The sequence below is a fragment of the Rufibacter ruber genome, from assembly GCF_001647275.1.
Lineage (GTDB): Bacteria > Bacteroidota > Bacteroidia > Cytophagales > Hymenobacteraceae > Nibribacter > Nibribacter ruber_C.
This window is the reverse complement of the sequence record NZ_LRMM01000002.1, coordinates 1-115,343: the sequence shown is the minus strand read 5'-3', so window position 1 is coordinate 115,343 and position 115,343 is coordinate 1. Positions and strand designations below refer to the sequence as shown.

Below are 115,343 nucleotides of genomic sequence, written 5' to 3'. Positions count from 1 at the left end.
ACGCCTATAAAAGCGAAAGCCCGCCTTCTTGGCAGAAGGGCGGGCTTTCAAAGATGAAAACAGGAAAGACTTAGGCAGTGACAGCTTCGGCCAGTACAATGATTTTGTTGTCCAGCACTTCTACCACCCCACCGTCAATCTGGAACTCAACGGGAGCACCAGAGGCAGGGGTAATGCGCACCGGTCCGTTGGCCAGGGCACTGATGAGGGCGGCGTGATTGTTCAACACTTCAAACCCACCATTGATGCCCGGAAACTTCACTGAAGTCACGTCGCCTTCAAATACTCTCTTATCTGGGGTGATGATCTCTAAATACATTGCTATGAGTTCTGAGTTCTGAGTCTTGAGTCTTGAGTCTATCTTTTGATAAACTCAGAATTCGGACTTAGAAGGAATAAAACTAATTATATTCTGAGTCTTAAACTCTGAACTAGAATCTTTAGAAGACTCAAGACTCAGAACTCAAGACTCAGAACTCAAAGTTTACTTTGCTTCGGCCAGCATTTTCTGTCCTTTGGCAACGGCGTCTTCAATGGTACCTACCAGGTTGAAGGCGGCCTCTGGCAGGTTGTCATGCTTACCGTCCATGATCTCGTTGAAGCCTCTGATGGTGTCTTTGATGTCAACCAATACCCCTTTCAAGCCAGTGAACTGCTCGGCCACGTGGAACGGCTGCGACAAGAAACGCTGTACACGGCGTGCTCTGTGAACCACCAGTTTATCTTCTTCAGACAATTCGTCCATACCCAAGATGGCGATGATGTCTTGCAGTTCTTTGTAACGCTGCAGGATCTCTTTCACGCGCTGGGCAGTGTTATAGTGCTCTTCGCCTACAATGTCAGCGGTCAAGATACGGGACGTAGAATCCAGAGGGTCTACCGCAGGGTAGATACCAAGCTCAGAGATTTTACGGGAAAGTACGGTGGTGGCATCCAAGTGAGCGAAAGTCGTAGCTGGAGCCGGATCCGTCAAGTCATCTGCAGGTACGTAAACGGCCTGTACAGACGTGATAGAGCCACGCTTGGTAGACGTGATACGCTCTTGCATGGCACCCATCTCAGTCGCCAATGTTGGCTGGTAACCCACCGCAGAAGGCATACGACCTAAAAGGGCCGATACCTCAGAACCTGCCTGCGTGAAACGGAAGATGTTGTCAATGAAGAAAAGGATATCACGGCCGGCACCGGTACCGTCACCGTCCCGGAAAGACTCGGCAATGGTCAAACCAGACAAGGCCACACGGGCACGGGCCCCAGGAGGCTCGTTCATCTGCCCGAACACGAAGGTAGCTTTAGACTCTTTCAACGCGTTAGCGTCTACTTTAGACAAGTCCCAGCCGCCGTGCTCCATAGATTCCATGAACTCGTCACCGTATTTCACGATGCCAGACTCAATCATCTCACGCAGCAAGTCGTTCCCTTCACGGGTACGCTCACCCACACCGGCAAACACAGAAAGACCACCGTGGCCTTTGGCGATGTTGTTGATCAACTCCTGGATCAATACGGTTTTACCTACCCCGGCACCCCCGAACAAACCGATTTTACCTCCTTTAGAGTAAGGCTCAATCAGGTCAATTACTTTGATACCGGTGTATAATACCTCAGTAGAGGTAGAAAGGTCTTCAAATTTAGGCGCATTGCGGTGAATAGGCAGGTCCAGTTGGCTGGCAGGCTGCGGAATACCGTCAATGGCATCACCAATCACGTTGAACAGACGGCCTAGCACGTTGTCGCCGGTAGGCATAGAGATAGGAGCCGCCAGGTCAGTTACTTCCATGCCGCGGGTCAACCCTTCGGTTGCGTCCATGGCAATGGTACGTACTCTGTCTTCGCCTAAGTGCTGCTGGGTCTCCAGTACCACGCGGGCACCGTTGTCCTTCGTCACTACCAGGGCATCCATGATGTTGGGCAACTTAGAATTCTCACCCGAAAAGCTAACGTCCACTACAGGGCCGATTACTTGGGTAATTCTGCCAATATTCGCCATTTGGTTGGTTTATAAGAATTTAGATAGATACTCACTTCTTTCAGGCTGCAAAAATAGGGCATTCTGTCTTGATTTCCATAGAAGTAGTGAAAAAGTTTTAGGCATGAAATGCCTCCCTCTAAGTACTAAACTTGAACATGTTTCCTCGGACACACTTTCTAGTCCTATATTCAAATTCATAAAATCTTGCCGATGGGATAAACAAAGGCGGCATACTTTTGCCCAGGCTTTGGCTACTATTGCTTGTTATGCTTTTGAAATGCTATGCTATCAAATGCAGGATTCCCAGTTTGAGCTTAAAACAATTTAGAGTGATTCTCTTGGCTACTTTGTTAAAACCTAATGTAAAAAAGCATGAAAAATAGGCTACCCCAAGAGTTGCAGCCTATTTATAAAGGGAAGAAAAGTCATATATACCCGATTCTTCAAGGGAAGGAAAAAAATTAAGTTTAAAAAAATAGTTAAATCTTATTTATTGCAAAAATCATAGCGATACTAATAGCTATAATAAGAAACAGGAAAAGTAATGATATTTTTGCTCTAGCCTTATCGCCTTTTTTTAACAAAGAGATTAATTCTGTACCCCTTTTGTATATTCCAAAAAGCGCTAAAGGTATGATTATAATATACATTAGGTTCATAAGCTTCACGTCTAATCTTGGGTGGCAGCGGCCAGACAAGTACCGAAGCTCACTACCGCTATAGCAACTCCTATGGGTCCTAACACTCTTTTAGCAACTGCCCCAAATGCCCTAGTCATTAAAGGAATTGACCATGTTGACGCACTTGATGTAGACAACGCCCAAAGTATATCAGCTCCGATGGCAATAGCTGCACACGCTACGTAGTCATTTGCTTCAATTTTTCTAGCGGAAGCAGAGTTTACAAAAAAACTAGAGTAATTAAAACTAACAGATTGGTTAGCCTCAACCTGAGTTAGTGACATTACAAAGGGAATCAAATCTAGCTCTGTCCCTCCTTCCTGTACCAGCATATTTTGAACATCCTGATTTGTAAATCCTTTTGCATACAGGTATTGTTTTGCTTCCTCAACTAAAGGATTTAAACTGCTGATGACATTCTCGACTGGCACATCAATAAAGTAATCAGAATTAGTGGGAGTGGGCTCATACTGAACAATAGCGTTAGAATAACTTACTAAATCAGAGAGTTCTTGAATTGATGTTGTCGTATAAACTAAATCTCTGGTTTCATAATTTGTTTCGGTAGGGAACTCTAGATATATGGGCTCATGTAATGCTTCTTGACCTATTCTAGAATAATTGTTAGAACTTTTCCCTTTCTTATTATCCTTGCCAAAAACCACTGAGCCTACCTTATTTTTATTAGAGTCTAAAGCAGACAGAAATCTATTTTTAGCCATCGCATTTATAGGTTCTTCATTATCACTATGCATACATGAGTCAAAAATAAATACACATGCAAACAAAGCTAGATTTAAAGTAAAAGCCCAAACATTCCTTTTGAAAACTTTTTCAAAGAAAAGCTAAGTAGTTGCAAAATTTTCATATAAATTATTTTATCAGCTACCCCTACCTCCAGATAAAGCGCTGTGTCAGGATCTTCCGCTATCGGTGAGGTAGAAGTCACCAATGCTTTCTGCTTATATATTTATATTTTTTTCAATTATTTAATATTGCAGGAAAGATATAAGTTTTTTTAGATATCCAAAGATTTATCAAGACTTTATTCTTTGTAAATGGTATATACTAATGAAACCCAGCATGCGGAATGGATTTTAATTTATATTAAACGTGTTTTTTAAGGCCGAAAACAACAAACAGCGGGGCGTCTGCATGCAAGTGAAAGCTTGTGAAGCTGAGAAATAGACTACCCAACTAGATCTGCAAAACCAGAAGCTTAATTGTTAAGCAAAGAGCATTTGTTATATTAGAAGCTGTTTAGAGTTTTTTAACCCCCAAAGGAATAGTCAGGTAAAAGTGTTTGCAAAGACATCTTTAACCTAGCCCTACTCCGATGGAAGTCATAAGCGAAGATAGCATAAACCTATGGATAGTCCCTCATCTGAGCGTGGGCAAAAGAGGCTCCAAGCTGCAGGTGAAACCTTCAGAGATCATAGCGGCGATTCTCTACCGGCCCAAGACGGGCTGCCAGTGGCGGGAGCTGCCTACCAGGGCATGCTTCCAAGGAGCGGCCCTGAGCTGGCAGGGAGTGTACCACCACTTCAGGAAGTGGTCAGCGGACGGCAGCCTGAAGAAGGCCTGGACGCAGCTTCTGAAGAGCAGGCGAAGGCTGCTGGACCTCTCCCCCATGCAGCTGGACGGGAGCCAGACCCTCTGCAAGAACGGCGGGGAGCATGTGGGTTACCAGGGCCGGAAAGCGGCCAGGACCTGCAACAGCCTGTTCCTGTCTGACAGCAAGGGGTTGCTGCTGGCCTGCAGTGGGCCTGTCTCAGGCGCCCACCATGATCTTTTCGAGATAGAGAGGGTTTTCAGGGAGATCTGCGGTTTGCTCCGGGGGGCGGGCATCCGGACTGAGGGGCTGTTCCTCAACGCTGATGCGGGTTTCGACTCGGAGGCATTCAGGGGCCTGTGCGCGGAAATGGAGATCGAGGCCAACATCGCCCTTAACCCAAGGAACGGCAGAGGGGAAGAAGGGTATGTCTGCTTTGACCAGGAGCTCTTCAAGAACAGGGCCGTCATTGGGCACGCCAATGCCTGGCTCGACAGCTTCAAGGCTCTGCTGATCCGGTTCGAGACAAAGGCGCTGAACTGGATGGCACTGCATCTGCTGGCATTCACTGTGCTCTTTATCAGGAAAATAAACAAAAGTGAGAAACTCTAAACAGGTTCTGAGTGATTGAGGATAGACAACTGTTATGCAGCTGTAGTAGAAACTCCTACTTTGGTTTTGGTTTCGCCTAGCAAATGCAGGGCCCGTTCCCACTCAAACTCACTGCGCAAATGAATGAAAATGTGGCTGCCGTGCTTAATCATGCGCACATCTTCCAACACCTGCGGGAGCCGCTTGTCCTGACTGGGCAATGTGTAGGTGTAGATTGGCGAAGCCGATTTCAGGTAGAACCAAAGGGTGGTGGCGGTAGTCATCTTATATGCCGGTTAACGAGGTTTTGAAAACAGACTTTATCCAGTCAAACCGAAGCCCGGTGAAGGCGGCCAGTTTCACCGCAAACGTGGTGGGCTGCTCCTGAAAAACCACCGTTCTTTCTTCCGGCGCCGCCGAGGGAGAAATGCGTTTCTGGGCTGCTTTTCTTAAAACTCCCCTAAACCGCACATGCCGACTGGTGAAGCCAATGGCCGGGAAAATGCGGCGGGCCTGCCGGAACTCCTGCGCGCAGGTCAGCCGCAGGCAATAGTAGTTTCCGCAGGGAACCACGTCCAGGCTGTCTACCAGCCACGCCAGATATTCGTCTTCCTTGTCTAAGATAAGTGTGGCAATGGGTTGGGTGGCGTTGTAGTAGACTACCAGCGTGACGGTGTTTTTCTCTGTAGTTGCCATGGTTTCGGGCGGTTAATTTGAGAACCTGTGTAAGTCTACGAAGTCCTTTGGAGCCAATCCAGCCCCGCCGGCAAGCTTAACCAAAACTTAACCGGCCCGTCACAACTCACTAACCTAGTCGTAACAATTCCTTCATTTTGACGCAGTTTTCAGAAAAACAGCCCGGAAACGCACTGCCCAGCTCGCATAATTCTGGAAGAACCTGGCAGGCGAACGGCAGAGGCAGTCAAAACAGGTTTCTCTTGTTCTCCACCAAGATCCTCACAGGAGGACAAAAGAGAATAGGTGCCTTTGTTTTTAGCCCAAGCTGTTCGGGAGGTTCCGTCCAGCTGGTCCAGCTATTCGGGAGTTCTACTCCCGAACCTGCCTGCTGCGGAGTTCCACTCCGCCGGGAGCCGCAGATAAAAAGGGGAGTTGAACTCCCCGGCAGATTGCTTCCGGAGTAGAACTCCGGAAGGGTAAGGCCCTCCTGAGAGGGGAACATTCTGCAGGGGTAGCCAGGGGAGATCCCTGTTGGCAGGGGAAAGGGTGGGGCAGCAAGCATACATGGCGCTGGCAAGCCATGGCTTGGGTTGAGGAATTTCCGGTGCTCACAAGGGAAGTCCAGAGCTGAAGTTTCCTGTTTTGGAGCTGTTTTCTGAAAAACAGGCCGGAAACGCCTAGTAAAAGAGTGTGCATTTAGGCCGCTGCTTCTCAAAGAAATCTTTATTTTTGCCCTCGTCTTACCAAACCAAAATCCGTCTTGGAAACCCAGACCACGCTCACCACCGTTGATACCGCCCAGAAACTGGGCCTGTTACCCGAAGAGTTTGACCGCATCAAAGAAATACTGGGCCGCACGCCCAACTTCACTGAGCTGAGTATTTTCTCAGTGATGTGGTCTGAGCACTGCTCCTATAAAAACTCCATTGTCTGGCTCAAGACTTTGCCTAAAGACTCGCCGCGCATGCTGGCGAAGGCGGGCGAGGAGAACGCTGGTCTGGTAGACATTGGGGGAGGCTTGGCCTGCTCCTTTAAGATTGAGTCACACAACCACCCGTCGGCGTTGGAGCCGTACCAGGGTGCCGCCACTGGCGTGGGCGGGATCAACCGCGACATCTTCACCATGGGTGCCCGCCCCATCGCGCAGCTGAACTCCCTGCGTTTCGGGAATCTGAACTCAGACAAAACCAAGCGTCTGTTAAGAGGCGTGGTGAAAGGAATTGGCGATTACGGCAACGCGTTCGGGATACCCACCGTGGGCGGCGAGCTGTTCTTTGACGACTGCTACAACGTGAACCCGCTGGTGAACGCCTTTTCGGCGGGTATTGTGGAAGTAGGCAAAACCGCCAGCGCCACCTCGCACGGAGCAGGAAACCCGGTATTTATCATCGGCTCTGCCACCGGCAAAGACGGGATACACGGCGCGGCCTTCGCGTCTAAAGACATCACCGAAGACTCCGTGAACGATTTGCCGTCTGTGCAGGTAGGTGACCCCTTCCAAGAGAAATTGCTTTTAGAAGCTACGCTGGAAATTCTGGCCACGAACAAAGTAGTGGGTATGCAGGACATGGGTGCGGCCGGTATCACGTGCTCTACCTCAGAGATGAGCGCCAAAGGCGAAAGCGGCATGGAAATCTGGCTGGACAAAGTGCCTACCCGCCAGGCCAACATGCAGCCGTTTGAGATCCTGCTCTCAGAAAGCCAGGAGCGCATGCTGGTGGTGATGGAGAAAGGTTCTGAAGACCTCATCTACCAAATCTGCGACAAGTGGGACATGTCCTGTGCCCAGATTGGCGAAGTAACCGATACCAAACGCCTGCGCTACTACCAGAACGGTGAGCTAGTGGCTGATGTGCCCGCCGAAGATTTAGTGTTGGGCGGCGGCGCTCCAGTATATCATAGAGAATACCGCGAGCCAGCGTACTTCGCAGAAGCCCAGAAATTCACCATTGACTCCGTGCAGGAGCCAACTAACTATAAAGAAGTAGCTGAGTTTTTGGCCACGCACCCCAATATTGCCTCTAAACGCTGGGTGTACAAACAATATGACTCCATGATTGGCGCGTCTACCCTCACCACCAACCGCCCGGCAGATGCAGGCATTGTGAAGGTGAAAGGGTCTGACAAAGCCATTGCCATCACCGTTGACTGCAACAGCCGCTACGTGAACGCCGACCCTGAGCAGGGGACCGCCATTGCCGTGGCCGAAGCCGCCCGTAACATTGTCTGCTCAGGCGGTGAGCCTGTGGCCATTACCAACTGCCTCAACTTCGGGAACCCGTATGTGCCCGAGGTGTACTGGCAGTTTGTGGGCGCTATCAAAGGCATGGGCAAAGCGTGTACTGCCCTGGGTACGCCCGTGACCGGCGGAAACGTGAGCTTCTACAACCAGTCGTCAGATGAAGGACCTGTGTTCCCGACCCCAACTATTGGTATGCTGGGCATTGTGGAGGACAAAGCCAACGTGATGACCCTGGCGTTCCAGAACGAAGGGGATGCCATCTATTTATTAGGTGCCGCTAAAAATGACATCGCTTCCAGCGAATACCTGTACTCGTACCAAGGCGTGAAACTGTCACCGGCCCCGGCTTTTGACATGGACGAGGAACTACTGGTGCAGAAGACCGTGAAAGAGTTGATTGAAGCACGTTTGGTGGAATCTGCCCATGACTGTGCCGACGGTGGTCTGTACATCACCTTGCTGGAATCTGCCATGGCTAATGAGTTCGGATTTGACGTGGTCACCGATAAAAATTTCCGGAAAGATGCCTACCTGTTCGGCGAGAGCCAGAGCCGCGTGGTGGTAAGCGTAAGCCCTGCCCAGCAGGAGGCGTTTGAGAAACTGGTGTCTGGCAACGGCCTGACTTTCACGAAACTTGGTACGGTAACGGCCCAGAACTGCGTGGTAGACGGGGAGACGTTCCATGCTATCCAGGACATCAAAAACAGCTATGACACCGCCCTGGAGCGGATTATGGAATAAATTTTCTGAAAAATTTTATTCCTAAAATTTGCGCTGAATAAAATCTTTCCTACCTTTGCATCACCAAACGATAGCAACGCTGTCTAAGGGAGATTGTCCGATGGTGTAACTGGCAACACGTCTGATTTTGGTTCAGAAGAGTCCAGGTTCGAAACCTGGTCGGACAACCTAGAAAGCCTCTCAGAGAAATCTGAGGGGCTTTTTCTTTTTCCGCCGGCGGCGGAAAGGCTCTCATTTTGCATGCGGCCTCCCTTCAAAAGCGCTTCTCAACATGTTAATGCGTTTTTGGCTCGTTTTGGCCAAAACAGGCTAAAAACAGGAAATGAGGTCAGGTTAGATTTCCGGCAGGTGCAGGGCCAGTGACAAACTGGTAATATCAAAACCGCACGCTATGCTGGCGCTAAGTTTGCGGTAGAAGGGGCTTGAAAGTAATTGCTGTCAAAGGGATGGCTGTACTGATGTATACTTTCTTCTTTTGTCATCCTGAAAAGATCTGGGCCGCGAACGGTAACAAAACTGGCTCCCCGTATCTAATTTGCCAGAGATCGTTCTGGCAGGACAGGAGAAGGGGCCAGCGGGAGGGTGGGTAATTTTAAGTTAAATCCTGAATGTCTGTTCCCCTCTTTCCCGTCTGTAGTTTTACTTAATATTTCTTAAAAAGTACGGGTATTTACAGGCTATAGGTTTGACCCTTCCAAAATAAGAAGTAATTTTGCGACTTCATTCGGCAACCTCTTCTCCTCATGAACCCTACGGTTAAGCTTTTCTCCGGGAGCGCCTCCCGATATTTCGCTGAAAAAGTGGCTGATGCCTATGGCCTTCCGCTTGGTGATATCACGGTTCAACGTTTTTCAGATGGTGAGATTTCTGTCCATTTCAACGAGTCAGTGCGGGGGTGTGAGGTATTCCTGATTCAGTCTACCTTTCCGCCGGCCGACAACCTGATGGAGCTGATGCTGTTGGTAGACGCGGCCAAGCGTGCCTCGGCGCACAAGGTGATTGTGGTGATGCCGTACTACGGCTACGCCCGCCAGGACAGAAAAGACAAGCCGCGCGTCTCTATTGGGGCCAAGGTGATGGCCAACGCCATTCAGTGCGTGGGCGCTGACCGCCTCATGACCTGTGACTTGCACGCCGGTCAGATTCAGGGCTTCTTTGACATTCCGGTGGACCATCTGGACGGCTCAGCCATCTTTGTGCCGTACCTGCGCAGCCTGGATTTGGGGCAGGATCTGATCTTCGCCTCGCCAGACGTGGGAGGGGTGGTACGTACCAGAAGCTTCGCCAAAGTGTTTGGCGTGGAAATGGTGGTGTGTGACAAGCACCGCAAGCGGGCCAACGAGATTGCCTCCATGCAGGTGATTGGTGACGTGGAGGGCATGGACGTGGTGCTGGTAGACGACCTGGTAGACACTGCCGGAACCATAACCAAAGCCGCCGAGTTGCTGAAAGAAAAAGGTGCCAAAACGGTGAGAGCCATTGCTACCCACGGGGTGTTGTCTGGCCCGGCCTATGAGCGCATTGAGAAGTCTGTGCTGGAGGAGCTGGTGATTTCAGATACCATTCCATTAAAGCAGGAAAGCTCAAAAATTAAGGTGCTTACGTTCTCAGACCTGTTTGCGCGGGCCATCAGCAACGTGGTGACCCATGACTCCATCAGCTCGCTGTTTATCTAACAGTTGGTAGTTGTTGGTTATTAGATATTAGTTAGAAGAAGTACTCCGGTTGCCTTTGTTGGGGCATCACCACAAAAAAAGAAGTCTTGTGTCTTGATACGTGATATTTGCTACTTCAAAAGTGTTTTTCCATTTTTTATTTTTAACTATTTTTTATGCAAAGCTTAGAGATTATAGGGTTTAAAAGAGCAAATCTCGGTAAATCCGAAGCAAAGGCGCTTCGTGAGGAAGCTCAAGTTCCATGTGTGTTGTACGGCGGTGCTGAGCAAGTTCACTTCTCTGCCCCAGCTATCCTGTTCCGTGACTTGGTGTACTCTCCAGAGGTTTACCAGGTTGACCTGAACATTGAAGGCACACACTACAAAGCCATCATGCAAGACCTGCAGTTCCACCCGGTGAACGAGCAGTTACTGCACGTAGACTTCCTGTTGCTGCAAGACGAGAAAGAAGTGAAAATTGATGTGCCTGTACGTTTTGTAGGTACTTCTCCAGGGGTAATGGCCGGTGGTAAACTGGTGACCAAACTGCGTAAACTGCGTGTGAAAGCACTTCCAGCTAACCTGCCAGATTCAATCGCGGTTGATATCTCTGACCTGGAGCTGGGTAAGTCTATCAAAGTGAACAAAATCACGCCTGGTGACTACACCATCCTGACCAACCCGCTTTCACCAGTGGCTACGGTAACCATCCCAAGAGCTCTGAAAAGCGCTCAGACCGAGGAGAAAAAAGGCAAGAAATAGTCTTTTCATTCAAATTGTCTCAAACATCCTGTTTCGCCCTGCGGAACAGGATGTTTTGTTTTCTGGCCTTTCTGTTTCCGGGCTGTTTTAGCCAAAATAGGCCAAAAACAGAAATGGCGGTGTTACTGCTCCCGCTGGAAGAAGGACAATTCAAGTTGTCAGATGCAGGATTTTATAGGATTAAGTTAATTTCAGGATTGGGTGCGCTATTGGCACAGACGCTCACAGGTCCTCCAGACGCTACGGGGTCTTTTAAGAATGGCTGATTGGTCTTTGTTGATTATTGATTTTAAAATCTAATGCGCTGGCGATTAAGAAGAATGTGTAAAGAATAGTTCGCTGGCGCGAGTTTGTAACTCGTGCTTACATGTGCTGCGAGTCTCCAGACTCGCCGGGAACCACGAGCTGGGAATTTTGTGAAACAGGAGTCTGGAGACTCCAACCACTCATCGGCACGAGTCTGAAGACTCGCGCCAGAGATTACTTTCAATAAAAACCTACTATGGCGCGGAAGTTACTTCCGTGCCTTTCTTCTGCTTGGCCTTTACTATTCTAAAAGCAACGAACTTGCCCTCATCCTAACCTTCTCCCAGAGGGAGAAGGAACTCCGCCGTTGCGTTTTTGGGCTGTTTTCCCAAAACTAGGCCGAAAACGCTTTTTTAATCACGTTGGCTACGCGTTCCTGGTCTTCTAACGTGAGGCTGGAGCCGGAGGGAAGGCAGAGGCCACGGGCAAACAAGTCTTCACTTACGGCTCCGCCGAAAGAATCACAGCCCTTGAACAGCGGTTGCCGGTGCAGGGGCTGCCAAAGCGGACGGGCTTCTATGTTCGCTGCAAGCAGAGCCAAGCGTAGCTCTTCTGACGTAACAAAGCAGCCTTTTTTGACCGTGAAGCAGGAGAGCCAACGGTTAGAGAAAAAGCCCTCGGGCTCGGGCAGCCATTCCAGTTCGTCTACCTCGGCCAAAAGGCCCAGATAATTTTCATACACCGCCCTGCGCTGCCGTACCCGTTCCTCCAGTACCTCTAACTGCCCCCGGCCAATGCCCGCGCAGATATTGCTGAGGCGGTAGTTGTAGCCCTGCGTGGTGTGGTGGTAATACGGAACCGGTTCTTTGGCCTGGGTAGAAAGCCAGCGGGTGTTTTGAATGAGTTCGGCCTTGGCCGAAACCAACGCGCCCCCGCCAGAAGTGGTGATAATCTTGTTGCCGTTGAAGGAGAAAACCCCGGCCTCGCCGAAGGTGCCCAGGAGTTGGCCCTGGTAGCGGGAGCCTAAAGCCTCGGCGGCATCTTCAATGATGGGAACCCCGTAGTGGCGGGTGATTTCCAGGATCTCTTTCATTTGCGCCGGCATGCCGTAGAGGTGCACCAGCAGCAAAGCCTTAGGCAGGTTGCCCTGCTGTTGCCGTTTGCGTAGCGCTTCTTCCAGGGCGGTGGGGCAGAGGTTCCAGGTGGTGGGTTCGCTGTCAATGAAAACAGGGGTGGCGCCCACGTACCGAATGGGGTTGGCACTGGCCACAAAGGTAAAGGTGGAGCAGAAGACCTCATCACCGGGGCCCACGCCCAGGGCCAGCAGCGCCAGCTGGATGGCGGCCGTGCCAGATGACAAGGCCGCCGCCGAAGCAGCGCCCAGATAAGCGGCTAACTCCTGTTCAAACCCGTCTACGTTGGCGCCCGCGGTGGTGACCCAGTTCTGGTTAAACGCCTGCTGCACGTAAAACTGCTCTCTCCCGCCCATGTGCGGCGGCGACAGGTAGATAAAATCTTTGGGCTGGCTCATGCGCTTTGGCTGATGATACGCGCGGGAACGCCCACGGCGGTGCAGTAACTGGGTAAATCTTTGGTTACTACGGCCCCGGCGCCAATGGTGGTGAATGCCCCCACGTGCAGGTTCTGCAGAAGGGTGCTGTTGGTGCCGCCGTAAACGCCGTTGCCCATCCGTACGCCTCCACTGACCGCCACTTGCGGCATGAGGGAGCAGAAGTCGCCCAGCACAGCGTCATGCCCAATGGTGCAGGCCAGGTTGAGCAACACGTGCCTGCCTAACGTGACGTTGGTGGTGAGAATGCAGTTCTGGCAGATGATGGAGCCTTCGCCAATCTGGTGGCCCTGTTCTTCCTGGAGAAGCACCGTGGGGTGCACCAGTACCGGGAACTGCAGCAGCGGGTTGAAGAGCCGGGCCACCACTTCGGCCTTGGCCGAACAACTGCCAATGCCAATGGCCACGTGCAGGGGCCACTGCGTACCGTTCAGTTGGTCAATGGTGCCTAAATAGGGATACCCGTTGATAAGTGCATTGGCGGGGGCGGCGTCATCATAGAAACCTGCAATTTCCCAGGTGGGGGAGTGGCGGTTGATCTGGTGGAGGAGCATGAGCACCTCCCGGCCCAGGCCGCCAGCGCCTACAATGGCTATTTTCTGTTTTTTCTCGCTCATGAAGCTGGGTTGTCTCTGGTGCCGGTAAAGCGTTCCATGGTGGCGGTGCCGGGCGCAGATATGCCCTCGGGTTTAAACAGGTGCCGTAGGGTGCGCCACAGGATCAGGAGGTCTACCTGTAAAGACACATGTTCTACGTACCAAAGGTCAAAGGTAAACTTTTCTTCCCAAGACAGCAGGTTTCTGCCGTTGACCTGCGCCCAACCAGTAATGCCGGGTTTTACGTGGTGCCGGCGGGCTTGTTCTGCGTTGTAAAGCGGGAGGTAGTCCAGGAGCAACGGGCGGGGGCCAATGAGGCTCATGTCACCGCGCAGCACGTTAAAGAGCTGGGGGAGTTCGTCTAAAGAGGTTTTCCGGATGAGTTTCCCCAGGGGGGTGAGGCGCTGGGCGTCTGGCAGCAGGTGCCCCTGCAGATCCCGGGCCTGCGTCATGGTCACGAACTTGTAAAAGGTGAACGGCTGGCCGTGCAGGCCGGGGCGCTGCTGCCTGAACAGCACACGGCCGTCAAAGCCCACCCACAGCACCAGCGCCACTGCCAGCAAGACCGGCCAGAGCAGCAGCAGGGCCGCCCCGGCAATCAAAAGGTCTAAGAAACGTTTCCCGAAGCGCTGGTACATAAAGGGCACACCTGTTCAAGCCCCTAAAATACGGCTTTCACTTGATGTTTGCTGATTGGAAATACCTGTCCAGGTAAACTTCCTGAGAAAGCGCCTGGTTCAGGGCAAGCTCAATGTTTCGGGCGAAGGCCGCCATTTCCTGCTGCCCTTTCTGCCAGCGGGTAGACGCCATCTGCTTTTTAGCCTCCTGCAGGTTGGTGATGGAGGTAGTGAGCATCTTTCTGAGTTCTGCCTCACTCTTCTGGGAAAGCTGTTTTTTGTTCTTGTAATAGGTGAACTGGTTCAGCAGGTCAATGCCCCGGTTGTAGGTGTCTGTGATGGCGTTGTAGCGGTCAATTTCTACGCCCTGGTTCAGGTGCTGCAGGTAGTTGGCCAGAAACGCATGGTCAACGCCATGCGCCTGCATGCGGCGGGCGGTGCCGGCCAGGCGCTGGTTCTCATCTTGGGCGTCATACGCTTTTAACGTATCAGCAAATTGGAAACGTGCTTTTGGGTTCGGCGCAGCCGGGAGCCCTTCTTGGAACTGTTTGCTGGTAATGGGAATGGCAGAAAACTGCCACAGCGGGTCAAACGGGTAATGCGATTTGATCATAGTGGCCGGTGCCACCATGAAGAATTGCTCATTGTATTTCTTCACAAAGGTGTTGCCCTCCACATACCCGGCGCCCCAGGTGGGGTCAAACAGAAACCACTGGCCGTCTAGCTGCGCGGCGCACCACGCGTGCGGAACGTACTCTACCCGCCCCAGCTGTTTGGTGTAACCGCCCACAAAGAAAGTTTTCACGCCCGCCCGCTGGCAGAGCTCCTGAAAGGTTTCGGCGTAGCCCTGGCAGATGGCTTTTCTGGTTTTGAGGGTCTGCTCCACAAAGTTGTGGCCTTTCTTGATGGTGAAATTCATGTTCAGGGCCGCCACATCATAGGCCACATTGTTCGCCAGCCACACATACGCCGCCCGCACCCGCTCCTGCGGGGTCTTGAACTGCTGGTTGATGTACGTTGAGAGCTGCTCAACGCTCTGGCTCTGCTGCGCCGGCAGCTGCAGAATCTTCTGGTCTACGTGCGCAAACGGCGAAGTAGCCTGTGCCGCCCCCGTAAACGGGAGGGTAAGAAAGAGAATAAAATAGAAGAACGCCCGCATCTGATGATTAGGAGAAAAAAAGGAAAGGCAGCCTGAGTACCTTCTGTTTTTAAAACGATAATTGGATTGATTTAGTGAGGCAGGGTGCGTTTTTGGTGTGTTTTCAGAAAAACGGCCCCAAAACGCACATTGTCCTTTCCCGCTGAACACACCCGTAGCGTACTTGGTTCTGTAAATTGCTTTCCTCCAGCAGAAAAAGCAAAAAGGGAGGCCGTTCTTTCCCGGGCCGGCTGCCTAAACTATACCTGTCTTTGCTACCTTTGCACCATGATTCAGTTCCCCAACGCGAAGATTAACCTTGGCCTGCAGTTAGTGGAGAAGCGCCCAGACGGGTTCCATAACCTGGTCTCCTGCTTCTACCCGGTGCCCTGGACAGATGCGCTGGAGATTCTTCCGGCCCAGGCCGAAAGTACGTTTACCCTTTCGGGGTTGCCGGTGCCCGGTGCGCCTACGGGTAACCTCTGCTGGAAAGCCTATGAGCTGCTGAAAAAGGACTTTGATCTGCCCAACATCCAGATGCACCTGCACAAGGTTATTCCCATGGGCGCGGGGTTGGGCGGCGGCTCCGCAGATGCGGCGTTTACCCTCAAAACCCTGAACCAAGTCTTTAAGCTGAGTCTTACAATTGAGAAGCTGGAAGACTACGCCCGGCAACTGGGCAGCGACTGCGCCTTTTTTGTGCAGAACAAACCGGTGCTGGCCGTAGAGAAAGGAGATGTCTTTGAACCCCTGAAACTGGATTTGGCAGGCTGGCACCTGCTGCTGGTGTACCCCAACCTTGCCATCAGCACCGCTGAGGCGTATGCCGCCGTTTCACCGTGTTTTCCAAAAAACAGCCTGAAAACGCTCCTGGCGCAGGACATGGCCGCCTGGAAAGAAACCGTGGTGAATGATTTTGAGAAGAGCCTGTTTCCCCAATACCCGGTGCTGCCGCAGATCAAGGCGCAGTTGTACGGGATGGGCGCGGTGTATGCGTCCATGTCGGGGTCTGGGTCTACCATGTACGGGCTGTTCCAAACACCGCCAGCCGCGCCGTTGCCTTTCCCGGCAGAGTACTCAGTTTGGCAGGGCGTTCTTTAGTTTCCGCTGCCGCCGGTTGACCACCGCCTCCAGAATGGGGTGCAGGAACACGCTGAACAGGATAATAGCCGCCCCGTAATAAAACCCTGCCGACATCTGCTCCGCCTCATTGAAAATGAAAAAGGCGAGCAGAATACCGTACACCGGCTCCAGGTTCACCGTGAGGTTCATGGTGTAGGCGCTGAACTTCTGCATGAGGCGCACCGCGGCAGTATAGGCATAAAAGGTGCAGACAATGGCGAGTATTCCAATCCAGAGCACATCTGCCCAGGACACGGCCAATTGCAGCTGGCCGGTGTCTGTCATGAAGGTGCGGTAGAAGGGCAGGAAGAGCGTGGTGGCGAGCCAGGCCCCGGCCATCTCATAGCAGGTGATGGTGGTGGCGGGCATCTGCTTGGTGAGTTTGCTGTTGATAATGGTGAAGCAGGAGGCCAGAAACGCCGAGCCCACCGCCATGGCAATGCCTACCGCGTGGTCAAACTCAAACCGGAAGATGATGTACAGCCCCACCATGATGAGCACGGCCAGCGCCACCTCATGGGCTTTGACCTTTTTCTTGGTGAAGAGAGGCTCCAGAAAAGAGGTCCAGAGGCTGGAGGTAGACAGGCCCGCCAGGCAGATGGACACGGAGGAAATTCTGGCCGAGGCGAAAAACAGAATCCAGTGCGCGGCAATTAGAAACCCAACGCTGGCAATTCTCACTGCATTCTTTCTGCCAATGTTCAGCGACTGGCCCCTGAACTTGATCAGGAGCCCCAAGGCCACCGCCGTGATAATGGTCCGGAAGAATACCAGCTCCACCGCCGGAATAGAAATCAATTTTCCCAGAATGGCCGTGAAGCCCCACAGCAGAATGATGAAATGCAGTTCCAGGTAATCTTTGAAGAGGGGAGTTTCCAAGGGTGAATTGGGAATTAAGAAGTATGGGTTTTGGCTGCGCCGAAGCTGGGATTTTCTGTTTTGGGCCTGTTTTACGGAAAACAGGCCCAAAACAGGTTGGGTATTGTGCTTAAATTATTGCGGTTTTCTATGGCCTTCTATGGCGAAGGAATTCATACGTGCCTTTCTACTCCTTCCTTCGGCGCCAGCAGAACCACGGTATATGCCTTTCTGTTTTTGAGCTGTTTTGGCCAAAACAGGCTAAAAACGCAATTCTAAGCAGGAGCCTGGAGACTCGCGCCAGCGGAAGAAAGAGAAGTTGTTCACGAATAACTACTAACGAGCAACCAACAACTATCTTGGCACCGTACGGTAGAGCACCACCCCAATTATGGAGAATACAACCAGGGGGACAGAGGCGGCCACCTGCGGAGGAATGCCGCCCACTGAGGCCAGGCTTCGGCTCATCATCACAAAGATGATAAAGATAAAGGCCAGAATGAACCCTAACGCAATCTGCAAACCCACGCCGCCGCGCACCTTTCGGGAGCTTAAAATCACCCCAATGATGGTCAACACGGTGATGGCAAAAGGGTAACTCATGCGCTCGTACTTCTCCGTCATGTACATTTCCACGTCAGTGGCCCCGCGCAGGATCTTCTCATCAATCAGCTTGTTGAGCTCAGCGTTGGTCAGCGTTTCTTTGAGGCGGTAGGTGCTGGCGAAGTCTTTGGGCAGCAGGTTCAAGGTGGTGTCAATGGCCCCGCCCTGGGTCACGGTTTCCTTGTCGCCGTTAAAAACCCGAAGGGTGTAGCTGTCCATGTGCCATTTCTGCTTGGTGCTGTCCCACCTGATAGACTCTGAAGACAGTTTCCTGACCAGCTCCTGCTTTTTAATGGTTTCCAGGGTAAAGCGGTAGCCCACGTTGGCGTGGTTGTTATAGCTCTCCAGGTACGCATAAGTCTCAGGGCCAATGCGAAAGTGCACGTTGCGGCCCTCATACGTGTAAGGGTTCTTCACGTACTTAATTTCAAACGCCACCCGTGTTTTGTTCGCGTTGGGGATGACATAAGAGGAGAAAAAGAAAGTGAAGATGCCAATAAGCGCTGAGCCAATGACGTAGGGCACCAGCATACGCTTGAAGGAAACGCCGCTGCTCAAGATGGCCACAATCTCAGTATGAGACGCCAGCTTAGCCGTTACAAACACCGTGGCAATGAACACGGTGATGGGGCTCAGCAGGTTCACGTAGAACGGAATCAGGTTGATGTAATAATCAAACAGAATGGTGCTCACTGACAGGTTGTTCTGAATGAAGTCATCATTCTTCTCTACGAAGTCAATCACGCAGATGACCGCAATCAGAATCAGCACCACAAACACAAACGTGGTCAGGAACTTCTTGAGAATGTATTTATCTAGTAGCTTCACCGTATTTTAATTGGGAATTAAGAATTGAGAATTAGGAATTATTTCAATCTAGAGACAGGTGAAATGCGCTTCTCCCAATTCTTAATTCCTAATTCTGAATTCTCAATTATAAACGTGTCATTAATTTCTTCACCATCTGGTCTTTCCAGGCCCTGAAGGTGCCGGCCAGGATCTGCTCCCGCGCCTGCCCCACCAGCCACAGGTAGAACGTGAGGTTGTGCACGCTGGCAATCTGGGCGCCCAGCATCTCAGTGGCGTGCATGAGGTGCCGCAGGTACGCTTTGCTGTAGAACGTGCTCACGTAACCGCCCAGTTCCGCATCAATGGGCGAGAAATCTTCCTTCCAACGCTCATTTCTGATGTTGATGATGCCTTGCGTGGTGAACAGCATTCCGTTTCTCGCGTTTCTGGTTGGCAGCACGCAGTCAAACATGTCTACGCCCAGGGCGATGTTCTCCAGAATATTGGCCGGGGTGCCCACGCCCATGAGGTAACGCGGTTTATCAGCGGGCAGTATATCGCAGACCAGTTCAGTCATCTCATACATCATTTCGGCGGGCTCGCCGACAGATAAACCGCCAATGGCGTTGCCCGGGCGGTTCTTGCTGGCAATGGTCTCCGCAGACTGAATGCGCAGGTCTTTGTAGGTGCTGCCCTGTACAATAGGGAACAGCGTCTGCTCATAGCCGTATTTGGGGTCAGTGGTGTCAAAGCGGTCTATGCAGCGCTGCAGCCAACGGTGCGTGCGCTCCATAGAGTTCTTGGCGTACTTGTAGTCACACGGGTAGGGCGTGCATTCGTCAAAAGCCATGATAATGTCGGCGCCAATGGTGCGCTGGGTGTCCATCACGTTCTCTGGGGTGAACAGGTGGCTGGAGCCGTCAATGTGGCTTCTGAACTTCACGCCTTCCTCCACAATTTTGCGGGTGCCCGAAAGCGAGAAAACCTGGTACCCGCCGCTGTCTGTGAGAATGGGTTTGTCCCAGCCGTTGAACTTGTGCAGGCCACCCGCCTTTTCCAGCACGTTCAAGCCTGGCCTCAGGTACAGGTGGTAGGTGTTGCCCAAGATGATCTGGGCTTGAATATCATCATGCAGCTCGCGCTGGTGCACGGCTTTCACAGTGCCAGCGGTTCCCACTGGCATAAAGATAGGGGTTTGTATGGTGCCGTGGGCGGTGGTCAACACCCCCGCGCGGGCTTTTGAAGCGGGATCTTTCGCTACTAAATCAAAGGTCATGTACAACAGGTAAAGTGCAGGAGAATCTGCCTTTTAGTTCTTGTGCGGCAGCGCGTTGGTGATTTTATCTTGATCACTATTTCTCCAAACCGCAAAGATACAGATTGCTATGGGTATAACCGCCGCGCATTGAATTTTGTGCTACTTTTGGTTTATCATTAAGGTCTGAAATACTGCAATAGATGAAAACGTATCTTAAAACTGTAGGCTTTTGGCTTTTGCTGGGTTTAACTGCCTCGTGCGAAAGTAAAGAGGAGCAAGAGCGTAGTAAAAAGGAAGGTAGCCAAACTACACTTTCCAATGATTTAACCATAGACAATGGTAATGCTGCATCATCTGGGTCTTTGCCTTTGCCAGATGAGCCATCTACTTTGACCCATGCTACCCAGAAAGTGCAGAAGACTAAGATTGTGAAGGCGACTGTTCCTTTAGAGAAGCTGTTTCAAGCTTGGGTTAGTGATGAGAATGACCCGCATGCTACTTTTGACCTTACCAGAGAGGGATTGTTCTTGGTAGATTATGACGGCGATGGAAATATGCCTTATCTTCTAAAAGGAGATTCTCTAATTGTTTATTATGATTATGGAACGGAGAGAAGCCGAATTAAGAAATTAACAGATGACAGCCTTGTCCTGAGCATGGACGGGTATGAAGTAGCTTATGTGAGATGGAAAAATTAAACTCCCCCAGATTGCGTTTACCAGCTTAATTATTCCCTGCCCTTAATTCTTTTTGCTTGCTACCAGATCTACCAACGCTTTATTCTTATTGGCCCCTAATCCTGCTCGGCACACTAGTGCTGATTCAGTTTTTTTACGAGTTCTATTATTTCCTTCCGCTGGCGTTTCACAAAGATTCTAAGCCTGCCCAAGCAAAGGATTTGCCGCCGCTTTCCATTTTGGTCTGTGCCCATAATGAGGTGGAGAACCTGCAGGAGTTGTTGCCGTTGCTGGTGCAGCAGGAGTACCCGCAGCCCTATGAGATTATCATCATTGATGACCGCTCCTGGGACGGCACCCACGTGCTGGTGAAAGAATATATGCTGGAGCACCCGCAGGTAAAGTTGGTGCGCGTAAAGGTGGAGCCCGAGTACATGAGTCCCAAAAAGACGGCCATTTTTCTGGGGATAAAAGCCGCTCAGTATGAGCATCTTTTGTTGACAGACGCAGACTGCAGACCTGTTTCTTTGCAATGGGCCCAGCGCATGGCCGGTGGTTTTTTTGGGGGCGGAGATATCATTTTAGGCGTTTCTCCGTATATGCAGATATATGGATTTTTAAATCATTTGATCCGTTTTGAAACCTTCTTAACGGCAATGCAGTATCTGTCGTTTGCCAAGAGGGGTGGGGCGTACATGGGGGTTGGCCGAAACCTGGCCTATACCAAAACCACTTTTTACAGAAATAAGGGATTTGCCAGCCACATTAGGTCATTAAGTGGCGATGACGACTTATTTGTGCAGGAAGCCGCCAAACATTCAAGCGTTCAGATTGTCATAGATCCGGAAGCCCACACGCAGAGTGCCCCTGAGACGCAGTGGCGCACGTGGTGGAAGCAGAAGCGCCGGCACCTGTCGGCGGGTCGGCAGTACCGGAAGAAAGAACAGGTCAGGATCGGACTTTTTGTCTTGTCTAATGTGCTATTTTATGTAATATCACCCGTTCTTTTAGCAATGCAGTACCAATTGCCATGGGTTGGCGTTATTATTGGAGCAAGGTTTGTGGCGCTGTACGGCACCTACCTGTCTGTAGCCAAACGCCTGCAAGACCCGCTCAACTGGTGGTTACTGCCCGTGCTGGAACTAGGGTATTACCTCAATTATATAGGGATCGGGATCTCGGTATTAAGAACTAAAAAGGTAAGATGGAAGTAAACAAGCAATTCTCCGCGAAAGCGAAACACGATTTTAAACTGATCCAGTCAGCGGTAGAAGATGGGGATGAGAAGGCGTACGCCGAGCTGATGCAGATCTACAAAAAGCCAGTTTACCACGTGGTTTTGAAGATGGTGCGCAACCCAGATGACGCTGAGGACCTCACCATTGAAGCCTTCGCGAAAGCCTTCCGCAACCTGCACAAGTTCAACCCGGAGTACGCCTTCAGTACCTGGCTGTTCAGAATTGCCACCAACAACTGCATTGACTTCATCCGGAAGAACAAGATCAAGACCATGAGCATTGACTCAGCCATCAAGATCGACAACGGCGATGAGATCACCATTGATTTCAAAGACAACAACCTGAACCCGCAGGAGACGGCCATCAAGAACCAGAAGATTGAAATCATGCAGTACATTGTGAGCAAACTGCCAGACAAATACCAGCGTTTGGTGACCCTAAGGTACTTTGACGAACTTTCTTACGAGGAAATCGCCACTGAACTCAGCGCGCCGCTGGGCACCGTGAAAGCCCAGCTGCACCGCGCCCGCGAGTTGCTCTATGACATGGTGAAAAACAAGAAGCACTTGATTTAAGCGTAACAAGTAGCACGTATCACGTAGCAAGACAACATTTTAGCGTTTGCAGAAAGCAGCCCAAGTGGCTGCTTTCTGCGTTTTCGGCCTGTTTTGGCCAAAACAGGCGAAAACGCAATTTAGATTTGTGAGTAATTCAAAGGCAGTTCAATCCTGATGAACCTTTAAGCAGCGCAATTCCCCCTTTGAAGGCGGCAAAGGGGGATGTTTACACAGGAGAGCACGCATGGCCGATACATCTGTAGAGACCAGGCACCGCCTTGTCTCCCACGCATTGCTGACAATTCCCCTCCTAGGAGGGGTAGGGGTGGGTTCTCTCGCATTGTAGATTCTTTGCTGCCCATGAAGCTATGGCAGACGTTCAGAGACAAGGCGGTGCCTGGTCTCTACGGTTTATTCTGGCCCATACCATCTGAAATACCTTTCCCGCAAAGTTGAGCGCAGCGGTAACTTATGGGAAATAATGGTGTCAGCTTTTAACTGATGAACCAAAAGGGACCAGTTGAAAACTGACGGCCAAAAAAAGCTACAAATTACGCTACCGCTAAACTTGCGGCAGTGTTTGCAGTCCCTGTTTTGGGCCTGTTTTTCAAAAAACAGCAAAAACAGACGCTTCTCTCAACTCAGGACTCCAGACTCAGCACTCAGAACAGCCTTTATCGTATATTTGAGCCTATGAACCTGAATTCTGTAGAAATCCTTACTCAGTATTTCCCTGACCTTACTCCAGAGCAGCAGCAGCAGTTTGCAAGGCTGCAGGAGCTGTATGGGGAGTGGAACACCAAGATCAACGTGATCTCCCGCAAAGACATGGACAACCTCATGGTGAACCATATTCTGCACTCACTGGGCATTGCCAAGGTGGTGCAGTTCCCAGCGGGCACCAGCGTGATGGACGTGGGCACGGGCGGTGGATTGCCAGGGCTTCCGCTGGCCATTCTGTTCCCCGAGGTAAAATTCCATCTGGTAGATTCTATTGGCAAGAAGATCCATGTGGTGCAGGAAATAGCGCAGGAACTGCGGTTGCACAACGTAAAAGCCAGCCACACCCGCGCCGAACAGGTTTCTGAGAAATATGATTTCATTGTGAGCCGCGCCGTGGCCCGGCTGGCTACTTTCTACCAATGGATCCAGTTCAGCTTCAAGAAAGAATCTGTGCCCGAGCAAGGGTTGTATTATCTGAAAGGTGGGGATTTGACAGAGGAACTGGCTGAGGCGGGCTTAGTGCATGAAGTGTATGACTTGAACACCTATTTCAAAGAAGAATTCTTTGAGACGAAGAAAGTAGTCTACGTGCCGCAACACCCAACCGCCTAAGCTGTTTTCGCTGTTTTCTGAAAAACAGGCCGAAAACAGAAACTCTTTAAACGCAGCAGTCTCCACGGGAGAGGCTGCTGCGTTTTGCACTGTTGTCATCCGGATAGGATCTTGTGGGCGAACGGCAGTAACAGCCAAAAACGTGTTACTGGGTCGCCCACAAAATCCTTTCAGGAGGACAGAGAGAAGAATAAATCTTGCTACTTGCTATGTGTGTCTTGCTATTATTTCACTAACTCCACCTTCTCTATCACATCGCCAATGTTCAGTAGGTGCACCACATCCATGCCTTTGACCACGCGGGCGAAGATGGTGTAACGGCCGTCCAGGTGCGGAGTGGGGGAGTGGGTGATGAACCATTGCAGGCTCTCGGTGTCTTTGCCGGCAGAGGCCATGCCCACGTAGCCTTCCAGGTAGTGCAGGTTGGCAAACTCAGACCGGATGGCGTAGTCAGCGCTGCCCCAGCCGTCGCCGCGCGGGTCGCCGCCCTGTACCACAAAGTTGGGCACCACACGGTGGAAGCGTTTACCGTTATAATTTCCTTTCTTTAGAATCTCCACAAAGTTGGCCACGGAGCCGGGGGCGTCTTCCACCAATAACTCCAGCGTGATGTCGCCTTTATTCGTGCGCAGCCGCACCTGCTGGTTTTTCTGCAGGCTGTTCACCGTGGCCCAGTTGATAGGGTGGGAGTACGGTGTCTTCGGCGCCGCCGGTTCAGGTCTGCCCTCCAGAAAGTCTAACGTTTTCTGCAGTTCAATGTGCGTCTCCACATCACGGGGCAGGACCAGTTTGTCGCGGGCCTGGGTCAGGAAGCTGCGGTCTGCGTAGGCGTTTTTCAAGCCCAGTTCCGGGTTTCTGATGGCGCCCGCGGCAATGCCCGTCAACGCCACGTCTCCAGACTGGACAGCCCGCTGAAAGATCTGCGCAAAAGCTTGCGCATTGTTCAAGTCAAAGCCTTTCTGGCCGCGCATGCTTACCAGCGCCTCTAAACCGGTAGTGCCAATGGCGGGGTGTTTGGCGCTGAACACCTGTTGCTCTATAAACGGGTACTGCGTTGGGTCTTTGCTGAGGGCGGTCAAAAGGGCGGCCTGCTCATACGGATTCTTGCTGGCTGCAAACCGCTGCTGCACCTGCTTACTGAGGGCACCTTTGTCTTCGGCCGAAGCCAGTGCCGCCCCAAACAACGTGGCCCGCACGCGCCAGTCCTGTTGTTGGTTGGCCTGTGCCAGCAGCCTGTCTGACTCAGCGGCGGGGGCTTTGGCGGCCAGGTATTCGGCGGCAGCCAAGGCCACGTGTGCATGTTTGTCTGCCAACGCTTTGAACGCAGCGGTTTGCACCTGCGCGTACGGCAGCGCGTACAGAGGCCGCACCGCATTCACCCGCACCCGGTAGTCAGCGTCTTGCAGCAGTACTTGGGTCACTACAGGGGCAATGCCGCTGGTGTCCGTCATCTTGGCCAACGCCAGTACGGCCGCCATGCGCACATTGGCGCTGGGGTCCTGCTGTACCACCGCCAGCACCTGGGGCTTGGCATAGCTTGGGTCTAACTTGGCGGTGCGGCCTAAAAAGTGGGCAGCCCCCAGGCGGGCGGGTTCCTCTTTCGACTGTAACAGGTCTGCGGCTTTTTTCAACGCGGTGCCGTAGTTCAGCTTGCGCTGGCCGGCGCGGTAGAGGGCCCAGGCCTGCCCGGCCAGCAGCTGCGGTTGGGTGGTGCTAAACGTGCCCAGCATGTCTACGCCCCGCTGCGAGGCGGTCTTACCCCAGGCTTCCAGCATCTCAGCGCGTACGGCTGGGTCACGGTCACTGCCGTAGGCGGCCATCAGCAGCGGCTCTGCCGAAACACTTCCCATCTGCCCCAGCGCATAGGCGGCCGCCTTGCGCACCTCTGGGTCCTGGTCTTGTAACAATGGGGCCAACGCCGGAATAGCCGTGGTGTCCTGGACTGAGGCAAAGGCGAGGGCGGCCTCCCGCCGGTACATGGCTTCTGGGCGCTGCAGAAAGGGGAGCAGGCTGGCGGTGCTGCGTTCGTCTTGCAGGGTGTAAATATTTCTGAGGGTGGCGTCTGAGAACTTGTGAACGGTGGCAGAGCCGCTTTTCTGGGCAGGCTGGCTACAGGCCGCCGCCAAAAGCAGCACTGCCAGCGCCGCGCGTATTTTGTTTTTCATAGTTGGGGTTTAGAACTGGGAAGATACAAAGAAGAAAGCAGTATAGTAAGACACGGGCTGCATACGCAGGGCAGCCTGGGCGCGTTTTTGGCCTGTTTTTCATAAAATAGCCCTAAAACAGCAGGCGGCTTGTCAGAAATTTGCCACCTTTGCGCCCATCATGAGTACCCTTTCCCCCTCCCCAGCCTATCCGTTTCGGTTCTGGATGCTCTGCCTGAGCTCGTTCCTGTTCTCGGCTAGTTTTAACATGATCATTCCTGAGCTGCCCAATTTCCTTTCCCGCCTGGGCGGTGCCGAGTACGTGGGGTACATCATTGGTCTGTTCACCCTCACCGCCGGCCTCTCGCGCCCCTTCAGCGGCAAGCTGACCGATACCATTGGCCGCCTGCCCGTCATGTATTTCGGCGTGGCCGTCTGCGTGCTCTGCAGCCTGCTGTACCCGCTGGTGGGGAGTGTGTTCATGTTTCTGCTGCTGCGGCTGGTGCACGGCTTCTCCACAGGCTTCACCCCAACGGGCGAGTCGGCCTACGTGGCTGATATCACGCCGCTGGAGAGACGGGGGGCGGCGCTGGGCATCTTCGGGTTGGCGAACAGTCTGGGGCTGGCGGCGGGGCCGGCCATTGGCGGGGAGTTCAGCCGGTACATTTCATTAGATGCGCTTTTCTACTGCTCCTCGGGCATGGCGCTGCTCTCTATTCTGGTGCTGCTGAACCAGAGGGAGACGTTGCCCCATCCGCAGAAATTCAGGCTGGGGCTGCTGCGCATACGCAGAGATGAGATTTTTGAACCCAGGGTGCTGCCGCCGTTTGTGGTCATGCTGCTCACGTTTTTCTGCTACGGCACCGTGCTCACCGTCACGCCTGGTTTCAGTGAGCATTTAGGCATTGCCAACAAAGGGCTGTTCTTTACTTTCTACACCTTGTCCTCGGTCTGTGTGCGGTTCTTGGCAGGCCGCGCCTCAGATCAATACGGGCGGGTGACTATTCTCAGGTTCTCCACCCTCATCATGCCGCGGCCATGGTGTTGCTCGGCTTCGCCGAAGACAAAACTCTTTTCTTAGGGGCTGCTGTGCTGTACGGGATTGGGGCGGGTATGAATTCCCCCACGTTGTATGCCTGGGCGATAGACCTGAGCCAACCCGAGCGGCGCGGCCGCGCCATGGCTACCGTGTACATTGCCCTGGAGGCGGGCATTGGCATTGGCGCCTTCGCCTCTGGCTGGATCTACGGGAGTGATGTGACGGCTATTCCGTATGTGTTCTGGGGAGCGGCGCTGCTCTGTCTCTTGGCGTTTGGGTTTGTGCTGTTGGGGCGGTTCCCGAAGCGGGTGGGGAAATAAGTCTTTCTGTTTTGAGCCTCTTTTCCTGAAAACAGGCTCAAAACGCATGAAGCCTTGCAGGTATTGAAAAGGAAAGGGATGCAGCGTCTGCTTGATACTGTTGGCCAGCAGGTATGGGCAGCGAATTTTCTGGTTGGGTTTTTGGGGATTGCTTCTGTCACTGGCACAGACGCTCGCAGGTCTTTCAGCTGCTACCAGGTCTTTTGCGCAGGCGGTGAAGCGGGGGCAGGTGCATGGAACCAGCCCTTCCTAAACCAGGAGAAGAGTTGATTTGTCAATACAGAAAGGGTTTTTTAGGGCTACTTTTCAGAAAACAGCCCTGAAACGGATCGCTTCCACCATCACCTCCTTAGCTGTTTCTGCCGGGAGCTGGCGGTGCAGAAGCCGAAGGTGCCGAGGCGCCTAGCGGGAGCACGAGATACAGGTTCAATCCTGCAGTAGCCACTTTCGTGATGGAACTGCGTGCGTTGGCCAGGTGGTAAATTTACTGAAGCCCCTCCCGTCTGAGCGGCGGCCAGTCAGGAGCTTCTTGATTCTTTTGGTTAGCTTGAAAAGCAAGGATCAACATGGCAAACGCCAGCAGGGAGAGGCTTGGTAAGTGCGGTGGTGGGAGTAGTTAATTTCATTGGGCAGGCTAGTTTGACCGTGAGTAATGTAGAGACCAGGCACCGCCTCGTCTCCTTGCGCTGGCCACAACATCAGCCTTGGCAGAGAACCTGCAATGCGTCAACCCCACCCCTATCCCTCCCAGGAGGGGAGTATCAGAAATGCTTTATTTTCTCTAACAGATCCTTTCAGTCTCATTGATTCCCAAGAAGGCCAGAAGAAATAGGATCTAGAATGCGTGGGAGACAAGGCGGTGCCTGGTCTCTACAAAAAGGGATCTGCTATTGTCATCATCCCCCTTCGCACTTGAAAGGGGAGTATCACCCAGAGCCACAAGTCACGGAAATTACTTCCGGGCCAAAGAAGGTATCTGTTAGCCTTTCCAACTCAGGACTTTCAACTCTGAACTCAGGACTCAGAACTTTCTTTTACAAATACCCTTTCGCCTGCAGGCGGAACAATTCTGCGTAGCGGCCGCCCTTGGCCATGAGCTCTTCATGCGAACCCATCTCTACAAACTGGCCATTCTCAATAACCAGAATCCTGTCTGCCATACGCACAGTGGAGAAGCGGTGGGAGATGAGCACGGCGGTTTTGCCTTGGGTGAGCTCAGAGAAACGCTGGAAGACCTCGTGCTCGGCGCGGGCGTCCAGGGCGGCGGTGGGCTCATCTAAGATCAGGAGCTGCGCATCACGCATGTAGGCGCGCCCCAGGGCGATTTTCTGCCACTCGCCGCCAGAGAGATCCACGCCTTTGTTGAAGCGGCGGCCAATGACTTGGTTATAGCCTTCGGGGAGTTTGGCGATGACGGTGTCGGCCAGGCTTTGGTGGGCCGAGGACTCAATGCGGGGCTGGTTTTCCTTTTCCTCAATGCGGCCAATGGCAATGTTGGTGCCCGCACTCATCTGGAACCGCACAAAGTCCTGAAAAATCACCCCAATCTCCCGCCTGAGATCAGCAGGGTCAAACTCCTTCAGGTCAATGCCATCCAGCAGAATCCTGCCTTCAGTGGGGTCATAGAGACGGGAGAGCAGCTTTACCAGGGTGGTTTTGCCGGCACCGTTTTCGCCTACCAACGCCAATTTTTCGCCTGCCTGCAGGGTGAAATTCAGATTTCTGATAGCCCATTTCTCTGAGTTGCGGTACTGAAAGCCTACATTCTCAAAGGTAAAGCCGTGCCTAATGGGGCGGGGGAAAGCGGGGGCGTTGGTTTTGCGGTGAATGCGCGGCTGCAGCTCAAAGAAGTCAAAGAAGTCCTGCAGGTACAGCGCACCCTCTGCCACGCTGGTGAAACGGTTGAGCACGGCCTCCAGCAATCCGCGTAAGCGCATGAAAGACCCTGACAGGAACGTGAGCTGGCCCAGGGAAACCTCTCCTGCTACAGTTTGCAGAATGAGGTACACGTACGCGCCGTAGTACCCGGCACTGCCCAGCGCGGCAAAGACCGTTCCCCAGCCCGCCCGTTTAGTCACCAGCTTCTTATTGTCCAGATAAAACTTGGTGCTCAGCTCCCGGAACCGGTTGGTGAGAAAATCTGACAGCCCGAAGATCTTCACTTCCTTGGCCGTGTCATCACTGGCACCCGTCTGGCGCAGGTAGTCCAGCTCACGGCGTTCAGGGGTCCAGCCGTGCACCAGGGAGTAGCTGCGCTCGTTGAAGTGCGATTCGCCCAGAAAAGCGGGAAGTACCGCCACTAACAACAGAAGCAGCAGCCATGGGTAAAACGCAATCAAACCGGCTGCCAAAAAGATCATGGTGAGAATGTCCTGCATCTGGCCCAGTACCTGGCTCATGAGTACGGTGCGGCTCAGCGTCTGCCTGCGGGCCCGCTCCAGCTTGTCATAAAAGGCAGAGTCCTCAAACTGGTCCAGGTCCAGTTCGGCGGCGTGCTCCATGAGCCTGATGGAGGACTGGTTTGCGAACAGGTCGCCTAGCAGGCCATCGGTGAGGGCAATACCGCGGTTCAGCACGTCAGAAACCACGGCCAAACCGAATTCAATCCCGACCAGGGTGAGCAGGTAGTTCAGGGCATCGGCCTCGGTCTGGGTGAGGCGCACGACCTCGTCAATGATCAGCTGGCCTACGTAGAGCATCGCCAAGGGCACTGCCGCCCTGAAGAGCCGCAGCACTACGTTGATGAGCGCCATGCGCGGGTGCGTCTTCCAGACCATTTTCAGGAAGGGCGGCAAATGTTTGAGGGCGCTCACGCGCTGCTGTACAGAGAGGGCGGGCTGCCCCGCTTGCGGCGGTTTCTTCCCGAATATGTTTGACCAGAATGCCATGGCGGTGAAATTACGTCAATGTGGGGTTGTACGCGAATTATTTTTAGGAGACTGTTTCGGCCTCAGCCACCGTCTCAGGTGCCGCAAGTCTGTTTTTGGCTTGTTTTTCTGAAAACACGCCAAAAACAGACTTGCGGTTACGCAGAAGAAACTGCCCCTGCCCCTGAACCCAGCAGATAAGGGGCTAACTTTGTGGCCCAATATTAACTTTGACGTGTAGCCTCAACGGCATTATTGCGTACTCTACTTACTATGGAAGAATCTTTTTTACTGCGGCTCTGGGGGCTGCACCAGCAAAACCAGCTTAGAATCCCCACCAGCCTGCTTTGCCAGTTCCTGAACCGCCTGCTGCAGGTTTTGTTTCCGCCGCTGGCGGAACAGCCTTTTAAAAGTATGCAGGCACTGGGGCAGGAGGCAGCCTTTCTGGAGCAGGAACTGGAGACACTGCTGGAGGGCGTGCAGCACATCAGCGCTTTTTCGGCGGCAGAAAGTGCTGAGCGGTTCATGCAGCATCTGCCGCACCTGCATGAGCAGCTGCTGGCAGATGCCCACTTTATTCTGCAGGAAGACCCCGCCGCCCGCCACGTAGAGGAGGTGATGCGGTCGTACCCCGGCTTCTACGGCATTGCCGTTTACCGCATTGCGCATATCCTGTACCAGGACGGCGTGCCGTTGCTGCCCCGTATACTCACTGAGTACGCCCACGGCCGTACGGGCATTGATATTCACCCTGGTGCCCGCATTGGCTACCCCTTCTGCATTGACCACGGCACGGGCATTGTGATAGGGGAGACCACCGTGATTGGAAGCCATGTGAAGCTGTACCAGGGCGTGACGCTGGGGGCGTTGAGCGTGGCCAAATACATGATGGACATTAAACGCCACCCTACCCTGGAAGACAATGTGATTATTTACGCAGGTGCCACTATTTTGGGAGGCAATACGGTCATTGGTGCCCACAGCATCATTGGCGGCAATGTATGGCTTACGGAGAGTGTGCCTGCCTACTCCAGGCTGTACCACCGCGCCCAGATCAAAGTGAGCCGTTCTGAAGCGCCCGAAGACATGGTAGATTTTTCCATTTAGTCTACTAACTTTATCGGGATTGTAAAGTAGTTCCTGTTAAACTTAATTTTCACTAACGGCAGTTGTGCCCTCCCTGAAGGGCCGCTGCTAAATGATGAGCTTGTAGATACTATGAAAGCAGCAAACATTTTAGAAACCATTGGCAACACGCCCGCGGTACGTATTAACCGGTTGTTTGGGCCAGACGCAAACGTGTACATGAAGCTGGAGCGCACCAACCCCGGCGGAAGCATCAAAGACCGTATTGCCCTTGCCATGATTGAAGATGCTGAAAAACGCGGCATCTTGAACCGGAACAGCCGCATCATTGAGCCTACCTCTGGTAACACGGGCGTAGGCCTGGCCATGGTGGCCGCCGTTAAAGGGTACGCGCTCACCTTGGTCATGCCCGAGTCTATGTCTATTGAGCGTAGAAGGTTGATGGCGGCCTATGGTGCCCAGCTGGAGCTCACGCCGCGGGAGAAAGGCATGAAAGGGGCCATTGAACGCGCGAACGAGCTGGCGGCCCAGGACGATCATGCCTGGATCCCCATGCAGTTTGACAACGATGCCAACACCCGCATTCACATAGAAACCACCGCGCAGGAGATATTAAAAGATTTCCCTGAAGGCTTTGACTACCTCATTACGGGCGTGGGTACCGGTGGCCACATCACTGGGGTGGGGCGTGTGCTGAAAGAAAAATTCCCTCACCTGAAAGTATTTGCCGTGGAGCCTGCCTTGTCGCCTGTACTGAGTGGCGGCGCCCCCGGGCCACACCCTATACAGGGAGTAGGCGCGGGCTTTATCCCTTCCATTATGGACATGTCGCTCCTTGATGGCGTGATTCAGGTAGCCGCGCCAGACGCTTTTGAATACGCCCGCAGAGCGGCGAAGGAAGAGGGTATCTTTGTGGGTGTTTCCTCTGGTGGCTCGTTGGCGGCCGTTGCGCAGAAGCTGGGCGAGGTTGAGAAAGGTGCCCGTGTGCTCACCTTCAACTATGACACCGGTGAGCGGTATTTGTCTGTAGAAGGCCTGTTTGTGTAACCAGTACTCTTTCTAATAGAAAAGCCGTCTCTGTTTTAGCAGGGGCGGCTTTTCTGTTTTAGGGCTGTTTTTGAGAAAGTAGGCTGGAAACGGGATGTTTAAAGTTGTATTTCCCATATTGTACCAATGCAGAACCAGGAGAGTGAGAATGCAAAAGGCCATCTTATGTTAGTAAGATGGCCTTTGGAGTGGAGAATATCGGAGTCGAACCGATGACCTCTTGCATGCCATGCAAGCGCTCTAGCCAGCTGAGCTAATCCCCCTTGGTTTTGATGATGCAAAAGTAAGATGCTTTTCCGTACTGGCAAAATTTTACAGAGTTTTTTTTGCCATAATTTCTAAACTGCTTTTGTGTCATTCTTAACAAAAGCGCATAAAAAAGGGTGGAGCAATTGCCCCACCCTTTTTATGGTCTATTCGTTGATTATTGGAAGATGTAACGAACACCCACCTGTCCTTGCCATCTTGAAGAGATAGAAGAAGTGTTAGCCCAAACATCTTGAGCTGGTTTTGTGAATGTGAAAGTAGGACGGTTGTTAGCATCACGGTTGTTGAATCTTACTAATTCAACTGCAGCGTTGTTTACAAAATAAGTGCGTCCCCAGTCAGGGTTGAACAAGTTGCCAACGTTGAAAATGTCAAAGGTGATTTGCAGGGTATGTTTCTTGCCTGCAAAGTTACCAAAGATATCCTGGGCCAGACGCAGGTCAAAGCGATGTGTCCAGGGAGTACGGGCACCGTTCCGCTCAGTATACTGGCCACGGCGAGAGCTCAAATAATCATCAGCCTCAATGAAAGCGTTCAAATCTTCCCATTGCTTGGCAGCAGTAGCAGTCACCACCCCGGCAGATGTTTTCTGATCAACTAAACCAGACTCTTCAAACGTACGTGGTACATACATGAGGTCGTTACCCGTGTTACCGTCAGCATTCAAGTCTTGAGAATACAGGTAGGTGAATGGCGTACCAGACTGACCTTCATAGAACAAGGAGATAGAGGTGCTAAAGTTGTTCAACCAGTTCACGGTATAACCCCCAGAGGCAATGATACGGTGACGGATGTCAAAACGCGAGTAAGAGAACTCAGGATCGTTAGGGTTCCAGACAATTTGGTTAAACTGCCAGTTAGATCTTGCTGTGCTGCTGGCACCGCTGTTCATGTCTTTGGATTCTCCATACGTATAGGCAACTAAGGTATTGATGCCGTTGTTGAAATTCTTCTGCAACTGGCCGGTTAAATTGTAGCTATAGCCTTTGCTGGTGTTGTCCAGAAGAATTACGTTAGTGAAGTCCTGGCTGATTCTTCTGGCAGATGAAGAAGTTGGATACAGAGGACGTCTGTCTGGACCGGTTAAGTTGGTAATTGGGTTTACCAGGTTAATGTCTCTGTACACAATGTCATTCAAGGTTTTCGTGTAGATACCTTCCACAGTTGCAATGATACCAAGAGGCAGAGTGTAATCTAAAGCTAAATTAGTTCTCCAGGTTTGTGGGATCTTAAAATCTGGGGTAACAAGGTTGATTTCAGATTGAGTTCCTGCTGCTGCAAAGTCACGTATTTTATCAACATCTGACGTAAATTGACCCGCTTTTGTTTGGTTGTTCAGGAACAGAGAGTTGAAAGTAATACCATTGTTGGTGAACTGATTAGATAACCATACAAAAGGAACACGGCCAGTAAAGATACCAGTACCACCTCTGAATTGTACAGTTTTATCACCTTTCACATCCCAGTTGAAACCAACCCGTGGAGCCCACAGAAGCTGACCGCTAGGTGTGTCATCCGTTCTCAAATCTGTGTACTGAGGATATTTCTCAAAAGCAGTTTCTACTTTCTCGTTACGCTCAGGGGTGTCTGGCATTACAGGAATATCTAAACGAAGGCCTACCGTTAAACGGAAGTTATCAGTTAAGGAGATTTCATCCTGGGCGTAAAAACCCAATTGCATGGCGTTGAACTTGGCGGCTGGCTCAGTGCCAGGTTTAGCGGCGTAAGACTGCTCTATCTGGAAAGGTCTCTCAGCAATGAAGTCTTCAACGCTGTTGAATTGGTAGTATCCATTCCCGTTATTGATGAACAAGTTTCTGAATTTGAAGAACTCATTGTGCGTTCCAAACGTGAAGGTGTGCTTGCCCCGGAAAACAGTCAGGTTATCAGTGAATTCAAAGATGTCCTGGTCCAGCTCATTGAAAGCAGAGCTACGCTCTGTACCTGCCGTAATGGTGTTACTACCGCTACCGTTGAATCTAATAGTTACTTGCGGGAACAAAGCACCAGGAGTTTTCCTGTTGTCACGTATTCTGGAGTAGCCAACTATTAAGCTGTTAGAAACACTTTCAGAAAAACGGCTTCTCAATTCAGCTACGGTACTGTTAGTTACGTTAGCAAATTCATACGCATTGTTGGCAAAACGGAAGGTGGTGGTACCACGGGAAAGGTTGTCATCAAAAGCATCTACAAAGTTGTGGCGTAACGTTAACTGGTGACGGTCATTGATGTTCCAGTCTAAACGGGCAAACAATTTGTTGCTTTCTGTGCGGCGGTCAAGAGGACCATAAGAACCTGGGTCATACCCATACTTTTCGTTAAGAGTACGGGAAATAAGCTCTACCTGCTCTCTAGGAACACTTGAGCTTGGGTCCCCCAGATTATTCAGCAGTGGCTCAGAACGACGGGTGATCTCACCGTTTAAGAAGAAGAAGAGTTTGTCTTTGACTACTGGGCCTCCCACTCTGAAACCAGTCTGGTAATCTTGGAAGTTCGCAGCTTTCTGCTCAGTAACAGGGTCTTTGCCTACTGTGTTTTCGTTACGGAAGAAACCGTACACAGAACCTTCCAGGTTGTTTGTTCCTGAACGGGTAACTGCGTTGATTCCACCGCCGGTAAAGTTACCAAACTTCACATCATAAGGAGCTAAAACAACCTGAATCTGGTCAATGGCGTCAAGAGAAATAGGCTGGGTGCCAGCCTGTCCGCCTGGAGTTCCTGTTCCTGCCAGACCAAACACATCATTGTTTACCGCACCATCAATAGTGATGTTGTTGTAACGGTTGTTAGCCCCTCCAATTGAGTTGCCAGAAGCTTGCGGCGTAAGACGGGTAAAGTCTTGCAAAGAACGGTTCAACGTAGGAAGACGCTCAATCTGCTCTCTGGATACGTTTGTAGCGGCACCAGTACGGTCAGCATTAATCACTGATCCGCGATCTGCAACTACTTGTACTTCCCCTAAGCCCACAGCGCTTTGCGCTAAGTTGAAATCCAATTTAAGGTTTTGACCCAGTGATAGTTGTAAGCCGTCTCTTCTCTGGTCCTGGTAACCTACATAAGTGGCAGTGATTGTGTAGGGCCCTCCAACGCGTAGGTTTTGCAGGTTGTAGCGGCCGTTTACGTCTGCACTGGCGGCATACTGTGTGTTAGACGGGGTGTGAACAGCTACTATGGTAGCTCCGGCAAGGCCGTTTCCACTTCCGTCTGTGATGACACCGTTCATAGAGGCGGTGGTTGCTCCTTGTGCCCAGCTTAGGTGCACCGGCAAACACATCACCACGATGAACATCAATCGGGTAAATAGGTTTTTCATAAAGGGTTTTTTTTGTGCAAAAATAAAACAGGTGAGTAAAAAAGAGGGTAAGGCTATTGTTAAGTTAACATTAAGAATGCTAACAGAGCGTCTGAAAGAGGGAAATGCAAATTCCTGAAAGGAAGAGAACATTATAGGGCGGTCAGTGGATTGACAACACAAAGATAACTACTAATTTAGATTGAAAGTCAAGCATTTTTCAAACTAAATTAGAGGAGATTATCTAAGCCGAACGGTTGTTTTTGTTGAAGTGTTAACAGACCTATGGCTTTCTGCGGCGGAACAGGTGGAATACCCGTACGTTGTTGATATAATTTTCAATTATGGTCAATGAAAATGCTAAAAACTAAAATGTAGTATTTTCGATGAACGGCCTGTTTTAGATGCTGGGCCGTACCGCTTTTACAAAAATATTCTGGTAATAGGGGGTGAACAGGTTGTCTTCGGTTACACCCAGGGAGGTAGAGGCGTGTATGAACCAGATTTCCTCATCATTCTTCACCTCTGTCACCAGCCCAACGTGAGTAATATTGTGTACACTTTTAGAGGAACTGAAGAAAACCAGATCCCCCGCCTTTAGTTCACGGGTAGAGATGGCCGGCCCAAACTGGCTTTGCTCCCCAGAGGTTCTGGGCAGTTGCACATTAATGGCCTGAAACGAGGTGCACAAAAGACCGGAGCAATCCATCCCAATGCGGGAGGTGCCCCCAAACTTGTAGGGCGTGCCGCGGTAGGAGCGGGCTGTGGAGATAACGGTCTGCAGCTCCCGGCTCACCGCTTTGCTGCCGGAGATATGGATAGACCTGGGTGACTTTTTGTTTCTGCTGGAAAGGTGAATCTCTTTAAGCGGTTTGTCTTTGGAGCCAGACCGTTTAGACCCGCGCTTCTCTTTCCTCTCCTGTCTCTTCAGCTCTGCTATCTCCTGTGCCGACTTATACTGCTCTCCCGGTTTGCTAAACGTTGAGTAAGAAGACTTTCCGCAGGAAGCTAACAGAAGAAGCGAGCTTAAAATGAGAAGCGTAGCGGGTTTAGATAACAGGTTAAGAGTCATGTCTTTCCGGTTGATTGGTGAAACAGGAGCTTAAAGATAATTCATTCGGCCTTTATCTAAAACAGTTTTGTCAATTCTCCTGCATTTTCCTGGCAGGCGGCCTCCTGGGGTTACAAAGTAGCAAACGAAAGGGAGGAGGCTCTTATTAGACCCTGTCTTAAAAACAATTGAGCTTTGATGGAGAAGGGGTGCCTGGGGATTTCCTGTTTTTGGGGCTGATTTTCTAAAAACAGCTCCAAAACAGAAAAAAGGAGGGGTTCCTGTATTTCTGCCAGATTGCGGTCAACAGACCAGGGGGAATCCGTCGCTGGTGGGTGGAGGCGCCAAGCCGGGTAGGCGGGCGTCTGGGCTACTTTTAGAAAAACAGACCAGAAACAGCACTTCTCCTAATGACGTGCCAAGGGGAGGCTGCAGGTTTAGCGGCGCTTGGTCTTTTAAGGCAATGCAGGGGAAGGCATATCTTTTGTGGGTGTAGCCCCTGTTTTAGGGCTGTTTTTCAGAAAACAGCCCTAAAACAGGGGCTACACGTTGCCTTTCAAAAATTCAACCGCTCTTCGCTCTGAGTAATAGTGGCCTTTGAGAAAATTCTCTGAGAATCCTACGTGGCCCCCGTGTTCTGGCATCTCCAGGTAAAAGAAGGGGCTCCGGGTTGCCTGTTCCACGGGGAAGCATTCTTTTGAGAGGAATGGGTCATTTTGGGCGTTCACGAGCAGCGTAGGAATACGAATCTTATGCAGGTGCTGCACAGAGCTGCACTTCTCATAATAATCATCTGCGTCTTTGAACCCGTGAAAGGGTGCCGTGTACCGTTCGTCAAATTCTTGAAAGGTCCTGATCAGGTGGTAGCCTGCTAAATCTACGGTAAAGCGGGTGGCTTTCTGCTGCAGCTTTTGGTGCAGGCTTCTCAGGAAGCGGTGCATGTAGAGGCGGTTGGCGGGCCTGGCTAATTGCAGGCAGGCACTCTTCATATGGCACGGAACTGAGAAGACAACCGCCCGCTGTACCTGGTCCGGTACCTCTTTCTGCTGGTTCCCCAGGTAGTTCAAGGTAAGATTCCCGCCCATGCTAAACCCTATCAGGAAAACCTGGCGGTATGGTTTCTTGGCCAGGGCATGCCTGACCACTACGTCTAAGTCTTCTACGGCCCCCATGTGGTAAGAGCGTAAAAGGTTGTTCGGTTCGCCGCTGCAGCTCCTGAAGTTCCAGGCCAGGGCGTCCCAGCCGGCTTTGTTCACGGCCTGCACCATTCCTTTTATGTACGGGCGGTGGCTGTCACCCTCCAGGCCGTGAGATAAGATCACCAATGTCTCAGAATTCACTTCGGCCCAATCTAAATCCAGGAAGTCCTGGTCAGGGGTGTCAATACGCTCTCTTGTGTACTGAATGCGAAGGCTCTGCCGCAATTGGCTGGGGACTATGGTCTGCAGATGGCCGTTAAACAGGTAAAACGGGGCCTGGTAAACAGAGGTGGGTAGTACTGGCATTCAAGAGTAAAATCTTGGTTTCGGTATTAATTATAGTATAATTGTAAAAATAACAGTTTTAAGGAGATATGGCAAATCTGCTTCTGAATCCTGTGTTTTATTTGTACTTTTTTAATTCGTCGGTCAGTAGAAGGGATTCACCGTGAGGGTAAACCGATAGGGCTAAGTTTTAAGTTTCCAGAAATGGGGAAGCGTAATTTAGAGTAACATTTAAACTCTCTTGTCTATGCTTTACCAAAAGAATATGAAAAAGCAGCTGTTGGCTTTTGGGGTGCAGGAAGCGGTGCAGAAGCCGCAGACTGCTCGGGGAAATGAAGGGTTTGCCACTGGTGAGCAGCTGGAAAAAGCCTCCTGGGACAGGCTTGCGCAGTTAAAGGCAATCTACCTGAAGCAGCTGGGGTATGATCTGCAAGACGCTTCTGCGGCGAGCTGCTGTGGCTGAAACCCAGGCACCGGTATGCTGGGGCGCAGAGCCGCTCCACCACCGAACTTTGATGGCATAAAAAAGCGGGAGGCCTTCTGGTGGAAAGACGCTCCCGCTTTTTTTATGCAGAGACGGTGGGTGTTTCTATTGAACCAATACCCTGCGAACCAGTATCCCGTGGTCAGTTTGCAGGTGTACCAGGTAAATGCCCCTGCCCAGGTGTGCCAGGCTGAAGTGCAGCAGGCCCCCCTGGCGGGTGGCGGTGGCCACTTGTGTTGGCTGGCCCAGTGAATTGTACACCTGAATCCCGGTCACTTTTTGGGCGTCTGGGAGAGATACGGTGACCAGGCCAGAAGTAGGGTTGGGGTAGAGGGAGAGTACGCTGTTTAAGTCTTCCAGCACACCTGTGGTAGTCTGTTGGAATACGTATTCTGCTGACCATTCTGAGAGGCAGTCTTCTTCATTCTTAGCCCTTACAGAATAACGCCCTGAAGCCAGTGCCGTATGGGTGGCCCCCTCTTGCTCAAGGGGTACGCCATCCTTTCTCCATTCATAGCTGAACCCGGCAGGGTTGGCCTGCAAAACATTCCCATTCAACAAGCTGATGGTTGGGGTGCCTGGGGCTGCTATGGCAGTAACGGTTACCTTGTCTGCAGAGGTGCACCCGCTGGCATTGGTGGCGGTAAGGGTGTATTCTATGCTCTGGGCAGAAGAGAAGGTGACCGTTGGGTTGGCAATGGCCGCATTTGACAAACCGGTGGCGGGAGACCACCGGTAGGTGTACCCAGACACGGGAGCGGTGCCAAGGGTGCCAGAGGCCGACACGCAAAGGGTTACATCGCTTCCTGCCAACGCGCCGCCTTCAAAGGTGCAGGCAGATGGGGTGCCATAGAGCGTGACATCATCCAGGTTCAGGATCTCATTGGAGTTGTTGTTCTTCAGAATCACCTTTAATTTGACAGAAGTGGTTCCGTCTGGTACCGTTACCTTGAGGCGCGAAGGTGCCAGGTTGGCCGGCAGGTTGCCTTGGGTGCTTGATTTAAGTAGCGTTTTGGAAATTGGACTGCCTGCGGCGGTTTCCAGCGCGCCGGTGCCATCCATGCCGTACCTAATGTTGCTGTCAGAAGCGTCTGCGGTGATTTTTATATCTGGGGTGCTGGAGAAAGGGGCGTCGTTCAAAGCTACATACACCTCAATGAAATCATTAAGATCCATGCCGTTTGCTTCAGAGCCAGAGACAGAGCTGTTAAACAGCTCTACGGCCATCTTTTCAAAGCCGGCAGTAGAAACGTTCTGGAAAATAACTTCTTTGGTGGTATTGTTAGCCTGCAGGGATCTGGAGCCATTTCGTACACGCTGCCCGGCAGGATAGCCGGAGTTGTTGTCTGAACTGGAAAAGCCGGAGGTTACCGCCCAGCCGTCTTCCTGGGTGCCTTCAAAGGTTTGCTGGGCAATGGTGCCCGCTGGCCCGGTACCGCCCCCAGTCAGGGTGGTGATTTCAACGGCCGATGAGCCGGTGGCATATTGCCAGCCATTGGAGCAGGCTTCAATGGCGGTTAGATAATAGGTTTTGCCCGGTTGAAGCCCTGTAACAGTGACTGAAGTGCCCGCTCCCTGGTAAAGGAGACGCGACCCGTCTGCTAACGGAGTGGCAGAACTAAAATGGGTATTGGCCCCATGGTAAGCAGTTCCCGTCTGTGGCGTAAAGGTAGGGGCGGTTCCCTCTTTCAAGAGCAGGAGCCGGCTGTCTCCGGTGCCTGCGGAAAAGGTTGCCGCAAAGCCAGAGGCGGTGATGGCAGGGGTGGTCACATTTGTAACTCCCTGTGATGGGGCGCCATGGCAGGCAAAATCTGGCAAGGTGATGTGGGCGGCAGGGGCAGGGCTGCTGCTGTAGGTGTTGCTGCTGTTACAGAACTCAAACACCTGCACATGGTACGTTTGGTTGGCGGTAAGGCCCGTGACGGTCACAGTGCTTTGTGCACCGGCATAGACTATCTTATGACCGTTGCCCTGGTCTGTTGCCAAAGAAAAGTTGGGATTAACCCCTGTGGTATAGGCACCGGCAGGGGTAAAAGACGAGGCAGAGCCTTCTTTGACCACCACTAATCTACGGTCACCGGAGCCGTTGGTCCAGGTGAGTTTGAACGAGGTAGGGCTGGCCTCACTAAAAACGGGCTGGCTGGCCTGGGTGGTGGCAGAGCAGGCCACCGGCGTTAAGCCATAGGCCCGGGCAACCAGTTCCGGGTAGTCTATGTAAGGGTTGCGGTTTCCCTGCACCTCTTCTACCCGGTTGTTACGCTCCTGTTCCCGGGCATCAACGGGGTCTTGCAGGTGCCACTGGTACAGTGTCTGCAGGTTGGCCGCAGCGCTGATCTGCTCCATTCCAGGGTCAAAACGCTGGAGCTCATGCATGGTATAAAAATAGAAAATGGCACGGGCCAGGTTGCCCTTGTGGTCTTCGCGGGGTTCAAACTGGGAGTTGGTGTCTTCACTGTACTCGTCAATATCACTGGTAGGAATAGACGTAACGGGAGTCATACCCCTGATCCAGGTGGTAGTTTGGCGGTCTGGGATTTCAGCAAATGGATCACTGCCGCGGGCACTGTTCCATTTGTCTACCGTGGGGAAGAGGTGGTGAATATCTGAGCGCATTCTGACTACTTCATCAAACCAAGACTGGGGTACTGTGTGCTCACAGTTGATGTTGGCGATACTGGTAGAGGTGCCGGTGCGGCTAAACGTAAAAGACTGCTGATAACCAGAGTAAACACATGTCACCTTGTTGTCATAGTTGTCAATGTAGTTGTACATGCGGCCCCGGGCGGTGCCATAGTCTAAAACCTGCCGTTTGCCGTCATACCAGTTTTGGCGTAGCCAGGCTTTTAATTCTGCGCCCCCCAGACTGGCAGGAGGGGTGGTTTGGGCATTAAGTGACTGGCTGGCCCAGATAAAAAGAATCAGGGCCAGAAGAGGGTGTAAAATTTTTTTCATGTAAGAGGTGCTGCTAAGCTGCAAAGGTAGGCAGTTTTAGCAGGCGGTGCCACTGGTGGAGGGGCTATAACGTTACCTTTGTATTAAATCTGTGAAGTCTCCTGGTGTACGCTTCCTGTGAGCCACTCCCTGGCTTCGTCCAGTTCGCCAAAAAACTGGATGTCAAACGTAGCCACTGCTTTTGCTTCTCTGATCAGGTATTCAATCGCCATCTGGTTGTCTGTTGACATAGAAGGGATCAAGGCAATTTTCTTCAAACGTAACTGCAGGAACTGCTGGAGCCACTCTGTGAAAAGCCAACTCTGGTCATCAACGGGGATAGGGCCCATTTCCTGAAGGTCAATAAGCCAGCTGGGGCTGGGGTAGGCTTTGGAGAATTCCAGCAAGCTGGTTGCTGCCTCGTAAAATTCCTGCGCAATCACCTCTCCTTGCCATCTAAACAAGATGTCACCGCCCTCACCTTCACAAACAACATGTGCATGGGTAGTAAATTTCTTTGCCATTGATAAGGTTGAATTGTATATTATTAGGAATGTTAAAAGTACTATATAAATTTATTATTCCGCTAATAATAGCCTATTTTATTTACTGATAGATACTTATGGGTGTGTTTGTGAAAATTTTAAAGAGGTAGACTATAAGTATTTTTATAATGTAATTGAATTTTATAAATAGTGGCGGTGTCTGCTCCGGTAGACTGCCTGAGAGAATAGAAGCAGGTGTTGTAAGCGTAGATTTGTTTGACGGGAGAAAGGGAAGCCGGTAGTGTTTCAGATAGAGGACTACAGTGAATAAAAAAGCCCTGTACAGAATTTCTTCTTTATCTCCTGTAAGGTTTCAAGGATGCCGTCATGTGCTTGTGCCGCCGTTTTAGGGCTGCTTTTCAGAAAACAGCCCTAAACCAGGGAGCCATCCTTCCTGTAAGACACAAGCAGACGCTGGCGCCTTGGTGTAAAATAAAAAACTCTTAACGGCTTTAATATACACAAAAAAAGCCCCGACTACTGTAAGGGGCCAGGGCTTTTTTGTGTGTAGCATTTATAAAGAAGGCGTGGTGCCAGAAGGTTTGTCTTCGCCGCCCTTCTTCTTCTTTTTCTTTGCCTTGTCTTTGTGCTTCACCACTTTGGCGTCTACGTAGAAAATAATTTCCTCGGCTATATTGGTGATCTGGTCGCCAATGCGCTCCAGTTTTCTGATGATGCCAGATATTTTAAGGCTTTGGGCAATATTCTCAGGGTGGGCCTGTATGTACTTGATGATCACCTGGTCGGTTTTCACGTGGATCTTGTTGAGCAGTTTGTCCCGCTTAATGATCGCGCGGGCCAGCGCGGTGTTCTCCTCATAGAAAGCGCGCTGCACTTCTGCCAGCATGGTTTCTGCGGCTTCATACATTTCCAGTACCCGGGTCACCTGCAGCAGCTCCGGGTCAATGGGGGCCTTGGCTTCTTTCACCAGGCGGGCAATGCCTTCAGAGGAGTCACCAATGCGCTCAATGTTGGCATTTATCTTCAGAATGGCCATGAGCCAGCGCAGATCTACCGCTACGGGGTTGTACAGCGCGAAAATGTTTTCGCACATGCGGTCTATCTTGATGTCATAGGCGTTTACCTTGCGGCCGCGTTTGATGATCTTTTTGGTCAGCTCCTGGTCCCCGTTCAGAAGAGCGTCTTTCCCGGCCAATACCTGAAACTCCACCAAGCTCCACATTTCGTTGACCTTGTTTTTAATAGCGAGGAGCTCTTTCTCTAAATGGTTCATATCTATAAGCGTTTGCTGCAATAGTAAGGCGTGAATAAAAATACAGTTTTTCCCGCAGGAAGTAAGGAGGGTGGAACAGGGGAAGGTTTGCGTTTTTGGGCTGTTTTCAGGAAAACAGCCCCAAAACGCAATTCACCAGATCTGCTGGCAGATCAGCCAAACCTGCCGGTGATGTAGTCTTCGGTGCGCTTGTCGCTGGGGTTGGTGAACAGGGTTTTGGTCTTGGCATGCTCCACCAGTTCGCCCATGTAGAAAAATGCAGTGGTGTCACTTACGCGGGCCGCCTGCTGCATATTATGGGTTACAATCACAATGGTGTACTGCTCCTTCAGCTCATGGATCAACTCCTCAATCTTGGCCGTGGAGATGGGGTCCAGGGCTGAGGCCGGTTCGTCCATCAACAGCACAGAGGGGGAGATGGCCAGTGCCCGGGCAATACACAGGCGCTGCTGCTGCCCGCCAGACAAAGCCAGGGCAGAGTTGTTGAGTTTGTCTTTCACCTCGTTCCAGAGCGCGGCCTGGCGCAGGGCTATCTCAGCGGCCTCCGTTAGGGCGGCTTTGCTGTTGATGCCCTGGATCTTGAGGCCGTAGACCACGTTCTCGTAGATACTCTTGGGGAAGGGGTTGGGTTTTTGGAACACCATGCCCACCTTCTTCCGCAGCTCGTCTACCTGTACTTTCCGGGCATAGATGTTCTCACCGTCCAGGAGAATCTCACCTTCGGTTTTAAAGCCGTCAATGTAGTCATTCATGCGGTTGAACAGGCGCAGGAAGGTTGATTTCCCGCAGCCAGACGGGCCAATGAACGCGGTGACGGTGCGCTCTTCCATGGCTATGTTGATGCCTTTGAGCGCGTGAAAGCTGCCGTAGTAGGCGTTGACGTCTCTTGCCTCTATTTTTATCTGTTTTTTGCTCATTGCTTTTGTGCGCTTACCACTTAATTTTTTTCTGCTGCCGGTTGCGCAGGTACACGGCAATGCCGTTCAGCAGGAAGGTAATAAATAACAACATGATGATGGCCGCCGCGGCGTTCACCAGAAACTCGGCCTGGGGCCGGGAGGTCCAGTTAAAGATCTGGATGGGCAGCACCGTGAACTCGTCATTGGGGGAAGACGGCACAAACGGCACGTAGGCCAGGGCACCCACCACAATGAGCGGGGCCGCTTCCCCCACCGCCCTGGACAAAGCCAGGATCACGCCCGTCAGGATTCCGCCGAACGAGGCGGGCAGCACCTGCCGCCAGGTGGTCTGCCATTTGGTGGCGCCCAGGGCGAAGGATCCCTGCCGCACCGTCTGCGGCACGGCTTTCAAGGCCTCACGGGTGGTCACAATCACAATGGGGAGGATCAGCAGGGACAGGGTTAAGGCCCCGGAAAGCAGGCTCGCGCCCAGGCCCATCTGCCGCACAAAGACCTCCAGGCCCAGCAGACCGTAGATAATAGACGGCACCCCCGCCAGGTTGGCTATGTTGATTTCCAGAAAAGAAGAAAGTTTAGTCTTCTTAGTGTATTCCTCCAGGTACACCCCGGCGGCAATGCCCAGCGGGAACGCGATGAGGCTGGTGAGAACCAGAATCCAGAGGGTGCCGGCCCAGGCGGTAAGGATGCCCGAGCGGCTGGCGCGGCGGGAGGGCAGGCTGGTGAGAAAGTCCCAGTCAATGCGGCCCATGCCCCTGGTCACAATGTCTACCAGCAGCGCCCCCAGAAACACCAGCCCCACCAGAAGGCAGAATACGCCAAAGAACTGGAAGGCCTTGTCTTTGATTCTATTGCGGGTGGTATTAGTCATACTTCTCCTGATATTTCTTTTTGATCCAGAAGCTGAGGTTGTTCAGCCCGAAGGTGAAAATAAACAGCACAATGCCCGCCGCGAAGATGGTGCGGTACTCCAGGGAGCCGTGCGGCACATCGCCCAGGCTCACCTGCACTATATAGGTGGTGATGGTCTCAACGGGCACCAGCGGGTTCAACGTGAGGCGCGGCTGCTGACCGGCGGCAATGGCCACAATCATGGTTTCGCCCACGGCCCTGGAGATGGCCAAAATCACTGACACAATAATGCCTGAGCTGGCCGCCGGCACCATTACCCTGAACGCGGTTTGTAAGCGGGTGGAGCCCATGCCGTAAGCGGCTTCCTTCAGAGCCTTGGGGACCGAGCTGATGGCGTCTTCGCTCAGGGAGGAGATCATGGGAATGATCATAATGCCCATCACAATGCCCGGTGACAGCGCATTAAAACCAGCCAGCCCCGGTATGAAGTTCTGCAGGAACGGGGTCACCACGGTCAATGCAAAGAAGCCGTACACCACCGTGGGAATGGTGGCCAGCACCTCCAGTATTGGCTTAATGGTGCGTTTAAGGCCGCCGGGGGCATACTCATTCAGGTAAACGGCAATGGTCAGGCCAATGGGCAAGGCCACGGCAATGGCAATGGCGGTAGTCAGGAAGGTGCCCGCCACCAGCGGCAGAATGCCAAAATGCTTCTGCGCAAACAGGGGCGTCCATTCTTTTTCGGTGAGGAAGTCTACCACTGAAACCTCCTGAAAGAACGGGATAGACCCTGACAGCAGCACCCAGATGATCCCAACGGTGATCAGGATGGTAATGACCGCCGCCAGCCACAAGAGGGTCTCAATAAATTTCTCTGATGCTTTCAAGCTGCTGGTTGGTTATTTTTGTTGTTGTGTCTTTGCCTTTTCCTGTTTCCGGCCTGTTTTTCAGAAAATAGCTCCAAAACAGGAAAAGGATTGATTTGCTTGATAAAAGGCCACTTTCGCTCTTCACCGTTACGCACTTCGGGTTTTCCAGCCCCTAGGTGTGCTGTCAGGGAATTCTCAGGCCTGTGGTGCGTTTTCTGAACTGCCTGGGGTATGAGATTACAGCCCTAGCTATTTGCTGCTCTTTCTTCACTTCCGGAATTACTTGCTCTTCCGGATTACTAATCCGGAAACTGCGGATTCAAAGCTGAACCCGTTCTTCCATTGCACCAACGCCCTTCATCGCTCTTCCGGATTTCTAATCCGGGGGTTGTCTGTTGGGGATTTCCAATCCCCGTGTGAGCGTGTCAGAACCCAAACAGCGCGTTGAATGAGTGTGAAGTTTCTGTTTTCAGCCTGTTTTCTGAAAAACAGGCCGAAAACAGGATAGGGTGGTCGTTACTTTTTCAGGCCGGAGGCAAACTCCTGAAACTTCTGCTTCTGCTTCTGGATCTCTTCGGCGGGCAGCGGAATGTAGCCCACCTCGCTGCTCAGGTCGCTGGCGTTGTCCAGGTAGAAGTTCACAAACTGCACCACCTCTGGCCTGGCTGCGGCTTTGGAGTTGATGTAGATGAACAAGGGCCTTGAAAGTGGGGCGTAGGTGCCGTTTTTCACCGTCTCTACACTTGGCAGGATGGCGCCTTTGCCGTTGGCGTCGTTCTGGTCATCAATGGCCACGGCCTTCAGCTTGCCCTGGTTCTCCAGGAAGTACGCGTAACCGAAAAAGCCCAGGGCGTTTTTGTCTGTAGACACGCCTTGCACCAGCACGTTGTCATCTTCAGAGGCGGTATAGTCGCCGCGGCTGGAGTGGCTTTTGCCTACAATGGCCTCAGTGAAATAGTCATAGGTGCCTGACTCCACCCCGGCCCCAAAAAGGTGAATCTCCTCATTGGGCCACTCCGGACGGATCTGGTTCCAGCGCATGATCTTGCCTTGGGCGGCCGGCTCCCAGATTTTCTTCAGCTCTGCCACCGTCATGCTGGTAGCCCAGGTGTTTTCTGGGTTTACCACCACGGTGAGGCCGTCATAGGTGATTGGCAGCTCAAGGTATGAGATGTTGTTCTCTTTGGCGGTGGCGGCCTCCTCCTCTTTTATGGAGCGGGAAGAGTTGTTGATGTCTATTTCGCCGCGCACAAATTTTTTGAAGCCTCCGCCGGTGCCAGAAACCCCCACGGTTACTTTCACGTCCGGGGCTTCGGCCCTGAATTCTTCGGCTACCGCCTCTGTGACAGGGTAGACGGTAGAGGACCCGTCAATCTGGATGCTGCCGGTAAGGTTGTCGCCCGCAGTTGTTGAGCTGTTGCCTTCTTTGTTGTTTCCGCCGCAGGCGCTGAAGAACAGGGTGCCGCTCACGAGCAGGGCCGCCTTCAGGTTGAACAGAGATGCGTTGTTGCTTTTCATAAGAGTCTGGTAAGAAGTGGTGTCTATGGGTTAGAATTGTTGTTGTCTGAAATAGGGGGCTTAGAAATTGAACTGGGCCTGCAGTCTCAGGAACTGCCCGTGTTGGCGGTTGTTCAGGTTTCTGGCGTCTTGGGTGGTTCTGTCTGAGATGGTGTACTGGGCCGCCAGTTCAAACGCTGACATGGGTTGCCACTCTACCCCCAGTTCAGTCTCATACACTTTGCTGTGGCGGGCGTCTGTCTCAGATTTCTTGCCGCCGTTATAGTATTGGGCTTTTACAAACGGGATGAAGGCCTGCCCGGCAACTTTGAAAAAGTACATGGCCTGGGCGTAACCACCCTCTAATGGCTTGGTTTTGATGGTGCTGGTGGCGGGGTCAAACTCCGGGCCCTCCCCTAGGTTGTATTCGGCCTGAAACCCGAACGGCTGGGGATACACCACCAGGCTGGCGGCTACTCTCCGGTCTTTGAAGTCACCGCCTTTGATGGCGTTGCTGCTCAGCTGGTCAGCGGTGACGGTATACGTGCCGGTGTATGCCTGCAGGCTGGGTTCAATAACCTGTCCGTTTTTCAGGGCAATGGGGTAGCTTACCCGGGTAACAAGGTGCTGGTTGTTATTGGCTTCTGCCCGGTTCACGGTTTGCCCATTGTAGACACCCAGTGCAAAGACGCCATAGTCCCCAGACCCTTTCAATCTTCTGCTGGCCAGTTCACTGAACCTCTCCCTGATGTGGGCGGGTGCCCAGTAGAAGATAAGCCCCAGGTCCCGCTCATTGGGCAGGGCGCTGTTGAGGCCGTCAGCGCGGTCCTGGGTCAGGCGGTTTTGGCTGGACTGCATGTTCTCAAACCCGAACGGGATCTTGCTCTGGCCCACACGCAGGCGGTACTCCTTTTTTTTAGTAAGGGCCACGTCAAAATAAGCATCCCGCAGCTGGGCGTAATGCAGGGAGGAGTTAGAAGGGGAGGAGGCCAGGTCTGGCTGAATATAGAGATACACGCGCTCACTGATGTCGCCGCTCAATACCAGACGGGCTCGCCTGATTAAAAAACCTCCTTTGTCGCCCACTGATTTGTCGTATTCTGTTTTAAGCTGGGGGTTGGTTTCCAGCAAGCGGTTATAACGCACCTGTACATAGCCTCTCAAGGAAATCTTGTCATACCACCGGGTTTTGTCAGCCCCAGCGCCCTGGGCAGTGGTGGCGGTGATAGAGTCTGCAGACGTGGTGGTTTGGGCAATGGCAACGGGTGCTGTAAGCATACATGCAGCGACAGCGCTTATTTTATGAAAATAAGAGGCAGCTACTACTTTGTTAATGGGTGAGAACATAGCAGAAGTAAGAAGTAGAAAATATGTTTTTTTTGTCTCTATGCGGGTGCGAGGGAGATAGTCAGGCTCTCAGGCACATGTCAGCGTGAATGTGGGTAGATAGGTTAGAAAACTATATTCGTTTAGGAGGAGAGAAAAAACTACCTCTGTAGTCTCGGCAGAAAGAGTGTTTTCTATTTTCCTGATACAAAAGTAGAGTCACAGTATTGCCTGAATATTACTGCTGTGTTAAGGAATTGTTAAGCAAGGGGAGAAGGGCCAGGGGCTGAGTTGGCGGCTGCAGGCAGGCTGGCGTTTTTGGCCTGTTTTCGCCAAAACAACCCTAAAACAGAAGGAAGCGGGGCAGAACGAAAATGAGCTGTTGCCAGCCCGGTCACCTGGCCCCGCTGCTACAGGTGCTTTGCAGCCAGCCCCTCAAGGGCAGCAGGGGTGCGCTGCGCAGGCAGTAATGAATCAGAAGCTGCCTCCTACCCAAGAAGGCTTGAAACACCTTTTCTGTTTTTAGCCTGTTTTCCTGAAAACAGGCCCAAAACTGAGAAAACCCTTTCGCGGGCAGGGCCGCGCACCGGATAAGGGTTTTAGCAGACAGTAGTTAAACATTGTAGAAGCTGAACTGTTTAAGCAGCGTATTCTAAGTGCTTTAATTTTATTTGTAATAGTAATACTATTAATGTTAAAACCTTTACTATATTTGTAGAAACACTATGCAAGATGAGCACAGGAATCAAAATTGAGCTGAACGACAGGCTTTACCTGCGGGATCCCGACCAGACGGAACTGGGGAAGGCCATTCTGAAGCACAGCATCAGGCTGGTAGATGAGCTGGGGTTTGAGCAGTTTACCTTTAAGAAGCTGGCGCAGCAGATCTCCTCTACTGAAGCCTCTGTCTACAGATATTTTGAAAATAAGCACAAGCTGCTGCTGTACCTGGTTTCCTGGTACTGGAACTGGCTGGACTACCGCATTGGGTACCACACCCATAATGTGGCAGACCCGGTAGAGCGGCTCAAGATTTTTATCAATATTCTGTCTGAGCGCCAGAGCGCTGAACCTTTGAACACAACTATTGATGTGGAGGCGCTGACCCGCATTGTGGTGCTGGAGGCCTCTAAGGCATATCTTACCAAAGAAGTAGACAATGATAACAAAGACGGCCTTTTTCAGGACTACAAGAGCCTGTGCCACAAAATGGGGCAGGTGGTGTTAGAGATAAACCCTGCCTATCCGTATCCGCATTCGCTGGTCAGTACGCTTTTTGAGGCTGCCCGCAAGCACCATTTTTTCTCCCAACATCTTCCTTCGCTTACTGAGGTGCAGGAAAACCCGGCAGGCGATCAGGAAAACCTAAGTGTCTTCTTAACCCACCTGGCGTTTGGAGCCATTCAGCAGAGGGGGCTCCCCCTGCAGTAACAGTAACTCTATAGACCATGGCCGCTACTAAACTATCAAAGCCAAGCCCAATGAAACGGTTCCTGATGCTTTTGGCATCTGAACGGAAAATCATTGGTTATATCTATATCTACGCCCTCTTCTCCGGGCTGGTAAGTCTTTCCCTGCCGCTGGGCATCCAAAGCCTGATCGGGTTTGTGTCTGGGGGGCAGTTGGTCACCTCTGTCTCCGTCCTTATCTTTTTTATTGTGCTGGGGGTGCTGGTGGTGGGTGGCCTGCAGGTAATGCAGTTGTCGCTGGTAGAAACTATTCAGCAGCGCATCTTCGCCACCAAGGCGTTCCAGTTTGTCACCAAGCTCACTACCCTGGAGGGGCGGCAACTGGCGGTGCAGGACCTCCCCGAGATGATGAACCGGTTCTTTGATGTCATCTCCCTGCAGAAGGGGCTGGCCAAAATGCTCACTGACTTTTCGGCGGCCGCCATCCAGATTGTTTTTGGGCTGGTGCTGCTGTCTTTTTACCACCCGTACTTCATCATCTTCGGGTTGCTGCTCATTGCCATTCTGGTGCTGATTCTGCGCGTAACAGGGCCCAAAGGCATGAGTACCAGCCTGGAGGAGTCTAAATACAAGTACAAGCTGGTGCACTGGCTGGAGGAAGTGGCCCGCAGCATCACGGTCTTTAAGTCAGCCTCCCATGAAAAGCTCTCGTTGCAGAAGACAGACAAATACACTAGCGGCTACCTTAAGGCGCGGGAAGCCCACTTTAAAGTACTCATTGCCCAGTACATAGGCTTTGTGGGGTTCAAAACCATCATCACCGCCAGCCTGTTGTTGATGGGGAGCCTCCTGCTGGTGAACCAGGAAATCAACCTGGGGCAGTTTGTGGCGTCAGAGATCATCATAATCCTCATCATCAACGCCGTAGAGAAGTTGCTGGTGAAGCTGGATGTGGTGTATGATGTGTTAACCAGTCTGGAGAAACTGGGCGCGGTGACAGATCTCCCCTCTGAAGAGAAAAAAGAACTTTCTACGGGAAACCCAACCATTCAGCAAGGGATTTCCCTCCAGACCAAAGCCCTGTCTTACCAATATGCCGGCTTAAAAAGAACCGCGTTGCAGGAGGTGGAGCTTACGGTAGCGCCCGGGGAGAAAGTCTGTCTGGCCGGGGGAGAACAGGCGGGACGGTCTACGCTGCTGCAGGTATTGGCGGGTATCTTGCCCGCCTATGAAGGCGTGGTGGTGTACAACGGGCTTTCTTTGCGGGAGTATGACCCGGAGGTGCTGCACGGGCAGATGGGGCTTTTCCTGTTGCCCGCCCCACCCTTTGCGGGTTCCATCCTGGAAAACATTACCCTGGGGCAGCCAGAGGTGACACTGGAAAAGGTGCTCTGGGCGCTGGAGTGTGTAGAGCTCTCTGATTTTGTGCAAGGGCTGCCAGACGGGTTGCAAACCATGGTGAGAAGCCACGCACCTGATATTCCAGAAAGCATAACCCAGCGGCTGGCGCTGGCCCGCAGCATAGTGCGGCGCCCTAACCTGCTGCTGCTGGACCACTTTCTGCCAGATGTGAGCCAGCGCCAGCGGCAGCGCATTGCCCAGCTCCTGTTGGCGGCCTCCATGCCCTGGACGGTGGTGGTGATCTCCAATGACCCCGCCATCATGCAGCAGTGCTCCCGCGTGGTGCTCCTGCAGCACGGCCGCCTCACCCGTGACCTCACCAAAGAAGAAATCTCTAACGGTCAGCTTGAAAATATTCTGTAATGGCAAAACCTAAGATGAAGATACAGACTACGCTTCCGCCGGAATGGGAGCAGTTTAATTCCTTTCTACTGGTCAGCAAGCCGCGCCTGGCCAAGACGCTGGTGTACTGGTGTGTGGGTATTTTTTCCGCCCTCTTCCTGGCCACCTTCCTCCCCTGGACCCAGAACATCCGCTCGGCGGGTGCTGTAACCACCCTCCAGCCGCAGGACCGGCCGCAGACGGTGCACAGCACCATTGCCGGCCGCATTGAGGAGTGGCGGGTGCAGGAAGGGCAGCGGGTTAAGAAAGGAGACACGCTGGTGGTGCTGTCTGAGGTGAAAGAGAAGTATTTTGACCCGCAGTTGCTGCCTAGGCTTGGGGAGCAGGTGCAGGCCAAAGAGGGAAGCCTGGAGGCAAACCAAGCCAAAGCCACTGCCCTGCAAAACCAGATCACCGCCCTGCAGGAGGGGTTGCAGCTAAGCCTTCAGAAAGCAAGGAACAAAGTGCAGCAGGCCCGCCTGAAGATCCAGAGTGACAGCGCTGACCTGGTGGCCATGCAGACCGAGTTTGAGGTGGCCAAGGCGCAGTTTGAGCGGCAGGAGGTGCTTTACCAGCAGGGCCTGAAATCCCTGACTGAGCTGGAGAGCCGCCGGCTGAAGTTCAGGGAGGTGCAGGCCAAGCTGCTGAGCACCCAGAACAAAGTGAACATTAGCCGCAATGAGCTGCTGAACGCCCGCATTGAACTCAACTCCCTGCAGGCTGAATACCAGGATAAAATCTCTAAAGCGCGCTCAGATCTAAACTCGGCACTGGCTTATATAGCAGAGACCAAAGGTGAAATATCAAAAATGCAGAATGAGGTGGCCAACACCCAGATCAGGAACTCCTTCTACCAGATCACTGCCCCGCAAGACGGCTACGTGGTACGGGCCCTCAAAGCGGGCCTTGGCGAAACCCTGAAAGAAGGGGAGGCGGTGTGCAGCATCATGCCGTCAGATCCGCAGCTGGCCGTGGAGCTGTATGTGAACCCTATTGATATGCCCTTGCTGGAGGTGGGGCGGCAGGTGCGGCTGCAGTTTGAAGGGTGGCCGGCGCTGGTGTTTTCCGGTTGGCCCAATGTGGGGTTTGGCACCTTTGGGGGCGAGGTGGCGGTCATTGACAACGTTGACAGCCAGGGCAAGTACCGCATTCTGGTGGTGCCAGACCCCAAGGCAGAACCGTGGCCAGAAGCCATACGCGTAGGCTCTGGGGCTTACGGCTGGGCCATGCTCAATGACGTGCCCATCTGGTATGAGCTGTGGCGGCAGCTGAACGCCTTTCCGCCAGACTATGTAGGGTCTGGAACGGGCGGGGCGAAAGAGGCAAAAAAAGATTCGGCAGAAAAAAGTGAAAAGTGAGCCGGTAAATTTAGGGCGCAAATCAAAGAAGCTCTAAACTGATGAACAAAGCTGATCTGACATGAAGAGAATTTCTCTTGTACATAGCCTCCTGGTGGGGGTGTGGCTGGGGCTGGTGGGGCTGAACGCCCGCGCAGCAGACTCTACCGCTGTTTTCACCATTGAGGATCTTATGCGGCAAATGCTCGTGCACCACCCCGTGGCCCGGCAGGCAAACCAGCTGACGGAGCAGGCCCGGCAGGAGATCAGGATGGCGCGGGGCGCATTTGACCCAACGGCTAACGCTAAACTGTACCATAAGGAGTTAGGCGGAAAAAACTACTACACCCTCTGGGACAACGTGCTAAAAGTGCCCCTCTGGGTGGGGGAGCTGAAAGCCGGGTATGAACGCAACAGCGGGGTTAACGTGAACGGCGAGAACATCACCCCGCCCCAGGGGCTGCAGTATTTTGGCATTTCTGTTCCTATTGGCCAGGGCCTGCTCTTAGATGAGCGCCGGGCCACGTTGCAGCAAGCCTTGCGGGCGCAGGAGGTGGCTGAGGCAGAGCAGGTAAAAATAATCAACAAGCTGTTGTTTGAAGCCGCCAAAACCTACTGGGACTGGGCCTACAGCTACCAGCGCTGGAGACTGCTGGACCAAAGCCATGAGCTGGCACGTGTGCGGTGGCAGGCCATCAAAGACCGGGTGGCGCAGGGTGACCTGGCTGCCATTGATGCCGTGGAGGCAGAAATGGAAGTGCAAAACCGGCTGGCGCAACTGAAGCAGGCCTTGGTTGAGTACCAGAATGCCGGGCTGCTGGTGTCAAACTTCCTCTGGGGTGAAAACCAGACACCGCTGGAAATCCCTGCGGGCGTAATTCCCTCCCTGGCCGGCACCCAGATAGAAGTGCTGGCAGAGGGGCAGCTCTCTGAACTGGTCGCCACGGCGCGCGAAAGCCACCCAGAAGTGGCCAAGCTGCAGGCCAAGCTGCGGCAGCTGGAGGTGGAGCGGCGTTTCAGCCAGAACAAGCTCCTGCCCAAGCTCAACCTGGAGTACAACCTGATTGGCCCCGGCGGCACCCTGGGCAACAGCTGGCTGGAAGGCAGCTACATGACCAACAACTATAAAGTAGGTGCCAGTTTCAGTATGCCGCTGTTTCTGCGGCAGGAGCGGGGCAAGCTGCAGGTGTCACGGCTTAAAATCTATGCCACCCAGCTGGAGCTGCAGCAGACCCAAAGGGAGAACCTGAATCTGGTGCAGGCTGCCTTCAATGAGCGGCGGCAGTTAGAAGAACAGATTGCCCTGCAGGAGCAGATCATTGCCAACGCCACCACCCTGCGCAACGGGGAGCAGCAGCGCTTTGAGAACGGGGAGAGCTCCTTGTTTTTGTTGAACTCCAGAGAGATGAGCCTGGTGAGCCAGCAGATCAAACTGTATGAACTCAAAGCAAAGTACGGCAAGGCCAAGTACTACCTCCAGTGGGCAGCCGGTACCATGGGCGTAGAGGCGAAGTAAGGTGCTGGATAGAGAAACTTTGCGTGTTAACTGCCTGAAAGAATGACAGGAAGGAGGGTGAGGCATAATTTTGTCACAGCACTTGCCGCATGTCTGTCACAGAGGTTATTACATGGCCTTGGCTTTAATACCATAGGGGCGCGTTGCGATAAATACTGAATTTTCTGCTTTTGCCTTCGGTATCAGCCAATTAAAACAATTTGGAACAGTACTTGTTTTAGGGTGGCTATGGAAAGGGTGGAAAAGTTTGATCAGATCTTGTTGGCGGTATATGTGCAGGTGGCGTCTTTGACTGATCCTGGTGACAATCCCGTGACCATAGCCTCTGTGCAGGAGGCCGTAGAGCTGACAGAGCAGCAGCTTTCAGTTTTACTGGCCCGTTTAACAGAAGAAGGTTTAATAAAAATCAGCCCCATTGGCACCCCGCCTTTGCTGTACCTCACCAGATCAGGATTGGCGCGCGTGCGCCGAAAACAAACCCAAGCCGCATAATACCGGTTTGGCTTTTGATTTTGAAGGCCAAATTAACTGCGTGAGGTGCTGGCGCAGCAGACCATGCCAAGGTGGTCCAAAAAGGCTTTGGTACTTGCAAGGCTGCGGGCAGCGCCAAAGTACAATGCAATGTATAAACTGCACCCGTTCCGTCAACTGTATCAAGACAATGCCCTCGCTTCCAAACCCGGGCAGCCTGTTTTCGGCCTGTTTTGAGAAAAACAGGTCAGAAACAGAAAAGTGGGGCACCGCCTTGGCTTGTCTTTATCTATCCAGAACACCTACGCATTTCAGGCAGAACGGGGAGTCTTTGGGGTTGGGGAAATCACAGATCTTACACCGCCAGAAGCTCACATCCAGCAGGCAGTCAGTGAGCTCTTTGAGAAGCCGGTCTTCAGACGCGGGCCGCAGCGGGCTGAAGCTGATCTCAGCGTACTTCCTGATCAGGTTCAGCAAGATGTCCATGAACTCCTCGGGGGTGTAATTTTTCCGCTCGTGGTGAAGCATCACGTCTATGAGCAGGTGCAGATGGTCAAAATCGTCACAGGCCTCAATCTGGGCCTCAACTTCGGTTTTGGTATACGCCGGTTTCATCTGTCATTTCCCCCTCTTGCTTAACGTTTCACTAAGTACACATACGCTCCTGTTAGAGGGTTAATACGGATGCTGAACAGTCTTGGGTGACTTTTGAAGAATTTTTCAGAATAGATTTTGGCCGCTCCATCCGTACCGGGGGCAGGCCGGCCCGTGGGCAATGGCTGCATTTAACGCTGTTTTGGGGCTGTTTTTGTAAAAACAGCCCCAAAACAGAAAACCGGAGAAAACGACTTGGGGGCTTTGATGGCTGGTGTCTCCTGCATGTAAAGCCTCTGGTTCCTGTTTGTTCCCTCTTAAACACATCTTATCTTTAGCGCCGTAAGACCAAAGTCCCCGCTTTGCGTACACGCCTATCATCACCAGCAAAAGAAGACCGGACGTAGCGGCATGCAGAATTACCAGAACCACCAGGTTGACCTCTCTAATTGTGACAGGGAGCCTATACACCACATTGGCCGCATACAGCCCCACGGATTCCTGCTGGTGCTGGGGCAGGAGCACACCGTAGAGCAGGTAAGCCAGAACATCACCTCCTTTCTGCCGTTCACCCCTGTGCAGCTGCTGGGGCAGCCGCTGGGGGCCTGGGCCACCACCTCTGCTGATAAAGAGAACTGGGAGAGCCTGCTTTCGCCGCAGGTCCAATTCCTCCGGCTGCTAGAACTAGGCGGCCAGCCGTATCTCTTCTGCTGCCATGCCTCTGAGGGAAAGCTGGTGCTGGAGGCTGAGCGGGCCACCGCCTACCCAGATGCCGCCAAGCTCCACCACCACCGCCTGCTCACGCAGCTGCACCAGGACCTGAACAAACTGGAGGAGCTGGAGCCCATGGCTGAGGCGCTGGCCCATGCCTTGAGAGATGTGCTGGCGTATGACCGCGTGAACGTGACCCGCTTTGATGAAGACTGGCACACAGACGTAGTGGCAGAAAGCCGAAACTCCAAGCTCCCTTCGTTTATAGGGCACCATTTCCCGGCGTCAGATATTCCGGCGCCCGCGCGGGCGCTGCTCCTGCAAAAGCACATACGGCAGATCCCCAACGTGCATGCGCAGGCGGCAGAGATTTTCCCGTACCTGAACCCCACCACCGGGCAGCCCACCAATATTCTGCAGTCTGAGTTCAGGAACCCCTCTGAGATTCACCTGGAATACATTAAAAATACCGGGGTGGCCGCCACCATCTCTTTCTCCATACTGGTGAAGGAGGAGCTATGGGGGGTGGTGCCGTGCCACCACGTGGAACCCGTTTACGTAGACGTGTGGCGGCGGCAGGTCTGTGACCAGATGGTAAAGATGTTCTCTAACGTGATCTCCTCGCTGCAAACCAGGCATAGCCGGGAACTGTACCTGCAGCTGAAAGAGGCGGGGCGTCATCTGATCAGCCGCTTGCGCGAGGGCGTGAAGCTGACGCAGGCCTTTGGCTCCACCTCCCCCAATATTCTAGACATCACCCTGGGGCAGGGGGCGGTCATTTGCATTGACCAGAAGATCATCTGTGCCGGGCAGGTGCCCACCAGGGAGCAGATCCAGGACCTGGTGTCGTGGCTGGCGCAGGAAGTGCCTGAAGGGGCATTCTACACAAGCCAGCTCTCCAGAATCTGGCCTCCGGCCGAAGCCTTTAAAACGGTAGGCAGCGGTCTGCTGGCCCTGGAGATCTCCCGGTACAACAAAGAGTACCTGCTGTTTTTCAAGCCCGAGATCAAGGAGACGCGCACGTGGGCGGGCAACCCTGAAAAGCAGGAGCGGGGCAAGGAAGGGTACATTCACCCCAGAAAGTCATTTGAGAAATGGGTGGAGGTGATTCAGGGGAAAAGCCAGCCGTGGCTGCTGGGGGAGCGCGAGGTGGCGCAGCTGTTCCTGAAAGACCTGGTGGCCCTGCGCCTGCGTAACCAGACCGTTGAGCTGGAGGTGCTGTACAAGGCCGTGATGCAGAATGCTGAGCAGCTGCAGGCGCGCAACGGGCAGCTGGAAGACTTCGCCCGTATTATTTCGCACAACTTGCGTTCCCCGCTGGCCAACATCAAGAGCCTGCTCGCTTACCATGCAGAGGAGCCCGGGCAGGAAAGTGCCTCCTTTGCCCTGCAGCACATTGCGCAGGTGACAGACAACATGAATGACACCATACAGGACCTGAACACCATTGTCAACCTGCAGCTGACCCACCAGACCCTTCCCCGCGAAGACGTGCCCGTGGCCGAAGTGGTGGAGAAAGAGCTCCAGAACCTGGCGGCCGTAGTGCAGCAGACCAGCGCCCAGGTGCAGCTGGACCTGCAGGCGCCCACGGTGTTCATGCCCAAGATTTACCTGGAGAGCATTCTGCACAACCTCCTGTCAAACGCCCTCAAGTACCACTCCCCAGACCGCCAGCCGCAGGTGCTGGTGAAAACCTGGGAGGCCGGCGGCAAGTTTCACCTCGCCGTGTCAGACAACGGCTTAGGCATGAACCTGAAGAAAGTGGGCGATAAACTGTTTGGGCTGTACAAGGTTTTTCACTACCACAAAGAAGCCAAGGGCCTGGGGCTGTACCTCACCCGCCTGCAGGTAAAGTCACTGGATGGCGATATTCAGGTGCAGAGCCAGGAAGGCGAGGGAACTACCTTTGAGGTGGTGGTGTAGCCCCCTGGCTGTCTGTTTCAACGTGCACAGCCCATTGGCGCACAGTAACGGCTTTCTGTTTCTAGGCTGTTTTCAGAAAAACAGGCCGAAAACAGGAGTTCTGGTACAGGGTTTAATGTTTGGCTCACCTCTTTGGAACACGCTGGGAATGCCTACTGAAAGCGAGCTGAACGTTACAGTTCTGGCGTAGCCTCCGGCCCTGGCTGCCCGGTGGTGTGCAAATGCGTTTTAGCGCTGTTTTTGGGAAAACAGCGCTAAAACAGCGGCTCCGGGTCTTGCCGGGAGTACACGTATTTTCTGGCGCAGAAGGAGCCTCAGATAAGCTTTGCGGCGGTGCCTGGAGATGGGCCTGCAACCGGCTAAAGAACTTCTCCCAGACCTCCACCCAACGGGAGGAAACCCGGCCGGTGGCACTTGTCAGGCCACCGCGCGGCGGCAGAAAAAAGAACAATATTTTCACATCTGAGAAAACAACTGATCAACAATTTCTGCGTACTATTGCCGCCGCGTAATTCAGGCAACGCCCATGATTGTTTACCAGAACTGGCTTATCACCATTGATTTTAACCCCGCCTTTGATATCCTCTCGGCGGAGCTTCCGAACGTATCTGAGTACGGCCTGGCCGAGCTGTCGCGGGCGCTGGACATGGTGGCCGAGCACGTGATCAGCTATGACGCCAGCAACCTGCTGTTAGACTCCAGCCGGGTGATGGTGAGCCAGATACAGGATGACGCGTACAAAAAACTCATCTGGAAGTTTCTGGTGGCCCTGACCGCTACGCGCCTGAAGCGGTTTGCCCGCCTGAATGATTCCCTGCAGAGCCATGAGGTACGGGCGCTCTCAGTGACAGATGAAACCTTTATGCAGCTGGGCTCTCCCATTGAGTTCAGGTCCTTCTCCCGGAAGGAAGATGCCGCAGAGTGGCTGAAGGCGGGCAGGTTTGCGGGCAGTAGGCTGGTTTAACCTGATTGCCGGGTTCCCAACGGCTCTGGGGGAGAGTCCGGCCTGGGGCGTTCCTGGTTTCTAACGTTTCATGGTGCACCGGGCTGGGGTAAAAGCAGGAGAACCTGCTTTTGCTGCGTAGCAGGAAGGCGGGCAAAGTACTGGCTTTTCTGTTTTCGGGCTACTTTTTCAAAAACAGGCCAAAAACAGAAAGGGAGCCCTGCGGCACGGGTGCTCAGGCGCCGGGGTGTTGGCTGGCGGTTCCGGGGCTGGCCTGGGTTCTGGCCCTGAGCCGTTCCCACAGGAAAGGCAGGTTCAACAAGCGCTGTTCCTGAGCAGAGCAGCCGGGCTCCGCTTTCACTGGTTGCGCAATCCTGTTCCCGCTTACCGCGGGAGGAAGACGGTAAAGGTAGAGCCTTTCCCTGGTTCGCTTTCTACCTCAATACGGCCTCCGGCGTTGTCTATCATGCGCTTGACCATGTACAGGCCAATACCTGAGCCTTCTACGTGGTCATGCAACCGCTGAAACATGCCAAACAGCTGGTGGTTGCGCTGCAGGTTCATGCCCAGCCCGTTATCCTGCACAGAGAGAAGATGGTGTTCAGAGGTCTGCCGGTACCGCAGCCGTACCACCGGCGGCCGCTCTGGCGAAGCGTATTTGATGGCATTAGAGAGCAGGTTGTACACAATGCTGCGCAGACTTTTCTCTGAGAACTGGAAGGTGACGCCTGCTATGCCCTCAGCTATGACCTGTGCCTGCGCCTCCTTCACGGCCTGGTCCAAGTCTAACAGGGCGTCATTGAACACCTCCTGCAGTTGCACTGACGTGGTAGAGGGGCGGTTTTCCTTCTGCAGCTTGGTGATCTCTGTGAGGTGTTCAATGGTACGCTTGAACCGCTGCACTGATTTCTGCATCAACTCTACGGTTTGCTGCACCTGCACAGGGGCCAGGCTGTCGGGGGGCAGGTCTTCCAGGAGGGCGGTGAGCAGGCCGTCAATGTTCAGGATGGGGCCTTTGAGGTCATGCGAGGCCGTGTAGATGAAGTTGTCTAAGTCTACGTTGATGTGAGTGAGCTGCTGGTTGGTGTGGCGCAGGTCTTCATTGGTCTGCTCTAACTCCTGCGCCAGGGCCTTTGCCTGTTTTTCACTCTCCTCTACCGCCAGGCGCGCCTCCTTCTGATGGGTGATGTCTGTTACCAGGGCAAAGAACCCCTTTACCTCGCCTTCCTGGATGTCTGGCACGTAACTGGTGGAGATATGTCTGGTAAAGCCTTCCCGGTAGGGCATGGTGGCCTCAAAGTCTAGCCGTTCCCCAGCCAGGGCCCGGTCAATGTATTGTTTGACGTTCTGGTACGAGTGCTTGCCTACCACGTCCTGTACTTTTCTGCCTAACAGGTCTTCCGCTTTGAGCGGAAACCAGGTTTCATAAGATTTATTGGTGAATTGGTACTTTTCCTCCTGGTCAATGTAGCTGATGAGCACCGGCAGCGCGTCTGTCACCAGTCTAAGCTGCTGGGCACTTCCTTCGGCGGCCAGCCGGGCATGTACCTGGTCTGCTACCTCAGAGGCAAATACCATGATGCCGTCTATTTGACCCTGCCGGTTGTAACGGGCCTGGTAGGTGATGTTCCAGTACATCTCTTCCAGGGGCCCCTCGGCAAAGCGGGCAATCTGGACGGGGAACTCCTGCGCCACAAAGGTTTGGCCGGTTTGGTAGACGTTCTCCAGAATGGCGGGCAGTTCAGTGGTTTTCAACTCAGGCATGGCCTCCAGCAAAGGCTTGCCCAGCAACTCCCGGCCCGGGAAAGCCTGCTGGTACGCGGGGTTCACTAGTTGGTACACCAGCTGGGGGCCGTCTAAGATGCAGATGGGGGAGAGGGCCTGCATGAAGAGGTCCTGCAGGCGCTCCCATTCCCGCAGGGCATCAGCGCGGGCTTCCAGCACTTCCTGGGTGCGTTCCTGCACGCGCGTCTCCAGCTGTTGGTTCAGGGTCTGCAGTTCCAGGTTCAGTTTTTCAGTTTCTTGCCGGGCCTGCACCTGGGCGGTGACCTCATAGGCGAACACCAGCACCCCGTCTATCTGCCCGCTCAGGTCATGGGTGGCCTGGTACACAAAATTGTAGTAATTCTCGCCCAGGTTCTGGTTAGAGTTGTCATGGTAGAGCCGCACCTGCATTTCATGGGCATGGAATGGCTCCCCGGTCTGGTACACGCGGTCCAGTAGCCCAAAGATAGGCTGCCCTTCCAACTCCGGCATGGCCTCAGCAATGGGTTTGCCCAGTAAAGGCCGGTCGCCCACCAGCGCCTGGTACGGCGGGTTCACAAAGGCAAACACGTGGTCTGGGCCTTTGAACACGCACATCATGGCCGGTGCCTGCATAAAGATGCCATACAGGTCTTCGGGCTGAAGCGCTGTGGTGGCAGGGGAGAACGAGAGGAGTTGGGAGGTTTCGTTCATGGGCAGGCGGGAAGTGGCTTTTAGATAAAGGTAGGTTTTATTTTGGAAAGGTGGCGGGGTTTTAAGCGGGAAACGATAATTTGAGGAGTCTGGTGAGGGAACGGAATTAAAAACCGTTTATGAGTCAATAAAAAAGAGGAGAACCAAGTATAAGATCTGGGTAAAGCAGTTTGTAAGGAGCTTCCGTTGGATCTTATTTGATTTTACTCAACTTATTTATAGGTCCTTTTTTTGCAGTTGCCAATTCCCTAAAAACCTCTAATTCGCCTTGAGAGAAGAATCTTTTTGGGAGAATATTGGCTATCTGATTGTTTTGCCAAATTACAATGAGTTTATTGTTCTCTGTTAGTTTATAGATTTTCTCCCAGGCAATATTGGTGGTGAATGTTTCGCCAACGGCTGACATCCCGGTATCTGTAAAGGTATAGGTGATAGGTGCTTGGAGTGTGTTGTTCTTTCGGAAGTTTCTCTTGATGTTGTAGCGAAGTAAAGCAGGTAACCCTACCATAGCTAATCCTACAAACAACTGAACAAATGGAAAAGGCAAGTCAGCAGTAGAGGGTGATAAATACTGTAATGGGACTGATAAAACTAAAAATGACCCTACAACCGGGAATAAGATAAGAAAGAGAAGATTGAAATTAGCGTGACGATTAAAGTCCATAAGATCTTTTGAGGTTAACTGGGCAATGATAGTAATGGCATTCATGATATTGGATTTGTTTATTTTTTTTATTCAATCTATTAATATTTTACTAAACAAAAAAAGCCCTTCAGCTTTCGCTAAAGGGCTTTAAGTGGTCGCGTAGGGACTACGCTTCAATATACATTTTTGTTTACAAAAGCTTAAAATTTTGGCTTTAGATTCGATTAGAGTACATTTTATAATTTACATTTATTCCAAGTTTTACATTTTGTGGTGAAATTTTACATATTTGTGGTGAAGTGTGTGGTGAATCCCAACTCGGCTAAATTCTTCTAATGATAGCAAAGTCTATAATCTACAAAGGTTCTGTTTACATTTATGCATCCCGGAACAGGGAACATATCCGCATACCCGCAGGAATTAAATGTGATAAGTTGAACGCAAACGGACTTCTGAACAAGTCTAGTGGTCTAAGTAAAATTGAAGATAAGAATACACAAATTAGAGACTTGTTGAAAAAGGTTCAGGCTGCCCTAGATGGATATCCTAATCTTTCAGCAAAGGAAATAATAACTTATATCAAAACTGGTGCTTTGCCAAATGTGGTAGTAGAAGAGGTAAGGCAACTATCATTCCTAGAGTGTTTTGAAAAATTTATTGAAGATAGTAAGACTGGGAAACGCTTAACTGATAAGGGTACTGTCTTTGAAAAGAATACAATTAAATCTTATCAATCCGTTCTAACCAATTTAAAAAAGTTTAAAGAAATTTATCCCCTTGAATGGGATAACATAAATGATAATTTCTATAATAGATTCTGTGAATATTATTGGGAAAACCTGAACAGCTTTGACAACAATGTAGGTAAGGCGGTTAAGATTGTTAAAACAATGCTGAACTATGCCTTTGACACTGGAATGATTAAGGTTCAATTAAACGTAAAGAAGTGGAAGAGTTGGAAAGAAGAAATTCAAATCCTAGTGTTGTACCACGATGAGATAAAGTTATTGTATAGTATGCCTATCAATAATGAGAAGCTATTACGCACCAGGGATATTTTTCTAATGGGCGTGTTCACATGCCTAAGAGTAGAAAACTTATTGAATCTTACAGAAAACGACTTACAGGTAATACAAAATGAGTTCTACATCAATACACTTGTTACTAAGACTAAGAAGCATATACGTATCAAGATGAACTCTATTGGTGCTGACATAATAACTAAGTACAGAAGTCAGTTCAAAACATTACTGCCGGAAATATCTTCACAAAATTTCAATGCTAACCTGAAAGAACTTGCTGCCATATTCATTCAATATCTAAATGAGCTAAAAGAGAAGAATCAAATGTCAAAGGATATGATAGGAAATAGTTGGGATAAGGATTTCAAACGGATAAGAACTAGGAAAGGAGTTGTGCACTATGAGTACATATCTCCTGCAAAATATATAAGTAGCCATTGTATGAGAAGATCAGGTATCACAAATTTGTTAATGCTTGGCATGACACCTTTTGAAGTACAAGCCATCTCCGGTCACTCCTTAAATAGTAGAGATTTCGCTAAGTATGTTAAGCTGTCTTCCCAGGTGGTTGAAAAGAAGAGCGTAGACGCATGGACTAATGTTTTATCCGTATGATGAATGATAAAGAGTTATACCAACAAGAAATACGAAGAAAACAACTAGACCGTGTTTTCAGAAGGTTGGAAATGGGTATGCGCACCGTTTCTAACGTGATAACAATATCCGCAGAAAGTAATGACCAAGAGTTAAAACAAGTTCACCACCTAATTGAGAAGTGGTTAGATGATAGACTTCTATTAAGAAGTAGGAAAAATACAGATAATGAAGAATTAGAATTTGTGCTGCGGGGTTTAGATAGATTCAATACTTTAGTTAATAGCGTAGTCCACGAAAGGCGGTTAGCAATTGCCAAGAACAATGGTCAGGCAATTGATTTTTCAGAGCCTAAATATAAAATGAGAGAAGTTGCAGATATACTAGGTGTAGAGCGAGCAACAGTAAATAATTGGTCTAATTCCAAAGGTGGGTATATAAGAAGCTTTGAAGGAAGCGGAGTAAATAAGTTTGTGTTTGAGTCAGATTTGATGGGCAAGTTTGAAGAACTTAAAGGTAGAAGTCTTATCATTGATACAGAATTCCGGAAGAAATTTGAATATAAGCCCGATCCAAAAAAACTCAAAATGATGGGGTTATAGTCGCAGGTGGACTACAATTAATTCTGTTTTAATTTAGTGAAAGCCGTTTTATAGCTTATTCACCACAATAATTCACCACTTACCTGTTAAAATATATCAGTTTTAGTTATTTATCCCTAAAATAAATATGCAAACTAACTCTAAGGGTTTTATTTTTTATAATTCGCCTAAGAACTTCAAAGGTTTGGGTTGACAGAGAATTTGAAGAATTACGAAATAGGGTAAAAGAAAAGGTGGCAATTGACCACCTTTTTGCTTTTTAGAATTTTAGCAACTTTGTTAGACTTTCAAATTAACGCTGTTTCAAAATCTCTACCAAATCAATACTTCTAGACTTCTTATGTTTCTTCATAAATTTAGCAATTAATTTAATTTCCTTTTTTTCAATGGCTAAATCAATTCTCTCATTATAATGGAGCAATGTTCCATTCAGGATTTCATTTTTCCACTGGGTTACTAATCTTTGCTTTAGATTATCCAGAGCATTGCCGTGTACTGTTTGAAAATTGCTAATGACAAGATTAATACCAATGAAATAATAATCAAAGTCAACTTTTTTTATTAATGCCATGCTATATTTAATTTAATAGTTAAGAAAAAAGAATTTGGTCAACAATAACTATGTCCCCTTTAAACTTTGTACCCCTTCCCTGGAACAGGGTATAAAAGTTACAAAAGTCTGATGCTAGCCTATTGAAAGGCAAGTTTTGGAGACTGCCTTCCTCATTCATAATTACATAGCTTTTGCCATCGTTTGTAGGATACATTTCGATATACCCTCCAACAAATAATTGCATTTCTTGTAAACTAAAAGTTTTGTTAACAACTGCTGGTTGGATGTTAACGACACTTCCATCTGATTTTAGTAGCACATTTCTAAACATGAGTTTTTAATTAATAGGTTAAAAAAATTTTACTTTCTGATTGTACTTGTTAAGTTCCATTATCCAATCATTGCATGGTTAATAGAATTTGAGTTGGTTTTTTTTTCATATTGCAAAGTTATATACTTTAATTCAAATCATTGATATGTCCTATTTGTATAATAAGAAAGTTGATGTTTTATACAGAATTGCGGAATAGACGAGAATGATTAAAATGAGGTTTAAAGTGTAAATAGTTGGTTTATTGTAAATCTATTTGTAAAACAAGGAAGACTTTTTGTAAAATTTATACTATGTGAATATATTGCAAATTCTTTAAATAATAATAAAAATAAATTTTCTATTAAGCTTATAATAAATATGCTGTATCATCTTGTGCATAAATGCATAAAAAGAGTAGTAGTCAAAGCTGAGTGGAACAACTCTATGTATATTCCTTTTTTAAAACTTTTTTAGGGACAAGACTAAAGCCATGGATAATTATCATGACGGTTAGTTCCGGTGAACACTTTGTGCTCTCTGTCACCGACAACGGGCGTGGAATAGAATAGAGAATAAAAAATGTGATGTTAGAAAAGCATACCAAAGTGAGAGATGACGTTTTTGGCACCGAACTGGGGTTTTTTATCGGCAAGAAAATGGTGGAGGCTATTGGGGAAAGGTTGAGAATACCTTGGGCAGAGGTTCCCCCTTCAAGGTGTATTTCGAAGAGCAGAATTTTTATACACCAATTTACTAAAAAGGATGGTAGTCGCTAAGTAGAAATTCATGCTTGAATTAATATTTACTTTAAATGATTATTGTCACTAGTGTACTGAAAGTAAATGTATTTAATTCCCCTGATAATGGTTTTATTATCTAATTAAAACAAAAACTTACCACTAAGTCTCGATAAAATTGAATATGGATTATGATTTATAGCAAGCTAATTTGTGTGCATTCAAGCATTTTGTTATTATTATACTTCTATTTATTCAGAAAACTATGTATTAAAATAAAATTGAATTTTGGTCAATCATACTTAAAAATTGATTGTAAGATTGAATAGGAATTTTCTCAGTGCCTATCATATTATAATCATTAGATATCTCTTCGACTGTAACTACTAAGTTTAGTATCTGCAAAAGAGGGTGAGGAGGGTGGAAAATAGTTTCTAATAAACAGATGGAAATTGTCGGGTGAATACTACTTTTTAGGTGGGAGGATATAATGGAGTCCAATTCTCCTTCCAGGCACTCTATAGCAACCATATAATCATAGTGTATGGTCAGCTTCTCATCTAAGTTTAAGATTATTGAATAGGTAACACCGTTGATGGTGGAAATATAGCTTGCTGTGCCGGTATCTGTCAGTTCTTCAATTAGTGCCATCTATTTCATTTTTTTTATAGCTTCTATTAGCCTTCTAACAGCTAAATCTAGGGTCTCAGATTTGTTTAAGTGATAACCGTTTCTTTGGAGCATCAAGATCGCCACATCTAATTCCTGCATCGTTCTAACTCTTGCCTTTATACTTTTAAACCTGTTCATCTTCTTTTATAGTATATATCTATTTGGAATATCCACTTTCTACTTTTTTTCCACCAATCTTGGAGATTTTTTCGGATATGGATTTTAACCCAGATATATACTGTATAAAAATTATATAAATTATGAGTAGTAAAAGTGTAGTAATCAAATTTATTGGTGATGATGTTAATGGATTGAATATCAGAATCGAAATTAATGGCTTTGAGGGAGCGGTGAATAGTTTAAATATAGGGGTTGACTTAACAGGTGCTATTCCAGGTGAAACAAAGATCAAAAATTCGGTAGATGAAATTGAAAGGCTTTATAATGATCTGCCTTAAATAGATTATTGTGAGTTTTAGGTTATCTAAAGAAACTTACAGTCTTACTTTTAAGAGAATGGCTACCTGAAAATAAATTTTATATTTTTTAAAACTTTTGCCTTTCGACATTATATAAACCGCAGTTGTAATTAAAATTTATATAATGAAAAAGAAAAGAAGAACCTCTGAGCAAGTTACAGATGACATGTTTGACAAATTGTATGAACAAGGAAATATAGACTTGATTGCCTCAAACGATCCACGAGATTTGTGCTCTTGCGATGAAGGTACGTGCCGTTGTGGTAATGATGAAGATATTGAAGATTTATACGATATAAAGATATATAGGAGTAAGAAAGACCCTTCCTTGTGCTTTTACTATGGTATATCATACGTTAGCTTGGATGATGGAGAAACCTTTCGGTTTAAATTTGAGGATATAGAGAATTTCATTTATGGTGATGTTAAATTCACACCGGCTTTCCTCATGCAGGAAAGGAAAGCAAAAATAGACATGGTACTTAACCATCCGCCCAATTGTTAATGGGCTTATCATTCTTGAATCACGCTAGAAGCGGTATCGGATTCCCCGGTGCCGCTTCTCTTTTTATGCATGACCATAAAGAAAATGTTGCATTCAACTTAGTGGTAAAGGTTTTCTTTGTTCAGGCTAAAAGCTATCTTGTCAGAAATAAGCAAAAGTCGAACTATACGATTACAATGATAAACTTTAGAGAATACGCCAATTTCATTTGGTCGGTGGCTGATTTGCTCCGTGGTGATTACAAACAGGCTGATTATGGCAAAGTGATCCTACCCTTAACTATTCTTAGGCGTTTGGACTGTGTTCTGGAAAAGACCAAGCCAAATGTGCTAAGTAAGTACGAGATGTTGAAGAATACTTCCATCCAAAACGTAGACCCTATCCTGAACGCTGAGGTTGGGCTGAGTTTCCATAACCGGAGCAAGTTTGACTTTGACAAATTGGTGGCTGACCCTAATAACCTTGCTGCCAACCTACGCAACTACATCAACGGCTTCTCTGACAGTTCCAGAGAGATTATAGAGTACTTCAAGTTTGAAGATCAGATCAACCGGTTGGAAGACGCTGACCTGTTATTTTTGGTAATAAAGCGGTTCCAAGAGATTGACCTCCACCCGCAGAAGATCAGCAGCATGGAGATGGGATATATCTTCGAGGAACTCATCCGCAAGTTCGCTGAGATATCAAATGAGACGGCAGGGGAGCATTTTACCCCAAGGGAGGTGATCCGGCTTATGGTAAACCTGTTGTTCCTCAATGACCGTGATATACTTACCCAGGAAGGTATTGTGAAGACGTTGTATGATGTGTGTGCAGGCACCGGTGGTATGTTATCCGTGGCAGAGGAATACCTAAAAGAACTGAACCCGAAGGCACGTCTGGAAGTGTTCGGGCAGGAGTTGAACCCTGAGTCTTATGCCATTTGCAGAGCCGATATGCTCATAAAAGGACAGAACCCGACCAACATTAAGCTTGGTAACTCACTGTCCAATGACGGGCTTGAAAACCACAAGTTTGACTATTGCCTCACCAATCCGCCTTTCGGTGTGGAGTGGAAGAAAGCAGAGAAACAGATAAAGGATGAACACCAGAAGAAAGGTTTCGGTGGGCGTTTCGGGGCGGGTCTGCCACGCATTTCTGACGGTTCCTTGCTCTTTCTGCAACATCTGGTGAGCAAGATGAAGCATAATGATGAAGGTAGCCGCATCGGTATCGTGTTCAACGGCTCCCCGCTGTTTTCAGGTGGTGCCGGTTCCGGTGAGTCGGAGATCAGGAAGTGGATCATTGAAAATGATCTGTTGGAAGCCATTATTGCGCTGCCAGATCAGTTGTTCTACAATACGGGCATCTCCACCTATATCTGGATGCTGACGAACAGGAAGACCAAAGAGCGGAAAGGTAAGGTGCAACTGGTGAATGCTGTGTCATTCTACCAGAAGATGTCTAAGAGTCTAGGGAACAAGCGGAATGAAATCAGCCCTAAGCAGATAGATGAAATAACCCAGATGTACGGTGACTTCAAGACGGGGGAACATTCTAAGTTGTTCAATAATGAAGATTTCGGCTACAGCCGTATCACCATCGAGAGACCATTGCGTGATGAAAAGGGTAAAGTGGTGACCGATAAGAAAGGCAATCCAAAGGCTGATGCCTCTTTAAGGGATAATGAGAATGTATCGTTGACCGAGGATATTAAAGTATACTTTGAGCGGGAAGTATTGCCGCATGTTCCGGATGCCTGGATTGACCACGATAAGACCAAAGTGGGCTATGAAATTAACTTTACCAAGTATTTCTACCAGTACAAGCCTCTCCGTTCATTGGAAGACATACGGGCTGATATCATGAAGTTGGAAGAGGAAGTTTTCAATGAAGTAGCTTCCGTTATTTCTTAATGCAGAAGGTGGTGAAAAAATACGATAGCTATAAAGATTCAGGAATAATGTGGGTAGGCGAGGTGCCTAAACACTGGAACAATAAGAAGCTAAAATATGCAGGAATCATAACAAACGGATCAACTCCAAGTAGTAATAGCCCAAATTTTTGGGATGGTAATATTGTTTGGGTTACTCCATCTGATCTCAGTCGGTTAGATAGTAAATCAGTGGTTTCTTCTGAAAGGAAAATTACCGAAGACGGATTGAATAGTTGTGGGACATCTTTGGTACCTGAGGGTTCAGTCATTCTAACAACAAGGGCTCCAATAGGTAATTTAGCTATTGCAGGAACAAAACTTTGTACTAACCAAGGTTGTAAATCAATTACAACTCTTGGTAGTTTTAGTTCACTGTACCTTTTTTATCAGCTATTTGCAGGAAAAGAAGAGTTGATTTCTCTAGGTTCAGGAACCACATTTAAGGAACTGTCTACTGAATCTTTAAAATCATTTGAAGTGGTCGAGCCGCCTCTGAGCGAACAAGTGGCTATAGCAAATTTTTTAGACTCCAAAACTGTTCAAATCGAAAGACTTATTCAGAGGAAGCAGGAAATGATTGCTTTATTGGAAGAGGAAAAAACAGCGGTCATAAACGAGGCGGTCACCAAAGGCTTGAACCCTGATGCCCCTATGAAAAATAGTGGTGTTGAGTGGTTAGGTGTGGTACCTGTACATTGGAATTTGAAGAAGCTAAAGCATATTTCTAAATTGATTAGCGGTGCAGCGTTTGATAGTGGTGAATTCTTGAAAAGCGGGAATTATAAAGTAATAAAGATTACTAATATTCAACACAATAGAATTGATTGGAAGGATATAGAGTATTTATCTGATGAATATGCTAAAAGCTTCCTTAGATTTAAAATTGAAAATGGAGATATTTTATTTGCTTTAACTCGTCCTATAATATCATCTGGAATCAAATCTGCAAGGGTTGAAATTGAAGAAAATGCGCAAGTTTTACTTAATCAGCGTAATGCAATTTTAAGAGCCGAAGGCTCTATCTCACAAGATTTTCTCTATTATTATACATTGTCTGATTATTTTTTCAAAATGTTTGAGGCAAGTATAGATAATACTGGTCAGCAACCTAATATTTCACCAATTTCTATTCAGAATTTTTCTATTTGTTTGCCTCCTTTGAATGAGCAAATTGATATTGCACAGGCGGTTTCAAGAGAATGTCAGAGAATAGAAAACTTAAAAAGAAGCTTTGTTAGTGAGATTTCACTACTTCAAGAATACCGTACTGCATTGATTTCCGAAGCTGTTACTGGTAAGATTGATGTTCGTGACTACCAACCAAAACCAATCAATTCACAACAGCTTGAATTAGCATAGACCCCATGGCAATAGGCATCCATACCGAGCAGACCTTCGAAGAGGCTATTGAAGACTACCTGATTGACCAAGGTGGCTACACCAAAGGAGACAGGCTCAGCTTCAACAAAGACCTGGCTTTTGACGAGAAAGTAGTGTTCTCCTTCCTGCAATCCACACAGCCGAAGGCATGGAATACCCTGAGCCAGATTCACGGGGCAGAGATGGAGAAGAAACTACTCCACCGGCTATGCAAGGAACTCGAACTTAGAGGAACACTGGATGTGCTGCGCAACGGTATAAGTGACTACAACGTGAAGTTCCGCATGGCTTACTTCAAGCCTGAGAGTAACCTTAACCCTGAGGCTGAGACGCTGTACGATCTAAACCAACTCACGGTGACCCGCCAGGTGAAGTACAGCAAATCGAACGAAAATTCTTTGGATTTGGTGTTGAGTCTTAACGGTTTGCCGGTGGCTACCTGTGAACTCAAAAACCAATTCACCAATCAGAATGTAGAGGATGCCAAGCGTCAGTATATGGTTGACCGTGACCCCAAGGAATTGCTGTTCCAGGGCAAAAAGAGGGCACTGGTGCACTTTGCGGTAGACAAGGATGAAGTCTATATGACTACCAAGCTGGATGCCAAGAACACCCGTTTCCTGCCCTTTAACCTGGGGTATAAGAACGGTGCCGGTAATCCACCTAATCAAGACGGCTATAAAACTTCCTATCTATGGGAGCAGGTTTGGGCGAAAGATTCGTGGATGGACATCCTGAGTAAGTTCGTACATTTACAGGTAAGTGAGTACGAGAGCGATGGGAAGAAATATAAGAACGAGACCATCATCTTCCCTCGCTACCACCAACTCGATGTGGTACGGAAGATATCAATACATGCCCGAGAGAATGGTGCCGGTAAAAATTACCTGATTCAGCATTCTGCCGGTTCAGGCAAGAGCAATAGTATAGCTTGGCTTGCCTACAGGTTGTCCAGTCTGCACAATGTCAGTGATGAACGAGTTTTTGACAGTGTGATCGTTATCACAGACCGTAAGGTATTGGATCAGCAGTTGCAGAACACCATCTTCCAGTTCGATCACAAACAGGGTGTGGTACAGAAGATAGACAAAGACTCTACGCAGCTTGCCAATGCACTGGTTGCCGGTTCCAATATCATTATCACCACGTTGCAGAAGTTTCCTTTTATCCTGGACAAGGTTAAGGAACTGCCCGCCAGAAGCTATGCAATTATCCAGGATGAGGCGCACTCTTCCGCACATGGTGAGTCTTCCAAGAAGATAAAGGAGATACTGGCTGCCAAGTCATTGGAAGAGGCAGAGAAAAGCGAAACGGATTCTGGTGAAGAAGATGCCGAAGATTATATCCGCAAGTCGATGCTTGCACGTGGCATGCAGCCCAACCTAAGTTTCTTCGCTTTTACCGCCACGCCAAAGGAGAAAACCTTGAACGTTTTCGGTCAGCCAGGTGCCGATGGAAAACCACGCCCGTTCCACCTTTACTCCATGCGGCAGGCGATACAGGAGGGGTTCATTCATGACGTATTGAAGAACTACACTACCTATAAGACCTTTTTCCAGTTGACCAAAGCCATAGAGGATGACCCTGCGCTCAACAAGAAGAAGGCGAATAAAGCCATAGGAAAATACGTTTCGCTACACCCGCATAACTTGGCTCAAAAAACGGAGATCATGATTGAGCATTTCCGTCAGGTGGTCTCCAAGAAGATCGGAGGGAAAGCAAAGGCAATGGTGGTGACTGGCTCTCGGCTGCATGCGGTGCGTTACTACATGGAATTCAAGCGATATATCAAGGAGAAAGGTTATTCAGATATTAGGGCACTAGTGGCGTTCTCCGGTAAAGTATTGGACAATGGCAGTGAATTGACAGAGGTGGCGCTGAATGGCTTCGGGGAGAAAGAACTGCCGGAAAAATTTGAGACGGATGCTTACCAGGTGCTGTTGGTCGCTGATAAATACCAGACCGGTTTTGATCAGCCGCTCCTGCACACCATGTACGTGGATAAGAAGTTATCTGGGGTGAAGGCGGTGCAGACCCTGTCCAGGCTGAACAGAACCGCCAAGGGAAAGGATGATACGTTTGTATTGGACTTTGCGAACGAGCAGGAAGATATCCTGAACTCTTTTCAGCCGTATTATGAACTGACCACGGTTGACACGCCCACTGACCCCAACTTATTGTCTGATTTGAAATACAAGATTGAGTCAGCGCAGATTATCTGGAAGTCAGAAGTGGATGCTTTCTGCGAGGTATACTTCAAATCTACGGAACGGGTTGATGCCAAGATGCAGAAGAAACTGGATGCAGCCGTAGATCCTGCCGTTGACCGGTTCAAGTGTATTCCAACTGACGAAGAGAAAGAGGATTTTAAACACACGCTCATTTCCTTTATAAGATTGTATTCTTTCCTGTCGCAGATCATGCCATTTCATGACCTAGAGATGGAGAAACTTTTTGCGTACGGAAGGCTTCTCTACAATAAACTCCCTAGGAGCACCAGTGGCGGAGGAATAAGATTGGACGATGAAGTAGCATTGGAATATTACCGCATCCAGAAAATAAGCGAAGGCAATATAGTACTAGAAGACCAGGGTGAGTACGGTCTGGAAGGCACCACCCAGGCAGGCATGCGGCTGAACAAGGAAGAACAGGCGCAGCTCTCAGAGATCATCAAAGTGTTGAATAACCGGTTCGGGACTGAGTTCACAGAGGCAGATAAGCTGTTTTTTGATCAGATAGAGGCAGAGTTGATGTTGGATGAAGACCTCTCTTTGCAAGCCAGGAGCAACTCCATGGAGAACTTCAAATTCGGGTTTGAAGACCGGTTCCTGACCAAAGTAATTCAACGCATGGAACTCAACCAGGATATCTTCTCCAAAATCATGGATAACGTTGAGTTTTCACAGCTGGTGAAGAATTGGATGTTGAAAAAGGTGTATGCAAAGATGAATGAGTAAAAAGCCCTACGTGGTAAATTAAGTAATATATAATCCAACATTGAAAAAGATAAAATTATCAAATCAATTTATCATTAAGACGGATTAACCTTAATATCATGAATTATTATCCCAAAGTCTTTATTTCCAAAGAACTAGAAGAGTTAAGATATGCTACCCCTCCAATTCCCAAAGAGCCCTCTAAGCCATATGAACCTAGAAAGGATACTAGTAGTTCTATTGGTTTAATATTTCCCTTATTAATACTAACCGGTATAGGCACTTTTGTTGGTGGTGAGGATTTTTTGCTTCCACTTATAATACTTTCAGTAATTATATTTATTATATTACATTTTAATCATGTCTCTAGCGTAGAGAAAAATTATTTAATAGCACAAAAAAATTATAAAATAAATCTTGAAAAATATCATGCTAGTTATAAAGATTGGGAAAAGGAAATAAGTAATTTAAAGAATGACAATAATATTATAAATGAATTTAGAAAGACCACATTAGTTAATTATCTAAAACGTTCATCTAAACCGGCACATATACATTTATCTCATAAGGGGCATGCGGAGCCTGCTTTTTATGAAACTTTGGTGAATTACTTTGGTGATAGGATAACAATTAATAGAGTTATACCGGAAGCAACTTTAGAAATACCCTATCAGCCAGATTTTATCTATCATGATAGCTTGATAAATCTTTATGTTGACATCGAAATTGATGAGCCATATGTAATGCAAAGTGGAAAGCCAATCCATTATAGAATTGGAGATGAATCTATTGACGATTATCGGAATAATTATTTTAATTATCATAGGTGGGTTGTGATAAGGTTTGCCGAAGAGCAAATAATTAGATTTCCTAAGGAGTGCTGTAAATACATATCAGATGTTATTTCAGATAAGTTCATTATACATAGTAGCTTTGATGATTTTAATGGAATTGGTAGATTAAAGAGGGTAAAACAATGGACTGAGGAAGAAGCAAAAGATTTGTATAACAATAACTTTAGGCAAAACTTGATATCGAACTCTAAGTTAGAGAAAGCTAATAATATCATAGAAAGTGATTCCTTAGAGAAATATAGAGAGGGTATTAGTCTTTTTAAGAGGGAAAAATATTTAGATGCAATTGAATGTTTTAATATTTCTATAAATTTAAATCCTAATCATTATTCCTCTTATTATCAAAGAGCACTAACTAATAAAAAACTTTTGAAATTTAATGATGCTATAGATGATTTGAAATACTTAATAACTCATTCAGAAAGTAAAGACGTTTATTACAATCAGGCAGGTGTTTGTTTTTATGCGAATAAAAATTATAAAGATTCTATTGAGCAATTCTCTAAAGCCCTTGAACTGTGTAAAAAGGATAATTATCTTAAAAATAGAGCGAGTGCTTATAAAAAAACTGGTGATTTTGACAAGGCAATTGAAGACATTGTTGAATGCTTAAAATCTAACCCAAAGGATGAACAAACTTTAAACCAGGCAGGCGTTTGCTTCTATGCTAGTAAAAAATACAAAGAATCCATTGAGCAATTCTCGAAGGCGATTAAACTTAATAGAAAAGATACTTATCTTAAAAATAGAGCAAAAGCTTATAAGTATACCGGTGATTTAAATAATGCAGTAGAGGACTTTATAGAATACTTGGACTCTAATCCAGAGGATGACCAAACTTATAATGAGGTAGGATGTCTGTTCAAGGACCTAGGTAAATTTGAGGAAGCTAGTAAGTACTTTGGTTTAGCAATAAATATTTCTCCTAGTAATATAGAATATTTAAATAATAGAGGTGTTGCTCACTTATTAAATCATGATATTGAAAAAGCTAGCATTGATTTTAATGCTGTAATTGATTATGATAAGAATGACATTTTTTCTAACTCCTGCTTAGACTTTATAGAAAGCACCTTTTTTGGATCAAATTTAAATCTCATTCAAGTTGAGAAGGATGGGATTAATTATACATCTTTTACTAACAATTTTACAAACTTTAATATGGCGCTATTTGACTTTCTTAAAAAGAATCCGTTGCTTCAAAAGTGGGAAGAAATGAGTGAATACTGGAAGAACCATTTCAGGGCTGAAATTGGCTTTAGAGGAACTCCCAAGGAAGATGTACTGAATAAAATTCTCAGTACAAAATCATTAGAGTTAAATATGCGAGGGCTGAAAGACTTATCCATTGTAAGGCTGCTTCCTTCATTAGAAGATTTACGGGTTGGATGGAATCCGATTCAAGATTTATCGCCTATAGAATCATGTGTCAACCTAAAAGTTTTAATAATCTCAGGAACACAAATATCTGACATCACCCCTCTTAGTAATTTGACTAAACTTGAAACTCTGCACATGATGCAAACACCGGTTGAGGATATAGATTCTTTATCAAATTTGTCTTCCTTAAAAGAATTGATAATGTCAGAAACTAACGTAGCAGATATAGATTCTTTAAAGGAATTAAAAAATTTAGAATTTTTGAATATAGAAAATACTTCTGTTTTTGACCTAAGACCTCTTCATAGCTTGCATAAACTTAGAAAACTATGGGCAGATTATATTGATCTTGATGAAGATAATGCGGAAGATGAAATAGAGGAGTTGCTTCAAAACTTACCTGACTTGGAACTTATGCATAGTGATGATGATGATGATGCACCATCAGTTGCAACTTATCTTGATGAAGATGGGAGACTTCTAATTGATAATGCACAATTTGATTCGGCATTGAACGATCCTGAAAGACATAAAAAAGAGTATCAAATTTATTTAAAAATAATGAACAATATAAAAAGTGGAAAGATTAAAAGCGTGCTTGATATACCACTTGAAGATTTAGAGATATTTCTAAAGTTTAGCAATAAGTAGAATTTGTTACTGTAGTTGGCGGTATGGACCGAACATCAGAACTTGATTTAGCCCCAGATTCTATAAAGGTTAAGGTGGAAGAGCCTACCGGTGAAGCCACGAAGACAACAGAGTTCAAACTGGTGATTCTTAGCCCTCTATTTGCCAAAACAAAGGAATTGCTGCCAGAGTACTTTCACGGGGACGAATTGGCAGGAGAATATTACCGGTACTACAATGATTTGGTTCAGACTGTGGAGAACAGGGGGATTCGCTCTACTAGACACCATACTCTAACCACTCTTTGTAAGAAGTTGAATAGTAGCGGAATCATCAGTGAGTTTATGAAGTCTAACTGTGGCTTTCTTGAAATGAAGCGGGGGAAGGATGCTCTTAAAATTAGAATCAATACGTTTGGCTGGCAGCTTGAAATATGGTCTTATAATAAGAAAAGTGGTCAAGAAAACATTGAAGACACCGATATCGGCTACCAAGAATTAGGGAACAGAATCAAATTATTTTATAAGGATTGGATAAATTATCAATCTTCTGTTATAAGTGCTTAATGAATAAGACTACAGACCATTATATTTTAAGATGGTGTAAAAGAAAAGGTGGAGTTATAGATGAGAAATTTAATTCATAAAATTAAACTCATTTAATCTTTGTCAAGGTGCCGGGGTCTGTGACCGCCCCGGCACGATTTTAATATTATAAGATTAACATAAAACATCGGAAACCTGAAGAAGTAGAGTAGAAGGGGGGGAGAGGGGTGGTTTAATTTCCCGATGTTTTGTGACTTAAAAATAAATATTAAAAAAATTAAAACTTACTCATTTCGAGATTCTATAAGAGGCAAATCATAAAGGATATCATAAATGAATAAGAAACAAAAGCCTTTTACGTATGGCTATCTACCGTACCATTTATCAGCCCAGACTTTCAATAACCTATTGCATGGGTCGGGTCTACAGGAAAGGGTACTGATTTTATACAAAGTAATATTCAACTCCTATAGGAAGAAGCACAATACTATATTCTCCTATGAGGATTATATCCCCATTCATTCTCATCTTGTGGAGAAGATTCTTGGGGAGAAGAAAGCTTCTGCGACAATCAACTTTTTGGTAACAAATGGTTGGTTAGATTTTACGCCCCATTACCATAACCCGGAAAACCCTCAATACAGTCATACAAGAGGCTTTAGAATACCACTTGGCTACTTGAAGCTTGATCTGTTCGATATCGGCAACAAGTTGTATAAGAAGGTTGTTGTCTATGATAAGAAGGCAATCAATGCTGAAAAGCATTACCGGAGGGAGAAGCGAAAGAGATTTGTTCAAAATGTTGGTAATAGTGTACTGGAAAGTCTGATAAATTCATTTGACGATGTTTACTTGGCTTTGCATACACAGGAGGCGAGAAAGTTAATCTCCGACTATGGGTTAAATATCGAGAAGAACAACTACTCATATCTAAAGTACCTGTCTCAGGTCAACAGCCGTGACATTGAATGGTATCACCAAGATAAGTATGGAAGGCTGCATTACCCTTGGCTTACGTTAAGAAAATTATGCCACCCACTCCTAAGATTTAAAGGATTTGAAGCCTATGAATGTAGGGAGGTAGACATAAAGAACTGCCAGCCTTTTCTATCCTCCATAATTGATGAAGGTGTAATTTATCAGCTGCTTCCTGAGGCATCTGACTTAGTTGCGGATATTAATTTCAGTACTACAGACTGGTTTAATTATAAGGAGATGTGCCAACAAGGAACAATCTATGAACGATGGACAAAACATCTTGAATTAAGCTTGGGGGCTATATGGAAAGTTAAACTTGATGAATACGAGGCAGGTAAGGCGAATAAGAAGAAAAAGCTGTTCAATTTTACCAAGGCATCTGATAGGGATGCAGCCAAGAAGGCATTTCTCTATGTTATTTTCGGAACCCAAGCCTCTAATGACTTCGTCAGTGACTTATTTAAATCATTCCTGCCTGACGTCTGGGCAGGGTTTAATATTATCAAATCAAGATATTGCCAGCATAACCCATCAATAAAAAATTTTGAAGGTAAAGGTTCGTATACCAACCTGATGTGGATTCTGCAAAGAATAGAGAGTGAAATTATAATTAACACCTGTGTCAAAAATTTACTTGATATGGGCGTGACGCAAATAATTCCCCGCCACGACTCTATTCTTGCCCCCGAGCCATTACTTGAAAAAGTCAGGAATGAATTAGTAAAGGCTTTTGAAGAATGGCAGTTACCCGTGCCAACAATCCATTAGTTAGATCGAAAATATGGAAACAGTTTCAGGATTAATCTGAGTGAATGAAAGTTTCCTAAGTAATGAGTTTATAAATTATCAGAAACCAAAAATGAAATAAAGTCTCTGACTGATAAAGTTAGAAATTGATAGAGAAAATGGCATAAGTTAGTTTGAACGAATCCTGAATTAAATAATTCAACTCATGGAACTCAACCAAGAAATCTTCTCATAGATCATAGTAAGTGATGAGTTCTCGCAGTTGGTCAAGAGCTGGATGTTGAAGAAGGTGTATCCTAAAATGAATGAGTAAAAGTTACTACGTAGATAGTTGAATAGGTTTGTTATATTTAGAAATCCCAATATTGCCTTCCTAATCCATATCAAACCATGGAACTTATCCTTAATGATGGCTACTGTCCAGAGTGCCTGCTCCAAGATGAAGAAGTAGAGTTATTGCTCAATAAAGATGATTTCTGGGAGTGCCCGAAATCCAACCTGCAATTGGCAGTATTTGGCACTGATGCGGTAACCTTGAAATTCCGTGGAACTGGGAAATTCAAGGAAGAAACAGAATTCGGAACGCAGAACATCAGCGGGGCGGCTCTCGCACATGCCAAAGGTGCCAATTACTATTCTGACATAGTCTTATTTTCCTCACTGGACGAGTTCGGGGCTTATCTAACAAATGATATAGAACCAACATTGGGTCTTACCCTGGGTAACTTAGCCATCACTTATTCAAGTTTCAAATACGGCAACCCCTTGGCAAAGGAGCGTGCTGAGATGTCATACAAGCGACAGTCAAGGCACTTCAAGATAGATTTTGAGAACCTTGGGATTACCAAGAAACTGGAAAAGCGTGATCTTGAAGAAGGGATGTCAGATTACAACTCCTATACCCTACTCTATAGGTTGCTAATTACCCTGTTTGAAAGGTACCATAAGGTAGACATCAGTTGGCTCCCTGAAATGGGAATGAGTCTCAATCAAGCCGGACTCTGCAATAAACATCTGCACTCTCTCCCTGAGCCTGTCACTTTTATAAATGACCCAGAATTCCTTAGGGGCAGGCTTCTGACTTTTATCGTTGACCTGATAGAAATCATCTACCGTGGCAAGAAGGTTGAATTACCGGTTCAATTTGTTGAACCGGCTTATGAAGAACCTTCCCCATCCATAACAGCAACGACACTCACTTTGCAAGATTTACTTGACTTGAAGAGTGACTTGTTCAAGAATGCGAAGGTGAAAATGGTTCGGCATAAAGACAACAGGCGTGAGTACCGTGATTTGATCAAGGACAAAGCCAGTCTGTTGGAATACCAGAGAGAGCAGAGCAAGGAAGTGTTCAAAGACTGCGACTTCATTATTTCCTTTGTGGGGCAGAAAGGCACGAAATCATTGCTGTTCGGCATATTCAAGGTGAAAGGGGTAGAAAAACGGGAAACATCATTCTATTATGACTTGGAGCAGGTAGGCGGCTTTGATTACCTCGTTGACCGTGTCGTGGTTGACTGGGGTGACAACTCAATTGCATGGCACCAGTGGTACCATAAACAGCCGAAAGAGGTTGTACAGATTCTGCCCAATGGATACTTAGGCTCTTTCCCAGGTCTTCTGAACTTCGTTTTGGACTTTGATGAACTTCAAAAGCTGACCCAGAACCCAGAGGCGAACCAGGACTGGAAAAGCCATCTCTCTGCCGTGAACGGAATCTATCTTATACTGGACTCCCAGACTGGCAATCAATACGTGGGTTCTGCCTGCGGTAATGAAGGAATCTGGCAGCGTTGGTGCAACTACGCCTATAACTCCCATGGGAACAACAAAAAGCTAATTGAACTTTGCTCTAACCCTGGCTACGGGAGAAACTTCCGCTTCTCCATTTTGCAGACACTTCCCGCCAACCTCTCCAAAAAGGAAGTGGTTGCTATTGAATATTTATACATGAGGAAACTTGGAACCAGAGCCTATGGGCTTAACTAAAACCAGAAAATTATGTCATTGGCAGAAATCGAAGCATACGAGAAGTTATTCCCTTCCGGTACCATCATTGACGGTGTCGTGGATGGGGAGCAATATTTTAAAAGCAGTCCTAAAATAGCTTGGTTCTTAAAAGAGGCTTATACTGATGAGGAAGAAGGTTGGCATATAAAGAAATACTACGGACAGGAAGATGCCTACTGGGAATTCTTCCGTACCGCAGCCACCCCAACATGGCACCCAATCATCTACGCCAGTTATGGTATATTGAATGGGTTCCTGACCTGGGAAGAGATGCCGTACATCAGGGATAAACCTGAAATGTGTGACGTTATAAACAAAGTTGCTATAATAAATGCCAACAAATTTCCATCCGTCACTGGCACCCACACTGTTTGGAAGAACCTTGCCCAAAGCTTTGAATCTTGTAAAGGCATCATCCAACAACAGATTGCTACCTTACAACCTGACATACACATCTTTTGCGGAACATTCCATCTTTACAGGGAAATGTTTGAGATTAGAGATGAGCACTTAGTTAGTCCAAGGGAGGGCTTCGATACATGTGGAGTTTGGATGAAAGATGGAAAGCTATTCATGGATGTTTACCACCCAGCGAATAGGAGGCAAAAAAGAGCAGTATATGTTAACCAAATAGTGAAGACTGCTGAGTTCTGGCGACTAATTACAACAAATGCTAATTAATAGCAGCTACATTATTTAATTCTGAAACCATAACCCTGCAACTTAAATTAGATGCCAATTTTACATAGATTCTATAATTACAATTGGGGAAATGGGTTCGAAACCCATAGCGCAATTTTGGATACTATCCCCTATGAGCCGGAGGTTATTGTCATAGGAACGTTCAACCATGGATGGGACTGGAATAATGCGGACTTCTTCTACGGTAGGGGAATGTACATGTGGACTATCATGGCGAACCTTTTCCTTCACAACGGGAATACCCAAATAAGAAGGAGAACAGCGTTAAACAATGTCCCAAACCTGGAACAAATCTTCCAAATCTGCCAGAAAGGTGGTATCACTTTCGCTGACGTGGTAAAGGGTACAAGACCGAATATTCCGGTGGAGCAGAAGGGACGCTCCATCTTGGTAAACAATGAATATATATGGGAAGACTATAAAGACACTCATTTGAATATAATGGGCGGAAATGGCTGGCTTGATGACAATGTAGATTCCATAGTGGACTTCATTAACTCCACAAAATCCGTAAAGCACGTCTATTTCACGTTCAAGCCTACCGGTTGGTTGCTGACCTTAAAAAATTCCATCATCGCCAGGATTGCTCCTACAGCCGCCTGCTCCATTTTCACACCCACTGCGAACGGCTTTGGGTCAAACCTGCCAGCCTATCCGCATCGTGCCTGGTCACTGGCTCACTGTTGGGTGTGGAACGGCTTGCCCAATGCTGTACCTATTAACAAGCCAAATTTCTGCCATCTTGACCATGGGTGGCTAGTGAGCAAAGGGGTTAACCCAAATAATTTCTGATTGAAAGGATGGTGACTGACAGTGAAACAAATCTGCTTTACCTTGCAGATACCCTGCCGCAGTTCTACCCAACATTCTGCCAAAGTCTGGAAAATGTACTGAGGCAGAATGAAGTAAACTATGCATTTCTGCCAGGAACCAAGGATGTCTGGGCAGTAGACTATATGCCTATACAGGTTGCCTCTGACCGTTTTGTGCAGTTCGTTTATTATCCAGATTACCTCCAGACCATAAAACTCAGGAAGACAATCTCAGACGTTGATGCTATCTGCGAAACATTGGAAATTGTACCAGAGAAGTCACCTTTATTGGTAGACGGTGGCAATATTGTACGAGGCAAGGATAGGGTAATAATGTGTGACAAAGTTTTCAGGGAAAACCCAACCGTACCTGAAAAAACGCTGATTCGGGAGTTGAGAGAATACTTGGAGGTTGACCATCTCATTTTTGTTCCAACCGATAAAGCCGATAAGATTGGGCACGCAGACGGAATGGTGCGCTTTCTGGATGATAAAACGGTACTGATAAACGACTACTCAAAAGAGAAATCCGAATTCCAGTCTACATTCAGGATGGCGCTGCACAATGCAGAGCTAGACTGGGTGGAAATACCATACAACCCTTACGGCAACAGAGAAAAAATACAGGCAAACGGGATCTACATCAACTATTTAGAGATGGAAGGTACCATTATCCTACCCACATTTGGGATAAGGGAAGATGATGTGGTTGCAAAGCAGATGGAGAGCCTTTTCCCTAATTACAACTTTGCCCTTGTCAACAGCAATGAAATCGCTAACGAGGGAGGCGTATTGAACTGTATCTCTTGGAATATTAAATCAGAAGCAAGATTTGGCAAAGCACCACTTAATTATTCATGAAATAATGGATGTTATAGATAAAGTTATTTACAAAGAGCCTCGGAAGACGTTTATGGAAATTCTGAAAGTAAACGAAAGAGAGGTGCCTTTCGCAAGAGTTCTTGGTTTCTTCTTTAGACCCAAGGAAAAACACAAACTAGGTATCCTTTTCCTCAGGGCTTTGTTAAAAACCCGATGGTTAGGAATTAAACCTTCCGTTGATATTATAACTGAACCCGGATCGCAAAGAATTGGTGGCAATGAAATTGACCGAACATCAGAAATTGATTTAATGCCAGACTCTATAAAGGTTAAGGTGGAAGAGCCAACTGGTGAAGGCAAAAGGATTGATTTGTTGATCATTGGTAATGACTTTGTTATCTGTATAGAATTCAAAATCAACCATGAACTGAACAATCCACTGGAAGAGTACATTCAGTTTACAAAATCAGCATACCCTAACAAAAAACATATATTTCTTGTGCTTTCACCTTTCAGGAAAGAGCCTACCGGTGAAGCCAAGAAGACAACAGAATTCAAACTGGTGATCCTAAGCCGTTTTTTCTCCAATGTAAAAGAACTGTTGTCAGAGCACTATCACGATGACGAAGAGGCGGGGGATTATTACCAGTACTTCAATGATTTGGTTCAGACTGTGGAGAATAGAGGGATTCGTTCTACCAGGTTTCATACTCTTGCAACTCTTTGTAAAAAGTTGAAGGACAACGGAATATATAGTGAATACATAAAGTCCAAAGGTGGCTATCTTGAAGTGAAGCGGGGGAGGCACGCCTTGAAAATCAGAATTAACACTTTTGGCTGGCAGCTTGAAAAATGGTCAGGTAGTGAGAAATCTGGTCAAGAAAACATAAAAGACACTGATATTGGTTATCAAGAACTACTAAATAGAATTAAAGCTTTTTATAAGAATTGGATAAAATATCAATCAACTGTTTTAGATGGTTGATGAATGACTTTTAAACCATACAAGATTAGATATCGCCAACATAATCTATCGAAAGGAAATATAAAAAGAAAAGGTTCATGTTTAATAGGATTTGTTTGGATACAAATCAACGTACTTAAACTAATTATATCTCGCTATTCCATTTTTCCCTTTCCTGTTTGTGGGGATCAATAATATAATCATCAGCCAAGTCATAAACAATATCATACCTGGTGCCATTATTCAAAATGATATAGTATTCATCATTATGAATAATATCATCTTTGTCTATAAATGGCAAAATGTCATGATCTAATGATTCCCACCTACTTAATATGAATTTAGGATAAGCTTTTTCTTCAAGATAAGCCATTTCATTTTTAGGCATTGTACTTCCAAAAATTTCTTTGATATATGGAAGGTTTTTTCTTAAAAGCAATACAGATGCCCCTACCCCATATTTAGCATCAAAAGCTTTTTGATATTTTTCTTTATCTCCTATCGACCAATTGGGATATGATGCATTGAATTTAAATTCTCTAATAACTTCATTTTCCTCATTAGTGTTAATATAGTAAGCCATTTTAACAATGATTATGTTGTTTCAAAATAAGAAACTTTGAATAAACAATTGGAGACTACCTGATTGAGCAGGGTTGGCACACCTAAATTTTAGGGTTAAGGATCAAATTAACTGATTTAGATAATATCTTCACATATGGACTCAAATTATTTACCTGGGAAAATAGGGGCGGCATTACAGGGTCTTAGCTGTGGTGATGTTTTAGGCAGGAGTTATGAATTTCTTAGCCGGAGCGAAATCAGAGAAATGTTCCCGGAAATTATTGACTGGAATGGTGGTACCCATAACCAACCTAAGGGAACATACACCGATGACACCTGCCTTACCCTTTGTCTGGCAGATTCCCTGTGCAATGGTTTTAACTTGGAAGATATTGCGGATAAGTTTGTCCGGTGGTATTTCGAAGGGCTCTGGGCTGCTGATGGGAAAACGGTTTTTGACATTGGTATATCTACCAGAAAAGCCATTGACCGCCTCAGAGATGGCGTATCTCCATTGTGTAGCGGTGATTCAGATGTATACAGCAATGGTAACGGGAGCCTGATGCGTATACTACCATTGATCTTCTACACAAAAGATATGGAGATAGGTCAGCGCTTCGAACTGACAAAACAAGTTAGCGGTATTACCCATGCCCACATTCGGTCGGTAATAAGCTGTTTTTACTATCTAGAACTCGCTCGATATTTGCTTTCAGGAATTTGTAAGTTTGAAGCCTATAGACAAACCAACCTTATAGTTAGGGAGTACCTGCAAACAATTAATGTTGAAGACAAAGAGTTGAAGCACTTTGATATTCTTTTCAGTGGGAATATTGCTGAACTTCCCGAAGAGTTGATCAACTCTTCGGGTTATGTGATTGATACTTTAGAGGCTTCGGTCTATTGCCTTCTTACTACGCAATCGTTCAAAGAGGCGGCTTTGAAAGCAGTGAGGTTTGGACTTGATACAGATACAACATCAGCTGTTACTAGTGGCTTAACTTCACTGATCTATGGTCTTAAAGGTATCCCTAATGAATGGCTGGAAAACCTAGCTAGGAGGGAAGAGATAATGACATTGGCAAACCGATTAGCAGAATCACTGAGAGCCTCAACAAAAAACTGATTAATATTTACTTTTCTGCTAAAGCGCCTTTTACATAATTATAAAGAGTTGGCTTGGAAATAGACATCATTTGACAGATTTCGTCTACAGAATGCTGTTTCTCGTGGTAAAGCCTTACCATGAGTTTCCGTTTATCTTCGCTCATCTTCTTAGGTCGACCACCGGTTCTTCCTCTGGCTCTAGCGGATTCAAGACCTGCCATCGTGCGTTCCCTTATAAGGTTCCTCTCGAATTCAGCCATGGAGGCAAATATATGGAATACCAATCTACCAGTGGCTGTGCTAGTGTCAATCGATTCTTGCAGGCTTTTCAGGGCGATACCTTCATTCTCCAAATAATTCATCCAATCTATAAGGTCTTTCAATGACCTGCCCAACCTGTCTAATCGCCAAACCACTAGGGTGTCACCTTTCCGTAAAATTTCCTTCAACTTTGATAAAGCAGGTCTTTCGCATACAGTACCCGAAATTTTATCTGTGAAAATCTTTTCGCAGCCTGCTTTAGTCAATGCGTCATTTTGAAGTTCAGCATTTTGAAGAAGCGTAGAAACTCTGGCGTAACCAATTAGCATAGGTAAGAAATGTAGTTAAATATCTCGTTGTGCAAATATAATAGTTTACTTTGAATATTTAACAGAGTTATTTTACTTTTTGCTATGCTTTTGCTGCGAATGTGGGGCTATCTGGAAATGGTGGTGCGTGAGTTAAGAATACATTCGTTTTCTTTATTAAAGAAAATCGGTTGTAAACTTATTTAGGGGTAATAAGATTTATTAACATAAATTTAGCAACTCATTAAAAACTTAAAAAATGGACTTTCAAGCATTCAAACAACTTATACTTTCGGCAGACAGTAATGGTACTCTCATGAGTGCAAAGCATGACCCTAATCAATTATCTAATATCTATACTCCTTATCGCAGTGTCTTATCACATGAATTAGCTGCTCAACTCACTTCCTTTTTAAATTCTGAAAATTATTCTGTAGCAGAGTATATAAATACCAGATACCCATTATCACCGCTTTATTTCACTATAACACCGAAACCTGGTTCATTAACTGTTGCAGCCTCCGGTGTTACCGGAACAATAGCTTCTTCTATTCTAGATACTTTGGTAGTAGTCTCTGGTGGTACTTCTGGTATACATATGTATGGTGAAGAGTCTTCGAAAATATTAACCATGGAGGAAACTGGGATTCTAATTAATAAGAATGAAATAAAATCCTAAAAGATACTATTTAGTGTTGAAATAATTTACCCCTACTATAGTTTTGACAATTGAAGGTATTGTATGACATTAAATAATATAGTTGAAATCTGTGTTGCTATCGATGTGGCTATTTTAGGGATAGCATATCCTATAATTGTTGATAAGATTTCTAATATCGGGGATAAATATTCATCTAATTATCTCGTTGAGCTATTTAGAGATGAATTCCCGCACAGAGTTAAATCATTCAGGATTTTCGGTTATGATTTTGAGATCTCTGTTTTCAAAATTATGTTGATAGCAACAATGCTTTCATTTGCTAGTTTAATATTCGAACAAAAACCAATACTTTGGGAGGATAATTGGTTTGTTAGTAACTCAGCGGATTTATTGGTTTTTATTTTTTCCTTTTTGTTGATTTCTTTTTTCTTTATATGGTTAGATAAGGTTGCTCTTTATAATGGAAAATCAACTGTGTTATTTAATCACATTATTAAAAAATATAAAATACTGAATAAGAAAGCAGATTCAAGTAAATATTATTTAAAAACATTAAATGAGATTTCGGTATATGCATTGAATAAACCTGATGTTCATATTCAGGAATCAGTTTTGCAATTTTACCACGAAGAATTCGCTAGGTGTCGCAGACAACATGACAAATCGATGCCAATAGTTTATCCTTATGATCTTTATGAATTTATTTATATGCTTAATGTAGAGTCTATCAAGAAGGAAAATGCTATGCTAGTTGCACTAGAGCATATAGCTGTAAGTGGCTCCTTGTTATTAGGTGAGGATTTCGAGGAAATAAGTATTTCCAAAGAAACCTATGATTGGTTATGGAGGATATTAAATCTGAATTATAATAAACCAGTTAATATAAAAGCTTATTGGGCTAAAGCTTTCCAATATTTTGAATTTAATTTAAAAAGGATTGATCCTGTTTACGAAGAATATACAATTAAAATTTTAAATCAAAAGCGAATTGATGAGAGGGATACTGAGAGGAAGAATTTTTTAGAGTTTCATTATGTGTTAGGTGGCATGCTGTTATATGGTAAACAGTATGATGCATTAAATTATATTTTTAAATATTCTCAATCTCAGCCTCCAAAGTACGTATTACTGCCTAATTCTATGACTGATATATTTCAGTTGTTTGATGAATTTAATAATGATATTAATTACCGGAGAGTGCCATTGGATATTCAATATTATTTTCCTGGTTTAGATAATTTGGGAAATAGAAATGAGGTGAATTATTGGGCTTGTTCTTATATTTCTCTACTCTTTGTAAGGCAATTTTCACTGAATAAATATTATACTTATCAAGATTTTACTGCTTTCCCTCAACTGCCTAGTACTGTTAATGAGCTTGAAAATTGGAAAAGTGGATTAAGTTACTTTAGATTATGTTTTGATAAAGTAATTAATAATGAGGAGTTAATGAGGGTGGTGGGGTTTGAAATTATTATGAAGAAAAAAGAAGATGAAATTTTTAAATTTTTATCTACTTTAGAAACTGAAATATCAGAAAAGATACACCTGTTAAAAAGGAATGTCAAATTATCAGCAGAAAAACGTCAATTGTTTATTGATAAGTCCAGACAGATTATAAAGAAAGCTTTTTCAGATTATAGCGAAGTATTTAGGATTTCTAATTATGAGGATGTAAATGATTTGCAAAAGATTGATATAACAGGAGGAAGGGTGATGTTGTCAAGGTCAACATTTACTGATGGAGATATTCCTGTTTTCGGTTTTGAATCTTATTTTGCAAATGAGATAGTAAGAAGTAATATTAAATACTTGATACCGCTCTCATTTCAATGGTCCTCTGTTAGGAGATATTTGTTGAGCCGTCAGAACTTATTGAAGGGGATAGATAGACTTAAAGTAGATGATGAATATGCTATTGTTGCTGTCAATGTTTTCCAAGAGGTTTGTGATGAGTTGAGAAAGACCAAGCTAATGGTTATTCGAATACCATCATCATATAATGATTTAAGTAATGTAGTCTTTATATTAAAAAAAGATGAATTGCCATTCTTAGAACATAAGGAGTTAACAGAGGAAAATATTGTAGAGGATAAACTTATTTTAATCGATAAAGATATTAAATTGTATTATGCAATAAATGAGATTAGTAGTGTTAATGGATATCAAGAAGAACATGATGATGAACAGGAAGATGAAGAGGTTCAGGTGGAGGTTTCTTTAGCGTTTTTGGCTGTTCTTAGCTGGAAAAATAAGAGGAATATCATTCAAATTGATATAGAATCTTCAATTTATGAGCAAGGGATTCCTTCCGATATAAATGATATAGAACCGTTTTAATAAAAGTCCAATCACTATAAGAAAAATCTGCAAAGATATGATCGATAAAAACAGGATTCCTCATACCCAGGTTGAACTCTTTGAATTCTATAAAGGAAAAGGAGTAGATGAAAGATATTTTCACCAGTTTCTTGAACATTACGATGTCTGTTTTTCCGAATTAGATGGCGATTCAAAAAACTTCACTGATGAGGATTTTGAAGAAGATGGTTCTGTGCAAGAATCCGCTCTCAGAGTTCACAGTTGGTATGTTGATGACTTTATTATCGAAATTCAAAAAGGTCATGGGGAAGATTGGGCACATATTTTTGCTGATAGTGCAGAAAGTGGAGAAAGTAGAGTTTTTAGAACCTATGAAGACCTTTGTGAAAAGAATGAAGATGTTGCTAATCAAGAGATTATTGTACGGGGACGATCACTTGGTTTCGAGGGTCATTTTTTAGAGTATTATACTTTGTACTTCAAATACGGTGACGGATGGGCGAAGCCGGAAGAGAAAACCAGAAATTATATTAAAGTTTACCATGAACAACTGTCAATGGGTAAAACAGAACCCTACGCTGACAAGTATGCTCAGTTAACTGCTCTTGATGAGTACCATAAAATCTACCGGGAGGAATACGCTTTCGCTTATGCAAAGGCAATTAGTGAAGGCAAAAGCGAAGAATATGCTGATATATATGGAGAAAAGTATGGTTCGGCACTATTTGATATAAAAGGAAGGTATGGAATATCCGATGATGAGGAATTGTTAGATCATGCCATAGAGAAAGTTGAAGAAGAAATGATGGATTGGGAAATCAAACATACCCATGACTTATAGGGTTTTGATTAAACGGTGGTTTGGGTTTAGAATGACCATATTACGTTCATCAATGTTATCAATTTAATATGCCAATTGGAGAAACAGAATTCCACCCGTATCTTTTAGAAGGCGAAATAGCGGATTCGGATAAGCTTATCCTGGGAAGTTTCCCGGTGTATGAATGCACAAATCCAGACAATGATAAAAAAATTGCCAAACGGGATGCTGTTGGTTCCGTCAGGTTTTTTTATGGTAGCGCCCAAAGCAGTTTTTGGCAACTCTATTCTAGCTATGTTGATAACCAGCTAACCCTACCGCCAAATCCCACCGACATTCTTGCTAGTTTGAGAGAACATAGAATCTCAATTTCGGATAATATTGTTTTCTGCGAACGCAAAGTATATAGCTCTCTTGATTCTGATTTGGTTTCGAAGTCTTGGAACAGTGAAGGGTTGGGTAGACTCTTTAACAACGGTATAAGCAAAGTGCTTTGTACTTCAAAAGGCGTTCTGTCTGATTTAGAAAATAAAATCATTTGCCCCGCTTATAGAGGTTTAGGTCAAGTTGATCCCATCCAATCTGCGATTTTACAAAACGTAGTTTTAGATAATGTTGGAGGTAACGAAAATCTTATTGTAAACCCTATTGCAAGGGTATTCCGAATAGGTGACAGAGTTGTCGAAGCATTAGCTATACCGTCCCCTGGTTCACCGGAAAGGAAAATCTTAGATTTCGGGTACGGTGGAGTTGAAAATAGTGCTTATGCGGAAAATTACTTTGCTAATGCTTTCAACTGGTTGATGGATTAATATATGAAGTAAGACTACTTAAATGTAAAAGCAAAGTCTTCCTCCATTTGCCTTTTTTTCAATTGATAAAATCCATGATGTTACTCTCCTATACTAGCAAGTATTCTAGTCATAAACTGCTTTTCTCTTATTTTGATTTTATCTATCTCTTCATTCTCTTCCAATTCTATACCTTCAATTGAAAAATTAACCTTGTGTCCTTCCTCATGTATAAGGTATGGGCTCCTGTACTTTATAAATTCAGTCTGATTTGATATAATAGGGTATATAAGACCTCCTGCCTTCACTTCTTTATGATGTAGAAAATTTTGGATATAGGAGTGAATTTGGAAGAAATCAGCCCGATCAACGTCAAAACTCCTACCTCGCATTTTTTTATACTTGGCATCCCAAACGGCTATTCCGTTTTCTTTCTGGAAAACTAAATCTGGAATCAACTCTCTTTGAAAAAAATAACCTTTATAAGCTACCTGTTTCTCAGTTCTAAGGTGCCAACCATACCGCATCAGGTTGTTTTTCAATAAAGACCTGATATACTGTTCCCACACCTCTGCCATGTCAATGAAAAAGCCCAAACCATTCTTAGCCTTATCCTGCTTTAGGCTGATTTGTCTGCGTTGGATGATGTCCCAAGACAGGTCTACAATCGGTTTCCAACTGAGGTATATCTCTTTGTAACGGATAGATTTGTATTCATTCTCACTAACATGTCTCGGGCTTAGGAGTGTGCCGTTTATTTGATCTATTGCATCTTGGGAAGAATCAGGTATACTCATACTGGCGAATTCGAAATCGCTTTTCAATATCCTTAGTGCTTGAAACAATATCTGTGAGATAGTCTCATCGATATGTTTCTCTCGGTAAACAGAAACAACTTCATTGGTCAGGTAAAGCGGTTTGATGGATTTCCTTACATCCAAACGCCCCCTGATGGTATGCCCCTTATTTACTTTCTTTACCTGCACTTTAGGGACTCCATGCAGATTTGCATTGGCTAATCTCTGTATCCAGATAAATGCTATGATCCTTCTGATAAAGTGCTGCCAGTCCTCGCTTTTCCTATGCTGACTTGTTGATGATGTGATACGGATATTGAATATCTGTTCGAGCATCCTCAACAGCATTTTCTCACCGAACCGTGGTTTTACTGTTATCTTGTAGTCTCTTCCTTTATGATTAAAAATTGCTTCGCCTACAAACCGACCCGCTATCCATGTTTTATATTGGTAGTCGTACTCAGCTAATTTAGCCTCGTCTTGTGGTATGTAACCAGAGGAAAACCAAAAGATATTGCCGGTCTGCGATTCTATAAATTGCTGCAATACTTCCGCTGTTGCAGCATCATTGTTGAAAGGAAGGCAGTCACGGGCTTCAATATGAACTATGTTTTCATCCATTCACAAAGCCTCTTTGAAGTGACTTGATTTTCTCACTTTTGGATTCATTATCCATGTTGCCTAAGAAAGCCTGCAAAATGGGCTTTATACTTACCTCCCAAAGGATTTTCACCGGTTGTTGCAGGAAATGATTTCTCTTGCCTGAGTGTATTTTCTTGAAGGTTTTAAATATATCAATGATCTCAGCAAAGAAAGTATGTCCAATTTGGTAATTCTGACCCAATTCAGGTAACGAAGAGACTTCATAGTTCAACCGTTCACATCGGTTTATGAATGTGTCTATATCGGTCTCTGATACAATCCAGCCTGCATCTTCATTTTTCCCTTGGATCATCTGCTTTAGTATGTTTTTATCAAAGCCCATGAACTGCCATAAGAATCTTCTTCTCAGGGCAAAATCTATCCTTTCGAGTGAGAAGTCAATTTCATTCATCGTTCCTATGAAATAGAGGTTGTCAGGTAGGGAGATTTCTAAATCACCCACGGAGAGTTGAATTCGTTTATTCCGATATTCTAGTGCTGAGAACAACTCCCCGAACAGTCGGGATATATCCACCCGGTTTATTTCATCTAATATTAGCACGTGGGGAAGGTGGTCTCCTTTTACTTTTTCTATTAGCCTTAAAAGGTATCCAGGTTTTACTACACTGCTCTTTTCCTCGATATGAAGCCCGGCAATGAAATCCTCGTAATTATAATTGCTATGTAGTTGAAGATGGTGGATGTGGCTATCAAAAATATATTTGGGATTCTGGATGAACTCCTTTAGGTTCTTCTTATTCCTGAAATACTGCTTGGAGATAAGTACTTCCGCAAGCCGATTAGCGGAATGCGTTTTGGAAGTTCCTGGGGGACCGTAGAAGACCATGGCTTTTTTATACTCGAAAAGCATATCAATAGAGATATCCTCTTTTCTGTCCTCAAAATTCCACATTTGTTGTACGTCATAGAAGCTTAACTCATAGTTCAGCATCTCAACAAGCTTTTGCCGAATAGCCAGGATACTCTCATCAATATTATCCCAAAGACCAGTCGTGTCTTCCTTGTCTAATAGACTGTAGAAAGTGTTTACGATCGCTACCTTGTGTTTTTTAGCCGCAATCGCCTCATAACGGTTGGGGTTGGAGAAATGCAGCATGATATGATGGAGCGCAAGTTCCTTGCTGCTGATTTCTTTCAATTTGTCATCACCAGTTACCGTGGTTGCCTCATTGTTATTATATAACTCCAAACAGAGTGTTTCTAATATTTTCTTGACTTCTGATACATCAGTCGTTAGCTCCAAAAGCAGTTTTTTCTTTATTTCCCTAAATAGTAAGAGTAGATATGAGATTTCGAACGGCTTGTTCAGTTTATGGTACTGACCAGCAGACCCTATACCACCTTTTAGAAAAACATCAGTTAAATTATCCTTACTTTCTTCGCCTAGGAATTTCGTGACAGCATTTTTCTTTCCCCAATCTGTCATATCGGTTGCTGATAGAGACCACAGCCATATGAAATGGGCAAAAACCTCTTTTACTTCTTCGCTCTGGGAGGAAAACTGGTCTTTTGATTTTGCGTCAAAATTCCTGTTGCTGAGGTCTGGGTTGTCAACAAAGCATACCACACAAGCGTTTAGATTGTCTATTGTAAATATGCCTGGGTTGTTGGTGATGAAACTATCATCATTGATAATGCTTTTTTCAATGAAGTCATCAAAACATTCGTAGACTTGTTGATTAGCCCAATCTGGTTTCATAATATTAATTTATAAGTTGTCTGAATATAAATGAATAAATTCTAAATATATTTATTTATATATATAATCTATTCAAAAAATCGCCCTGATGTTATTATTGTAGCCTTTCGTGATGAATATAATAGTGGAAGGTAACTTGGAATGAAATCATGGTTTTGGCAAATGAAAAGCTTTAAAAACAATTATAAGACAATCTTCTTTTGTATGAAATCATTTCTGACCTGTGATGCTAACTTTGCTCAATGTTCTATAGAAGGAAACTGATTTTTGCATTGCTTCAATTATTTGAGGGAAGTTTAGAAAAGACAAGGTTACAAAAGCTATTATTCTTATTGACTCAGAAGCAGTTGAAAAAGGAATATGATTTCATTCCTTATAAATTCGGCTGTTTTTCATTTTCTGTCCAGGCTGACTTAGTGGCGATGATAAGGAAAGGGATGCTTGCGGAAGATGGAGCAACATTAGTAAAGAATGACAAAGTTGAATACTATAATCAGTTGAAGGAAAGTGATAAGAAATTACTGCTTGAAGTCAAAGCTTTATATGGGAAGATGGGGAGTCAGGCTCTCATAAAGCATACCTACATAAATTATCCTTACTTCGCTATAAACAGTGAGATAATAACCGAAATACTCTCTCAGGAAGAAGCATGCCGTGTTTCTGACGCCAAACCGACCAACAATACCACTGCCCTTTTTACCATTGGATACGAAGGCATTTCTTTGGAAGAGTACCTAAATAAGCTTATAAAAAATGATGTGGCGGTTTTAGTTGATGTGCGCAAAAATCCATTGAGCCAGAAGTTTGGGTTCTCTAAAACTCAATTGGGTAATTACTGCGGGAGTTTGGGTATCAAGTATGTCCATATACCAGAAGTAGGTATTGATTCAAACCAAAGGCAGGATTTAAATACCCAAGCAGACTACGATAAATTATTTGCCGAATACAAAAGCAAAAATTTAATGGAAAGTGTATTAAGTCAAGAAAAAATATTAAATTTAGTTATAGAATTTAAAAGAGTCGGATTGACTTGCTTTGAAGCTGATATATGCCAATGTCACCGGAAGCCTCTGGCAGAGGCAGTAGCAAGACTACCTGATTTTCCATTGGAAATCAAACACATTTGATAAATGGCTAAAACTAAAGTCTTGATAACGGTTAAAACATATCCTGCTATTTCAAGCAAGTATGATGAATTAGTTTGTACTGCCGGTTTCCGAGAAGATGGAACCTGGATAAGAATTTTCCCGATCCAGTTCCGTCAAAAGAACTATGAGCAACAGTATCAGAAATACCAGTGGATAGAAATAGACCTGGTTAAAAATGAGAGTGATTTCAGACCTGAAAGTTACAGACCTGTTTCTCATGAGACCGAAATAAAGATATTGGGGAAAATAGAGCCGGATGGTGGTGTTTGGAAAGAGCGCAGAAAATATGCTTTGAACAAAGTGTATTACAATCTAACAGATTTGATAGCCGAATCAAAGGATAAAGGAATCTGTACATCCCTTGCCGTATTTAAGCCAACCAAAGTTCTTGATTTCAAGGTTGATGACGTTGATCGTGAGTGGAGCCGAGAAAAGTTAGCTAGGTTACAGCAATTGAACCTCTTTGAAGTTACATCTTCCGGCAAGAAAGAAGTAGTCCGGAAGTTACCCTATAAATTCTCTTACCGGTTTGTTGATGATGCGGGTAAGGAGAGCACCCTGATGATAGAGGATTGGGAAATTGGTCAACTATACTGGAATTGCTTGGCACGGCACGAAGGGAATGAAGCAAGAGCAATAGAAGATGTTCGTAAAAAGTATATGGACAATTTTGCAAATACGAAGGACTTGCACCTATTCTTGGGTACTACCCAAATCCACCACTATGTATCCCACAATCCCTTCGTCATAATTGGGACATTCCATCCAAGCCATGTAAAACAACTAAGCTTTTTCGATTAATTCAAAAGATTAGAAATTGAAGTAGTAACCTGCTGTCTTGAATATTATTCGATAATTAGTCAGCTGCCTGATCTTAAATACAAAGTAATACATCTTGAAGAGAACAATATTAGCGTTAGTGATTCTAGTATGTATAGTCGGTTTTTTCTTTTATAGACCAATCTGGGTGTCTTCAATGTTAGACTTAGTAGATAAACGGGAGAAAGTAATCTACCTTACTACAATGGGTAATGTCTCAGAAAAAGCGGCAATGGCTGCTAAACATGAAATAGAAAGTTTCTACAGGCTAAATGTTGAGATAATAGATAAAACTAACCTGCCAAAGGGTGCATTTTGTGAAGTAAGAAAAAGGTATGTGGCTAAGTCTCTACTCAATCATCTGAAAGGAAAAAACATTGCCGGTTCTGCTGGTAAGAATTATAAAATTATTTCATTAACAAATAAAGATATTGAAACAGAAGATGGTTCAAAGCACTGGGGTATTATGGGGCTTGGTAAGCTTGGTGGTGATCAGTCTGTGGTGTCTTACTTCCGTATGAATGATTGTAAAAAAAGGTTTGACAAAGTTGTTTTACATGAGGTGGGGCATATGTTGGCGATTGATCATTGCTCTTCCAAAGATTCAAAATGCTTTATGAAGGATGCAAAGGGGAAAGGTTCTAATGTTGACCGAACTCTGAAACATCTCTGTACTGATTGTAAAAGAAACCAAGCGTTTTATTAATTGAGCACATTAGCTTATTCAACCCAATAATGGCACTTTACAAAAAGTTAAAGATTGTAAAATTTGCCCTGTATTTGGTGATTAAAGATATAATGTGGTGAATTTTCGTGGTGAATAGGAATAAAAAAACCGCTAACTCATTGAGAATTAGCGGTTTTTATTGTAAAATGGTGGTCGCGTAGGGAGTCGAACCCCAAACCTTCTGATTCGTAGTCAGATGCTCTATCCAGTTGAGCTACGTGACCAGTTATTTAGTGATGCAAAAGTAGCAGCTTTCTCCTTTATACGCAAGTATTGGGGCAAAGATTTTTAAGAAAATTCTGAAAGTTGTGGCACAACCGCTGTAAATCAGAAGGTTTGGGGCTCGCCTCCCTATGCGACCACGCCGGCTAATCACTTGAAAGCATTTCCTTCACACCCTGCATCGGAGCGCTAGCGACCATAAGCCCCCGCTGTTTTGGGCCTACTTTCACGAAAACAGCCCAGAAACGGAGATAAGAGCTTGAAGACAAACCGCGTAGTAAACGGAGCTGCTTTTCTAGTTCGCCCCCCTGGATTCTTCCAGAAGGGCAAAAGGGGGGGAGTTGGCCCAAAAGACCAAGCGGAAGGACCCTGACCCAAACGGAAAAGCAAAGATGAATGCCTAAGCAGACTTCGCCAGCGCCTTTTTAAACGCCCGGTTCAGCAGCACGTACAGCCCCCCGAAGGAAATCACCACCAGCCCGCCCATCAGGAGTTTTCCGCTGGTGCCTGCGTTGGGGTTTTGCAGCAGCGCCAGCAAATCCTGGGCCTGCGTGCCCACCCAGAAAAAGAACAGCGTGCGCGGCAGCATGCCCACCATGCTGGCCACCAGAAACCGCATTCGGGGTACCCGCACCAGAGACAGCACAAAGGTCATGAACGCGAAGGGCAGCACCGGCGATATACGGGTCAGGATAATCAGGCTCCAGCTCTGGCTCCGGAGCTCGTCCCGGATTCCCTCGGCCTTGGGGAACTGGTGCAGCAGGCGTTCCAGCTTGCCCTGGTCAATGAGCCGGGCCATCTGGTAACCAATCAAAGAAGCCGCGCCGTAGGCGATGACCACGCCCGGAAAACCTTCCCAACCCACGAAGAAGCCCGTAGCCAAGGCCACAAACGTGGTAGGCGTGAGCGCGAAGGCCATGGTGAGCGAGATGAGCAGGTAGTAGAGCAGCATCTGCTCGGGGGTGAGGGAGTGCATGAGCTCCTGGTTGCGGTAGAGCAAGAACCCCAGGCCCGAGCTCACCACCACCGGCACCACCACCAGCAGCAGAGAGTAAATGAGCGTTCCGGAGTTCTGTTGCAGGAGTTTCTTCCACATAGGCAGGCCCAATATCGGGTGTTTTTCCCAAAGTACGGCTAAACGGGCACAAAGGCTGCGGCGGGCGGCCTTGCAAAAGGAACGGTAATTTCTCTAACTTGCGCCAAGACTACCGTATAAGAAAGGATGAAATTCGGAACTAAAACTATACACGCGGGCGTGGCGCCAGACCCAACCACCGGTGCCATCATGACCCCCATTTACCAGACCAGCACTTACGTACAGCGTTCGCCCGGCGACCACAACGGCTACGAGTACAGCCGCACGCACAACCCCACCCGCACGGCCCTGCAAAACGCCATTGCCGCCCTGGAGAACGGCAAACACGGGCTTTGCTTCGCCTCGGGCATGGCCGCTACCGACTGCATCATCAAGATGCTGAAACCCGGCGACGAGGTCATCTCCACCAACGACCTGTACGGCGGCACCTACCGCATCTTTACCAAGGTGTTCCAGGACTACGGCATCAAGTTCACGTTTGTGTCTATGGCCGATATCAGCAGTATTGAGCAGTATGTAACGGAGAATACCAAAATGGTGTGGGTAGAAACGCCTACCAATCCGCTGTTGAACATTATTGACATCAAAGGCGCCGCCGACATCTGCAAAAAGCACAACCTCACGCTGGTGGTAGACAACACCTTCAGCACGCCGTACCTACAGACCCCGTTGGACTTGGGCGCTGACATTGTCATGCACTCGCTCACCAAGTACATGGCCGGTCACTCAGACGTGGTGATGGGCGCAATTGTGGTGAAAGAAGACGCGCTGGCTGAGAAGCTGGCCTTTTTACAGAACGCCTGCGGCGGAACCCCCGGTCCGCAGGACTGCTTTTTGGTATTACGCGGCCTGAAAACCCTGCACGTGCGCATGCAGCGCCACTGTGAGAACGGCCGCAAAATTGCCGAATACCTGAAACAGCACCCCAAAGTAGAGAAAGTCTTCTGGCCCGGCTTTGAGAGCCACCCCAACCACCAGATTGCCAAAGACCAGATGCGCGACTTCGGGGGCATGATTTCGTTTGTCTTGAAAGGCGACAAGCAGGAAGACGCCATACAGGTACTGGAGAAACTCCATTATTTCGCCCTGGCCGAATCTCTGGGCGGCGTAGAATCGCTCTGCGGCCACCCCGCCACCATGACCCACGCCAGCATTCCGCAGGTAGAGCGCCTCAAAGGCGGCTTGTCAGATTCCCTGATTCGGTTGAGTGTTGGTATTGAAGACGTGGAAGACCTCATTGCAGACCTGGAGCAGGCGATAGGTTAGTTTCAATGAGTGATGGTGTGAAGGAGTAAATAGATTCACCTTGATACAAAATGAGCCTGTCTGGTTGTGAAGCCGGGCAGGCTCTTTTGCGTTTTCGGGCTGTTTTGGCCAAACGCGAAAAAAAACGCAAACTGCCATGTTCCTTCTCCCGCTGGGAGAAGGGTAGGATGAGGGTGGCTCAAGTTATGAGAAGCAGGATTTTCAGGGTTGGGGTAGCTGTTGGCGCAGACGCTCGCAGGTCCTCCGGACGCTACGAGGTCTTTATGAGCGGGCGGTGTTGCAGATGGTTGAATACTGGAACTGGCGCGAGACTGAAGTCTCGTGCCAAACGATGGGTCGAGTCTCCAGACTCGACGGGGAGTCGCGGGGAGTTCAGCTATGCGTGAGACCCACCCCTCCGAGGAGGTGTGTATCAGCAATGCGTGAACAGCCGGTGTCAACATCCCCCTTCGCCCCCTTCACAGGGGGAGTATCGGCATTTGTAATAGGGAGAGGGCTGCCACAGAATAGAAGAAGCATTAAAACCTTCCCCCCAGATTCCAGTAAGAGAGAGAACTTACCAAACCCCAAACCACATGGCAACCGGAAAATCATTTGACGACGTATTTGATACCAAAGAGAAAAAGCTGGCCTTCTTCCAGAACCTGGTGCTGGTGGCCATAGCCGATAGAAATATTGAAGAGGAGGAGAGCGACTTCCTGGTCACCATTGGCCAGCAGCTCAACCTGTCAGAGGAAGACACCCGCGCCATTGGCGACAACGTGACCAACCTCACCTTCACCATCCCGGAAGAGGGGCTGCAGAAAACCCTGGAACTGCAGACGCTGGTGCAGATGATGATGCAGGACGGGCACATGGCCAGGCGGGAGTACAACCTGTGCCTGCACTACGCCAACCAGATTGGCTACGGCAAAGACGTGCTGCAAGACATGATTGACCAGTTCAGCAACGGGCAGGAAGCCTAACCCGTTTTCGCCTGTTTTCCAGAAAACAGGCCGAAAACGCACGGCCCTTGTAACCAGGCGGGAAGCAATGCCTGCGGTACAACCTTCTAAAATACCATTACGTTCTTAAGCATGCAGCCATCTGTGGTTTTCAGGGTGGTAAAAATTCAATCTGTACGTTTAAACTACGAACTTGGAAAGGAGTAGGAACCATGGTATTAGCCAACTGCCGTGCCCAATTCACCGCCACCGATTTTGATTTTGTGGCGCGGGTCTTATCCCGCCAGGGCAGCCGTATCTCTCTCATAGAACTGCTCAGCGACCCCGAGTGCCGCGACGAGATGCTGGACAATGACGCCCTCACCCGGGCGCTTCTCTCCCGTGAAGGGCAGGTGCAGGTGTCGCAGCAGCTGTATTTCTACATCTTAGCCCGTACCGTGCTCAGGCGCCAGGGCATTGAAGACCGCGAACTGGCCGATTATATTGGCGCTTTGCTCCTGAAGTTCTCCAAAACCCGGCAACTGCAATCCCCCCATGAGAAACTGCCGCACCAGTTCAATTATATTGTAGAGATGCTGGAGGCGCTGGCCACCGCCTCGGCCGCCGAAGCGTTTTTGATACGTGTTCACATAGGCAACTACGCCTTGTTCCTGTCTGGCATGTTCCATGCCTGGGTTGAACGGCGGCAGCAGCGCGGCGCACCAGATTTCTCTTTCTATGAAGACATAGGCCGCACCAGCTTCAAAACCGCCGCCCACCACAAACTGGCCTACCAGCTGGAACTGGCCCAGGTGTACCATCAACTCGCTGACGGTTTCCGGCACGCCCGCCTGGCCTTGAATGAGCTGGCCCGGCGGGTCTGGAACCCAGATGCCGAGCCGCCGGTGGCGTGGTAGCAGGATTTCTGTTTTGGGGCTGTTTTTCAGAAAACAGCCCCAAAACAGAAATAAATTACTCTATTTCAAAGACCACGTGGCAGGTGCCCTTGAATCTGAGCAGTTCAAGGGTGATTTTAAAGCCTTCGCCGCCAAACCCCTTGCCGTACAAACCCATGTTCACTTCCTGCTGCGCGTACACCTCGCGGTCTTCGGTCTCCAGGGTACGGTAATTGGCTACCTCCAGCACCGCACCTCTTTTGGCGTTGCTGGCCTGGCAGAGCTGGTCGGCGGCCTTGGTGGCATCTGCCAGGGCCAGCGCACTGGCTTCGCGGCGCAGGCTGTCTGCTTTAGTGTGCGAATAGCTGATGTTCTGGATACGGTTGATTCTGAGGGTGAGCAGCTCCTCCATAAACGCCTCCAGCTTCTTGAGGTCAGAGATTTTAACTGTGATAGACTGGGCCGAGTTATACCCCAGAAACTTCTGCTTCCCGTTGGCATACTCATAGTCTTTGTTCGCAGAAATGCTGCTCACCCTAACGTCTTCTGGCGCGTTGGTGAATTTCTTGGCCAGCGCCATCACCTCATTGGTCACCACCAGCACTTCTTTCACAGCGTCTTTCATGCGGTCTTTGGTGAACGAAGACTCCACTGAGATCTCGGCATAATCTGGGTAAGAAGTGACGCTACCGTGCCCCAGCACTTTCACCTGTTTTTTCTCAACGGCCGCCGGCGGGTTGCACGCAGTTAAGAGGGGGATTGCCAGCAAATACAGGACCGCCAACTTCATTTTTAAGCGGGAGAACGTAGAAGAGAAGACATTCATAGTGAATAAGATAACAGGTGTACGTTATTGAAATGCTATATAGAAGAATTCTTATTGAAGTTAACTCTCTTTTTGGCAACTTTAGTATGTGCTGCTTTCGGCGATAGCCGAAGAATGATTATCTTGAAGTCCGCTGCCGGGGTGGCTTTAAATTTAAGCGTGTATGAAAAGGTTCCTTTCTTTATGGGTTATCTGTTTTTTGGTGTTTCTGCTGCCCGCCCGGGCACAGTCAAAGCGAACCCAGCAAGAGAACAAAGTAGCCGCCGCCGTAGATCAGTTCAAAGCCGCCCTTATTTCTGGGGAAAGGGCCGCGCTGGAGGCCTTGGTGACCGATAAACTGAGCTACGGCCACTCCAGCGGTAAAATTGAGGACAAAACCACCTTCGTGGAGACCCTGGCCAGCGGGAAATCAGATTTTGTAACCGTTGAACTGACCAACCAGACCATTCAGGTTTCTGGCAAGACAGCCATTGTGCGGCACCAGCTCTCCGCCACCACCAATGACAGCGGAAACCCGGGCACGGTGAAACTGGGCGTGCTGCTGGTGTGGCAGAAGCAAGGCGGACATTGGAAACTGCTGGCCCGGCAGGCGTATAAAATATAACGGCGTTCTTTCTGTTTCTGGCCTGTTTTCCAGAAAACAGGCCGAAAACACAATGTCTAACCTGCCAGCAACCTAACCTGTATGCGGAGAACCTATCTTATTTACCTCAACCTGTTCTTTTTCCTACTTATCAGGTTGGTCTTTTCTGAGGACATTGCGGTTTCAGTGATTCCAGGTTGGCATACGGTCATTCTTCCGCCGTACGCTTTAGTAAGTGTTTTTGCGCACTTCTGGCTGTTGGTTTTAGCGGGCACCTATTATTTTTTAGAGAGAAAAGGGAAGCTCTTGTCTTATAGGAATGTTTTCCTGCACTGTTTTCTAACACTCCCTTTGCTTCTTTATCTGCATGTGCCAATTGATATTTCTCATGCCTTAGAGAACGTCTTTCCTGTACTGACCCTCTTGTTTTTGCTAGGCCAACTACTTTTTATCGGGTTCATTTTTTCAGCTCTATCTAACAAGAAACCACAGCGCGTGATTTAAAAGGGGAGAATCAAGGTATAGAAAACAAAAACGCAGCTAGTGCAGCTGGCGTTTTTGGCTTGTTTTCAGGAAAACAGCCCCAAAACAGGAAATTGTAGTTACAGGGCGGCCAAGGTAAACGGCAACGTCTGCACATCCCGTGAATTTCCGCCCACCATTACTTTGAAATCACCGGGCTCAGTGCCAAATGTCATGTCCTGGCGCCAGAAGGAGAGGTCTTCTTTGGTGAGGGTGAAGGTGATGGTTTTGGTTTCACCGGGGGCGAAGGCCAGTTTCTGGAACTTCTTGAGCTGTTTCACGGGGCGGGCGGTGCTGCCCACCAGGTCCTGGATGTACAGCTGCACCACCTCTTCGCCGGCTACCTTCCCGGCATTGGTCACGTCTACGCTCACCACCAAAGGTTCATTGCCTGAGATGCTGCTTTTGTTCAACCTGGGTTTGCCGTAGCTGAAATTGGTGTAGCTCAAGCCGTACCCAAAGGGGTAGAGCGGCGTGTTGGGCACATCGCGGTAGCGGGATTTGTACACGCGCTCGCTGCCGGGTTCAGAGTGGTCACTCTCATACATACGGCCGGTGTTCTTGTAGTTGTAATACAGCGGCAGCTGCCCCACGTGGCGCGGGAAAGAAAGCGGCAGTTTGCCGGCCGGGTTGTACTCGCCGTATAATACGCTGGCCGCTGCGTTTCCGGCTTCTGAACCCAGGGACCAGGTGGCCAGAATGGCCGGAATGTTCTGGTCCAGCCAGCTCAGTTCCAACGCGCGGCCGCTGCTCACAAGTGCCACTATCGGCTTGCCGGTTTTATGGATTTCCTTCACCAGGTCCAGCTGCACGCCAGGGAGGCCAATGTCAGCGCGCGAGGCGCCTTCCCCGTTCATCACGGCACTTTCGCCTATGGCCATAATCACCACATCTGCGTTACGGGCGGCGGCTACGGCCTCCTGGAAGAGGGAGGTGGAGTTGCTGTAGAGTTCACAGCCCTGGGCATACGTCACCTCAGCGCCTTTGGCGTACTTCCTGATTCCTTCCAGGAACGTGACCGGGTGCTGCTCCTCCCCGAAGAATGACCAGGTACCGTTCATGTCGGCTTTGTTGTTGGCCAGCGGACCAATCACCGCAATCTTCTTCACATTAGCGGTGAGCGGTAGCACGTTGCCCTGGTTCTTGAGCAGCACAATTGATTTGCGGGCCATGTCAAAGGCAGCGGCCAGATTCTCTTTGCTGCGTATCTCATTTTTCTCCCGTTTGGTGCTGGAGTACAGGTACGGGTTGTCAAACAGGCCCAGTTTGAACTTGAGCCACAGCACGCGGCGCACTGATTCATTCAGGATTTTCTCGTCAAACTTACCGCTGCGCACCAGTTCAGGGATGAATTTCAGGTAGGCTTCACCCATCATGTCTACATCGGTGCCGGCTTTCAGGGCCTGCTCGGCGGCTTGGGCATGGTCTTTGGAGTAGCCGTGGTTCACCATTTCGGTGATGTTCTGCCAGTCTGAGATCACTGCGCCTTGAAAGCCCCATTCCTTGCGCAGAATCTGCTGCATGGTAAACATATTGCCCGTGGCCGGAATGCCATTCAACTCATTGAAGGCAGACATCAAGGTGGCAGAACCGGCGTCTAAGGCGCCTTGAACGGCGGAAGGTACACATCGCGCAGCAGGTACTCAGACATGTCTGTGGTGTTGTAATCACGCCCGGCTTCGGCGGCGCCGTATGCCACAAAATGTTTCACGCAGGCCGCCATGGTGCGCGGGTCAGACAGGTCTTTGCCCTGAAAGCCTTTTACGCGGGCGGCGGCAATGAGAGAACCCAGATACGGGTCTTCCCCGGCGCCTTCGGCGGTGCGGCCCCAGCGCGAATCACGGGCAATGTCTACCATGGGCGCAAAGGTGAGGTTAATCCCCCCCGCGGTTGATTCAATGGCGGCTACGCGTGAACCCATCTCAATGGCAGCCAGGTCCCAGCTGGCAGATTCGCCCAGCGGAATAGGGAACACTGTTTTAAAGCCGTGAATGATATCAGCCCCAATGAGTAAGGGAATTCCCAGTCGGGACTCCTTTACGGCAATTTTTTGCAGTTTACCAATATAGTCAGCGCCGTGAATGTTAAAGATGCCCGTGATGGAACCTTTCCTGATGGCCTCATTGAACCGGTCAGATTCTGAGGTGCGCACGGTGGGGCCGGTGTTAAAGAGGTCGCCTACCACAAAGTTGAGCTGTCCTACTTTTTCTTCCAGCGTCATCTTGGCCAAAAGGTCTTCTATGCGCTTTTCAGTAGGTACCTTCTGGTTCTTCTGCCCGAAGGAGGTAAAGGGGACAAGATAACTTAGAAGCAAAAGGAGAGGGATTGCAGTCCTTTTCATAGGGAAAGAGTTAGTTGTGAGGCTGTACATTCCCGCCCACACCGCCGTGCGGAGGGTAAGTTTCTTTGTCTCAGCTTAAGTGAATGAAATAATTTGAGGTGGGGAATCTGGAGATTCTAAACAGGTTTACTTGGTGGAAGAGCCAACGTTTTTAGGGACAGAGGAACTACCCGCCGCTTGTTTTGAGGCTTTTACGTGTAAGGTCTTTTGGTACGTTTGGCCATTCAAGGTCATCTGCACCCGTACGGGTCCCGAGGCTTTTCCCCAGTTTACCTGTATTTCAGGCGTGCCTTGCCCTTTCACTATGGTTGCGCCAGCCGGAAGAACCCATTTATAAGAAGCATCTGTCACTTTACTGGCGGTGAAGGTGGCCTTCTTTGACATAGGGTTGAGCTGAGAAGGCCCAGAAAGAGATAACTCTTTAAAGTTCTGGTACACCCGTACGTAGTCTACTTCATATCTGGCTCTGGTCAGGGCCGGATCTACTCCGTTTTTCTTGCCGTCGGTTTCCAGAGACGCTTCGCTGCCCAGGTTTCCGCCAATGGCCAGATTGATGATGAGGAAGAAGTCATCCTTGAAAGGCCAGGTGCTCGCATCTTGAACCGCTGGTGCATAGGTGTAGAAAAGCTTGTCATCTACGTAAAACTTGATGTCCTGCTCGGTCCATTCCATGGCATACAGGTGAAAAGCCGAAGTGGCATCTGGTACCATGGTGGCGTCTAAATTGACCGTATTGCCGTGGCTGGCTGGGGTGTGCAGGACAGATTGTACCCGCCCCAGTTGTCTCCCCACATGTTCCATCACGTCAATTTCGCCGCAGGCTGGCCAGCCTTTGGTGGTAATGCTCTCCCCCAGCAACCAGAGGGCGGGCCACGTGCCTACCCCCGTTGGGAGTTTGGCTCTAAATTCAGCCCGGCCGTATGTAAAACCGTATTTCCCCTGGGTTTTCACGCGGGCGGAGGTCCATTTCCCGTCTTTTTTAAGCGCTTCAATCACCAGATGGCCATTCTCCTGCCGTACGTTCTCAGGGGCATTGGTGTAATGCTGCAGTTCCTGATTTCCCCAGCCGTTGTTCTTACTGCCCAGGTCATAGGTCCATTTAGTTGCATCCAAGGTTCCTTTCCCGTTGAACTCATCTGCCCATACCAGTTCATTGAAGCGCGGCGTCTGGGCCACGGCCACCCCACTGGACATGGCAAGCCCCAGGCAAAACGCCACGTAACGTTTAAATTTCATTTTATTTTAGTTTTGAAGTACCAGGCGGGAGGTGAACGCTTGTCTTACTGAAGGCCTCATTCCCCGTAGTTGGTTGAGTTAGGAATGCTTCATCCTTAATATGCCTACACCTGTGGGTTTCAGTTAGTAGAGACTTCTACCTGCTTAGCCTTCTGCCTGTTGTTTCAATGTTGTTTGTCTTAGAAAAAGCAGTTTCTGCAGGAGCAGTAGCGTTACCCGCTGCTCCTGCAGAAACTGCTTTAGTAGTATCAATAGCCAGGGTTTTGTGATAAACCAGCTATTCTGATGTCTGCCCCAGGAATAGGTAACAGGTTGTGCTTGTTGGCTTGATACCCTAAGGGTCCAAGTTCTTGGGTAGCCAGTCCCCAACGTACCAAGTCCTGATAGCGGAAGCCTTCAAAGGCAAGCTCCAGATATCTTTCTCTCACAATGGCGTTGAAAAGATCAGTACCAGTAGGGAATATTTCAGGCAACTCAGATCTCTCCCTTACGTCATTTAGATATTCCTGCGCCTTGCCCGCATTTCCCGCGCGGTAGTATGCTTCTGCCGCCATTAATAAAACGTCTGCATACCGTATCATACGCCAGTTGGTACCATAGTTAAGTTCGGCGGCATCACCATCTGTGGTTGACGTTTGGGATAAATAGGTGCCGTACTTACGCTGAAAATAGCCCTCATACTCATAGGCGTTAGGGTTTGTCCAGTTGCCGCCTTTTGCTTTTAGTTCAGCTTCAGACATAACGGTCACCTCTCTTCTTTTTACATCACCGGCTGCGGTGAAAGCCTGGTACAGCTTTGCCTTGGGGGAGTTGAACCCCCAACCCCCTATGAGTGAATCAGAAGGGGCTTTCACATAGAAGTCACTTCTTGGCCCCATTAACTGGAGGTGAATGTTACTTTCTGGTCTACTGTCCCAGGGAAAGTTGCCCCAGTTGTATCTCTCTATAGAGGAGAAGGAAATTTCAAATAAGGATTCTTTCCCAAACTCACCTTTTTTAGAGAATACTATTCCAACAGAAGATTCCAGACCGTATTCCTTAGAAGATATCACATTTTCAAACTGCGTAGCGGCATCATTCCATTTTTCCTGGAACAGGAATACTTTCCCAAGTAAGGCTTGTGCCGTTCCCTTAGACGCTCTGAACTTGTCTGCGGCAGAATAACCGCTTTTAAGGGGCAGGTCGGTAATGGCTTCCTGTAAATCTTTCTCAATTTGAGCATAGACTTCGGCTTTGGGGGCGCGGGGAGTGCTGGTCCATTGCTCCGCCGGTACCTCATCTAACACCAGGGGTACGTCTCCCCAAAGCGTTACCAATTCAAAATAATTAAAGGCTCTTAAGAATTTAGCTTCGGCAATAAGCCTTTTGCGTAAAGCATTTTCAGGTGGAACGTTCTTGACTACTTTGTTGGCTCTGAAAACGGCACGGTACGTGAGATCCCACGCTGCCTTTACGGCCGCATTTTCACTGTCAAAGTTGAAATCATCTAAGGTTTGGTAGGCCGGCTGGTCACCTGAACCGCTGCCGGCGGCATTGCTTTCATCTGAGGGCATTAGCTTTACCATGTAAATACTGCTCCATGCGGTATTATAATGGGCCTGCATGATGTCATAAATGGCGGTAGTGGCCTGTAGCGCATCTGAGTCTGTTTTATAAAACCCTTCTTCAGATAACTTTCCTGGAACCGGTTGATCAAGAAAGTCTTCACAGCCAGTAGCTCCGGTTAAGAGGACAAAACTTAACAGCGCGTATTTTATATAATTCTTTGTCATGAGGATTCTACTTAGAAGTTGAAGTTTAGACCAAACATTGCCAATCTGGGTACAGGGTAGGTACCACGGTCAATGCCTAAGCTGTTGGCATTGTTACTGCCCGCCTCTGGGTCCAGGCCTGGGTAGTCTGTGAAAGTGAAGTAGTTGTCAAGCGATACATAGACTCTGGCATTCTTGATCTTTAATCTGCTGGTTACAGTGCTTGGTAATGTATAGCCAACCTGTAATTGGCGTAAGCGTGCATAAGAGCCATCAAAAACCATTAGATCGCTGTTGTAGATTTTATCATTGTCAGTGTTTGCTCTGAACCAGGTTTGGGTACTGCCTTCTCCGGTCCAGCGGTCTTCAAAGAAGAAAGCCGGTTTGTTAGCGGTAGGGCGGTCAACGCGGTTAAAGCCCATCAGGATCTCATTGCCAAATTGCCCTTGTAAGAAGGCAAGTAGGTCAAAACCTTTATAAGCAAGGTTGACACGAACACCAAATACCATATCTGGATGTGGGCTACCTATCATTGTATGATCTGCCGGTGAGATTTGGTTGTCGCCGTTTACGTCTACCACCCTTGGGTCGCCGGGTACCGGAACATACCCTTTCAGGCCGCCTGCCAGATATTCATCAACTTGCTGCTTGTTTTGTAAGATGCCGTCTGTTTTGTAGCCGCGCAGGTACCAGATGGGGTATCCCTCCTGAAACACCGTTGCATTGTAGCCGGTACCAATACCTGCGCCCGGGATTTCCTTTACAAGCGGATTGAGATAGGTGACTTCGTTTTTAACTGTTGTTAAGTTACCCGCAATTTCATACTGGAAGGCCTTTTGGGCATCACTGCGGTAAGCTAACTCAAATTCCCACCCTCTGTTCCGCACATTTCCGCCATTGACGTCTCCCGCAGGGTTGCCGGCAAAACCTGGTGCCTGACCTGGGGTTAGCAATCCTTGGGTTTCTTTATTGTAATAATCAACCGTAAAAGACACTCGGTTGTTGAACAAGCCTACATCAAAACCAAAGTCCAGCTGCTCACTTGTTTCCCACATTAGGTTGCGGTTTGAGATGATATCTGGTGAAGCAGCTACTAAATAGTTGCCAGCCGCATCTAAATACTTACCAGATGGCGTAATGGCCGCAAACCATTGGCCAGGATTTACAGCAGATGTAGAACCATTTTGTCCCCAGCTAGAGCGGAGCTTCAGGTGATTGATTTTAGTGTCTGGAAAGAAGTCTTCATTAGAAACTACCCAGCCTAAAGACACTGAAGGATAATTACCCCATTTTTTTCCAGCTGCAAATCTAGATGAACCATCTCTTCTGAAAGAGGCATTCAAGAGGTACTTACCAGCGTAGTCATAAGAGACTCTACCAAAGAAAGAGCCTAAAGTACTAACTGATGTATTGCTTCCAATTTTATCATTATCATCTGGCGTGCCTTCTGCATAAGAGAAATCATCACTCTCCCTGAACAGACCTGCATAACTCCCTCCAACAAAATTCCATGTGCTTTTGATGGCAGAGGTACCTGCCAATACCGTGAAGTTGTGCTGCCCTATGTTCTTAGTGTAGGTAGCAAAGTTTTCCCACTGCCAGGTAAACCAGTTGTTTTGGTTGTCAGAGCCACTTGCTACAGTATTTTTACTTTCGCTAGAGTACCAGAAAGTAGGGGTCCAGGCGTGGTCCTTTTGAAAAGCACCATCAATACCAAAACGTGAGGTGAATTTCAAGCCTGCAATTGGCTCCACATCAGCATAGATGTTTCCAACAAATTTATTTTGAACAGAGTTACCATGAGTAGAGGCAATCCTAGCTAAAGGGTTGCCATATTCTCCCCTGATAAAATTAGAGAGGCCGTAGTAGTTACCGTTGGCTCCCCGCACCAAAGGGTGGCCTTCAGCTATGGCAGCTTGTACGTGGGCGGGTAATGCACCTGTGTAAATGACGGGCGTAATAGGGTCTAGGGAAAGAGCGCTGGTTACCAGACCGCCAAACTCATCATTCTCAGCCAACGCACTTCTGTTAAAGTTTGAATAAGAAAAACGCTCCCCAATGTTGAGCCAGGACTTAATCTTGTGGTCTGTGTTTACTCTAAAGGTATATCGTTCAAACTGTGACTTGTCACCGCCTATTACCCCTTCCTGGGTGAAATAGCTGCCGCCTACCAGAATGCTGGACTTTTCTGTGCCTCCGCTAAAGTTGATGGTGTGGCGTTGCTGTGGAGCGGTTTGGAAAACTTCATCAAACCAGTCAGTGCCTTCTCCTACGCCCGCTATATCAGCAACCGTAGGTCTGCCATTTGCCTTTGCTTCTTCCAGGTATTGCTGGTATTGTGGCGCAGTCATCATAGGCATTAGCTTGCCTACTGACTGTACCCCATACTGAAAGCTGTAGTTGATGTCTGAGGAGTTGGTTTTGCCTGTCTTGGTAGTAATGATGACTACCCCGTTCGCGCCTTCAGATCCATAAATGGCGGCAGAGGCCGCATCTTTGAGAACCTCAATTGAGGCTATTTCTGAAGGGTCCAGATACTCAATTCCGCCGGTTCTCACCCCGTCTACTATATAAAGGGGCTCTGAAGATTTGTTTGATCCTGTGCCCCGTACTCTAATGCGCATGCCGCTGCCAGGTGAGCCAGAAGCTGGTAAAACAGTCACGCCAGCGGTACGCCCTTGCAAAGCCTGATCAATCCTGCTGGAGGAAACGGTGGCTATCTCTTCAGCTTTTACAGAAGAAATAGCGCCGGTCACCAGGCTTTTTTGTTGCGTACCGTACCCAATAACCACTACTTCCTCTAAAGCTCTCTGGTCTTCCTGTAAAGAGACATTGATAGTGGTTCGCCCGTTAATAGGGATCTCCTGATTTGTAAATCCAATGTAGCTAACGACTAACGTTGTGGCATTGGCAGGAGCTTGTATTTGGAAATTGCCGTTCACATCTGATGATGCTCCAACGGTGGTCCCCTTTACAATTATGCTCACACCTGGCAAAGGCTCAGAACCTTTAGCCGAGGTCACCCTGCCTGAAATTGTAGTCTGGGCAAGTGCAACTCCACAGAAATGCAGGAGTAGAAAAATGAGTAGTTTTTGCTTCATAGATTGAATTTTTGTTAAGTGGTGCATGGTTTTGTGGGAGCCAAATACGGATTTGTTAATTCAATCTCCTAAAAAACCAATACATCAATACTACATCAGCCCTGCTGAGGTACTACATCAGTACTACTACAAAGACAGTGAAAGAGCGTCTGGTAGGCTGTAAATGAAGTTTTTGTAAAAAATTATCTTAAAAATCACTTTTTATCAAATACGTCACTACATTTAAGATAGAAAATAGCAATGTCGTATTTAAGATGGTAGTGAAGAGACAATTTTATTACTCTGTTTTAGCCCTCTGTTGCCTGCTTTGCACTACTACGCTTCAGGCACAGCACTACTTCTTTGGTAACCCAGTGATCAGAAACTTTAAGCCGGAAGAGTTCAAAGGAGGAATCCAGAGTTGGGGAATTGTGCAGGATGATAGAGAGATTCTCTACGTTGCCAACAACTTTGGGCTACTTGAATTTGACGGAGCAACCTGGCATTTGTATCCTGTGAAAACTGGTACTAAGGTTAGGTATGTACATGTAGGGCGTGAAGGGCGGGTCTATATAGGCAGCCAGGGCGATTTTGGATATTTTATGCCCAATAAGGCGGGGGAGCTTAGCTACCATTCGTTGGCTGACAGCCTCCCGGGCAACTACCGCAATTTTGATGAGGTATGGCGCATCTATGAGCAGGCTGGCCATATCTATTTTTTTACGGTCAAGTATATCTACCAATACACCCCAGGTAAGCCTATGCAGGTAATCAGTACAAGGCTGCCGCAGGAGTTTTCTTTTCAGGTAAATAAAAACATTTATACACAGGCCTGGGGGAAAGGCCTCTATCAATTAGAAAATAACAAGCTGAAGCTTTTGCCCGGAGGTGATTTTTTTGCTCAGAAGAAAATTGCCTCTGTCTTGCCCTTTGATAAGAATCACCTGCTGATTCTGACCATTAGGCAAGGTATATATCTCTATGATGGGCAGCAGGTGCGCCCTTTTGCGGTAGAAGATGAAGAGTTCTTTCAAGACATGATCATCAACCAGGCCATTCTTCTTAGAGACGGCAACTTTGCTTTGGGTACGCAAAACAAAGGGTTGATTATAATGGACAACCGGGGCAAGGTCATTCTCACTTCCTCTGTACGGGATGGTCTGCTTGATAATACAATCCACACCCTTTACCAGGACACCCAGGACAACGTTTGGCTGGGATTGAACAACGGGTTGTCAATGGTAGAGCTGAGTTCTCCCTTTAGCAGACTAGATAGAACCTTAGGGCTCTCTGGAACGGGGTATGCCGCCTTGCAGCAAGGGAATCAGCTGTTTCTGGGTACTAACAGTGGCTTGTATGTCTCAGATCTCAATACACCTAAAAAGAGTTTCAAACCTATACCTAACAGTACAGGCCAGGTTTACCATTTAAACCAAATAAACGGGCAAGTGCTCATGGCCCACCATAATGGGCGTTTGTGATCCAGAATAACATAGCCAGGTTGATCTATCCGCAAGGCGGGGCCTGGGATTTTGTAGCGGTCCCCAATCAACCAGACAAGCTCCTCTTTGGGTCTTACGTTGGAATCAACTTATTATCTTCTTCGCCAGAAGGGTTACAGTTTTTGCAGCAGTTTAAAGGGCTGGAGGAGTCTTCACGTGTCTTGGAGTTTGACAAAGACGGGGAGCTGTGGATGGCACACGGCTATAAAGGACTTTTCCGTATCAAATTTGATGCAGACCTGCAGAAGATCTCCTCGGTGCAATTCTATAACTCTAAGAGCGGTTTCCCCTCAGATCAACTCATTAATATGGAAGAAATTAACAACGAGTTGATTTTTCCAGCCCTGCGCGGGATATACAGGTTCAACAAGGCAAAGAATAAGTTTGAACTAGATAAAGCTTATTCTGCTTTGTTCGGCCCAGAGGAACATGTAGTGGAGATGGAGCAGGATATTCATGGCAGTATCTATTTCATATCTAATGAAAGGGTAGGTAAAATAACTTTTGACAAATTTGGGAAACCAAGTATTGAAGATAAGCTCTTTAAAAATATTAAAGAGCAACTGAATGATGACCTGAGCTACATACAAGTTCTTGACCTCAACAATGTAATATTTGGAGCCAAAGACGGGTTTATTCATTACAACGCTGCCAAAACTAAACGTTTAGCCCCGTATTATACCCGCCTGGCACATGTGATAAGCACCTCTGCTGAGGAAGACTCTCTGTTGCTGACAGGCAGAAAGTTAGACATGGCCACTGATACTGAGCTTCCGTTTGCGTTGAACTCACTCAGGTTTGTGTACGCTGCCTCTTATTTTGAACAATTTGAGAAAACCCAGTACCAGTATTACCTGGAAAACTTTGATACAGGCTGGTCCGGGTGGACCAACAAAACCGAAAAAGAGTACACCAACCTGCCAGAGGGCACCTATATCTTTAGAGTAAGGGCTAAGAACGTGTATGATACCGTGAGTGAGGCGAAGCCTTTCAAGTTTACCGTCAAGCCTCCCTTCTACCGTAGCCCCTTCGCTTTTACCATTTATACTTTGTTGGGAATAGTGGTGGTGGGGTCAGTATTCTTTCAGGTAGACAGAAGGTTTAAGAAAGAGAAGCGGCGGTTGATTCTGGACAAGGAGCGCAAGTTGGGGCAAAAGGAAATGGAGATCAGGGAAATCACAAACCAAAGTGAGCAGGAAATTGACCGTCTGCGTGATGAGAAGCTACAGGCTGAGATAGACCATAAAAACCGGGAGCTCACCTATTCAACGCTGCACCTGATCAACAAGAACGAGTTGCTCAACAGCGTGAAGCTGGAGCTGCAGAGCATACTCAAAAACGGAGGGTCTGCCGCGCCGCAGGAGGAGCTGAAAAAGATCATCAGGAGCATTGACCAGAACATTATCAGTGAGGTAGACTGGAAACAGTTTGAAGTGCATTTTAACCACGTGCACGGTGATTTCATTCACCGCCTGCAGGACCAGTTCCCCAGCCTCACGCCGCAGGAAATTAAACTTAGTACTTATCTTCGGCTTAATCTCACAACCAAAGACATTGCCCAGCTGCTGAACATCTCAGTGCGCGGGGTAGAGATTAGCCGCTACCGCCTGCGCAAACGCCTGAACCTTGACCGGGCAGATAATCTCACTGATTTTATGCTCAAATTCTAGAAGCTGTCTCATAACCGCGATATCACCAATGTGCCCTTTTTCTGTGTGTTGTGTAAGCGTTTTAAACGTGAAA

The 115,343-nt window shown here is 47.7% G+C and carries 92 protein-coding genes, 3 tRNA genes and 1 pseudogene; 52 read left to right on the top strand and 44 right to left on the bottom strand.

Annotation, left to right across the window (positions count from 1 at the left end):
* Positions 1-70: 70 nt before the first annotated feature.
* From atpC to A8O25_RS01455, 3 genes are all read right to left on the bottom strand, one after another.
* A complete protein-coding gene (atpC, locus tag A8O25_RS01470) occupies positions 71-319 on the bottom strand; it encodes an ATP synthase F1 subunit epsilon (protein WP_066829770.1) in 249 nt (82 codons plus the stop codon).
* A 165-nt stretch (positions 320-484) separates the two neighbouring features.
* A complete protein-coding gene (atpD, locus tag A8O25_RS01465) occupies positions 485-1,990 on the bottom strand; it encodes a F0F1 ATP synthase subunit beta (protein ID WP_066829767.1) in 1,506 nt (501 codons plus the stop codon).
* A 652-nt stretch (positions 1,991-2,642) separates the two neighbouring features.
* Positions 2,643-3,374, bottom strand: a complete 732-nt coding sequence (locus A8O25_RS01455; RefSeq protein ID WP_066829761.1) for a hypothetical protein — start codon at positions 3,372-3,374, stop codon at positions 2,643-2,645.
* Positions 3,375-3,988: 614 nt separating this feature from the next.
* On the opposite strand from A8O25_RS01455, the gene A8O25_RS01450 reads away from it, so the two are divergent.
* Positions 3,989-4,816 carry a transposase gene (locus A8O25_RS01450; protein WP_193788613.1) on the top strand — a complete coding sequence of 276 codons (828 nt, stop codon included), beginning with the start codon at positions 3,989-3,991 and terminating at the stop codon, positions 4,814-4,816.
* A 32-nt stretch (positions 4,817-4,848) separates the two neighbouring features.
* Here A8O25_RS01450 and A8O25_RS01445 read toward each other — a convergent pair whose 3' ends face one another.
* Positions 4,849-5,079, bottom strand: a complete 231-nt coding sequence (locus A8O25_RS01445) for a hypothetical protein (RefSeq protein WP_066829759.1) — start codon at positions 5,077-5,079, stop codon at positions 4,849-4,851.
* Position 5,080: 1 nt separating this feature from the next.
* Positions 5,081-5,491: a hypothetical protein gene (locus A8O25_RS01440; protein ID WP_066829754.1), complete on the bottom strand. Its 411-nt coding sequence runs from the start codon at positions 5,489-5,491 to the stop codon at positions 5,081-5,083.
* A gap of 742 nt (positions 5,492-6,233) precedes the next feature.
* Here A8O25_RS01440 and purL point away from each other — a divergent pair.
* The 4 genes from purL to A8O25_RS01420 all read left to right on the top strand — a co-directional run bounded on the left by purL (position 6,234) and on the right by A8O25_RS01420 (position 10,872).
* Complete coding sequence (purL, locus tag A8O25_RS01435) at positions 6,234-8,456, top strand: phosphoribosylformylglycinamidine synthase subunit PurL (RefSeq protein ID WP_066829751.1); 2,223 nt, start codon at positions 6,234-6,236, stop codon at positions 8,454-8,456.
* Between the two features lie 94 nt (positions 8,457-8,550).
* A tRNA-Gln gene (locus tag A8O25_RS01430) sits at positions 8,551-8,623 on the top strand.
* A gap of 576 nt (positions 8,624-9,199) precedes the next feature.
* Positions 9,200-10,132 (top strand): ribose-phosphate pyrophosphokinase, encoded by a 933-nt coding sequence (locus A8O25_RS01425; RefSeq protein WP_066829748.1) that lies wholly within the window; start codon positions 9,200-9,202, stop codon positions 10,130-10,132.
* A 155-nt stretch (positions 10,133-10,287) separates the two neighbouring features.
* Positions 10,288-10,872, top strand: a complete 585-nt coding sequence (locus A8O25_RS01420; protein WP_066829745.1) for a 50S ribosomal protein L25/general stress protein Ctc — start codon at positions 10,288-10,290, stop codon at positions 10,870-10,872.
* Between the two features lie 640 nt (positions 10,873-11,512).
* On the opposite strand, the gene A8O25_RS01410 is transcribed toward A8O25_RS01420, so the two are convergent.
* Genes A8O25_RS01410 through A8O25_RS01395 form a run of 4 tightly spaced genes read right to left on the bottom strand, consistent with a single transcriptional unit; the run spans position 11,513 to position 15,060 of the window.
* On the bottom strand, positions 11,513-12,649 hold the full coding sequence (locus A8O25_RS01410; protein ID WP_066829735.1) for a DegT/DnrJ/EryC1/StrS family aminotransferase: 1,137 nt from the start codon (positions 12,647-12,649) through the stop codon (positions 11,513-11,515).
* The gene (locus A8O25_RS01405; protein ID WP_066829731.1) at positions 12,646-13,305 is read right to left on the bottom strand and encodes an acetyltransferase; all 660 of its coding nucleotides are present in this window, start codon (positions 13,303-13,305) and stop codon (positions 12,646-12,648) included. Before A8O25_RS01405 ends, A8O25_RS01410 begins: the two co-directional genes overlap by 4 nt.
* Entirely contained in the window at positions 13,302-13,922 is a 621-nt protein-coding gene (locus A8O25_RS01400) for a sugar transferase (RefSeq protein WP_066829728.1), read from the bottom strand. The genes A8O25_RS01405 and A8O25_RS01400 overlap by 4 nt, the downstream gene beginning before the upstream one ends.
* A gap of 37 nt (positions 13,923-13,959) precedes the next feature.
* Entirely contained in the window at positions 13,960-15,060 is a 1,101-nt protein-coding gene (locus A8O25_RS01395; protein ID WP_066829725.1) for a transglutaminase domain-containing protein, read from the bottom strand.
* Positions 15,061-15,327: 267 nt separating this feature from the next.
* On the opposite strand from A8O25_RS01395, the gene ispE reads away from it, so the two are divergent.
* Positions 15,328-16,140: a 4-(cytidine 5'-diphospho)-2-C-methyl-D-erythritol kinase gene (gene ispE, locus A8O25_RS01390; RefSeq protein WP_066829721.1), complete on the top strand. Its 813-nt coding sequence runs from the start codon at positions 15,328-15,330 to the stop codon at positions 16,138-16,140.
* Here ispE and A8O25_RS01385 read toward each other — a convergent pair.
* The 3 genes from A8O25_RS01385 to tgt form a co-directional block, all read right to left on the bottom strand.
* Positions 16,117-17,040, bottom strand: coding sequence for a DMT family transporter (locus A8O25_RS01385; protein WP_066829925.1), 924 nt, complete (start codon positions 17,038-17,040; stop codon positions 16,117-16,119). The two genes, ispE and A8O25_RS01385, sit on opposite strands and share 24 nt — an antisense overlap.
* Before the next feature lie 333 nt (positions 17,041-17,373).
* The gene (locus A8O25_RS01380; RefSeq protein ID WP_066829719.1) at positions 17,374-18,450 is read right to left on the bottom strand and encodes an LptF/LptG family permease; all 1,077 of its coding nucleotides are present in this window, start codon (positions 18,448-18,450) and stop codon (positions 17,374-17,376) included.
* Positions 18,451-18,556: 106 nt separating this feature from the next.
* Entirely contained in the window at positions 18,557-19,687 is a 1,131-nt protein-coding gene (gene tgt / locus A8O25_RS01375) for a tRNA guanosine(34) transglycosylase Tgt (RefSeq protein WP_066829717.1), read from the bottom strand.
* A 182-nt stretch (positions 19,688-19,869) separates the two neighbouring features.
* On the opposite strand from tgt, the gene A8O25_RS01370 reads away from it, so the two are divergent.
* The 4 genes from A8O25_RS01370 (at position 19,870) to rsmG (ending at position 23,476) form a co-directional block, all read left to right on the top strand.
* Entirely contained in the window at positions 19,870-20,367 is a 498-nt protein-coding gene (locus A8O25_RS01370) for a hypothetical protein (protein WP_066829715.1), read from the top strand.
* 116 nt (positions 20,368-20,483) lie between these two features.
* The gene (locus A8O25_RS01365) at positions 20,484-21,560 is read left to right on the top strand and encodes a glycosyltransferase (protein WP_161947676.1); all 1,077 of its coding nucleotides are present in this window, start codon (positions 20,484-20,486) and stop codon (positions 21,558-21,560) included.
* A complete protein-coding gene (locus tag A8O25_RS01360; protein WP_066505647.1) occupies positions 21,551-22,159 on the top strand; it encodes an RNA polymerase sigma factor in 609 nt (202 codons plus the stop codon). Before A8O25_RS01365 ends, A8O25_RS01360 begins: the two co-directional genes overlap by 10 nt.
* Before the next feature lie 675 nt (positions 22,160-22,834).
* Positions 22,835-23,476 (top strand): 16S rRNA (guanine(527)-N(7))-methyltransferase RsmG, encoded by a 642-nt coding sequence (rsmG, locus tag A8O25_RS01355; protein ID WP_066829713.1) that lies wholly within the window; start codon positions 22,835-22,837, stop codon positions 23,474-23,476.
* Between the two features lie 224 nt (positions 23,477-23,700).
* Here the strand turns inward: rsmG and A8O25_RS22585 are convergent, their stop codons facing one another.
* Positions 23,701-25,641 carry a peptidylprolyl isomerase gene (locus tag A8O25_RS22585; RefSeq protein ID WP_082893379.1) on the bottom strand — a complete coding sequence of 647 codons (1,941 nt, stop codon included), beginning with the start codon at positions 25,639-25,641 and terminating at the stop codon, positions 23,701-23,703.
* Positions 25,642-25,801: 160 nt separating this feature from the next.
* Between A8O25_RS22585 and A8O25_RS01345 the strand changes: the two genes are divergently transcribed.
* Positions 25,802-26,701 (top strand): MFS transporter, encoded by a 900-nt coding sequence (locus A8O25_RS01345; protein WP_241498906.1) that lies wholly within the window; start codon positions 25,802-25,804, stop codon positions 26,699-26,701.
* Positions 26,659-26,979, top strand: coding sequence for an MFS transporter (locus tag A8O25_RS23670; protein ID WP_241498905.1), 321 nt, complete (start codon positions 26,659-26,661; stop codon positions 26,977-26,979). Before A8O25_RS01345 ends, A8O25_RS23670 begins: the two co-directional genes overlap by 43 nt.
* Positions 26,980-28,013: 1,034 nt before the next feature.
* Here A8O25_RS23670 and A8O25_RS01335 read toward each other — a convergent pair.
* Entirely contained in the window at positions 28,014-29,867 is a 1,854-nt protein-coding gene (locus tag A8O25_RS01335) for an ABC transporter ATP-binding protein (protein ID WP_066829707.1), read from the bottom strand.
* A 252-nt stretch (positions 29,868-30,119) separates the two neighbouring features.
* On the opposite strand from A8O25_RS01335, the gene A8O25_RS01330 reads away from it, so the two are divergent.
* Complete coding sequence (locus A8O25_RS01330; RefSeq protein ID WP_066829705.1) at positions 30,120-30,953, top strand: serine O-acetyltransferase; 834 nt, start codon at positions 30,120-30,122, stop codon at positions 30,951-30,953.
* A gap of 111 nt (positions 30,954-31,064) precedes the next feature.
* Positions 31,065-31,979, top strand: coding sequence for a cysteine synthase A (gene cysK, locus A8O25_RS01325; RefSeq protein ID WP_066829702.1), 915 nt, complete (start codon positions 31,065-31,067; stop codon positions 31,977-31,979).
* 189 nt (positions 31,980-32,168) lie between these two features.
* On the opposite strand, the gene A8O25_RS01320 is transcribed toward cysK, so the two are convergent.
* The 4 genes from A8O25_RS01320 to A8O25_RS01305 all read right to left on the bottom strand — a co-directional run bounded on the left by A8O25_RS01320 (position 32,169) and on the right by A8O25_RS01305 (position 38,094).
* A tRNA-Ala gene (locus tag A8O25_RS01320) sits at positions 32,169-32,242 on the bottom strand.
* 161 nt (positions 32,243-32,403) lie between these two features.
* On the bottom strand, positions 32,404-35,559 hold the full coding sequence (locus A8O25_RS01315) for a TonB-dependent receptor (RefSeq protein WP_066829699.1): 3,156 nt from the start codon (positions 35,557-35,559) through the stop codon (positions 32,404-32,406).
* A 379-nt stretch (positions 35,560-35,938) separates the two neighbouring features.
* A complete protein-coding gene (locus A8O25_RS01310) occupies positions 35,939-36,610 on the bottom strand; it encodes a C40 family peptidase (RefSeq protein ID WP_066829695.1) in 672 nt (223 codons plus the stop codon).
* A 521-nt stretch (positions 36,611-37,131) separates the two neighbouring features.
* Positions 37,132-38,094, bottom strand: a complete 963-nt coding sequence (locus A8O25_RS01305) for a YheT family hydrolase (RefSeq protein ID WP_066829693.1) — start codon at positions 38,092-38,094, stop codon at positions 37,132-37,134.
* A gap of 244 nt (positions 38,095-38,338) precedes the next feature.
* On the opposite strand from A8O25_RS01305, the gene A8O25_RS01300 reads away from it, so the two are divergent.
* Positions 38,339-38,536: a hypothetical protein gene (locus tag A8O25_RS01300; protein WP_066829692.1), complete on the top strand. Its 198-nt coding sequence runs from the start codon at positions 38,339-38,341 to the stop codon at positions 38,534-38,536.
* A 126-nt stretch (positions 38,537-38,662) separates the two neighbouring features.
* On the opposite strand, the gene A8O25_RS01295 is transcribed toward A8O25_RS01300, so the two are convergent.
* The 8 genes from A8O25_RS01295 to A8O25_RS01260 all read right to left on the bottom strand — a co-directional run bounded on the left by A8O25_RS01295 (position 38,663) and on the right by A8O25_RS01260 (position 48,680).
* A complete protein-coding gene (locus tag A8O25_RS01295) occupies positions 38,663-41,509 on the bottom strand; it encodes an endonuclease (RefSeq protein ID WP_153042545.1) in 2,847 nt (948 codons plus the stop codon).
* A gap of 83 nt (positions 41,510-41,592) precedes the next feature.
* Complete coding sequence (locus A8O25_RS01290; RefSeq protein WP_066829685.1) at positions 41,593-42,012, bottom strand: SpoIIAA family protein; 420 nt, start codon at positions 42,010-42,012, stop codon at positions 41,593-41,595.
* 535 nt (positions 42,013-42,547) lie between these two features.
* A complete protein-coding gene (gene phoU / locus A8O25_RS01285) occupies positions 42,548-43,267 on the bottom strand; it encodes a phosphate signaling complex protein PhoU (RefSeq protein WP_066829683.1) in 720 nt (239 codons plus the stop codon).
* Positions 43,268-43,419: 152 nt separating this feature from the next.
* On the bottom strand, positions 43,420-44,169 hold the full coding sequence (gene pstB, locus A8O25_RS01280; protein ID WP_241498909.1) for a phosphate ABC transporter ATP-binding protein PstB: 750 nt from the start codon (positions 44,167-44,169) through the stop codon (positions 43,420-43,422).
* A 28-nt stretch (positions 44,170-44,197) separates the two neighbouring features.
* Positions 44,198-45,055, bottom strand: a complete 858-nt coding sequence (gene pstA, locus A8O25_RS01275; protein WP_066829677.1) for a phosphate ABC transporter permease PstA — start codon at positions 45,053-45,055, stop codon at positions 44,198-44,200.
* Positions 45,048-45,923 carry a phosphate ABC transporter permease subunit PstC gene (gene pstC / locus A8O25_RS01270; protein WP_066829672.1) on the bottom strand — a complete coding sequence of 292 codons (876 nt, stop codon included), beginning with the start codon at positions 45,921-45,923 and terminating at the stop codon, positions 45,048-45,050. Before pstC ends, pstA begins: the two co-directional genes overlap by 8 nt.
* A gap of 498 nt (positions 45,924-46,421) precedes the next feature.
* Positions 46,422-47,423, bottom strand: coding sequence for a PstS family phosphate ABC transporter substrate-binding protein (locus A8O25_RS01265; RefSeq protein WP_066829669.1), 1,002 nt, complete (start codon positions 47,421-47,423; stop codon positions 46,422-46,424).
* Between the two features lie 60 nt (positions 47,424-47,483).
* Entirely contained in the window at positions 47,484-48,680 is a 1,197-nt protein-coding gene (locus A8O25_RS01260) for a porin (protein ID WP_082893378.1), read from the bottom strand.
* Between the two features lie 780 nt (positions 48,681-49,460).
* On the opposite strand from A8O25_RS01260, the gene A8O25_RS01255 reads away from it, so the two are divergent.
* The 5 genes from A8O25_RS01255 (at position 49,461) to A8O25_RS01235 (ending at position 55,264) form a co-directional block, all read left to right on the top strand.
* Entirely contained in the window at positions 49,461-50,159 is a 699-nt protein-coding gene (locus tag A8O25_RS01255) for a TetR/AcrR family transcriptional regulator (protein WP_066829665.1), read from the top strand.
* Positions 50,160-50,209: 50 nt separating this feature from the next.
* A complete protein-coding gene (locus A8O25_RS01250; RefSeq protein WP_074987922.1) occupies positions 50,210-51,901 on the top strand; it encodes a peptidase domain-containing ABC transporter in 1,692 nt (563 codons plus the stop codon).
* Between the two features lie 14 nt (positions 51,902-51,915).
* Positions 51,916-53,277, top strand: coding sequence for an HlyD family secretion protein (locus A8O25_RS01245; protein WP_066829907.1), 1,362 nt, complete (start codon positions 51,916-51,918; stop codon positions 53,275-53,277).
* A gap of 61 nt (positions 53,278-53,338) precedes the next feature.
* Positions 53,339-54,772, top strand: coding sequence for a TolC family protein (locus A8O25_RS01240; protein ID WP_066829659.1), 1,434 nt, complete (start codon positions 53,339-53,341; stop codon positions 54,770-54,772).
* A 237-nt stretch (positions 54,773-55,009) separates the two neighbouring features.
* Positions 55,010-55,264: a hypothetical protein gene (locus A8O25_RS01235; RefSeq protein WP_153042544.1), complete on the top strand. Its 255-nt coding sequence runs from the start codon at positions 55,010-55,012 to the stop codon at positions 55,262-55,264.
* Between the two features lie 264 nt (positions 55,265-55,528).
* Here the strand turns inward: A8O25_RS01235 and A8O25_RS01230 are convergent, their stop codons facing one another.
* Positions 55,529-55,858, bottom strand: coding sequence for a hypothetical protein (locus A8O25_RS01230; protein WP_066829657.1), 330 nt, complete (start codon positions 55,856-55,858; stop codon positions 55,529-55,531).
* A 390-nt stretch (positions 55,859-56,248) separates the two neighbouring features.
* On the opposite strand from A8O25_RS01230, the gene A8O25_RS01225 reads away from it, so the two are divergent.
* Together A8O25_RS01225 and A8O25_RS01215 are read left to right on the top strand one after the other, a co-directional pair.
* A complete protein-coding gene (locus A8O25_RS01225) occupies positions 56,249-58,471 on the top strand; it encodes an ATP-binding protein (RefSeq protein WP_066829653.1) in 2,223 nt (740 codons plus the stop codon).
* A gap of 526 nt (positions 58,472-58,997) precedes the next feature.
* Positions 58,998-59,435: a hypothetical protein gene (locus tag A8O25_RS01215; protein ID WP_066829649.1), complete on the top strand. Its 438-nt coding sequence runs from the start codon at positions 58,998-59,000 to the stop codon at positions 59,433-59,435.
* Positions 59,436-59,798: 363 nt separating this feature from the next.
* Here A8O25_RS01215 and A8O25_RS01205 read toward each other — a convergent pair whose 3' ends face one another.
* The gene (locus tag A8O25_RS01205) at positions 59,799-61,871 is read right to left on the bottom strand and encodes a PAS domain-containing sensor histidine kinase (RefSeq protein ID WP_066829646.1); all 2,073 of its coding nucleotides are present in this window, start codon (positions 61,869-61,871) and stop codon (positions 59,799-59,801) included.
* 193 nt (positions 61,872-62,064) lie between these two features.
* The gene (locus A8O25_RS01200; RefSeq protein ID WP_066829645.1) at positions 62,065-62,580 is read right to left on the bottom strand and encodes a YcxB family protein; all 516 of its coding nucleotides are present in this window, start codon (positions 62,578-62,580) and stop codon (positions 62,065-62,067) included.
* Between the two features lie 272 nt (positions 62,581-62,852).
* Between A8O25_RS01200 and A8O25_RS01195 the strand changes: the two genes are divergently transcribed.
* Both A8O25_RS01195 and A8O25_RS01190 read left to right on the top strand, forming a co-directional pair.
* The gene (locus A8O25_RS01195) at positions 62,853-64,154 is read left to right on the top strand and encodes a tyrosine-type recombinase/integrase (RefSeq protein ID WP_066829644.1); all 1,302 of its coding nucleotides are present in this window, start codon (positions 62,853-62,855) and stop codon (positions 64,152-64,154) included.
* Positions 64,151-64,735 carry a hypothetical protein gene (locus A8O25_RS01190; RefSeq protein ID WP_066829643.1) on the top strand — a complete coding sequence of 195 codons (585 nt, stop codon included), beginning with the start codon at positions 64,151-64,153 and terminating at the stop codon, positions 64,733-64,735. The genes A8O25_RS01195 and A8O25_RS01190 overlap by 4 nt, the downstream gene beginning before the upstream one ends.
* A gap of 292 nt (positions 64,736-65,027) precedes the next feature.
* Here A8O25_RS01190 and A8O25_RS01185 read toward each other — a convergent pair whose 3' ends face one another.
* The 3 genes from A8O25_RS01185 to A8O25_RS01170 form a co-directional block, all read right to left on the bottom strand.
* Entirely contained in the window at positions 65,028-65,306 is a 279-nt protein-coding gene (locus A8O25_RS01185; RefSeq protein ID WP_066829642.1) for a hypothetical protein, read from the bottom strand.
* A 19-nt stretch (positions 65,307-65,325) separates the two neighbouring features.
* Entirely contained in the window at positions 65,326-65,619 is a 294-nt protein-coding gene (locus tag A8O25_RS24310) for a DUF3846 domain-containing protein (RefSeq protein ID WP_066829639.1), read from the bottom strand.
* A gap of 989 nt (positions 65,620-66,608) precedes the next feature.
* On the bottom strand, positions 66,609-66,989 hold the full coding sequence (locus A8O25_RS01170; RefSeq protein ID WP_066829637.1) for a hypothetical protein: 381 nt from the start codon (positions 66,987-66,989) through the stop codon (positions 66,609-66,611).
* Between the two features lie 281 nt (positions 66,990-67,270).
* Between A8O25_RS01170 and A8O25_RS01165 the strand changes: the two genes are divergently transcribed.
* The 13 genes from A8O25_RS01165 to A8O25_RS01105 all read left to right on the top strand — a co-directional run bounded on the left by A8O25_RS01165 (position 67,271) and on the right by A8O25_RS01105 (position 84,690).
* Entirely contained in the window at positions 67,271-67,468 is a 198-nt protein-coding gene (locus A8O25_RS01165; protein ID WP_066829636.1) for a hypothetical protein, read from the top strand.
* Positions 67,469-67,613: 145 nt separating this feature from the next.
* Positions 67,614-67,994: a hypothetical protein gene (locus A8O25_RS01160; RefSeq protein WP_066829635.1), complete on the top strand. Its 381-nt coding sequence runs from the start codon at positions 67,614-67,616 to the stop codon at positions 67,992-67,994.
* A 176-nt stretch (positions 67,995-68,170) separates the two neighbouring features.
* The gene (locus A8O25_RS01155) at positions 68,171-69,889 is read left to right on the top strand and encodes a type I restriction-modification system subunit M (protein WP_066829634.1); all 1,719 of its coding nucleotides are present in this window, start codon (positions 68,171-68,173) and stop codon (positions 69,887-69,889) included.
* 11 nt (positions 69,890-69,900) lie between these two features.
* Complete coding sequence (locus A8O25_RS01150) at positions 69,901-71,268, top strand: restriction endonuclease subunit S (protein WP_161947675.1); 1,368 nt, start codon at positions 69,901-69,903, stop codon at positions 71,266-71,268.
* Positions 71,269-71,273: 5 nt separating this feature from the next.
* The gene (locus A8O25_RS01145; RefSeq protein WP_066829627.1) at positions 71,274-74,246 is read left to right on the top strand and encodes a type I restriction endonuclease subunit R; all 2,973 of its coding nucleotides are present in this window, start codon (positions 71,274-71,276) and stop codon (positions 74,244-74,246) included.
* A gap of 98 nt (positions 74,247-74,344) precedes the next feature.
* A complete protein-coding gene (locus A8O25_RS01140) occupies positions 74,345-77,110 on the top strand; it encodes a leucine-rich repeat domain-containing protein (protein WP_066829625.1) in 2,766 nt (921 codons plus the stop codon).
* 23 nt (positions 77,111-77,133) lie between these two features.
* Positions 77,134-77,655 carry a hypothetical protein gene (locus A8O25_RS01135; RefSeq protein ID WP_066829623.1) on the top strand — a complete coding sequence of 174 codons (522 nt, stop codon included), beginning with the start codon at positions 77,134-77,136 and terminating at the stop codon, positions 77,653-77,655.
* Between the two features lie 510 nt (positions 77,656-78,165).
* Positions 78,166-79,380 carry a hypothetical protein gene (locus A8O25_RS01130; RefSeq protein ID WP_153042543.1) on the top strand — a complete coding sequence of 405 codons (1,215 nt, stop codon included), beginning with the start codon at positions 78,166-78,168 and terminating at the stop codon, positions 79,378-79,380.
* A 369-nt stretch (positions 79,381-79,749) separates the two neighbouring features.
* Positions 79,750-81,348, top strand: coding sequence for a GIY-YIG nuclease family protein (locus tag A8O25_RS22580; RefSeq protein WP_082893377.1), 1,599 nt, complete (start codon positions 79,750-79,752; stop codon positions 81,346-81,348).
* A gap of 12 nt (positions 81,349-81,360) precedes the next feature.
* On the top strand, positions 81,361-82,050 hold the full coding sequence (locus A8O25_RS01120) for a hypothetical protein (RefSeq protein ID WP_066829619.1): 690 nt from the start codon (positions 81,361-81,363) through the stop codon (positions 82,048-82,050).
* Positions 82,051-82,167: 117 nt separating this feature from the next.
* Positions 82,168-82,863, top strand: a complete 696-nt coding sequence (locus A8O25_RS01115; protein ID WP_153042542.1) for a hypothetical protein — start codon at positions 82,168-82,170, stop codon at positions 82,861-82,863.
* Positions 82,864-82,871: 8 nt separating this feature from the next.
* On the top strand, positions 82,872-83,744 hold the full coding sequence (locus A8O25_RS01110; protein ID WP_066829614.1) for an agmatine deiminase family protein: 873 nt from the start codon (positions 82,872-82,874) through the stop codon (positions 83,742-83,744).
* A complete protein-coding gene (locus A8O25_RS01105; RefSeq protein WP_161947674.1) occupies positions 83,716-84,690 on the top strand; it encodes a PD-(D/E)XK nuclease family protein in 975 nt (324 codons plus the stop codon). The genes A8O25_RS01110 and A8O25_RS01105 overlap by 29 nt, the downstream gene beginning before the upstream one ends.
* A 124-nt stretch (positions 84,691-84,814) precedes the next feature.
* Here A8O25_RS01105 and A8O25_RS01100 read toward each other — a convergent pair whose 3' ends face one another.
* Complete coding sequence (locus tag A8O25_RS01100; RefSeq protein ID WP_066829612.1) at positions 84,815-85,252, bottom strand: hypothetical protein; 438 nt, start codon at positions 85,250-85,252, stop codon at positions 84,815-84,817.
* 135 nt (positions 85,253-85,387) lie between these two features.
* On the opposite strand from A8O25_RS01100, the gene A8O25_RS01095 reads away from it, so the two are divergent.
* Positions 85,388-86,359: an ADP-ribosylglycohydrolase family protein gene (locus tag A8O25_RS01095; RefSeq protein WP_066829610.1), complete on the top strand. Its 972-nt coding sequence runs from the start codon at positions 85,388-85,390 to the stop codon at positions 86,357-86,359.
* A 7-nt stretch (positions 86,360-86,366) separates the two neighbouring features.
* Here A8O25_RS01095 and A8O25_RS01090 read toward each other — a convergent pair whose 3' ends face one another.
* Positions 86,367-86,930, bottom strand: coding sequence for a recombinase family protein (locus tag A8O25_RS01090; protein WP_066829609.1), 564 nt, complete (start codon positions 86,928-86,930; stop codon positions 86,367-86,369).
* A 238-nt stretch (positions 86,931-87,168) separates the two neighbouring features.
* Here A8O25_RS01090 and A8O25_RS22825 point away from each other — a divergent pair, with 238 nt between their 5' ends.
* The 4 genes from A8O25_RS22825 to A8O25_RS01075 all read left to right on the top strand — a co-directional run bounded on the left by A8O25_RS22825 (position 87,169) and on the right by A8O25_RS01075 (position 91,524).
* Entirely contained in the window at positions 87,169-87,588 is a 420-nt protein-coding gene (locus A8O25_RS22825) for a hypothetical protein (RefSeq protein ID WP_153042541.1), read from the top strand.
* 63 nt (positions 87,589-87,651) lie between these two features.
* On the top strand, positions 87,652-89,910 hold the full coding sequence (locus tag A8O25_RS01085) for a hypothetical protein (protein ID WP_066829608.1): 2,259 nt from the start codon (positions 87,652-87,654) through the stop codon (positions 89,908-89,910).
* Positions 89,911-89,947: 37 nt separating this feature from the next.
* Positions 89,948-90,733, top strand: coding sequence for a hypothetical protein (locus tag A8O25_RS01080; protein WP_066829606.1), 786 nt, complete (start codon positions 89,948-89,950; stop codon positions 90,731-90,733).
* 68 nt (positions 90,734-90,801) lie between these two features.
* Positions 90,802-91,524 carry a uracil-DNA glycosylase family protein gene (locus tag A8O25_RS01075; protein ID WP_066829605.1) on the top strand — a complete coding sequence of 241 codons (723 nt, stop codon included), beginning with the start codon at positions 90,802-90,804 and terminating at the stop codon, positions 91,522-91,524.
* 80 nt (positions 91,525-91,604) lie between these two features.
* Here A8O25_RS01075 and A8O25_RS01070 read toward each other — a convergent pair whose 3' ends face one another.
* Positions 91,605-92,921 carry a 5-methylcytosine restriction system specificity protein McrC gene (locus A8O25_RS01070; protein WP_066829604.1) on the bottom strand — a complete coding sequence of 439 codons (1,317 nt, stop codon included), beginning with the start codon at positions 92,919-92,921 and terminating at the stop codon, positions 91,605-91,607.
* The gene (locus tag A8O25_RS01065; protein ID WP_066829603.1) at positions 92,914-94,662 is read right to left on the bottom strand and encodes an McrB family protein; all 1,749 of its coding nucleotides are present in this window, start codon (positions 94,660-94,662) and stop codon (positions 92,914-92,916) included. Before A8O25_RS01065 ends, A8O25_RS01070 begins: the two co-directional genes overlap by 8 nt.
* A 272-nt stretch (positions 94,663-94,934) precedes the next feature.
* Between A8O25_RS01065 and A8O25_RS01060 the strand changes: the two genes are divergently transcribed.
* From A8O25_RS01060 to A8O25_RS01050, 3 genes are all read left to right on the top strand, one after another.
* On the top strand, positions 94,935-95,789 hold the full coding sequence (locus A8O25_RS01060) for a DUF488 domain-containing protein (RefSeq protein WP_241498904.1): 855 nt from the start codon (positions 94,935-94,937) through the stop codon (positions 95,787-95,789).
* 3 nt (positions 95,790-95,792) lie between these two features.
* Positions 95,793-96,611 carry a hypothetical protein gene (locus A8O25_RS01055; RefSeq protein ID WP_066829601.1) on the top strand — a complete coding sequence of 273 codons (819 nt, stop codon included), beginning with the start codon at positions 95,793-95,795 and terminating at the stop codon, positions 96,609-96,611.
* Positions 96,612-96,786: 175 nt separating this feature from the next.
* Positions 96,787-97,335: a hypothetical protein gene (locus A8O25_RS01050; protein ID WP_066829600.1), complete on the top strand. Its 549-nt coding sequence runs from the start codon at positions 96,787-96,789 to the stop codon at positions 97,333-97,335.
* 168 nt (positions 97,336-97,503) lie between these two features.
* Here A8O25_RS01050 and A8O25_RS01045 read toward each other — a convergent pair.
* A tRNA-Arg gene (locus tag A8O25_RS01045) sits at positions 97,504-97,580 on the bottom strand.
* Between the two features lie 398 nt (positions 97,581-97,978).
* A complete protein-coding gene (locus A8O25_RS01040) occupies positions 97,979-98,674 on the bottom strand; it encodes a TVP38/TMEM64 family protein (protein ID WP_241498903.1) in 696 nt (231 codons plus the stop codon).
* 126 nt (positions 98,675-98,800) lie between these two features.
* Here A8O25_RS01040 and A8O25_RS01035 point away from each other — a divergent pair, with 126 nt between their 5' ends.
* From A8O25_RS01035 to A8O25_RS01025, 3 genes are all read left to right on the top strand, one after another.
* Positions 98,801-99,940 carry a cystathionine gamma-synthase gene (locus A8O25_RS01035; protein WP_066829595.1) on the top strand — a complete coding sequence of 380 codons (1,140 nt, stop codon included), beginning with the start codon at positions 98,801-98,803 and terminating at the stop codon, positions 99,938-99,940.
* 575 nt (positions 99,941-100,515) lie between these two features.
* Complete coding sequence (locus A8O25_RS01030) at positions 100,516-100,905, top strand: hypothetical protein (protein ID WP_066829593.1); 390 nt, start codon at positions 100,516-100,518, stop codon at positions 100,903-100,905.
* 191 nt (positions 100,906-101,096) lie between these two features.
* Positions 101,097-101,780 (top strand): hypothetical protein, encoded by a 684-nt coding sequence (locus tag A8O25_RS01025; RefSeq protein ID WP_066829591.1) that lies wholly within the window; start codon positions 101,097-101,099, stop codon positions 101,778-101,780.
* A gap of 55 nt (positions 101,781-101,835) precedes the next feature.
* Here A8O25_RS01025 and A8O25_RS01020 read toward each other — a convergent pair whose 3' ends face one another.
* Positions 101,836-102,585 (bottom strand): SIMPL domain-containing protein, encoded by a 750-nt coding sequence (locus A8O25_RS01020; protein WP_066829585.1) that lies wholly within the window; start codon positions 102,583-102,585, stop codon positions 101,836-101,838.
* A gap of 163 nt (positions 102,586-102,748) precedes the next feature.
* Between A8O25_RS01020 and A8O25_RS01015 the strand changes: the two genes are divergently transcribed.
* Both A8O25_RS01015 and A8O25_RS01010 read left to right on the top strand, forming a co-directional pair.
* Entirely contained in the window at positions 102,749-103,189 is a 441-nt protein-coding gene (locus A8O25_RS01015) for a nuclear transport factor 2 family protein (protein WP_066829584.1), read from the top strand.
* Between the two features lie 81 nt (positions 103,190-103,270).
* Positions 103,271-103,672 carry a hypothetical protein gene (locus tag A8O25_RS01010; RefSeq protein ID WP_066829583.1) on the top strand — a complete coding sequence of 134 codons (402 nt, stop codon included), beginning with the start codon at positions 103,271-103,273 and terminating at the stop codon, positions 103,670-103,672.
* A 98-nt stretch (positions 103,673-103,770) separates the two neighbouring features.
* On the opposite strand, the gene A8O25_RS23665 is transcribed toward A8O25_RS01010, so the two are convergent.
* The 5 genes and pseudogenes from A8O25_RS23665 to A8O25_RS00990 all read right to left on the bottom strand — a co-directional run bounded on the left by A8O25_RS23665 (position 103,771) and on the right by A8O25_RS00990 (position 112,119).
* A complete protein-coding gene (locus A8O25_RS23665; protein ID WP_241498908.1) occupies positions 103,771-104,862 on the bottom strand; it encodes a glycoside hydrolase family 3 C-terminal domain-containing protein in 1,092 nt (363 codons plus the stop codon).
* A gap of 168 nt (positions 104,863-105,030) precedes the next feature.
* Positions 105,031-105,911 (bottom strand): annotated as a pseudogene (locus A8O25_RS23660) (glycoside hydrolase family 3 N-terminal domain-containing protein); the annotation flags it as partial.
* A 246-nt stretch (positions 105,912-106,157) separates the two neighbouring features.
* A complete protein-coding gene (locus A8O25_RS01000; RefSeq protein ID WP_066829582.1) occupies positions 106,158-107,267 on the bottom strand; it encodes a family 16 glycosylhydrolase in 1,110 nt (369 codons plus the stop codon).
* A 248-nt stretch (positions 107,268-107,515) separates the two neighbouring features.
* Positions 107,516-109,039 carry a RagB/SusD family nutrient uptake outer membrane protein gene (locus A8O25_RS00995; protein WP_082893376.1) on the bottom strand — a complete coding sequence of 508 codons (1,524 nt, stop codon included), beginning with the start codon at positions 109,037-109,039 and terminating at the stop codon, positions 107,516-107,518.
* An 11-nt stretch (positions 109,040-109,050) separates the two neighbouring features.
* Positions 109,051-112,119, bottom strand: a complete 3,069-nt coding sequence (locus A8O25_RS00990; protein ID WP_066829581.1) for a SusC/RagA family TonB-linked outer membrane protein — start codon at positions 112,117-112,119, stop codon at positions 109,051-109,053.
* Positions 112,120-112,472: 353 nt separating this feature from the next.
* Here A8O25_RS00990 and A8O25_RS00985 point away from each other — a divergent pair, with 353 nt between their 5' ends.
* Entirely contained in the window at positions 112,473-113,579 is a 1,107-nt protein-coding gene (locus tag A8O25_RS00985) for a two-component regulator propeller domain-containing protein (protein WP_161947673.1), read from the top strand.
* Entirely contained in the window at positions 113,576-115,270 is a 1,695-nt protein-coding gene (locus A8O25_RS00980) for a helix-turn-helix and ligand-binding sensor domain-containing protein (protein ID WP_153042540.1), read from the top strand. Before A8O25_RS00985 ends, A8O25_RS00980 begins: the two co-directional genes overlap by 4 nt.
* The last annotated feature ends 73 nt before the right edge of the window (positions 115,271-115,343 follow it).

Excerpts from the sequence above, each read along its gene's own strand:
- atpC (WP_066829770.1), bottom strand. The coding sequence starts at position 319 with ATGTATTTAGAGATCATCACCCCAGATAAGAGAGTATTTGAAGGCGAC.
- atpD (WP_066829767.1), bottom strand. The coding sequence starts at position 1,990 with ATGGCGAATATTGGCAGAATTACCCAAGTAATCGGCCCTGTAGTGGAC.
- A8O25_RS01455 (WP_066829761.1), bottom strand. The coding sequence starts at position 3,374 with ATGGCTAAAAATAGATTTCTGTCTGCTTTAGACTCTAATAAAAATAAG.
- A8O25_RS01450 (WP_193788613.1), top strand. The coding sequence starts at position 3,989 with ATGGAAGTCATAAGCGAAGATAGCATAAACCTATGGATAGTCCCTCAT.
- A8O25_RS01445 (WP_066829759.1), bottom strand. The coding sequence starts at position 5,079 with ATGACTACCGCCACCACCCTTTGGTTCTACCTGAAATCGGCTTCGCCA.
- A8O25_RS01440 (WP_066829754.1), bottom strand. The coding sequence starts at position 5,491 with ATGGCAACTACAGAGAAAAACACCGTCACGCTGGTAGTCTACTACAAC.
- A8O25_RS01425 (WP_066829748.1), top strand. The coding sequence starts at position 9,200 with ATGAACCCTACGGTTAAGCTTTTCTCCGGGAGCGCCTCCCGATATTTC.
- A8O25_RS01420 (WP_066829745.1), top strand. The coding sequence starts at position 10,288 with ATGCAAAGCTTAGAGATTATAGGGTTTAAAAGAGCAAATCTCGGTAAA.
- A8O25_RS01410 (WP_066829735.1), bottom strand. The coding sequence starts at position 12,649 with ATGAGCCAGCCCAAAGATTTTATCTACCTGTCGCCGCCGCACATGGGC.
- A8O25_RS01405 (WP_066829731.1), bottom strand. The coding sequence starts at position 13,305 with ATGAGCGAGAAAAAACAGAAAATAGCCATTGTAGGCGCTGGCGGCCTG.
- A8O25_RS01400 (WP_066829728.1), bottom strand. The coding sequence starts at position 13,922 with ATGTACCAGCGCTTCGGGAAACGTTTCTTAGACCTTTTGATTGCCGGG.
- A8O25_RS01395 (WP_066829725.1), bottom strand. The coding sequence starts at position 15,060 with ATGCGGGCGTTCTTCTATTTTATTCTCTTTCTTACCCTCCCGTTTACG.
- ispE (WP_066829721.1), top strand. The coding sequence starts at position 15,328 with ATGATTCAGTTCCCCAACGCGAAGATTAACCTTGGCCTGCAGTTAGTG.
- tgt (WP_066829717.1), bottom strand. The coding sequence starts at position 19,687 with ATGACCTTTGATTTAGTAGCGAAAGATCCCGCTTCAAAAGCCCGCGCG.
- A8O25_RS01370 (WP_066829715.1), top strand. The coding sequence starts at position 19,870 with ATGAAAACGTATCTTAAAACTGTAGGCTTTTGGCTTTTGCTGGGTTTA.
- A8O25_RS01360 (WP_066505647.1), top strand. The coding sequence starts at position 21,551 with ATGGAAGTAAACAAGCAATTCTCCGCGAAAGCGAAACACGATTTTAAA.
- rsmG (WP_066829713.1), top strand. The coding sequence starts at position 22,835 with ATGAACCTGAATTCTGTAGAAATCCTTACTCAGTATTTCCCTGACCTT.
- A8O25_RS22585 (WP_082893379.1), bottom strand. The coding sequence starts at position 25,641 with ATGAAAAACAAAATACGCGCGGCGCTGGCAGTGCTGCTTTTGGCGGCG.
- A8O25_RS01345 (WP_241498906.1), top strand. The coding sequence starts at position 25,802 with ATGAGTACCCTTTCCCCCTCCCCAGCCTATCCGTTTCGGTTCTGGATG.
- A8O25_RS23670 (WP_241498905.1), top strand. The coding sequence starts at position 26,659 with ATGGTGTTGCTCGGCTTCGCCGAAGACAAAACTCTTTTCTTAGGGGCT.
- A8O25_RS01335 (WP_066829707.1), bottom strand. The coding sequence starts at position 29,867 with ATGGCATTCTGGTCAAACATATTCGGGAAGAAACCGCCGCAAGCGGGG.
- A8O25_RS01330 (WP_066829705.1), top strand. The coding sequence starts at position 30,120 with ATGGAAGAATCTTTTTTACTGCGGCTCTGGGGGCTGCACCAGCAAAAC.
- cysK (WP_066829702.1), top strand. The coding sequence starts at position 31,065 with ATGAAAGCAGCAAACATTTTAGAAACCATTGGCAACACGCCCGCGGTA.
- A8O25_RS01315 (WP_066829699.1), bottom strand. The coding sequence starts at position 35,559 with ATGAAAAACCTATTTACCCGATTGATGTTCATCGTGGTGATGTGTTTG.
- A8O25_RS01310 (WP_066829695.1), bottom strand. The coding sequence starts at position 36,610 with ATGACTCTTAACCTGTTATCTAAACCCGCTACGCTTCTCATTTTAAGC.
- A8O25_RS01305 (WP_066829693.1), bottom strand. The coding sequence starts at position 38,094 with ATGCCAGTACTACCCACCTCTGTTTACCAGGCCCCGTTTTACCTGTTT.
- A8O25_RS01300 (WP_066829692.1), top strand. The coding sequence starts at position 38,339 with ATGAAAAAGCAGCTGTTGGCTTTTGGGGTGCAGGAAGCGGTGCAGAAG.
- A8O25_RS01295 (WP_153042545.1), bottom strand. The coding sequence starts at position 41,509 with ATGAAAAAAATTTTACACCCTCTTCTGGCCCTGATTCTTTTTATCTGG.
- A8O25_RS01290 (WP_066829685.1), bottom strand. The coding sequence starts at position 42,012 with ATGGCAAAGAAATTTACTACCCATGCACATGTTGTTTGTGAAGGTGAG.
- phoU (WP_066829683.1), bottom strand. The coding sequence starts at position 43,267 with ATGAACCATTTAGAGAAAGAGCTCCTCGCTATTAAAAACAAGGTCAAC.
- pstA (WP_066829677.1), bottom strand. The coding sequence starts at position 45,055 with ATGACTAATACCACCCGCAATAGAATCAAAGACAAGGCCTTCCAGTTC.
- A8O25_RS01265 (WP_066829669.1), bottom strand. The coding sequence starts at position 47,423 with ATGAAAAGCAACAACGCATCTCTGTTCAACCTGAAGGCGGCCCTGCTC.
- A8O25_RS01260 (WP_082893378.1), bottom strand. The coding sequence starts at position 48,680 with ATGCTTACAGCACCCGTTGCCATTGCCCAAACCACCACGTCTGCAGAC.
- A8O25_RS01255 (WP_066829665.1), top strand. The coding sequence starts at position 49,461 with ATGAGCACAGGAATCAAAATTGAGCTGAACGACAGGCTTTACCTGCGG.
- A8O25_RS01250 (WP_074987922.1), top strand. The coding sequence starts at position 50,210 with ATGAAACGGTTCCTGATGCTTTTGGCATCTGAACGGAAAATCATTGGT.
- A8O25_RS01245 (WP_066829907.1), top strand. The coding sequence starts at position 51,916 with ATGAAGATACAGACTACGCTTCCGCCGGAATGGGAGCAGTTTAATTCC.
- A8O25_RS01240 (WP_066829659.1), top strand. The coding sequence starts at position 53,339 with ATGAAGAGAATTTCTCTTGTACATAGCCTCCTGGTGGGGGTGTGGCTG.
- A8O25_RS01230 (WP_066829657.1), bottom strand. The coding sequence starts at position 55,858 with ATGAAACCGGCGTATACCAAAACCGAAGTTGAGGCCCAGATTGAGGCC.
- A8O25_RS01225 (WP_066829653.1), top strand. The coding sequence starts at position 56,249 with ATGCAGAATTACCAGAACCACCAGGTTGACCTCTCTAATTGTGACAGG.
- A8O25_RS01215 (WP_066829649.1), top strand. The coding sequence starts at position 58,998 with ATGATTGTTTACCAGAACTGGCTTATCACCATTGATTTTAACCCCGCC.
- A8O25_RS01205 (WP_066829646.1), bottom strand. The coding sequence starts at position 61,871 with ATGAACGAAACCTCCCAACTCCTCTCGTTCTCCCCTGCCACCACAGCG.
- A8O25_RS01200 (WP_066829645.1), bottom strand. The coding sequence starts at position 62,580 with ATGAATGCCATTACTATCATTGCCCAGTTAACCTCAAAAGATCTTATG.
- A8O25_RS01195 (WP_066829644.1), top strand. The coding sequence starts at position 62,853 with ATGATAGCAAAGTCTATAATCTACAAAGGTTCTGTTTACATTTATGCA.
- A8O25_RS01190 (WP_066829643.1), top strand. The coding sequence starts at position 64,151 with ATGATGAATGATAAAGAGTTATACCAACAAGAAATACGAAGAAAACAA.
- A8O25_RS01185 (WP_066829642.1), bottom strand. The coding sequence starts at position 65,306 with ATGGCATTAATAAAAAAAGTTGACTTTGATTATTATTTCATTGGTATT.
- A8O25_RS24310 (WP_066829639.1), bottom strand. The coding sequence starts at position 65,619 with ATGTTTAGAAATGTGCTACTAAAATCAGATGGAAGTGTCGTTAACATC.
- A8O25_RS01170 (WP_066829637.1), bottom strand. The coding sequence starts at position 66,989 with ATGGCACTAATTGAAGAACTGACAGATACCGGCACAGCAAGCTATATT.
- A8O25_RS01165 (WP_066829636.1), top strand. The coding sequence starts at position 67,271 with ATGAGTAGTAAAAGTGTAGTAATCAAATTTATTGGTGATGATGTTAAT.
- A8O25_RS01160 (WP_066829635.1), top strand. The coding sequence starts at position 67,614 with ATGAAAAAGAAAAGAAGAACCTCTGAGCAAGTTACAGATGACATGTTT.
- A8O25_RS01155 (WP_066829634.1), top strand. The coding sequence starts at position 68,171 with ATGATAAACTTTAGAGAATACGCCAATTTCATTTGGTCGGTGGCTGAT.
- A8O25_RS01145 (WP_066829627.1), top strand. The coding sequence starts at position 71,274 with ATGGCAATAGGCATCCATACCGAGCAGACCTTCGAAGAGGCTATTGAA.
- A8O25_RS01140 (WP_066829625.1), top strand. The coding sequence starts at position 74,345 with ATGAATTATTATCCCAAAGTCTTTATTTCCAAAGAACTAGAAGAGTTA.
- A8O25_RS01135 (WP_066829623.1), top strand. The coding sequence starts at position 77,134 with ATGGACCGAACATCAGAACTTGATTTAGCCCCAGATTCTATAAAGGTT.
- A8O25_RS22580 (WP_082893377.1), top strand. The coding sequence starts at position 79,750 with ATGGAACTTATCCTTAATGATGGCTACTGTCCAGAGTGCCTGCTCCAA.
- A8O25_RS01120 (WP_066829619.1), top strand. The coding sequence starts at position 81,361 with ATGTCATTGGCAGAAATCGAAGCATACGAGAAGTTATTCCCTTCCGGT.
- A8O25_RS01110 (WP_066829614.1), top strand. The coding sequence starts at position 82,872 with ATGGTGACTGACAGTGAAACAAATCTGCTTTACCTTGCAGATACCCTG.
- A8O25_RS01100 (WP_066829612.1), bottom strand. The coding sequence starts at position 85,252 with ATGGCTTACTATATTAACACTAATGAGGAAAATGAAGTTATTAGAGAA.
- A8O25_RS01095 (WP_066829610.1), top strand. The coding sequence starts at position 85,388 with ATGGACTCAAATTATTTACCTGGGAAAATAGGGGCGGCATTACAGGGT.
- A8O25_RS01090 (WP_066829609.1), bottom strand. The coding sequence starts at position 86,930 with ATGCTAATTGGTTACGCCAGAGTTTCTACGCTTCTTCAAAATGCTGAA.
- A8O25_RS22825 (WP_153042541.1), top strand. The coding sequence starts at position 87,169 with ATGGACTTTCAAGCATTCAAACAACTTATACTTTCGGCAGACAGTAAT.
- A8O25_RS01085 (WP_066829608.1), top strand. The coding sequence starts at position 87,652 with ATGACATTAAATAATATAGTTGAAATCTGTGTTGCTATCGATGTGGCT.
- A8O25_RS01080 (WP_066829606.1), top strand. The coding sequence starts at position 89,948 with ATGATCGATAAAAACAGGATTCCTCATACCCAGGTTGAACTCTTTGAA.
- A8O25_RS01075 (WP_066829605.1), top strand. The coding sequence starts at position 90,802 with ATGCCAATTGGAGAAACAGAATTCCACCCGTATCTTTTAGAAGGCGAA.
- A8O25_RS01070 (WP_066829604.1), bottom strand. The coding sequence starts at position 92,921 with ATGGATGAAAACATAGTTCATATTGAAGCCCGTGACTGCCTTCCTTTC.
- A8O25_RS01065 (WP_066829603.1), bottom strand. The coding sequence starts at position 94,662 with ATGAAACCAGATTGGGCTAATCAACAAGTCTACGAATGTTTTGATGAC.
- A8O25_RS01055 (WP_066829601.1), top strand. The coding sequence starts at position 95,793 with ATGGCTAAAACTAAAGTCTTGATAACGGTTAAAACATATCCTGCTATT.
- A8O25_RS01050 (WP_066829600.1), top strand. The coding sequence starts at position 96,787 with ATGTTAGACTTAGTAGATAAACGGGAGAAAGTAATCTACCTTACTACA.
- A8O25_RS01040 (WP_241498903.1), bottom strand. The coding sequence starts at position 98,674 with ATGTGGAAGAAACTCCTGCAACAGAACTCCGGAACGCTCATTTACTCT.
- A8O25_RS01035 (WP_066829595.1), top strand. The coding sequence starts at position 98,801 with ATGAAATTCGGAACTAAAACTATACACGCGGGCGTGGCGCCAGACCCA.
- A8O25_RS01030 (WP_066829593.1), top strand. The coding sequence starts at position 100,516 with ATGGCAACCGGAAAATCATTTGACGACGTATTTGATACCAAAGAGAAA.
- A8O25_RS01025 (WP_066829591.1), top strand. The coding sequence starts at position 101,097 with ATGGTATTAGCCAACTGCCGTGCCCAATTCACCGCCACCGATTTTGAT.
- A8O25_RS01020 (WP_066829585.1), bottom strand. The coding sequence starts at position 102,585 with ATGAATGTCTTCTCTTCTACGTTCTCCCGCTTAAAAATGAAGTTGGCG.
- A8O25_RS01015 (WP_066829584.1), top strand. The coding sequence starts at position 102,749 with ATGAAAAGGTTCCTTTCTTTATGGGTTATCTGTTTTTTGGTGTTTCTG.
- A8O25_RS01010 (WP_066829583.1), top strand. The coding sequence starts at position 103,271 with ATGCGGAGAACCTATCTTATTTACCTCAACCTGTTCTTTTTCCTACTT.
- A8O25_RS23665 (WP_241498908.1), bottom strand. The coding sequence starts at position 104,862 with ATGGCCCGCAAATCAATTGTGCTGCTCAAGAACCAGGGCAACGTGCTA.
- A8O25_RS01000 (WP_066829582.1), bottom strand. The coding sequence starts at position 107,267 with ATGAAATTTAAACGTTACGTGGCGTTTTGCCTGGGGCTTGCCATGTCC.
- A8O25_RS00995 (WP_082893376.1), bottom strand. The coding sequence starts at position 109,039 with ATGACAAAGAATTATATAAAATACGCGCTGTTAAGTTTTGTCCTCTTA.
- A8O25_RS00990 (WP_066829581.1), bottom strand. The coding sequence starts at position 112,119 with ATGAAGCAAAAACTACTCATTTTTCTACTCCTGCATTTCTGTGGAGTT.